General features: G+C 61.1%; 104 protein-coding genes, 1 tRNA gene and 1 pseudogene (2 of these 106 running past the window's edge). 49 read left to right on the forward strand and 57 right to left on the reverse strand.

What is annotated here, in order from left to right:
- The 3 genes in view from dapF to lptM are tightly spaced (at most 12 nt apart) and all read right to left on the reverse strand, a layout consistent with a single transcriptional unit that may run on beyond the window.
- A protein-coding gene (dapF, locus tag NA647_RS04915) for a diaminopimelate epimerase (RefSeq protein ID WP_256056665.1) crosses the window boundary here: on the reverse strand, window positions 1–4 show its 5' end (the start). It extends 827 nt beyond the left edge of the window; the window shows 4 of its 831 coding nt (coding positions 1–4); the start codon lies at window positions 2–4; the stop codon falls past the left edge of the window.
- A gap of 10 nt (window positions 5–14) precedes the next feature.
- Window positions 15–1,262, reverse strand: a complete 1,248-nt coding sequence (lysA, locus tag NA647_RS04920) for a diaminopimelate decarboxylase (protein ID WP_256056666.1) — start codon at window positions 1,260–1,262, stop codon at window positions 15–17.
- Between the two features lie 12 nt (window positions 1,263–1,274).
- On the reverse strand, window positions 1,275–1,415 hold the full coding sequence (lptM, locus tag NA647_RS04925; protein ID WP_256056667.1) for an LPS translocon maturation chaperone LptM: 141 nt from the start codon (window positions 1,413–1,415) through the stop codon (window positions 1,275–1,277).
- A 189-nt stretch (window positions 1,416–1,604) separates the two neighbouring features.
- Here lptM and cyaY point away from each other — a divergent pair, with 189 nt between their 5' ends.
- Together cyaY and rnk are read left to right on the forward strand one after the other, a co-directional pair.
- Entirely contained in the window at window positions 1,605–1,937 is a 333-nt protein-coding gene (gene cyaY, locus NA647_RS04930) for an iron donor protein CyaY (protein ID WP_131651746.1), read from the forward strand.
- Between the two features lie 163 nt (window positions 1,938–2,100).
- Window positions 2,101–2,508 carry a nucleoside diphosphate kinase regulator gene (rnk, locus tag NA647_RS04935; protein ID WP_256056668.1) on the forward strand — a complete coding sequence of 136 codons (408 nt, stop codon included), beginning with the start codon at window positions 2,101–2,103 and terminating at the stop codon, window positions 2,506–2,508.
- A gap of 22 nt (window positions 2,509–2,530) precedes the next feature.
- On the opposite strand, the gene NA647_RS04940 is transcribed toward rnk, so the two are convergent.
- The 3 genes and pseudogenes from NA647_RS04940 to NA647_RS04950 form a co-directional block, all read right to left on the reverse strand.
- On the reverse strand, window positions 2,531–5,356 hold the full coding sequence (locus NA647_RS04940; RefSeq protein WP_256056669.1) for a class I adenylate cyclase: 2,826 nt from the start codon (window positions 5,354–5,356) through the stop codon (window positions 2,531–2,533).
- A gap of 177 nt (window positions 5,357–5,533) precedes the next feature.
- Window positions 5,534–5,779 (reverse strand): TIGR02647 family protein, encoded by a 246-nt coding sequence (locus NA647_RS04945; RefSeq protein WP_256056670.1) that lies wholly within the window; start codon window positions 5,777–5,779, stop codon window positions 5,534–5,536.
- Window positions 5,780–5,857: 78 nt separating this feature from the next.
- A pseudogene (locus NA647_RS04950) lies at window positions 5,858–6,118 on the reverse strand (hypothetical protein); the annotation flags it as partial.
- Between the two features lie 150 nt (window positions 6,119–6,268).
- On the opposite strand from NA647_RS04950, the gene NA647_RS04955 reads away from it, so the two are divergent.
- Entirely contained in the window at window positions 6,269–7,231 is a 963-nt protein-coding gene (locus NA647_RS04955; protein WP_256056671.1) for a magnesium transporter CorA family protein, read from the forward strand.
- On the opposite strand, the gene NA647_RS04960 is transcribed toward NA647_RS04955, so the two are convergent.
- The 4 genes from NA647_RS04960 to NA647_RS04975 form a co-directional block, all read right to left on the reverse strand.
- A complete protein-coding gene (locus NA647_RS04960) occupies window positions 7,232–7,759 on the reverse strand; it encodes a hypothetical protein (RefSeq protein ID WP_256047756.1) in 528 nt (175 codons plus the stop codon).
- Window positions 7,760–7,841: 82 nt separating this feature from the next.
- Window positions 7,842–8,324: a GNAT family N-acetyltransferase gene (locus NA647_RS04965; protein WP_256056672.1), complete on the reverse strand. Its 483-nt coding sequence runs from the start codon at window positions 8,322–8,324 to the stop codon at window positions 7,842–7,844.
- 107 nt (window positions 8,325–8,431) lie between these two features.
- Entirely contained in the window at window positions 8,432–9,826 is a 1,395-nt protein-coding gene (gene argH, locus NA647_RS04970) for an argininosuccinate lyase (RefSeq protein ID WP_256056673.1), read from the reverse strand.
- A gap of 151 nt (window positions 9,827–9,977) precedes the next feature.
- Window positions 9,978–11,909, reverse strand: coding sequence for a methyl-accepting chemotaxis protein (locus NA647_RS04975; RefSeq protein WP_256056674.1), 1,932 nt, complete (start codon window positions 11,907–11,909; stop codon window positions 9,978–9,980).
- 258 nt (window positions 11,910–12,167) lie between these two features.
- Between NA647_RS04975 and NA647_RS04980 the strand changes: the two genes are divergently transcribed.
- From NA647_RS04980 to NA647_RS05020, 9 genes are all read left to right on the forward strand, one after another.
- Window positions 12,168–13,250 carry a sensor histidine kinase gene (locus NA647_RS04980; protein ID WP_256056675.1) on the forward strand — a complete coding sequence of 361 codons (1,083 nt, stop codon included), beginning with the start codon at window positions 12,168–12,170 and terminating at the stop codon, window positions 13,248–13,250.
- On the forward strand, window positions 13,247–13,993 hold the full coding sequence (locus tag NA647_RS04985) for a LytR/AlgR family response regulator transcription factor (protein ID WP_256056676.1): 747 nt from the start codon (window positions 13,247–13,249) through the stop codon (window positions 13,991–13,993). Before NA647_RS04980 ends, NA647_RS04985 begins: the two co-directional genes overlap by 4 nt.
- 153 nt (window positions 13,994–14,146) lie before the next feature.
- Window positions 14,147–15,085, forward strand: a complete 939-nt coding sequence (gene hemC, locus NA647_RS04990) for a hydroxymethylbilane synthase (protein ID WP_256056677.1) — start codon at window positions 14,147–14,149, stop codon at window positions 15,083–15,085.
- On the forward strand, window positions 15,082–15,852 hold the full coding sequence (locus NA647_RS04995) for a uroporphyrinogen-III synthase (RefSeq protein WP_256056678.1): 771 nt from the start codon (window positions 15,082–15,084) through the stop codon (window positions 15,850–15,852). The genes hemC and NA647_RS04995 overlap by 4 nt, the downstream gene beginning before the upstream one ends.
- Before the next feature lie 16 nt (window positions 15,853–15,868).
- Window positions 15,869–17,074, forward strand: coding sequence for a uroporphyrinogen-III C-methyltransferase (locus NA647_RS05000; RefSeq protein WP_256056679.1), 1,206 nt, complete (start codon window positions 15,869–15,871; stop codon window positions 17,072–17,074).
- On the forward strand, window positions 17,071–18,309 hold the full coding sequence (locus NA647_RS05005) for a heme biosynthesis HemY N-terminal domain-containing protein (protein WP_256056681.1): 1,239 nt from the start codon (window positions 17,071–17,073) through the stop codon (window positions 18,307–18,309). Before NA647_RS05000 ends, NA647_RS05005 begins: the two co-directional genes overlap by 4 nt.
- 82 nt (window positions 18,310–18,391) lie before the next feature.
- Window positions 18,392–18,883: a disulfide bond formation protein B gene (locus tag NA647_RS05010; RefSeq protein ID WP_256056682.1), complete on the forward strand. Its 492-nt coding sequence runs from the start codon at window positions 18,392–18,394 to the stop codon at window positions 18,881–18,883.
- Window positions 18,884–19,137: 254 nt separating this feature from the next.
- Entirely contained in the window at window positions 19,138–19,602 is a 465-nt protein-coding gene (rsd, locus tag NA647_RS05015; RefSeq protein ID WP_256047767.1) for a sigma D regulator, read from the forward strand.
- Between the two features lie 99 nt (window positions 19,603–19,701).
- Complete coding sequence (locus NA647_RS05020) at window positions 19,702–20,475, forward strand: AlgP family protein (RefSeq protein ID WP_256056683.1); 774 nt, start codon at window positions 19,702–19,704, stop codon at window positions 20,473–20,475.
- On the opposite strand, the gene NA647_RS05025 is transcribed toward NA647_RS05020, so the two are convergent.
- Entirely contained in the window at window positions 20,451–20,930 is a 480-nt protein-coding gene (locus tag NA647_RS05025; protein ID WP_256056684.1) for a TIGR02444 family protein, read from the reverse strand. The two genes, NA647_RS05020 and NA647_RS05025, sit on opposite strands and share 25 nt — an antisense overlap.
- A 67-nt stretch (window positions 20,931–20,997) precedes the next feature.
- Between NA647_RS05025 and abc-f the strand changes: the two genes are divergently transcribed.
- The 5 genes from abc-f to NA647_RS05050 are packed head-to-tail and all read left to right on the forward strand — an operon-like array spanning window position 20,998 to window position 25,410.
- Window positions 20,998–22,908 carry a ribosomal protection-like ABC-F family protein gene (gene abc-f / locus NA647_RS05030; protein ID WP_256056784.1) on the forward strand — a complete coding sequence of 637 codons (1,911 nt, stop codon included), beginning with the start codon at window positions 20,998–21,000 and terminating at the stop codon, window positions 22,906–22,908.
- Window positions 22,905–23,486, forward strand: a complete 582-nt coding sequence (locus tag NA647_RS05035) for a mechanosensitive ion channel family protein (RefSeq protein ID WP_256047771.1) — start codon at window positions 22,905–22,907, stop codon at window positions 23,484–23,486. Before abc-f ends, NA647_RS05035 begins: the two co-directional genes overlap by 4 nt.
- 5 nt (window positions 23,487–23,491) lie before the next feature.
- Window positions 23,492–24,253 (forward strand): TerC family protein, encoded by a 762-nt coding sequence (locus NA647_RS05040; protein ID WP_256047772.1) that lies wholly within the window; start codon window positions 23,492–23,494, stop codon window positions 24,251–24,253.
- Between the two features lie 51 nt (window positions 24,254–24,304).
- Window positions 24,305–24,937, forward strand: coding sequence for a LysE family transporter (locus tag NA647_RS05045; protein WP_256047773.1), 633 nt, complete (start codon window positions 24,305–24,307; stop codon window positions 24,935–24,937).
- Between the two features lie 14 nt (window positions 24,938–24,951).
- Complete coding sequence (locus tag NA647_RS05050; RefSeq protein WP_256056785.1) at window positions 24,952–25,410, forward strand: YaiI/YqxD family protein; 459 nt, start codon at window positions 24,952–24,954, stop codon at window positions 25,408–25,410.
- A 114-nt stretch (window positions 25,411–25,524) separates the two neighbouring features.
- On the opposite strand, the gene NA647_RS05055 is transcribed toward NA647_RS05050, so the two are convergent.
- Window positions 25,525–25,992: a thioesterase family protein gene (locus tag NA647_RS05055; RefSeq protein WP_256056687.1), complete on the reverse strand. Its 468-nt coding sequence runs from the start codon at window positions 25,990–25,992 to the stop codon at window positions 25,525–25,527.
- A gap of 152 nt (window positions 25,993–26,144) precedes the next feature.
- Entirely contained in the window at window positions 26,145–26,807 is a 663-nt protein-coding gene (gene elbB, locus NA647_RS05060; RefSeq protein WP_256056688.1) for an isoprenoid biosynthesis glyoxalase ElbB, read from the reverse strand.
- 420 nt (window positions 26,808–27,227) lie between these two features.
- Here elbB and hemB point away from each other — a divergent pair, with 420 nt between their 5' ends.
- Both hemB and ppk1 read left to right on the forward strand, forming a co-directional pair.
- On the forward strand, window positions 27,228–28,241 hold the full coding sequence (gene hemB / locus NA647_RS05065; RefSeq protein WP_256056689.1) for a porphobilinogen synthase: 1,014 nt from the start codon (window positions 27,228–27,230) through the stop codon (window positions 28,239–28,241).
- 19 nt (window positions 28,242–28,260) lie between these two features.
- The gene (ppk1, locus tag NA647_RS05070) at window positions 28,261–30,468 is read left to right on the forward strand and encodes a polyphosphate kinase 1 (RefSeq protein WP_256056690.1); all 2,208 of its coding nucleotides are present in this window, start codon (window positions 28,261–28,263) and stop codon (window positions 30,466–30,468) included.
- A gap of 35 nt (window positions 30,469–30,503) precedes the next feature.
- Here the strand turns inward: ppk1 and ppx are convergent, their stop codons facing one another.
- Window positions 30,504–32,006 carry an exopolyphosphatase gene (gene ppx, locus NA647_RS05075; protein ID WP_256056691.1) on the reverse strand — a complete coding sequence of 501 codons (1,503 nt, stop codon included), beginning with the start codon at window positions 32,004–32,006 and terminating at the stop codon, window positions 30,504–30,506.
- Between the two features lie 210 nt (window positions 32,007–32,216).
- Between ppx and trxA the strand changes: the two genes are divergently transcribed.
- The 4 genes from trxA to NA647_RS05095 all read left to right on the forward strand — a co-directional run bounded on the left by trxA (window position 32,217) and on the right by NA647_RS05095 (window position 36,632).
- Window positions 32,217–32,543, forward strand: coding sequence for a thioredoxin TrxA (trxA, locus tag NA647_RS05080; RefSeq protein WP_021207111.1), 327 nt, complete (start codon window positions 32,217–32,219; stop codon window positions 32,541–32,543).
- 233 nt (window positions 32,544–32,776) lie between these two features.
- Window positions 32,777–34,036 carry a transcription termination factor Rho gene (gene rho, locus NA647_RS05085; RefSeq protein WP_256047780.1) on the forward strand — a complete coding sequence of 420 codons (1,260 nt, stop codon included), beginning with the start codon at window positions 32,777–32,779 and terminating at the stop codon, window positions 34,034–34,036.
- A 123-nt stretch (window positions 34,037–34,159) separates the two neighbouring features.
- Window positions 34,160–35,626 carry a 4-hydroxy-3-polyprenylbenzoate decarboxylase gene (gene ubiD / locus NA647_RS05090; protein WP_256056692.1) on the forward strand — a complete coding sequence of 489 codons (1,467 nt, stop codon included), beginning with the start codon at window positions 34,160–34,162 and terminating at the stop codon, window positions 35,624–35,626.
- 34 nt (window positions 35,627–35,660) lie between these two features.
- A complete protein-coding gene (locus tag NA647_RS05095) occupies window positions 35,661–36,632 on the forward strand; it encodes a CDP-6-deoxy-delta-3,4-glucoseen reductase (protein WP_256056693.1) in 972 nt (323 codons plus the stop codon).
- Between the two features lie 45 nt (window positions 36,633–36,677).
- Here NA647_RS05095 and NA647_RS05100 read toward each other — a convergent pair whose 3' ends face one another.
- The 3 genes from NA647_RS05100 to NA647_RS05110 form a co-directional block, all read right to left on the reverse strand.
- Window positions 36,678–37,337, reverse strand: a complete 660-nt coding sequence (locus NA647_RS05100; protein WP_256056694.1) for an SPOR domain-containing protein — start codon at window positions 37,335–37,337, stop codon at window positions 36,678–36,680.
- On the reverse strand, window positions 37,338–39,077 hold the full coding sequence (argS, locus tag NA647_RS05105) for an arginine--tRNA ligase (protein ID WP_256056695.1): 1,740 nt from the start codon (window positions 39,075–39,077) through the stop codon (window positions 37,338–37,340).
- Window positions 39,078–39,208: 131 nt separating this feature from the next.
- Window positions 39,209–41,431, reverse strand: coding sequence for a primosomal protein N' (locus tag NA647_RS05110; RefSeq protein ID WP_256056696.1), 2,223 nt, complete (start codon window positions 41,429–41,431; stop codon window positions 39,209–39,211).
- A gap of 209 nt (window positions 41,432–41,640) precedes the next feature.
- Here NA647_RS05110 and rpmE point away from each other — a divergent pair, with 209 nt between their 5' ends.
- The 3 genes from rpmE to NA647_RS05125 all read left to right on the forward strand — a co-directional run bounded on the left by rpmE (window position 41,641) and on the right by NA647_RS05125 (window position 44,110).
- Complete coding sequence (gene rpmE, locus NA647_RS05115; protein ID WP_256056697.1) at window positions 41,641–41,853, forward strand: 50S ribosomal protein L31; 213 nt, start codon at window positions 41,641–41,643, stop codon at window positions 41,851–41,853.
- Between the two features lie 23 nt (window positions 41,854–41,876).
- Complete coding sequence (locus NA647_RS05120) at window positions 41,877–42,671, forward strand: thermonuclease family protein (protein WP_256056698.1); 795 nt, start codon at window positions 41,877–41,879, stop codon at window positions 42,669–42,671.
- Between the two features lie 170 nt (window positions 42,672–42,841).
- Complete coding sequence (locus NA647_RS05125; protein WP_256056699.1) at window positions 42,842–44,110, forward strand: malic enzyme-like NAD(P)-binding protein; 1,269 nt, start codon at window positions 42,842–42,844, stop codon at window positions 44,108–44,110.
- A gap of 150 nt (window positions 44,111–44,260) precedes the next feature.
- Here NA647_RS05125 and NA647_RS05130 read toward each other — a convergent pair whose 3' ends face one another.
- Window positions 44,261–46,702, reverse strand: coding sequence for a penicillin-binding protein 1A (locus tag NA647_RS05130; protein WP_256056700.1), 2,442 nt, complete (start codon window positions 46,700–46,702; stop codon window positions 44,261–44,263).
- Window positions 46,703–46,886: 184 nt separating this feature from the next.
- Between NA647_RS05130 and NA647_RS05135 the strand changes: the two genes are divergently transcribed.
- From NA647_RS05135 to hemE, 11 genes are all read left to right on the forward strand, one after another.
- Window positions 46,887–47,951 (forward strand): type IV pilus assembly protein PilM, encoded by a 1,065-nt coding sequence (locus NA647_RS05135; protein WP_256056701.1) that lies wholly within the window; start codon window positions 46,887–46,889, stop codon window positions 47,949–47,951.
- Window positions 47,951–48,523 (forward strand): type 4a pilus biogenesis protein PilN, encoded by a 573-nt coding sequence (gene pilN / locus NA647_RS05140; RefSeq protein ID WP_256056703.1) that lies wholly within the window; start codon window positions 47,951–47,953, stop codon window positions 48,521–48,523. The genes NA647_RS05135 and pilN overlap by 1 nt, the downstream gene beginning before the upstream one ends.
- Window positions 48,520–49,143 (forward strand): type 4a pilus biogenesis protein PilO, encoded by a 624-nt coding sequence (pilO, locus tag NA647_RS05145; protein WP_256056704.1) that lies wholly within the window; start codon window positions 48,520–48,522, stop codon window positions 49,141–49,143. The genes pilN and pilO overlap by 4 nt, the downstream gene beginning before the upstream one ends.
- Window positions 49,140–49,667: a type 4a pilus biogenesis lipoprotein PilP gene (gene pilP, locus NA647_RS05150; RefSeq protein ID WP_256056705.1), complete on the forward strand. Its 528-nt coding sequence runs from the start codon at window positions 49,140–49,142 to the stop codon at window positions 49,665–49,667. Before pilO ends, pilP begins: the two co-directional genes overlap by 4 nt.
- Before the next feature lie 51 nt (window positions 49,668–49,718).
- Complete coding sequence (pilQ, locus tag NA647_RS05155) at window positions 49,719–51,791, forward strand: type IV pilus secretin PilQ (RefSeq protein ID WP_256056706.1); 2,073 nt, start codon at window positions 49,719–49,721, stop codon at window positions 51,789–51,791.
- Window positions 51,792–51,798: 7 nt separating this feature from the next.
- Window positions 51,799–52,344 (forward strand): shikimate kinase AroK, encoded by a 546-nt coding sequence (gene aroK / locus NA647_RS05160; RefSeq protein WP_256056707.1) that lies wholly within the window; start codon window positions 51,799–51,801, stop codon window positions 52,342–52,344.
- Window positions 52,345–52,367: 23 nt separating this feature from the next.
- Window positions 52,368–53,471: a 3-dehydroquinate synthase gene (gene aroB, locus NA647_RS05165; RefSeq protein WP_256056708.1), complete on the forward strand. Its 1,104-nt coding sequence runs from the start codon at window positions 52,368–52,370 to the stop codon at window positions 53,469–53,471.
- A gap of 9 nt (window positions 53,472–53,480) precedes the next feature.
- A complete protein-coding gene (locus NA647_RS05170) occupies window positions 53,481–54,989 on the forward strand; it encodes an SPOR domain-containing protein (RefSeq protein ID WP_256056709.1) in 1,509 nt (502 codons plus the stop codon).
- A 173-nt stretch (window positions 54,990–55,162) separates the two neighbouring features.
- Window positions 55,163–59,614: a glutamate synthase large subunit gene (gene gltB / locus NA647_RS05175; RefSeq protein WP_256056711.1), complete on the forward strand. Its 4,452-nt coding sequence runs from the start codon at window positions 55,163–55,165 to the stop codon at window positions 59,612–59,614.
- Window positions 59,615–59,725: 111 nt separating this feature from the next.
- Window positions 59,726–61,144: an FAD-dependent oxidoreductase gene (locus NA647_RS05180; protein ID WP_131651794.1), complete on the forward strand. Its 1,419-nt coding sequence runs from the start codon at window positions 59,726–59,728 to the stop codon at window positions 61,142–61,144.
- 173 nt (window positions 61,145–61,317) lie between these two features.
- Window positions 61,318–62,382 (forward strand): uroporphyrinogen decarboxylase, encoded by a 1,065-nt coding sequence (gene hemE, locus NA647_RS05185; protein ID WP_256056712.1) that lies wholly within the window; start codon window positions 61,318–61,320, stop codon window positions 62,380–62,382.
- Window positions 62,383–62,490: 108 nt separating this feature from the next.
- Here the strand turns inward: hemE and NA647_RS05190 are convergent, their stop codons facing one another.
- The 26 genes from NA647_RS05190 to rpsU form a co-directional block, all read right to left on the reverse strand.
- Window positions 62,491–62,784, reverse strand: a complete 294-nt coding sequence (locus NA647_RS05190; RefSeq protein ID WP_256047799.1) for a hypothetical protein — start codon at window positions 62,782–62,784, stop codon at window positions 62,491–62,493.
- Between the two features lie 153 nt (window positions 62,785–62,937).
- Window positions 62,938–63,372 (reverse strand): excinuclease, encoded by a 435-nt coding sequence (locus NA647_RS05195; protein WP_256056713.1) that lies wholly within the window; start codon window positions 63,370–63,372, stop codon window positions 62,938–62,940.
- A 45-nt stretch (window positions 63,373–63,417) separates the two neighbouring features.
- The gene (locus tag NA647_RS05200) at window positions 63,418–64,644 is read right to left on the reverse strand and encodes a beta-ketoacyl-ACP synthase (protein WP_256056714.1); all 1,227 of its coding nucleotides are present in this window, start codon (window positions 64,642–64,644) and stop codon (window positions 63,418–63,420) included.
- Entirely contained in the window at window positions 64,644–65,372 is a 729-nt protein-coding gene (gene fabG / locus NA647_RS05205; protein WP_256056715.1) for a 3-oxoacyl-ACP reductase FabG, read from the reverse strand. The genes NA647_RS05200 and fabG overlap by 1 nt, the downstream gene beginning before the upstream one ends.
- Window positions 65,369–65,821, reverse strand: coding sequence for a hotdog family protein (locus NA647_RS05210; RefSeq protein ID WP_256047803.1), 453 nt, complete (start codon window positions 65,819–65,821; stop codon window positions 65,369–65,371). The genes fabG and NA647_RS05210 overlap by 4 nt, the downstream gene beginning before the upstream one ends.
- Window positions 65,818–67,005, reverse strand: a complete 1,188-nt coding sequence (locus NA647_RS05215; RefSeq protein WP_256056716.1) for a beta-ketoacyl-[acyl-carrier-protein] synthase family protein — start codon at window positions 67,003–67,005, stop codon at window positions 65,818–65,820. The genes NA647_RS05210 and NA647_RS05215 overlap by 4 nt, the downstream gene beginning before the upstream one ends.
- Entirely contained in the window at window positions 67,002–67,535 is a 534-nt protein-coding gene (locus NA647_RS05220; protein WP_256056717.1) for a hypothetical protein, read from the reverse strand. The genes NA647_RS05215 and NA647_RS05220 overlap by 4 nt, the downstream gene beginning before the upstream one ends.
- Window positions 67,536–67,545: 10 nt before the next feature.
- On the reverse strand, window positions 67,546–68,790 hold the full coding sequence (locus NA647_RS05225; protein WP_256056719.1) for an NAD(P)/FAD-dependent oxidoreductase: 1,245 nt from the start codon (window positions 68,788–68,790) through the stop codon (window positions 67,546–67,548).
- Window positions 68,791–68,943: 153 nt separating this feature from the next.
- Complete coding sequence (locus tag NA647_RS05230; protein ID WP_256056720.1) at window positions 68,944–71,283, reverse strand: MMPL family transporter; 2,340 nt, start codon at window positions 71,281–71,283, stop codon at window positions 68,944–68,946.
- Complete coding sequence (locus tag NA647_RS05235; protein WP_256056721.1) at window positions 71,267–71,884, reverse strand: outer membrane lipoprotein carrier protein LolA; 618 nt, start codon at window positions 71,882–71,884, stop codon at window positions 71,267–71,269. The genes NA647_RS05230 and NA647_RS05235 overlap by 17 nt, the downstream gene beginning before the upstream one ends.
- Complete coding sequence (locus NA647_RS05240) at window positions 71,884–72,309, reverse strand: acyl-CoA thioesterase (RefSeq protein WP_256056722.1); 426 nt, start codon at window positions 72,307–72,309, stop codon at window positions 71,884–71,886. The genes NA647_RS05235 and NA647_RS05240 overlap by 1 nt, the downstream gene beginning before the upstream one ends.
- Window positions 72,302–73,846 carry an HAL/PAL/TAL family ammonia-lyase gene (locus NA647_RS05245; protein ID WP_256056723.1) on the reverse strand — a complete coding sequence of 515 codons (1,545 nt, stop codon included), beginning with the start codon at window positions 73,844–73,846 and terminating at the stop codon, window positions 72,302–72,304. Before NA647_RS05245 ends, NA647_RS05240 begins: the two co-directional genes overlap by 8 nt.
- Window positions 73,827–74,774 carry a glycosyl transferase gene (locus NA647_RS05250; protein ID WP_256056724.1) on the reverse strand — a complete coding sequence of 316 codons (948 nt, stop codon included), beginning with the start codon at window positions 74,772–74,774 and terminating at the stop codon, window positions 73,827–73,829. Before NA647_RS05250 ends, NA647_RS05245 begins: the two co-directional genes overlap by 20 nt.
- Window positions 74,771–75,517, reverse strand: a complete 747-nt coding sequence (locus tag NA647_RS05255; RefSeq protein ID WP_256056787.1) for a glycosyltransferase family 2 protein — start codon at window positions 75,515–75,517, stop codon at window positions 74,771–74,773. Before NA647_RS05255 ends, NA647_RS05250 begins: the two co-directional genes overlap by 4 nt.
- A gap of 50 nt (window positions 75,518–75,567) precedes the next feature.
- Window positions 75,568–77,247: an AMP-binding protein gene (locus tag NA647_RS05260; protein ID WP_256056725.1), complete on the reverse strand. Its 1,680-nt coding sequence runs from the start codon at window positions 77,245–77,247 to the stop codon at window positions 75,568–75,570.
- Entirely contained in the window at window positions 77,244–77,822 is a 579-nt protein-coding gene (locus NA647_RS05265) for a hypothetical protein (RefSeq protein WP_256056726.1), read from the reverse strand. The genes NA647_RS05260 and NA647_RS05265 overlap by 4 nt, the downstream gene beginning before the upstream one ends.
- Window positions 77,823–77,900: 78 nt before the next feature.
- Window positions 77,901–78,158 carry an acyl carrier protein gene (locus NA647_RS05270; RefSeq protein ID WP_131651811.1) on the reverse strand — a complete coding sequence of 86 codons (258 nt, stop codon included), beginning with the start codon at window positions 78,156–78,158 and terminating at the stop codon, window positions 77,901–77,903.
- A gap of 12 nt (window positions 78,159–78,170) precedes the next feature.
- Entirely contained in the window at window positions 78,171–78,434 is a 264-nt protein-coding gene (locus NA647_RS05275) for a phosphopantetheine-binding protein (RefSeq protein WP_181104541.1), read from the reverse strand.
- Window positions 78,415–79,224, reverse strand: coding sequence for a lysophospholipid acyltransferase family protein (locus tag NA647_RS05280; protein WP_256056727.1), 810 nt, complete (start codon window positions 79,222–79,224; stop codon window positions 78,415–78,417). Before NA647_RS05280 ends, NA647_RS05275 begins: the two co-directional genes overlap by 20 nt.
- Window positions 79,200–79,913 carry a beta-ketoacyl synthase chain length factor gene (locus tag NA647_RS05285; RefSeq protein WP_256056728.1) on the reverse strand — a complete coding sequence of 238 codons (714 nt, stop codon included), beginning with the start codon at window positions 79,911–79,913 and terminating at the stop codon, window positions 79,200–79,202. Before NA647_RS05285 ends, NA647_RS05280 begins: the two co-directional genes overlap by 25 nt.
- A gap of 263 nt (window positions 79,914–80,176) precedes the next feature.
- The gene (gene trxC / locus NA647_RS05290) at window positions 80,177–80,605 is read right to left on the reverse strand and encodes a thioredoxin TrxC (protein ID WP_256056729.1); all 429 of its coding nucleotides are present in this window, start codon (window positions 80,603–80,605) and stop codon (window positions 80,177–80,179) included.
- Window positions 80,606–80,726: 121 nt separating this feature from the next.
- Window positions 80,727–82,517: an SLC13 family permease gene (locus tag NA647_RS05295; RefSeq protein WP_256056730.1), complete on the reverse strand. Its 1,791-nt coding sequence runs from the start codon at window positions 82,515–82,517 to the stop codon at window positions 80,727–80,729.
- A gap of 218 nt (window positions 82,518–82,735) precedes the next feature.
- Window positions 82,736–82,812 (reverse strand) — tRNA-Ile (locus NA647_RS05300).
- A 117-nt stretch (window positions 82,813–82,929) separates the two neighbouring features.
- Entirely contained in the window at window positions 82,930–84,783 is a 1,854-nt protein-coding gene (rpoD, locus tag NA647_RS05305; protein ID WP_256056731.1) for an RNA polymerase sigma factor RpoD, read from the reverse strand.
- Between the two features lie 217 nt (window positions 84,784–85,000).
- Window positions 85,001–86,923: a DNA primase gene (dnaG, locus tag NA647_RS05310; protein WP_256056732.1), complete on the reverse strand. Its 1,923-nt coding sequence runs from the start codon at window positions 86,921–86,923 to the stop codon at window positions 85,001–85,003.
- A gap of 137 nt (window positions 86,924–87,060) precedes the next feature.
- A complete protein-coding gene (gene rpsU / locus NA647_RS05315) occupies window positions 87,061–87,276 on the reverse strand; it encodes a 30S ribosomal protein S21 (RefSeq protein WP_003283508.1) in 216 nt (71 codons plus the stop codon).
- Window positions 87,277–87,472: 196 nt separating this feature from the next.
- Between rpsU and tsaD the strand changes: the two genes are divergently transcribed.
- Window positions 87,473–88,498 carry a tRNA (adenosine(37)-N6)-threonylcarbamoyltransferase complex transferase subunit TsaD gene (tsaD, locus tag NA647_RS05320; protein ID WP_256050370.1) on the forward strand — a complete coding sequence of 342 codons (1,026 nt, stop codon included), beginning with the start codon at window positions 87,473–87,475 and terminating at the stop codon, window positions 88,496–88,498.
- 13 nt (window positions 88,499–88,511) lie between these two features.
- Here tsaD and plsY read toward each other — a convergent pair whose 3' ends face one another.
- Complete coding sequence (gene plsY, locus NA647_RS05325) at window positions 88,512–89,081, reverse strand: glycerol-3-phosphate 1-O-acyltransferase PlsY (RefSeq protein ID WP_256056733.1); 570 nt, start codon at window positions 89,079–89,081, stop codon at window positions 88,512–88,514.
- A gap of 75 nt (window positions 89,082–89,156) precedes the next feature.
- On the opposite strand from plsY, the gene folB reads away from it, so the two are divergent.
- Complete coding sequence (gene folB / locus NA647_RS05330; RefSeq protein WP_256056734.1) at window positions 89,157–89,510, forward strand: dihydroneopterin aldolase; 354 nt, start codon at window positions 89,157–89,159, stop codon at window positions 89,508–89,510.
- Window positions 89,501–90,025 carry a 2-amino-4-hydroxy-6-hydroxymethyldihydropteridine diphosphokinase gene (gene folK / locus NA647_RS05335; RefSeq protein ID WP_256056736.1) on the forward strand — a complete coding sequence of 175 codons (525 nt, stop codon included), beginning with the start codon at window positions 89,501–89,503 and terminating at the stop codon, window positions 90,023–90,025. Before folB ends, folK begins: the two co-directional genes overlap by 10 nt.
- 64 nt (window positions 90,026–90,089) lie before the next feature.
- On the opposite strand, the gene NA647_RS05340 is transcribed toward folK, so the two are convergent.
- The 11 genes from NA647_RS05340 to NA647_RS05390 form a co-directional block, all read right to left on the reverse strand.
- Window positions 90,090–91,298 (reverse strand): multifunctional CCA addition/repair protein, encoded by a 1,209-nt coding sequence (locus NA647_RS05340; RefSeq protein WP_256056737.1) that lies wholly within the window; start codon window positions 91,296–91,298, stop codon window positions 90,090–90,092.
- Window positions 91,299–91,410: 112 nt separating this feature from the next.
- Complete coding sequence (locus NA647_RS05345) at window positions 91,411–92,946, reverse strand: SpoVR family protein (RefSeq protein WP_256056738.1); 1,536 nt, start codon at window positions 92,944–92,946, stop codon at window positions 91,411–91,413.
- Between the two features lie 10 nt (window positions 92,947–92,956).
- Complete coding sequence (locus NA647_RS05350; protein ID WP_131651827.1) at window positions 92,957–94,228, reverse strand: YeaH/YhbH family protein; 1,272 nt, start codon at window positions 94,226–94,228, stop codon at window positions 92,957–92,959.
- Window positions 94,229–94,312: 84 nt separating this feature from the next.
- The gene (locus tag NA647_RS05355; protein ID WP_256050364.1) at window positions 94,313–96,235 is read right to left on the reverse strand and encodes a PrkA family serine protein kinase; all 1,923 of its coding nucleotides are present in this window, start codon (window positions 96,233–96,235) and stop codon (window positions 94,313–94,315) included.
- A 270-nt stretch (window positions 96,236–96,505) separates the two neighbouring features.
- The gene (gene glpE / locus NA647_RS05360) at window positions 96,506–96,835 is read right to left on the reverse strand and encodes a thiosulfate sulfurtransferase GlpE (protein ID WP_256056739.1); all 330 of its coding nucleotides are present in this window, start codon (window positions 96,833–96,835) and stop codon (window positions 96,506–96,508) included.
- Window positions 96,832–97,653, reverse strand: coding sequence for a symmetrical bis(5'-nucleosyl)-tetraphosphatase (locus NA647_RS05365; RefSeq protein WP_256056740.1), 822 nt, complete (start codon window positions 97,651–97,653; stop codon window positions 96,832–96,834). The genes glpE and NA647_RS05365 overlap by 4 nt, the downstream gene beginning before the upstream one ends.
- Window positions 97,650–98,033, reverse strand: a complete 384-nt coding sequence (apaG, locus tag NA647_RS05370) for a Co2+/Mg2+ efflux protein ApaG (RefSeq protein WP_131651831.1) — start codon at window positions 98,031–98,033, stop codon at window positions 97,650–97,652. Before apaG ends, NA647_RS05365 begins: the two co-directional genes overlap by 4 nt.
- Window positions 98,034–98,059: 26 nt before the next feature.
- Window positions 98,060–98,866 (reverse strand): 16S rRNA (adenine(1518)-N(6)/adenine(1519)-N(6))-dimethyltransferase RsmA, encoded by an 807-nt coding sequence (rsmA, locus tag NA647_RS05375; protein WP_256056741.1) that lies wholly within the window; start codon window positions 98,864–98,866, stop codon window positions 98,060–98,062.
- A gap of 321 nt (window positions 98,867–99,187) precedes the next feature.
- Window positions 99,188–100,171, reverse strand: a complete 984-nt coding sequence (gene pdxA, locus NA647_RS05380) for a 4-hydroxythreonine-4-phosphate dehydrogenase PdxA (RefSeq protein ID WP_256056742.1) — start codon at window positions 100,169–100,171, stop codon at window positions 99,188–99,190.
- Between the two features lie 302 nt (window positions 100,172–100,473).
- The gene (locus tag NA647_RS05385; RefSeq protein ID WP_256056743.1) at window positions 100,474–101,781 is read right to left on the reverse strand and encodes a peptidylprolyl isomerase; all 1,308 of its coding nucleotides are present in this window, start codon (window positions 101,779–101,781) and stop codon (window positions 100,474–100,476) included.
- On the reverse strand, window positions 101,762–104,554 hold the full coding sequence (locus NA647_RS05390) for an LPS-assembly protein LptD (RefSeq protein WP_256056744.1): 2,793 nt from the start codon (window positions 104,552–104,554) through the stop codon (window positions 101,762–101,764). Before NA647_RS05390 ends, NA647_RS05385 begins: the two co-directional genes overlap by 20 nt.
- Before the next feature lie 130 nt (window positions 104,555–104,684).
- Between NA647_RS05390 and NA647_RS05395 the strand changes: the two genes are divergently transcribed.
- The 3 genes from NA647_RS05395 to NA647_RS05405 are packed head-to-tail and all read left to right on the forward strand — an operon-like array spanning window position 104,685 to window position 107,143.
- Complete coding sequence (locus NA647_RS05395; protein ID WP_272889553.1) at window positions 104,685–105,707, forward strand: aminoglycoside phosphotransferase family protein; 1,023 nt, start codon at window positions 104,685–104,687, stop codon at window positions 105,705–105,707.
- Window positions 105,704–106,372, forward strand: a complete 669-nt coding sequence (gene murU, locus NA647_RS05400; RefSeq protein ID WP_256056745.1) for an N-acetylmuramate alpha-1-phosphate uridylyltransferase MurU — start codon at window positions 105,704–105,706, stop codon at window positions 106,370–106,372. The genes NA647_RS05395 and murU overlap by 4 nt, the downstream gene beginning before the upstream one ends.
- Window positions 106,373–107,143, forward strand: a complete 771-nt coding sequence (locus tag NA647_RS05405; RefSeq protein WP_256056746.1) for a DnaJ domain-containing protein — start codon at window positions 106,373–106,375, stop codon at window positions 107,141–107,143.
- A gap of 9 nt (window positions 107,144–107,152) precedes the next feature.
- Here the strand turns inward: NA647_RS05405 and NA647_RS05410 are convergent, their stop codons facing one another.
- Window positions 107,153–108,166, reverse strand: coding sequence for an alpha/beta hydrolase family protein (locus NA647_RS05410; RefSeq protein ID WP_256056747.1), 1,014 nt, complete (start codon window positions 108,164–108,166; stop codon window positions 107,153–107,155).
- Between the two features lie 234 nt (window positions 108,167–108,400).
- Here NA647_RS05410 and gabT point away from each other — a divergent pair, with 234 nt between their 5' ends.
- The 6 genes from gabT to trpD all read left to right on the forward strand — a co-directional run.
- The gene (gabT, locus tag NA647_RS05415) at window positions 108,401–109,681 is read left to right on the forward strand and encodes a 4-aminobutyrate--2-oxoglutarate transaminase (protein WP_256056748.1); all 1,281 of its coding nucleotides are present in this window, start codon (window positions 108,401–108,403) and stop codon (window positions 109,679–109,681) included.
- Window positions 109,682–109,784: 103 nt separating this feature from the next.
- Complete coding sequence (gene rpe / locus NA647_RS05420) at window positions 109,785–110,459, forward strand: ribulose-phosphate 3-epimerase (protein ID WP_256056749.1); 675 nt, start codon at window positions 109,785–109,787, stop codon at window positions 110,457–110,459.
- Window positions 110,456–111,157, forward strand: coding sequence for a phosphoglycolate phosphatase (locus tag NA647_RS05425; RefSeq protein ID WP_256056750.1), 702 nt, complete (start codon window positions 110,456–110,458; stop codon window positions 111,155–111,157). The genes rpe and NA647_RS05425 overlap by 4 nt, the downstream gene beginning before the upstream one ends.
- 188 nt (window positions 111,158–111,345) lie before the next feature.
- Window positions 111,346–112,830, forward strand: coding sequence for an anthranilate synthase component I (trpE, locus tag NA647_RS05430; RefSeq protein WP_256056751.1), 1,485 nt, complete (start codon window positions 111,346–111,348; stop codon window positions 112,828–112,830).
- Between the two features lie 2 nt (window positions 112,831–112,832).
- The gene (locus NA647_RS05435) at window positions 112,833–113,426 is read left to right on the forward strand and encodes an aminodeoxychorismate/anthranilate synthase component II (protein ID WP_256056752.1); all 594 of its coding nucleotides are present in this window, start codon (window positions 112,833–112,835) and stop codon (window positions 113,424–113,426) included.
- Window positions 113,426–113,713: the 5' portion of an anthranilate phosphoribosyltransferase gene (gene trpD / locus NA647_RS05440; protein ID WP_256056753.1), read on the forward strand. 759 nt of this gene lie beyond the right edge of the window; 288 of the gene's 1,047 nt are visible here — the first part of the coding sequence; the start codon lies at window positions 113,426–113,428; the stop codon falls past the right edge of the window. Before NA647_RS05435 ends, trpD begins: the two co-directional genes overlap by 1 nt.

The following is a 113,713-nucleotide window of genomic DNA, read 5'->3' on the forward strand; positions in this document are numbered from 1 at the left end:
GCATCGTCGTGGCCTCAGGCAGGCAGCAGGCTTTCGCCGGCGTAGAGCTCCTGCACGCTTTCGCGGCGGCGCACTTCGTAGGCTTGGTCGCCGTCCACCAGCACCTCGGCGGCGCGGCCACGGGTGTTGTAGTTGGAACTCATGACGAAACCGTAGGCGCCGGCCGAACGAACAGCCAACAGATCACCCTCGGCCAAGGTCAGCGGGCGTTCCTTGGCGAGAAAATCGCCGGTTTCGCAGATCGGGCCGACAATATCGTAGTGGCGGGGCTGACCTTCGCGCGGCTGCACCGCCACCACGTCCATCCAGGCCTGATACAACGCCGGGCGGATCAGGTCGTTCATCGCCGCGTCGACGATGGCGAAATCCTTGTGCTCGGTGTGCTTGAGGTATTCCACGCGGGTCAGCAGCAGACCGGCGTTGGCGACGATGGAGCGGCCCGGCTCGAACACCAGTGCCAGGTCGCGCCCCTCGATACGCTGGCGCACAGCCTTAATGTAATCACCAGCCAGCGGCGGTTGCTCGTCACGGTAGCGAACACCGAGGCCGCCACCCAGATCCAGGTGGCGAATACGGATGCCGGCTACCGCGAGGCGATCGATCAGCGCCAGCAGGCGGTCCAGTGCGTCAAGGAAGGGCGGCAGGCTGGTGAGCTGGGAGCCGATGTGGCAATCGACACCGACGACGTCCAGGTTGCTGAGCTCGTGAGCCCGCGCATAGACCGCTTCGGCATCGGCGATGGCAATGCCGAATTTGTTTTCCTTGAGACCGGTGGAGATGTACGGGTGGGTGCCGGCGTCCACATCGGGATTGACCCGCAGCGATACCGGTGCCGTCACACCGAGTTCGGCTGCGACCAGTTGCAAGCGTTCGAGCTCTTCGGTGGACTCGACGTTGAAGCAGTGCACGCCGACTTCCAGCGCGCGGCGCATGTCGTCGCGGGTCTTGCCGACGCCGGAGAAGACGATGCGCTCAGGCTGCCCGCCAGCGGCCAGCACGCGCTCCAGTTCACCGCGCGAAACGATATCGAAGCCAGCGCCGAGCCGGGCCAATACGTTCAGCACGCCAAGGTTCGAGTTCGCCTTGACCGCGAAGCAGACCAGATGCGGCATGCCGCTCAGCGCATCGGCATAGGCGTGGTACTGAGCCTCGATATGGGCGCGCGAGTAGACATAGGTGGGGGTGCCGAAGCGTTGCGCGAGAGCGGGCAGCGCCACGCCCTCCGCGAAGAGTTGACCGTCGCGGTACGAGAAGGCCTCCATGGTGATGCCTCCTTACAGTTCGAATCGGTCTTTGGAGCGCTCTTTGACGGTTGCGTCGTCGTCCGGTAGATACAGCGGGCCTTTCTGGCCGCAACCGTTGAGCGCGGAGGCGAGAACCGCGAGTGCGATGAATGGAAGCAACAGACGCTTCATGGGGGTGCAATCCTAGAAAAATCGATGGGCCGGAGTATACCCAGCACCCACCGGATTGCCTATGTGGGCCGCGCTCGGCGGTAAGCGTCGCTGCTAGCCGCTCGCTAGACGCGGTGGTCGCCTGCTAAGCTCGCCGGCATCGTTGGTGGCCGCTATGCCACCGTACAACCCGTACCGAGGAAACGATTCATGAGTTTGAGCGAAGCCCGCTTTCACGATCTCGTCGACGCCGCGCAGGAAGAAATCGAGGATGTTTTCGATCACAGCGGCATGGATGTCGATCTGGAAAATTCCGGTGGCGTTCTCACCGTACGTTTCGAGAACGGCACGCAACTCATCTTCAGCCGTCAGCCGCCGTTGCGTCAGCTATGGGTGGCCGCGCGCTCAGGTGGTTTTCACTTCGATTATGACGAAGCCGCCTCGCTGTGGATCTGTGACGCCAACGACGAACGCCTCGGTGAACTGTTGACGCGGGTCACGCAGGAGCAGGGTGGCGAGGCACTGGAATTCGAAGAGCTTTGAGGCATCACGCTGAACGAATCGGGTCGCCGCGATGAGCCTCGATCTGGGCTCTTGCTTATTTAATCGGCTGTGTTAGGGTCGACTTCCGGTTAAAAAAACCCCGCCTTCGGGCGGGGTTTTGCTTTTTTACCCCTTTACTTTTTACAGGAGTTTACCCGGCACCATGTCCAGCGCACCGCCTATCATCATCACCCAAACCGATCTGCAGCGGCTCGAGCGGCTGCTCAACAGCCTGTCTGACTACGGTCCGGCCGCCGAAGCGCTCGATGAGGAGTTGTCGCGTGCGCAGGTGGTCGAGCGTAGCGAGTTGCCCGCTGGCGTAGTGTCGATGAACTCTCGTGTTCATTGCCGCGAAGAGGGCAGTGGCAAGGATTACCACCTGACGTTGGTTTTCCCGCAGGACGCTGGCAAGGAAGGCACCGTTTCGGTGTTGGCACCAGTAGGCACCGCCTTGTTGGGCTTGAGCGTCGGGCAGCATATCGATTGGCCGACGCCCGGCGGCAAGCTCCTCAAGCTCACTCTGCTGGCTGTCGAGTACCAGCCGGAAGCCGCCGGTGACGTGAGTCTATAAAGCGCTTCGCGCCACGCGCCGGTCAGACCGAGATCAGTGCTTGATTGATTGCCGCCTCAAGCTGCGCCTTGTAGCGCAGGTGCTGCACGGTCTGGGTTCGCCCTTCGCCGTGCAGGCCAGATAGATCCAGATCAGTGATGTAGCAAGGATAACGCTCGGCGGCGCTACGCTGCCCGAGAATATAGCGGGCCACCGCGGCGAACAGTTCGGCACCGTATTCCAGGCTGGAAAACTCCTGATGATTGCAATACAGCGTGACCTGCGAGCGGCCCCGCTCGTTGGGCTCGATGATTGCCTGGATGTCGTGGAGAGGATCGCTAGCTTCCTCGCGGGGCGCTGCCCTGCGTTCGATGGCTAACGGAGTGGCCGGCGAGGGCTGCTGCAGCCGGTAGATCAGAATGTCCATGGCCGCTAGATGGCTCTCCTCGAACGGTAGCAGCGTTGTGCGGCGGTAGCTTATCGATTTCAGGAAGCGCAGCAGCGGGGTCAGCAGGCTCTGTTCGTCTCGGTACGCGACCTGTTGGCGCCATAAAGCATTGAACTCGTCTAATACCGTCAGCTCCGCCGTCGCACCCTGGACGCGATAGAACACCTGCAAACACTGCGCTCTGGCCTGGGCCAGGATAAGCGGCAGATCCTGGCCCTCCAGCGCCTGCCGATCCACCCGCACCGGGCGGTCCCGATGGTGTGCTTCGCCGAGGTGTTCGATCAGGGTGCGTAGATCGTTCAGTTTGGTATGGCGGACATTGCCAGCGGTCAGGTCGAGCATGTGAAAATGTTGACGGATCTGCAGCAGGTAGCGATTGTCGCTCGCTTCGTCGAGGGCGGTCTGAGCGTCGCGGAACAGCGCCTCCATCCGCCGCGCAATGGCCAGCCCGGAATGGCTGCCAACGCAGCGCACCTGCAAGCTGGGGCGGGCGCCGTTCGCGGGTAGGGCGTCGAGATAGTCGCGCAAGCAATCGGGCAGAGCTGAAGCGCCCTCATAGCGATTGGCGATCAGCTCGTTCCAGCTGTTCAGGCTGAGTTGGTCGATGCTCAGGACCAGATTCTCGCGCGCCCCACCATAGCCGAGCGGATCGTTGCGCTCGTCGGGAGAGTGTTCGCTGCGGAACGGGTCGAGTCCGATATTCACCAGCAGCAGGACCTGGGTCGGCACGGCCGTTGTCAGCAAGGCCTGCTCGGCCACCGTGGGCAGCGGCATGGGAAACGCCTGGCGCAGGTTGGTCAGCAGCGAGAACAGCTCCGCCTCGATCAACCCGCTGTCGCCCGGGTGCAGCGCGACGTGGGTAGCGGTGTCGACGATGCCGTTGCGATGACACCAGCCGAGCAGCGGTATCAGATCTCGCGAACGCTTCAGGGGCGAGAAATTCTCTACTTCCCGAACGCTCAGACAGCCTTCATAGAGCGCCCAGGAAATATCGCCGGCAGCGTCATAGCCTTGCGCCAGCGTCAGGCTGTGCTCGGCCATGTCCGGCGAGATGCCCATGTTGATCGCCTCGATCTTTCCCGCCTTACGTTCGATGGCGGCGTGCAGCCGCCGGCCCAGCACGGCGAAATCACGCCCGTTGATGCTGCTGCTGATCTGCAGACGCTTGGCGAATTCACTCAGAAAGCGATAGCCGTAGGTCAATTCGTTGAACAGGGCACGTCGCTCCTGATCGACCTGCCGCGTCTTCCACTGGGCGCGGCGATCGAGCAGGGCGAACTGACGCTCGTCCCAACCCCAGTCATGCGTGAGGCGTTCGAGCAGGCGGCGCTTCCAGCTCCGGGTGCGGTTGATCGGCGGACGGCTCAATGGCTGATTGATCTTTAGATACAAGCAGCGCCGCAACAGGGCCAGGCGCTCCATGTCGCCGCGGCCCGCGAGATAAGCTTCGACCCGGCGGTAGGCGACGATATAGGGGTCCAGATCGTCCAGCTCCAGGCGGTTGGCATAGACCGCCTGTTTGAAGTCCAGGCTCAGGCAGCGCAGCTGCGGATAGTCGCTGGCATAGGCCTCCACCAGCAGCAACTTGAACAGCGACTTGTACGGCGACTCGATGGCCTTGTACAGCTGCCACAAGCCGGCGCCCAGATACTCGCCTGGCGGAATGCTGGCGAGACTGCCAAGGTCCAGCACCTCGTCGCTGCGTACGAAACGTTTTGCCAGGAGGGTGTGCACGTACTCGGCGTACCGATGTTCTTCATAGTCCGGCACCAGCCACCAGAGCGGTGTGCGACCGCCAAGCCAGATCGCGGTGCGGTAGAACTCGTCCAGCAGCAGATAGTGCTGGGTAGTGCCGCAATCATCGGAGGTCAGCTTCGCCTCGCGTGCGCCCTGCGTGAAGCGCACCGGGTCGACCAGGAAGAAATGCGCCTCGCTGCCCTGGGTCGCCGCCCAGCCCCGCAGCTGATCGCACTTTCGCTGTAGCTCGTCGCGCTGGTGCTCAGAAAGATTCGGGTCGTGACAGACCCAGACATCCAGATCGCTCTGTTCGTCCTGCGCGACCGTGCCCAGGCTGCCCATGAGAAACAGACCCAGGATCGGCTGCGGCGGCTGGCCGCGCAATGGCTTGTAGGAAAACGAGCGGCTTAGGCGCTGCGCTTCCGCCAGCGTCTCGGCATCCGGCTCGAACCCGGACAGCCCAGCCGGCGTGAGCGCCGATACGTAGCCCGGCAGGATGGGATGGTTGACGTGAAACAGCAGTGGCAACAGCTTGATGACCGCCTGCTGGCGCGACGACATGCCCAGGCGGGTGCGCTCCAGGCGACCGGCATTCACCGTCAGGAAACGCGTGCGCAGCGCACTGAGTACCTTGCGGTCGATACCCTCTTCGAGAACGGGGCGGATTTCCAGGTGGCGGGTCATTCAAGCAGTTCGTGCGGGAGGTCGAAGATTGTCGGACCTGATTATCGAGGCGCTAGGCGCGGGAAGGTAACACGGGCTTGCGGGGGCAAGAACCATAGCGACCGTTGCTTGAAGGTAGAGCGACCGTTGGCCGCGAACCTTAAGGCGTGGCGTTTGCGCCACGCCTTAAGGTCATCGTTACGTCGGGGCGGTTTGCGAAAGGATGGTCAGCAGCCCTTGCACATGCCCGGCTGCATCGCGGCCGAGGCTAGTCAGGTAGCCACCGTCAGGCTGGGTCGTCAGGCCTTTGGCGTGCAGGCGTTCGGCTGCGGTGACGGCTGCACTTCCGGCGTCGTGGTGCACTTTCAGGCCTTCGAGCGTGTTATCGAGATTGAACAGGCGAAGGATTTCCAGCTCGGCTATCACATCGGACGTGAAGGACATGTTTGCTCCTTGAGTAGTGAACATCGGCCTCGTTCTGCGAAGTGTAGATGCTGTGCGCAAGCTTGCCGCCCTCGGCTGTTAATCCGGTAGATCGGGCAGATTACGCAGCTGCGTTTCGTACCTGACGGCGTCGAACGGGCGGTCTTGCTCGAGCATTTGCCGAATCTCGTCGGCAAGCACCAGTGCCATCATCTTCAGTATCTCCTCGCGTTCGTAGCCGACTAGGGTCAGCTTGTTCAGCGTGGCCTGAGTGGCAGGTGGATCGCCGGCTTCCAGCTGATTTTCGATCGCCTGGATCAGTGTTTCCTCGGCGAATGTTTCGTCGTCGTCGGCAGTGTCGGTCATGGAGCAACTCTCGTTAGGGAACATCTTGATAGCGTGTTTCGGCGTGTCCCGGCAAGCTGCGCGTCTGCAGCAGATGCCGCCTGAACGCTTCGCCTGGGTCGGTCTCTATTCCTACTATGGACTTTTGAGGAACGCGACCAAGTCATGATCATTTTCCACTGTCTTGAAAACGGCGCGCTGGTGCGGCGTGCTGCCCAGCATCTGCAGGCGCTCCCTGACAATGTGCTATGGATCGACCTGCTTTCCCCTGACCAGCAGGAGGAACGCTTCGTCGAGTCGGCGCTGGGCCTGGATATTCCAACCCGCGAAGAGCTGGCGGAAATTGAGGATTCTTCGCGTTTTTACGATGAGGAAGGCGCCATCTTCATGACGACCACAGTGGTAATGGGGATTGCCGACCGCCGTCCGGAGAACGCCGAAGTCACCTTCGTCCTGACCCAGCGTTGCCTGGTAACCGTGCGTTATGCCGAACTCAGTGCGTTTCGCCAGTTCGAAACCAAAAGTGCACGGCAGCCATCGGTGTATGGCACCAGTCACCAAATTTTTCTTGGCTTGGCCGATGCCATCGTCGACCGTATCGCCGACGTGCTGGAAAACGTTCAGGTTGCGCTCCAGGCCCTGTCGCGTTGCGTCTTCGATAAACGTAAGGAGCAGCGCACGGACCTGCAGCAGATCATTCAGCAGCTTGGTCAGCACCGCTCGCTGCTGTCGCGGCTGGGCGAGAGCCTGTTCAGCTCGACTCGCCTGATCGCTTTCTACCGCCTGCACGCCGGCGAGACCAAGCAGGGAGCCAAAGGAGTTTTGAAGGCGCTGGAGCGGGACGTGCGCTCGCTGGGTGAGCATCAGGCGCGACTATTGGGCGACATCGCTTTTTTGCTCGATGCCACGCTCGGCCTGATCAATATCGAGCAGAGCAGCATCATCAAGGTGTTCTCCATCGCCGCCGTGCTATTCCTGCCACCGACGCTGGTCGGCACGGTCTATGGCATGAACTTCGAACATATGCCTGAGCTCGGCTGGCTGCTTGGCTACCCGATGGCCCTGGTGATGATGGTGGTATCGGCGATCATTCCCTACGCCTGGTTCAAATTCCGCGATTGGCTCTGATCAGCCGAAGAAATACAGCACCACGCAAAAAGCACCGAAAAGTGCCCAGACCGAGGCAAAGATCAGCGGCGTGCGGAGGGAAAACAACAGCGTTCGCTTGTAGCGATGACCCCCAACGGGGCTGTTGCCTTCACCGAACAATGCCGACTCCTGGTTCGGCAGCAGGCCCGCATGGCCCTCTAGCTGAAGCAGTTCGGCCTGTTTCTGGTGCCAGCGTTCTATGACATCGAAGCTGGATTTGATCCCAGGCATCGCGTGGAAAGATGTCAGCAGGCCCAGTCCCGCCAGGATTGCGGGCACGACCAGGCGGAACAGACTGCCCCATTCAGGATTGGTATTGGCCATTGACGAGGCAAAAGCGATCATCAAGAAAGACTGCGCTGACAGATAGGAGCTGGTTCGCTCGGCCAGTAACGTCGACTCGAAGTGGATTTCAGAGCGGTAGAACTGCAGGCGCTCTTTGGGCGTATCGAAGACTTCTGCGCCTTGCGTGTCCTGATTTAGCAGCAGTGTTCGGAGGTCGGTCATAGGCTTACCGGTTCTGGCGACAGGAAATAAACCTGTCGGGTGAGAGGTTACCGGTAGGCCAATACAGCGCGCGCAGGTTCCGTCAGTTGCTGTTTGCGAGCGCCAACAGCGCATCGCCGCTCAGGCGATAAGTCGTCCACTCTTCCTGCGGCCTGGCACCCAGCGATTCGTAAAAGCGAATTGCCGGTTCGTTCCAATCCAGTACAGCCCATTCGAAACGGCCACAATTTTTTGCTACTGCGAGTTTCGCCAGATGCTGAAGCAGCGCCTTGCCAGCGCCGGTGCCGCGCGCTGCGGGGCTGACATACAAGTCTTCGAGGTACAACCCGTTACGGCCAAGCCAGGTGGAATAATTGAAAAAAAACACCGCATAGCCTATCGGCTCACCGGCGCGTTCGCAAATCAATGCTTGGGCTGTGGAGTTCGTCGAGAAGAGGCTGGACTCAATGCCTGCCACATCCGTCTTCACCTCGTGTTCGGCTTTCTCGTAAATCGCAAGCTCGGTGATGAAGCGCAGGATCAGCGTGGCGTCATTGCGAGTGGCGGGGCGGATGTTCAGAGGCATGTGGAATTCCTGTCTTCCTGATCTGAGTAGGAGCGAGCTTGCTCGCGAAAAGGCCCAGCGGACAGCCCGTTCGCGAGCACGCTCGCTCCTACGAAAACAGCATGTGCTTAGCGCGAGGCGAGCAGGTCCCGCCCGCGCTGCACCGCTGCTCTCACCTGATTCGGTGCGGTGCCGCCGATATGGTCGCGTGCATTGACCGAGCCCTCGAGGGTCAGCACGGCGAAGACGTCGTCATCGATCTGATCGCTGAAGCGACGGAGCTCGTCCAGGCTCATTTCGGCCAGATCCTTGCCGGACTCGACGCCGTACTTCACCGCATGGCCGACGATCTCGTGGCAGTCGCGGAACGGCAGGCCGCGGCGCACCAGATAGTCGGCAAGATCCGTGGCGGTGGAGAAGCCGCGCAGCGCCGCCTCGCGCATGATCTCGCGCTTCGGTTTGATCGCCGGGACCATGTCGGCGAAGGCGCGGAGCGAGTCGCGCAGGGTGTCGGCGGCGTCGAACAGCGGTTCCTTGTCTTCCTGATTGTCCTTGTTGTAGGCCAGCGGCTGGCCCTTCATCAGAACCAGCAGGCCGGCAAGGGCGCCGAATACGCGGCCGGTCTTGCCGCGTACCAACTCGGGCACGTCGGGGTTCTTCTTCTGCGGCATGATCGAGGAGCCGGTGCAGAAGCGGTCGGGCAGGTCGATGAACTGGAATTGCGCGCTGGTCCAGAGCACCAGCTCTTCGGAGAAACGCGACAGGTGCATCATGGCCACCGAGGCGGCGGCACAGAATTCGATAGCGAAGTCACGGTCCGAGACGCCGTCCAGAGAATTGCCGGAGATCGCTTCGAAGCCCAGCAGCTGGCAGGTGATCTCCCGCTGGATCGGGTAAGTGGTGCCGGCCAGCGCCGCCGAGCCCAGCGGCATGCGGTTGGTGCGCTTGCGGCAGTCGACCAGGCGCTCGTAGTCGCGCGAGAGCATTTCGAACCAGGCCAGCAAATGATGGCCGAAGGTCACTGGTTGCGCGGTCTGCAAATGAGTGAAGCCTGGCATGATGGTGTCCGCTTCGGCTTCCGCCAGACCCAGCAGGCCGTGCTGAAGGCGGGTGATTTCGGCGAGGATGGTGTCGATCTCGTCGCGGAGCCACAGGCGGATGTCGGTAGCGACCTGGTCGTTGCGCGAGCGACCGGTATGCAGCTTCTTGCCGGTAACGCCGATGCGGTCGGTCAGACGCGCCTCGATGTTCATGTGCACGTCTTCCAGGTCGACGCGCCAGTCGAAAGTGCCGGCTTCGATCTCGGCCTGGATGTCTTTCAGGTTGGCGATGATCTGGTCACGCTCATTGGCGCTCAGCACGCCGGCTTTTTCCAGCATGGTCGCGTGGGCAATGGAGCCCATGATGTCGTGGCGATAGAGGCGCTTGTCGAACTCGACGGAGGCGGTGAATCGGGCGACGAAGGCGTCGACGGGCTCGCTGAAGCGGCCGCCCCAGGACTGGTTGGTCTTGTCGGTGCTCATGAAATGCGCTCGCTGAAATCGGATGCTGGAAAAAACGCGGATGATAACAGGGTTGGCCGGCGCCTCATCGCGTGCGCCGCTCACGCCACGACAACCGCTGCGGGAAGGGGCACCCGAAGCTCCTTCAGGTGATTGCCCCGTCTGGTGCGAATCAGGCTCTGAATTGACCCAGGCTGGCTTCGAGCCGCTGCGCCAGATTACCCAACGTTCGGCCACTGGCCGCAGTGGCAGTGACGGCTTCGGCGGATCGCTCGGCTTCGGTCATGATCACCTGCACGCGCTCGCGCACATCCGCCGCGGTGTCGGCTTGTCGTTCGGCACCCTGGGTCGCCTTTTCCATGGCGTCATGCACCTGTGCCACGGCGCGCTGCAGTGCCTGTTGCAATTGACGGCTGGTGGTAAGCGAGGCCAGGCCGCTGTCGGCCTGCTTGCCAGTCTTGCTGATTGCCGAGACGGCGTCGTGGGCGCCTCGTTGCAAGCTTTCGATATGCGCGCGGATATCTCCGGTGGATTGCTGGGTCTTGCTGGCGAGCGCGCGTACTTCGTCGGCGACGACGGCAAAGCCACGCCCGCTCTCGCCAGCGCGGGCCGCTTCGATGGCGGCGTTCAGCGCGAGCAGGTTGGTCTGCTCGGCAATGCCCTGAATAACCGTCAGTACAATTTCGATTTGCTCGCTCTGTTTGGCCAGTTTCTCGATCACATCGGTGCTGCCCCGTACGCCTTCACCGAGCGCTTCGATGGTTTTGCCGACTTGATCCGAAATCGCCTCGTTGTCGAGCGCCGCCTTGCGGATCGAGGCGACCTGCTCCATGGCTTCCTGCATCGCCTGGCTTTCTTGCTGGGCGCGGCTGGTCATTTCCGCAAGCGCTTCCAGGCTGCCGGCGACCTCGTCGCGCTGGCGTCCGGCCGCTGCCGCCGCGGCATTGCTGCGGCTACCCAATGCGTCGATTTCAGTGCCGGTCTGAACGGCGATAGCGCGAGCTTCCTGGACAATCGGCTGGAGCTTGGCCAGGAACAGGTTGACCGCGTCGGCCATATCACCCACTTCGTCCGCGCTGTGAATCTCCACGCGCTGGGTGAGATCGCCGTGGCCGTCCGACAGCCCTCGTAGCGCCGCCACCAGTAAGCTGAGGCGACGCAATACCTGACGGCCCAGCACCAGCGTGATGGCGATCAGCAGTAGCGCGCCGGTCACCGCCAGGCCGAGGCTGATTTTCCACAGCAGCGTGGTCGCCGAGCGTTCCACGGTCTTCTGGCTGTTCACGTCAATGGTTTCTGCCACGTTGGCGGCGGCAGCCAGGCGCGCCGCCAGCACCTTGGTGCTCTCGGTTGCGGTGGCGGCGAGGCCTGTTTCGACCATGCTCGAGGTTTCCGCGATCAGCGTCTGGAAGCGATTGTCGAAAGCGGCGAGCTCGGTGTTAACGGCCGAAGTGGACAATCCAAGCATGACCTGGCCGATTTCAGCGCCCTTGGGGTTGATGGAGGTCTTGGCGAGATACAGCGACGGATCGTTCTCGGCTGCGGAGAGAATCTTTTCGAAGGCGGTTCGGCCAGTGCCTTTGTCCAGCAGCGTCTTGACCCTCGGGTCGTTGCGATTCAGATGACGGGTGAGCTGTTTGCCAGCCGCGTCGAAATAGACGACGAAAACGACGGCTGGGTTTTGGTGGGCCATCCTGACGAATTCAGTCAGAGCGGGTGTGTCGTTGTCCCAGATGGCCGAGGGCGCAACGCCGGCCAGCAGGATGGCCAAATCGTCACCCGATTGCTTGAGGTGGCGCTCCAGGACGTTCTGCAGCTGCATCTGTTCATCGGTGAGCCGTTGCGTTAGTCCCTGCGCTAGATCGTCTTTCATACGCTCAGACAGCTTGAGCAATCCGCTGCGCACTTCAACGTCTGCGGACTGAAGTTCGCCCAGCAGCTGCGCTGCGTCCTCGCTCAGGTTCTTGCGTATCTCCTGCTCGAGTGCCCCGATGGTGCCGTGTGTCAATGCAAGGGCGACCACGACCTGAACCACGACGGCGGCAAACAGCGTAAGGAAAACCGGCCGCAGCAAGCGGCTACGCAACGAGGAGAACAGCAACATGGCTCAGGCCTCCTGCCGCATCGGGCAGTCAGTGTGATTAAGCGTTTTGATATTGTTGTGCCACGATTCCGTTATCGGCACCTTAGCCCAACTTTTTAATTTTTGCCGACGACCGTTTTCTCGATGTCACGCACGTTACGAAGGCGTGTCACGCACCTGTTCGTAGTGCGTCGCATAAACTATGCCGCCGTAGGTGCGGTGGCGCCGGCTGCGTTCCCGCTCTGCTCATTGCATCCCGACCGCGCGGAAAATCGATCCATGCAGATAAAAAGGCCTGACCGGCCACGCTCCGCCGACCCGGTCGACGATTTCTTCGTGCCAGAACTGTGCCAGCCGGAAGCGCTGCTCGGTCTGGTTCTGCTCGCTGAACTGCTGGTGCTGGTGTTCGTCCTCGCCGAGCCGATGCAGCCTGGCTTCAATTGGATGCGTCTGGCGCTGACCTCGTTGTTCGTGCAATGGGTGATGCTGCTTTCGGCCGGCTTGACCTGCCAGCTCCGGCCATTGCTGGCACGACTGTCGCCTTGGGCGGCAGGGCTCGCCTGTTGCGTGATGGTGGTCGGGCTGACGCTGGCCTGCACCGCCGTGGCGGATATCTACCAGCTAGGCGGACCGCTGACGCGCGCCGGCGAGGTCAATCTGTACCTGCGGCATGCCCTGATCAGCCTGATCATGTCGGGGCTGCTGCTGCGCTATTTCTATCTGCAAAGCCAGTGGCGGCGGCAGGAGCAGGCCGAGCTCAAGGCGCGCATCGAGTCGCTGCAGGCGCGCATCCGTCCGCATTTTCTGTTCAACAGCCTGAACAGTATTGCCAGCCTGGTGGCGACCGATCCGGGCAAGGCCGAGCAGGCTGTGCTGGATTTGTCCGACCTGTTCCGCGCCAGTCTGGCGCGTCCCGGCACGCTGGTGCCATGGCGTGACGAACTGGAACTGTCGCGCCGCTACCTATCGATCGAACACTACAGGCTTGGCGATAGGCTGCAGGTCGAGTGGCAGGTGGACGGTGTCCCGGATGACGTGCTCATCCCGCAGCTAACGCTGCAGCCGCTGCTGGAAAATGCGCTGATCCATGGCATCCAGCCCCGCATCGACGGCGGTATGGTCAGCGTGACGGCAAATTATGTTGACGGCATGTTTCATTTGGAAGTCAGTAACCCGTTCGATGACAGCGCTCAAACGCAGCCATCACGGGGCACGCAGCAGGCTCTGCACAATATAGACGCACGACTAACGGCACTTTTCGGTCCCGCAGCGAGTCTCAGCGTGAAGCGGTATAACGCCCGTTACTACACCTGTCTACGCTATCCATGTGCGACACAAAAGCAGGAAGCCAGATCCATATGAATGTTCTGATTGTCGATGACGAACCTCTAGCCCGCGAGCGCCTCAGCCGACTGGTAGGTGATCTTGACGGTTATCGTGTACTGGAACCTTCCGCCGCCAATGGCGAGGAAGCGTTGTCCCTGATTGAGGAGCTGCGTCCTGATGTCGTGTTACTGGATATCCGTATGCCAGGCCTCGATGGACTTCAGGTCGCAGCCAAACTGTGCGAGCGCGATGCGCCCCCTGCCGTGATTTTCTGCACGGCCCATGATGAATTTGCGTTGGATGCGTTCCAGGTCAGCGCGGTCGGCTACCTGGTCAAACCCGTGCGCCCTGAGCATCTTGCCGAGGCGCTGAAAAAGGCCGAGCGACCAAACCGGGTCCAGCTCGCCGCACTTACACGACCCGCTGCGATCTCCGGCGCCGGGCCGCGCAGCCACATCAGCGCCCGTACTCGAAAGGGTATCGAGCTGATTCCGCTGCCTCGGGTAATTTACTTCATCGCCGACCACAAGTACGTCACCCTGCGCCACGAAGGCGGCGAGGTGTTGCTGGACGAACCGCTCAAGGCACTGGAAGACGAATTCGGCGACCGCTTCGTGCGTATCCATCGCAACGCGCTGGTATACCGCGACCGCATCGAGCGTCTGCAGCGCACCCCGCTTGGCCATTTTCAGTTGTTTCTCAAGGGCCTCGAAGGCGAACCACTGACGGTCAGCCGGCGGCATGTTGCGGGGGTTCGCAAGTTGATGAGCACGCTGTAAGCGCGAGTTGCAAGCATGCCTGGCGGGTTCCACGTACTTGCCTCTAGTTGAGGCTTGCAGCTCCAAGTCTTGCCGCTTCTTGACCCCAGCCAACCCAGCGACTGCGCTGGCCCTGTTATCATCCGCGGCTATTCACTGGTTCTGGATTAGCCCATGTCTCGCGAAATTCGCATCGCCACCCGCAAGAGTGCTCTGGCCTTGTGGCAGGCCGAATACGTCAAGGCGCGCCTTGAAGCCGCTCATCCCGAGGTGTCCGTCAGCCTCGTTCCGATGGTCAGCCGCGGTGACAAACTGCTCGACGCGCCGCTGGCGAAAATTGGCGGCAAGGGCTTGTTCGTCAAGGAACTTGAAACGGCGTTGATGGAGAACGAGGCGGATATCGCCGTGCACTCCATGAAGGACGTGCCGATGGAATTTCCTGAGGGGCTCGGTCTGTACTGCATCTGCGAGCGCGAAGATCCGCGTGATGCATTCGTCTCCAATCACTACGAGAATTTTGACGCGTTGCCGTCCGGAGCGATCGTCGGAACCTCCAGCCTGCGACGGCAGGCGCAACTGCTGGCGCGGCGCCCGGATCTGAAAATCCAGTTCTTGCGCGGCAACGTCAATACCCGTCTGGCCAAGCTCGATGCCGGCGAGTACGACGCCATTATCCTTGCCGCCGCCGGGCTCATCCGCCTCGGCTTCGGTGAGCGTATCCGTTCCAGCATCAGTGTCGAAGACAGCCTGCCGGCCGGCGGCCAGGGGGCGGTCGGCATCGAGTGCCGGACCGGCGACACTGAGCTGCACCAGCTGCTGCAATGCATGAACGACCCGCAGACGGCGGTCAGGGTCAGCGCCGAACGCGCCTTGAATCGTCATCTGAACGGTGGCTGTCAGGTGCCGATCGCCTGCTATGCGGTACTCGAAGACGATCAGCTGTGGTTGCGCGGCCTGGTTGGGCAGCCGGACGGTACGCTGCTGCTGCGCGCCGAAGACCGCGCGCCCGCTGCGGATGCGGAAGCTCTGGGCGTACGGGTCGCCGAGGCGCTACTGGGGCAGGGCGCGGAGAAGATCCTGCAAGACGTTTACGGTGAGGCCGGCAAGGCGTGACCGGTTGGCGTCTGCTGCTGACCCGTCCCGCTGAAGAGTGCGTCGCCCTGGCGGCTGCGCTGTCCGAGCTGGATATTCACAGTTCCAGCGTGCCGCTGCTCGCCATCGAGCCGCTGGTAGAAACAGCCGAGCAGCGCGCGACGATGCTCGAACTGGACCGTTATTGCGCTGTGGTGGTGGTGAGCAAACCGGCCGCGCGGCTGAGTCTGGAACTGCTCGAGCGTTACCGGCCAAAACCGCCGCTCGGCCAGGTCTGGTTCAGCGTCGGCGCCGCCACAGGGGCCATCCTGGAAGGTTTCGGCCTGGATGTCGGCTGGCCCAGTGCGGGCGACGACAGCGAAGCATTGCTGGCGCTGCCACGCCTGAACGAGGCGCTCAATGTGGCAGACCCCAGGGTGCTGATATTGCGCGGCGAAGGCGGTCGTGAGCATATTGCTGAAACGCTTCGCCGCCGAGGCGTGCAGGTTGATCGCCTGGAGTTGTACCGGCGTTATCTGCCCGACTACCCGCCTGGCACGCTGATCGAAACCATTCGTTCGGAACGGCTGAATGCCGTGGTGGTCAGCAGTGGGCAGGGTTTGCTGTCACTGCACGAGCTGGCGGGCGCCGACTGGCCTGCGCTGCGTGAACTACCCTTGTTCGTACCGAGCCCCCGTGTGGCCGAGATGGCTGCGACGCTGGGCACAAAAACAATAGTGGACTGCCGCGGTGCCGGAACCGCGGCTTTGCTGGCGGCGCTACGGGAAACTCCCCAGCCCGCCTCCTGATGCAAAGGATGGAAACGTGAGCGAAGTAGACTCCGACAAGGCAGCGCAGCAACCCAAGGGCAACGATCCCGTCATCCCCACTAAAGACGTTCCGCCGAAGAAGCCGGTAGCCGGCTCGACGCCAGACGACGGTCGAGGCCGTGGTCTGGCGGGTCTCGCACTGGTGATCGGCCTGGCCGGTCTGGCTGCGGGAGGCTACAGCGTTTGGCAGACCCAGCAACTGGCCGAACAGGAGCGCCAGCAGCTCGATGCCGCGCAGGCGACGCGGGAGCAGGCACGTCAATTGGACGCGCGCAGTCAGCAGCTTGCCAGCCGTCTCGGGCGGCTGGAGCAACTGCCTTCGGCGGAGCAACTGGAGGATCGACGTCGTCTGCTTTCGGAGCTGCAAAGCGATCAGCAACGGCTCTCGGGACGAGTAGAGCAGGTACTGGGCGCGAGCCGTGAGCAGTGGCGATTGGCCGAGGCCGAGCATCTGCTGCGCATGGCGATGCTGCGTCTGTCGGCCATGCAGGACGTGCAGAGCGCCGAGTCGCTGATCGCCGAAGCCGATCTGATCCTGCGCAAGCAGGACGATCCAGGCGCGTACGGCACGCGGCAGAAACTGCTGGAAGGCCTCGAGGCGTTGCGCAGCTTGCCCGATCTGGATCGGACCGGCCTGTTCCTGCAGCTGGGCGCGCTGCGTGGCCAAGCCAACCAGCTCAACGGTCTGGCTCCAGAGTTCGAAAACGGCCCAGATCAGCCACAGATGCAGGGTGAAAGCCGCTGGCGGCAATGGTTGGACGAGCTGACGCGTTACGTGCGGATCGACTTCAATGCCGGCACCGACGTTAAACCGCTGCTGGCCGGCCAGAGCCTGGCGCAGGTGCGACTGGCGCTTTCACTGGCCATCGAGCAAGCGCAGTGGGCGGTGCTCAATGGCAACCAGCAGGTTTATCGGCAATCGCTGGAGCAAGCCGCCCGGCTGATCGAGGATCACTTCAGCGAAGAGAATGGCCAGAGCCGTGGTCTGCGCGATCGTATTGGGGAGCTTGCGAAACGGCAGGTCTCGGTCACGCTGCCGGACCTGACGCCCGCGTTGCAGGCGATGCAGTCCTACGTGCAAACGCGCGAGTCTGCCGATAGCAACGAGCCGAACGATAACGCTGAGCGCGGCGCGCCGGCCAGCGAGGCCGAGCAGCCGGCCGACGCCGAACAGGCGGTCGAAGGGGATCTGCGCACATGAAGCGACTGGCCGTTGTTGTTCTCATCCTGCTTGCCCTTGCCGGTTTTCTCGGCTGGGCCATTTTTCAAGACGCTGGCTATGTCCTGATCAGCTACGACCGCTTTCGCTATGAGTCGAGCTTCTGGGTGTTCGTCGGGCTGATCGCCTGTCTCTGGCTGCTGACAATGGCGGTTCACTGGGTGCTCGGGTTGCTTCATGCATCCGGCACGCTGGTCAACCCCTGGTCGCGTCGCCATCGTGCGCGGCGCGTCTCCAAGGCTTCGCGCGCCGGATTGCGGGAGCTGGCCGAAGGTCAGTGGAGCCCTGCACTCGGCCATCTGCGCACCGCCGCCGAACACGATCTGCAACCGCTAGTGCACTATCTCGGTGCTGCCCGCGCCGCGAGCGAATTGGGTGAGTACGAACAAAGTGACGAGTTGCTGCGCAAGGCTCGCGAACGCGAACCCGAGGCCGGGCTGGCCATCGGGCTTACCCAGGCTCAGTTGCAGATCGCGCGCGGCCAGTACGGCGACGCACGCGAATCCCTGAACGCGCTGCACAATGAAAACCCGCGCCATCCATATGTGCTGACGCTGCTCCAGCAGCTCTACGTCCAGTTACAGGACTGGCCCGCCTTGTGCCGTCTGCTACCGGAACTGCGCAAGCATCGTGTGCTGCCCCCGGCACGGCTGGACGAGCTAGAGCTGCTGGCCTGGACCGCCGCCCTGGAACAGGCGCCGCAGGCACCGGCCGCAACAGTGGAGGAGGGACAGCAAACGTTCAATCAACGTTGGCAGGCCGTGCCCAGCAAGCTGCGTAACGAGCCGGTGCTGGTGCGTGCCTATGCGGACGGCCTGACTCGACTGGGTGCGGAGGAGAAAGCCGAAGAAGTGCTTCATGCCGCACTCAAACGCCACTTCGATGATCGCCTGATCGAGCGCTATGGTCGCGTTCGTGGGCGCGAGCCGACTCGCCAGTTGGCCCATGCCGAGGCCTGGCTTAAGAGCCATCCGCAAAATGCCGAGTTGCTGCTCGCACTGGGCCGCCTGAGTCTGCGCAACGAGTTTTGGGGCAAGGCGCGCGACTATCTGGAAGCCAGTCTGCGCTTGGAACATCGTGCGGAAACCTGCGCGGAGCTGGCCCGGCTACTGGCGCAGCTGGGCGACAAAGAGCGCAGCAATCGGCTGTTCCAGGAGGGGCTCGGGTTAATCGACGGTGCGAACGGTGTCCGCTTGCCGGCGATCAGCAACGGTTGACCACGGATACTGGCGCTGCCACAGCTTGCAGCCCGCAGCTTGGACTAATACCGTAGCGAGCTTTCCTGTCTGCGGAGTCGCCATGAATCTGGCCAGCCCACGTTCGCTGTTTCTTCTGGCTTTCATCGGCTGTGTGCTGATGATGGTCGCTGCGCTGTATCTCGAGCACGTGGTCGGGCTGGCGCCATGCCCGTTATGTATCGTTCAGCGCATTTGTGTGATCGCCTTTGGCGTGGTCTGCCTTATCGCTGCGATTCATGGGCCGCGCAAAACCGGTCGCCGCATCTATTCGATCCTGGCACTGCTGTTCGCGATGGCGGGCGGCGCCACGGCCGTGCGTCAGATATGGCTGCAGAACATACCGGCCGACCAGTTGCCGGCGTGCCTGCCCAGCCTCGAATACATGATGGATGCGCTGCCCTTCCAGGACATCGCCCGGCTGGTGCTTCACGGTACCGCCGAGTGCGCCGAGGTCAGCTGGACATTGCTGGGCATGAGCATTCCGGAGTGGACGCTGCTGGCATTCATCGCGATGGGCCTGTTCTGCCTTTGGCAGCTGCTGCGGCGCGACTGAGACCTTTTTGTCGAAACAGGCGAATGATCGCTGCGCTTGGTGGTCAATGGACCAGAGCGAAGCGATCCGGTCATGCCTCGCCTGGATGATTTTCGTCCAGGCGGCTTGATGCTTCGGTCGCCGCAGCTTAGTCTGCGCTGGCGGCGACGGTTATCCGCCGATTTCGCTGCCACTCACCCAAGGCCGATACCCCAAGACAAAAAAACGTCTCGGAAGGCGCAATAAGCATCATCGATTAGGGAAGTGAGGTCATCATGCTCGAGAGCTGTCGGAACGCCCAGGAACGCTGGGGAGGTGTACACCTGCTGATCGACCGCTGGCTGCAGGAACGCCATGCACTGATCAACGCATTCGATGGGCTGTATGGCGACCCCGCCGCCGCGAATCGCCCTGTCTTGCAAAAATTCTGCGAAATCCTGCTCGACTATGTGTCGGCTGGGCATTTCGAGATCTACGAGCAGCTGCTCAACGAGGCTGAGGCGTTCGGTGACAAGCGCGGCCTCGAGCTTGCTCGCCAGATCTATCCGCGCATCGAAGCCATTACCGAAGTAGCGGTGGCCTTCAATGACCGCTGCGACAGCGGCGATTGTCTGAATAGCCCAGGTCTGCCCGATGAGTTGAAGCGTCTGGGGCAGCTGCTGCACGAGCGCTTCGAGCTCGAAGATTGCCTGATCGAGGTGCTTCACACCGCTCACAAACAGACCGCCGCGCTGGCCTGATACCGGCCGGCGAGTTAGGTCATATCGCATACGACGGTCGGTAGCGGAGCGCGCGGACCGTCCGACATGGTAGCGCCCATCTCATCAGGAGGCATGTTCATGCCTGCGAAGAAAAACTCGATCACGACGCCGCTGCATCTACTGCAGCAGCTGTCCCATAGCCTGGTTGCTCATCTGCAAAAGGCGTGCAACGAGGCGCAGAGGGACGCCGAAGTGCTGCTGGCCAAGCTTGAGAAGCAGCGCGGCAAGACGCAGGAAAAAGTCATCAAGGCGCGCGCCAAACTCGATGAAGCCGGTGATGCGGGTAAATCGAAGGCGCAGAGCAAAGCCCGCGCCAGGCTGGCCGAGCTGGATGACATGCTTGCCGTGCTGCAGGCGCGGCAGAGTGAAACGCTGGGCTATCTGTCGGAGCTCAAGCGCGACGCCGAACAGAGCCTGAAGCTCGCCCAAGGCATCACCGATGTTGAGATGGCGGCCGCCCAAGCCTTGGCTACGCGCCAGAAGTCCACTGCCGCGACCCGCAGCAAGGCGCCCACCAAGGCGACCAAACCAGCTGCAGCCGAGGCCGCGCCAGCCAAGCCGGCTGCTGGTAAAGCGGTTTCAGGCACGGTTTCGTCGCGTCCGGCTGCAAGTCGCTCCAAACCCGCCGTCAAGACTGGCAGCACGGCAAAACCGGCCGAGGCCAAGGCGTCGGCTACCAGAGCGCCGGCTGCCAAGACAACGAGCGCTCCGCGCCGTCCCGCCAGCAAACCGGTAGCCGCTGCGGAGCCAGCTTCGGCAACCTCCAGACCCGCTGCGGCGAAGAAACCAGCTCGCAAGCCGGCGGCGGCCAAGCGCGAAACCTCAACTCAATCGCCGCCGGTTGCGAGCTGAGAGCCAGCCACACGCCGCAGCGTCTCCCAGAGTGCTTGTTTCTCGCCGCTGAGGCCCGCACAGAGCGGGCCCAGCCAGTTGGTTCGTTCGCTGCCTTTCGGCCAAGGCCGCGTCACCGATTGCAGGCGCTGAAGCTGCATGTGTTCGGCGTCCAGCTCAAGCGCTTTCACTCGTTCACGCAGCCCGGCCAGCTCGTCGTCCGTCGCAGCCTGTTGGCGCCAACTCTGGCGCAAAGTGCGCAACGGTGCGACTACCATGGCTCGCCAGTCATCACTGAGGTCTTGCAGCTGCCTCAGCCGTGCGTCGTCACATGCGACGCCGCGGTGCTCCAGCCAGGCGCCGGTCAACAATAGGCAAACATCCGCGCCGGCCGCCTGCAGTCCGAGGCAGGCTGCTTCGACGCCGGGCTGCTGGTAGCAGCTGAGGGCGAAAGACCAGAGATCGTCACGCTTCATGGGTGTCGGTTTTTTTCGTGAGCAGCCGGATGGATTTCCGGGCGACCTGATAAACTCCGCCGCCATTATGATCCGACTACAGAACTTGACTCTACAGCGCGGTCCCCAGCGGTTGCTGGAAGGCGCCGAACTGACCTTGCATCCTGGCCAAAAGGTCGGGCTGGTGGGTGCCAATGGCGCCGGAAAATCCAGCCTGTTCGCGCTGTTACGCGGCGAATTCGCACCCGACGGCGGCGACTGCCAGTTGCCGCCGGACTGGCGTATCGCCCACATGCGGCAGGAGGTCGATACGCTCGACCGTCTCGCCGTGGATTATGTCCTCGATGGCGATGCCGAGCTGCGCCGCGTGCAGGCCGCACTGATTGCCGCCGAGGCCGCTCATGACGGTGCCTCGCTTGCGCGCCTGCATACCGAGTTGGACAACGCCGACGGTTACAGTGCCGACGCGCGGGCGCGCAAGCTGCTCGCCGGCCTGGGATTTGCCAACGAGCAGATGGATCTTGCGGTCAGCAGTTTCTCCGGTGGCTGGCGGATGCGTTTGAATCTGGCGCAGGCGTTGATGTGTCCTTCCGACCTGCTGTTGCTCGACGAACCCACCAACCACCTCGATCTGGATGCCATTCTCTGGCTCGAATCCTGGCTGAAGAGCTATCCGGGCACTCTGATGCTGATTTCCCACGACCGCGACTTTCTCGATGAAGTCGTAGGCAACGTCGTGCATGTCGAGCAACGCAAACTGACGCTCTACCGCGGTGGTTACTCGGCTTTCGAGCGCGCGCGCGCCGAGCGGCTGGCGCAGCAGCAGCAAGCGTTCGAGAAGCAGCAGGCGCAGCGCGAGCACATGGAGGACTTCATCCGGCGCTTCAAGGCCAAGGCCAGCAAGGCACGCCAGGCGCAGAGCCGAATCAAGGCATTGGAAAAGCTCGAGGAGCTGGCGCCGGCGCATATCGATTCGCCGTTCGACTTCGTTTTCCGTGAGGCCGACAAGGTCTCCAGCCCGTTGCTGGATCTGGCCGAAGGCAGCCTCGGTTATGGCGAAAAACGGGTGCTGGACAAGGTCAAGCTGCAGTTGGTGCCCGGCGCGCGGATCGGCCTGCTTGGCCCGAACGGGGCGGGCAAGTCCACCCTGATCAAGACGCTGGCCAACGAACTGCAACCATTGGGTGGTCGCCTGCAGCGCGGCGAGAACCTGGTGATCGGCTATTTCGCTCAGCATCAGCTCGACGCGCTGGACCCCAAGGCCAGCCCGCTGTTGCACTTGCAGCGCATTGCACCGGGTGAACGCGAGCAGGTGTTGCGTGATTTTCTCGGCGGTTTCGATTTCCGCGGCAATCGCTGTGACGAGCCGGTCGTCAATTTCTCCGGCGGTGAAAAGGCACGTCTGGCGCTGGCGCTGATCGCCTGGGGCAAGCCCAACCTGCTGCTGCTCGACGAACCGACCAACCACCTCGATCTGGAGATGCGCCTGGCGCTGACCTTGGCGCTGCAGGATTTCGAGGGTGCCGTGCTGGTGGTGTCGCACGATCGGCATCTGCTCAAGAGCACCACCGACGAGTTTCTGCTGGTGGCCGATGGACGAGTCGTCGCGTTCGATGGTGATCTCGAAGATTACGCGCGGTGGTTGGTGGATTATCGCGTTCGCCAGCAACCGACCAGCGCCACCGAATCCTCCGCAGACAAGACCGATAAGCGCGCGTTGCGTCAGGCAGCCGCTGCGTTGCGCCAGCAGCTGGCGCCGCTCAAACGTCAGTCGGACAAGCTCGAAAAGGACCTGTCCGGGGTTCAGGAAAAGCTTGCCGCGCTGGAGCAGCGCCTGGGTGACGCCGCCATCTACGAGGCGGCGCGCAAGGACGAATTACGCGAATTGCTAGCCAATCAGGCGGAACTGAAGGCTCGCGAGGGCGAGCTGGAGGAGGCCTGGCTGACAGCGCTGGAGGCGCTCGAAACCTTGCAGGGGCAGCTGGAGGGCGGCGTATGAACGAGCAGTTGTTGATTCTTTCGCAGGAATGGGGGGACCAGCTGCTACTGGGCCTGCAGGTTCTGCTCATTCTGTTGGTCGCCTACGCCTTGCAGCGTTTCGTAGTGCGCGCGCTGACTCGGCTAGGCAGCCGCTATCCGCTGCCGCCTGAACTGTTGCTGCCGCTGCGTGGCGGCATTCGCTGGTTCATCATTGGTGGCGCGCTGATCATGGTGCTGGAGCGCTTCGGCGTCTCGGCGACGGTGCTCTGGACCGCGTTCTCCGGTTTTGTCGCGGTGGCGGCTATCGCCTTCTTCGCTATCTGGAGCGTTCTGTCGAACCTGCTCTGCGCTGTGCTGATTATGACCGTCGGGCCCTTTAGGCTGGGCGACCTGGTCGAACTGGTCGAGAGCTTCGACAAGCCCATCGTCAAAGGCCGTGTCATCGATATAAACCTGCTTTACACCACCCTCGAAGAGGTGGCCGAGAGCGGAACTGGTGCGATCGTCCAGGTGCCAAACAGCTTGTTCTTTCAGAAGGTCGTGCGCCGCTGGCGCGGGACCGACATACAAACGCCTAATCACAGCACTCACGAGTAGCACCTATGGAATGGCTTACCAGCCCCGAAATCTGGGTCGCGTTTCTGACCCTGACCGCTCTTGAAATCGTCCTCGGCATCGACAACATCATCTTCATCTCCATTCTGGTCGGCCGCCTACCGAAGGAGCAGCAACCCAAGGCTCGCTTCTTCGGGTTGGCCCTGGCCATGGGGACGCGGATCCTGCTGCTGCTGTCGATCACTTGGGTAATGCGCCTGACCAACGATCTGTTCACGGTTCTGGGGCATGGTGTATCCGGGCGCGACCTGATTCTGTTCTTCGGTGGTCTGTTCCTGCTATTCAAAAGCACCATGGAAATCTGGCACAGCGTTGAAGGCGAAGAAGGAGAGGAAGGCACTACCAGCGGCGCGGTCAAGGCCGGCTTCGTCGGTATCATTCTGCAGATTGCGGTAATCGATATCGTCTTCTCGCTGGACTCGGTGATTACGGCGGTGGGTCTGGTGGACAACGTACAGGTGATGATCGCCGCGATCGTCATCGCCGTCGGTGTAATGATGCTGTCGGCCAGCACCATCAGCGACTTCATCGAAAAGCATCCGACGCTGAAGATTCTCGCGTTGTCGTTCCTGATCGTAGTCGGCACCCTGCTGATCGCCGAAGCCTTCGGCGCTCACGTGCCCAAGGGCTACGTGTACTTCGCCATGGCATTCTCGCTGACGGTCGAAGCGCTCAATATCCGGATGCGCAAGGCAATGAATCGCAAGCTGAAAGAGCCGGTCAAGCTTGGCAAGGACATGCCGGACTGAGGATGAACAACCGGCTGCATCCAGGTGCAGCCGTTGCCTGAGGCTTAAATCATGACGTTCGAAACCTGGCTTGCATTCTTCGCAGCCTGTTGGGTCATCAGCCTGTCGCCGGGGGCCGGGGCAATCGCCTCGATGTCCTGCGGTTTGCAGTACGGTTTTTGGCGCGGCTACTGGAACGCCATTGGTTTGCAGATCGCCCTGGCGCTACAGATCGCAGTGGTGGCTGCCGGCGTTGGCGCGGTGCTGGCGACCTCATCGCTGGCCTTCAGCTTGATCAAATGGTTCGGTGTCGCCTATCTGCTCTGGCTCGCGCTGAAGCAGTGGCAGGCGGTGCCGGAAATGATCGATGACAGCGCGGCGCCACGGCCCATCGGGCGCCCGCTGACGCTGATGCTCCGGGGCTTTCTGGTCAATGCCAGCAACCCCAAGGCCATCGTGTTTATCCTGGCCGTGCTGCCACAGTTTCTCGATCCGCAGCGCGATCTGGTGATGCAGTACCTGCATATGGGCGCAACCATGGTGGTGGTCGACTTGATCGTCATGGCGGGTTACACCGGTCTGGCGGCGAAGGTGCTGCGCTTGTTGCGCACGCCGCGTCAGCAACGCCTGGTCAATCGCAGCTTCGCCGCCATGTTCGCCGGCGCGGCGGCATTGCTGGCGACAGTGCGGCGGGCCGTGGTGTGACTACCGCCGTGCCATTGCGGGTGTGGGTCGACGCCGATGCCTGTCCCAAGGCGGCCAAAGAGCAGCTGATCAAATTCGCGCTCAAGCGCAAGTTCGAGGTCTTGCTGGTAGCGGGGCAGAGCCAGATCAAGCCGGCCTTCGCCTGTGTTCGCCTGATCGTAGTGCCGAGCGGTCCGGATGCTGCGGACGATTATCTGGTCGAGCATGCGCAGCCGGGCGAGCTGGTTATTTGCAGCGATGTACCGCTGGCCGATCGCCTGGTCAAGAAAGGCGTGGCTGCCCTCGATCCGCGCGGTCGCGAGTTCGACGAGCGCAACATGGGTGATCGTCTGGCCGTGCGCAACCTGTTCACCGATCTGCGTGAGCAGGGGCAGGTCGGCGGTGGCCAAGCCGCTTATGGCGAGCGGGCTCGTCAGGCTTTCGCCAACGCGCTGGACCGGTTGCTCACGCAGTTGACGAAGAAGAGCCGATAGCCGCTGGAAGTTTGAAGGCTGGACGAGAAGAAGCAGCTTGATGGGTCTGGCGGTAAACCGAACGCTTTCCAGCTTCCAGCTTCCAGCTTCCAGCTTCCAGCTTCCAGCTTCCAGCTATCCGCACAAATAGGTGCCAGTCCCCACGGCGACCAACACACCTTCCTCGTTGTGCAACTCGGAGCGAACCACCGCCACCTTGTTGCCGGAGCGCAGCAGCGTCGCGCTGGCGCTGAAGCGCTGGCCTCGTCCCGGTCGTAGGTAGTCGATTCGCAGATCAATGGTGCCGAGCCGCGAGAGGCGCAGGGCGCGCTCCTCGGTGGTCAGATGCTGGTGCTTTTCGAAGGAGCCGAGCATAGCCATCGCACCGCCGACTACGTCGAGCAGAGAGGCGATCACGCCGCCATGCAGGATGCCATGAAAAAAGTTGCCGACCAGCTCGTGCTTCATCGGCAGATGCATCACCACGCGCTGGCGCGTCACTTCGCCCAGTTCGATGCCCAGATATTCGTTGAATGGCATGCGCTCGAAGAGCTGGCGCACGGCTTGTTGCTGCTCTTGGAGGGTGTCGGATTTGCTGGGCATGAGTTCGGCCTTCTGTCTGGTCGGCCAAAGCTGCCGTAGTGAGGCAGGAATGAACAGGGGGGGGCGGCGGGAGCACCGGTACGATTGGCTGTATAGCCATAGGCCGAACGAAAACCCGAGCTGAGCTCGGGATTCGGGAGATGAGGCGATGCTTACTTGTGGGTGAGCTCCAGCACTCGGTCGACCAGTTTGTAGATGCCCGACGCCGCTTCGCTGATCGATTGCGCAAGCATGTAGGCAGGGGTCGTCACCAAGTTGTGCCTGGAATCCTCGACGAGTTCGGTGACCTCGCAGGCTTGGTGCTCGATGCCCATTTCGCGCGCTGCGCCAGCGGCGGGGTCATCATCATTGCCCAGCGTGCAGACCACGCCAGCTCCGAAGATCTGCGCCGCCATGGTGGGTGCGATGCACATCATGCCAACCGGCTTGCCGGCTTTCGCAAACGCCTGAGCCGCTGACAGCACATCCGGGAGGACCTTGCTGGCGGCGCCCTGAGTGGCGAAATCGGAGAGGTTCTTTGCCGCGCCAAAGCCGCCGGGCATGATCAGCGCATCGAACTCGCCCACATTCAACTCGCGCAGATCGCTGATTTCGCCACGGGCCAGGCGGGCGGATTCGATCAGCACGTTGCGGCTCTCCGGCATTTCCTCGCCGGTCAGATGGTTGATTACATGCATCTGTGCGATGTTCGGCGCGAAACAGCGAACCGTTGCGCCGCGCTGGTCCAGGCGCAACAAGGTGATCACGCTCTCGTAGATTTCCGAGCCGTCGTAGACGCCACAGCCGGAAAGAATCACGGCGACTTTTTTGTTCATAGGGATACTCCTGGTCAAATTCAGCGGCCCGGAAGGCGCCGGGTGAAAGTCTTCGATGCTAATCCCTGGCGGGGTTCAAGGTAAGCCCGTACCCGTGTCCGAAAAGCTAGCGGTTCAGTTCTGGCGGCGCATTTTGCTGCCAGACCGCATGCCGAAATTCATTCACCAGTTTTGCCCGGGCTTCAACGCTGGTCAGTTGTACTGTTGGATTCCTCGCCAGGACGGGTGTTCAGTCGAAGCCAGGGCTTGCATACAGGTTTTCAGCCAGACGGTTTGCTTGATCAAAGCACTGGCCGTGCCTGCCTCGGCTGGCGACAATGAGGGCAACGCGCAGCGTCGTTTAACGGTGCTGTCATCAATCGGTCACAAAGTCGGCCTATAAACGTCATATTCGCCCGTTCTGCGGGCCAGGAGTTCGCTGTGAGTTTCGTTCCTGCCAATCGATTGTTTCCCGCTACTCGCCTGCGTCGTAATCGTCGTGACGATTTTTCCCGGCGGCTGGTGCGCGAACATAAGCTGAGCGTGGACGACCTGATCCTGCCGGTGTTCGTCCTCGATGGTGAAAATCGCCGCGAGCCGGTGCCTTCGATGCCCGGTGTCGAGCGCCTGTCTATCGATCTGTTGCTCGAAGAGGTAGAGGAATTGGTGGCGCTGGGCATTCCGGCGCTGGCGCTGTTTCCGGTCACGCCACTGGAGAAGAAATCCCTGGACGCCGCCGAAGCCTGGAATCCGGACGGCATCGCCCAGCGTTCCACGCGTGCACTGCGTGAGCGGTTCCCGGAGCTGGGGATCATCACCGACGTCGCGCTCGACCCGTTCACCACTCATGGTCAGGACGGCATTCTGGATGAGCAGGGCTACGTGCAGAACGATGTAACGGTCGATGCGCTGGTCCGCCAGGCGCTCTCCCACGCCGAGGCCGGTGCTCAGGTCGTGGCGCCGTCGGACATGATGGACGGTCGCATCCAGGCCATCCGCGAGGCGCTCGAAGTGGCTGAGCATCACAACGTGCGCATCATGGCCTACTCGGCTAAATACGCCAGCGCCTACTATGGCCCGTTCCGCGATGCGGTGGGGTCGGCCGGTAATCTCGGCAAGGGCAGCAAGAACACCTATCAGATGGACCCGGCCAACAGTGACGAGGCACTGCACGAAGTGGGCGCCGACCTCGCCGAGGGTGCCGACATGGTCATGGTCAAGCCGGGCATGCCCTATCTCGACATTCTCTGGCGGGTCAAGGATGCCTTTCGCGTACCCACGTTCGTCTATCAGGTCAGTGGCGAATACGCGATGCATCAGGCCGCCATCCAGAACGGCTGGTTGAGCGAGGCGGTGATCCTGGAATCGCTGACCGCCTTCAAGCGCGCCGGCGCCGATGGCATCCTCACCTACTTCGCCAAACAGGCCGCACAACAATTGAAACAGGGGCACTGAGCCCCTTCGAGGCAGATCCATGACCAACCAGGGACTCAGCGAAAGCGAACTGCAGCTTGCCGACAATGAGGCGCAACCTCTCGAGGAGCTGGCTGCGCCAGTGTCCGAGGTGGACACGCAGGAGGAGGCGCCAGCACCGGCACCGCAACCAGTGCCCAATCTGGACGACAACAGCCTGTATATCCATCGCGAGCTGTCGCAGCTGCAGTTCAATATCCGCGTGCTGGAGCAGGCGCTGGATGAGTCCAATCCGTTGCTGGAACGGCTGAAATTCCTGCTGATCTTTTCCAGCAACCTCGACGAATTCTTCGAGATTCGCGTTGCCGGATTGAAGAAGCAGGTCACCTTCGCCCGCGAGCAGGCCGGCGCCGATGGGCTGCAGCCGCATCAGGCGCTGGCGCGGATTTCCGAGTTGGTCCACGAACAGGTCAGCCGGCAATATTCGATCCTCAACGAGGTGCTGCTACCGGCGTTGGCCGAGCAGCAGGTGCGCTTCATCCGACGTCGTCACTGGACGGTCAAGATCAAAACCTGGGTGCGTCGCTATTTTCGTGACGAAATCGCACCGATCATCACCCCGATCGGGTTGGACCCGACGCATCCGTTCCCCTTGCTGGTCAACAAGAGTCTGAACTTCATCGTTGAGCTCGAAGGCATCGACGCCTTTGGCCGGGACTCGGGACTGGCGATCATTCCGGCGCCGCGTCTGCTGCCGCGCGTGATCCGTGTGCCGGAAGAAGTGGGTGGAGCAGGGGCCAATCATGTCTTCCTGTCGTCGATGATCCACGCGCACGCGGACGATCTATTCCATGGGATGAAGGTCAAGGGCTGCTATCAGTTCCGCCTGACGCGCAACGCCGACCTCTCGGTCGATACCGAAGATGTGGAGGATCTGGCGCGAGCGTTGCGCGGCGAGCTGATTTCCCGTCGCTACGGCGATGCGGTGCGCCTGGAGGTTGCCGACACTTGCCCGCCTCACCTGGCCAATTTCCTGCTCAAGCAGTTCAGCCTCAGCGAGAGTGAGCTGTATCGGGTGAACGGGCCGGTCAACCTGACCCGGCTGTTCAGCATCACCGGGCTGGATAGCCACCCAGAGTTGCAGTACACGCCTTTCACCCCGGCGATTCCGAAGCTTTTGCAGAACAGCGAGAACATTTTCAACGTCGTCGGCAAGCAGGACATTCTGCTGTTGCACCCTTACGAGTCGTTCACGCCAGTGGTCGATCTGTTGCGCGAGGCGGCCAAGGATCCTTGCGTGCTGGCGGTCAAACAAACGCTGTATCGCTCCGGCGCCAATTCGGAGATCGTCGATGCGCTGGTCGAGGCGGCGCGCAATGGCAAGGAAGTCACTGCGGTGATCGAGCTGCGCGCGCGCTTCGATGAAGAATCCAACCTGCAACTGGCCAGCCGGCTGCAGCAGGCCGGCGCCGTGGTCATCTATGGTGTGGTCGGTTACAAGACCCACGCCAAGATGATGCTGATCCTGCGTCGCGAAAACGGCGAGCTGCGTCGCTACGCTCATCTGGGAACCGGTAACTATCACGCCGGCAATGCGCGGTTGTATACCGACTACAGCCTGCTGACCTCCGACGATGCGCTTTGCGAAGACGTTTCCAAGCTGTTCAGCCAGCTGATCGGCATGGGCAAGACGATGCGCATGAAAAAGCTCTTGCATGCGCCGTTCACGTTGAAGAAATCGTTGCTCGACATGATTACGCAGGAAACCCAGCACGCCAGCGAAGGCAGGCCGGCGCACATCATTCTCAAGGTCAATTCGCTGACCGATCCGAAGATGATCCGTGCGTTGTACAAGGCTAGCCAGACGGGCGTGCGCATCGACTTGATCGTGCGTGGTATGTGCTGCTTACGCCCGGGGATTCTGGGCGTCTCGCACAACATCCAGGTGCGCTCGATCATTGGGCGCTTCCTCGAGCACAGTCGGGTTTTCTACTTCCTCAACGGTGGCGACGAGAAGCTCTACCTCTCCAGCGCCGACTGGATGGAGCGCAATCTGGACCGTCGCGTCGAGACCTGTTTCCCCGTCGAAGGCAAGAAGCTGATCACTCGGGTGAAAAAAGAACTGGAAGGATTCCTGACCGACAACACCCAGAGCTGGGTGCTGCAGCCCGATGGCAGCTACGTGCGCAGCAGTCCGAGTGGCAACCAGAACCCGCGTAACGTGCAGAGCGCTCTGTTGGAGCGCCTGGGTAGCCCGAGCGCTCGCTGACGTCTGAGGGCGCGCCCAAGTGATTGGGCGAAGGCTCAGCGTACCGTCAAGGTGAAATCGATGCGCTTCAGCCATTCCGCTTCCAGGGCGAAATCGGCTTGAGTGAGCGGATTGTTTTCCAGCCAGCCGCTGGGAAAGGCTACGTCGAGGCTGTTGTCGTCGGCCTTGAGCGTGAATGCCGGCGCCTGCTGCGGCCCGCGGATATGGTGGAACAGAATGGCGAACCGCAGTAGCACGCAGAGGCGGGTCAGCTTCACGCCGTCCTCACTCAGCTCTTCGAACTTCTGCCTCGGTATATTGCGACGATGCCCGCGCACCAATAGCGCAAGCATTTGCTGGTCCTGACGTGAGAAACCAGGAAGGTCGGAGTGCTCGATCAGGTAGGCACCGTGCTTGTGATAATGGTAGTGCGCGATATCAAGACCCACTTCGTGCACCCGAGCCGCCCAGCTCAGCAGCTCGCGATGCCAGTCATCGAGAAGCCCCCAGTCGGCCGACACTTGGTCGAGCGCCTCCAGAGCCTTGCTTTCGACCCGCGCCGCCTGCTCGTTGTCGACGTGGTAGCGCTCCATGAGAAAGCTCAGGGTGCGGCTGCGGATGTCTTCCTGATGATGGCGACCGATGAGGTCGTAGAGCACGCCTTCGCGTAGCGCGCCCTCGGAATGCGCCATGGTGCTGAGCTCCAGCGCATCGAACGCCGCTTCGAGAATGGCCAGCCCCGCCGGGAAGATGCTGCGACGATCCGGCTTGATGCCGTCCATGTCGATCCTGTCTACATCGCCCAGCTTGAACAGCTTGCGCTTGAGCCACCCCAGTCCTTCGCTGGTAACTTGGCCATTACTCAACCCGGCGCCCTTGATCGCCAGACCGATGGCGCGGATAGTGCCGGATGCCCCGACTGTGTCCTGCCAGCCGAGCCGCCGCAGACCATGCTCGATGCTCATTAGCTCGAGTCGTGCCGCCGTGTAAGCCTGGGCATAGCGTGCAGCTGTGATCTTGCCGTCACGGAAGAATCGCTGGGTGAAACTCACGCAGCCCATCTGCAGGCTCTCGCGTAACAGCGAATCGAAGCCCTCGCCGATGATGAACTCAGTACTGCCGCCGCCAATATCAATGACCAGCCGCTTGCCGGGCGCCGTCGGGAAGGTGTGTGACACCCCGAGATAGATCAGTCGCGCTTCTTCCCGGCCTGAGATCACTTCGACCTGATGATTGATGATCGTCTCGGCTTGACGGAGGAACAGCGCTCGATTGCGAGCTTCGCGCAGGGCGTTGGTGCCTACTACACGCACCGAGCCCTGAGGCAGATGATTGACCAGTTGCGCGAAGCGGCGCAGACAATCGAGGCCGCGCTGCATGGCGGCATCGTCGAGCATTCTGTTCTCATCGATGCCGGCGGCCAGTTGGACCTTTTCACCGAGCCGCTCGAGGATGCGCATTTCGCCGTTGCTGATGCGGGCCAGGACCATGTGGAAGCTGTTGGATCCGAGATCGAGGGCGGCGATCAGTGGGGAGGGTTCGGCGGCTGGTGGGGGCATGGCGCGGTCTCTGTGCAAAACCCCGACATCCTGACATGATCATCGGCATCCGCCAACGCGCAGCGCCCTCACTTAGCGCCCGATTATCGGCCACAGGGCTTCCAATTCGTCGCCATGCCCCGATTGACCAAGTGACAGACTGCGACTTTCGGTCCGCATCAAGCCGGGCTATGATGGCGTCACTATCGGTTTTGACCCTGGAGAACATCCATGAGCGAATACATCAACAATGTCAGCGACAGCAGTTTCGAGCAGGACGTGCTCCAGGCAGACGGCCCTGTGCTGGTCGATTACTGGGCCGAGTGGTGTGGTCCGTGCAAGATGATCGCTCCGGTACTCGATGAGATCGCCAAGGACTACGAGGGTAAGCTCAAGGTCTGCAAGCTGAACATCGACGAGAATCAGGAAACCCCGCCGAAATACGGCGTTCGCGGCATTCCGACACTGATGCTGTTCAAGAACGGCAATGTCGAAGCCACCAAGGTTGGCGCGTTGTCGAAGTCGCAGCTGGCTGCGTTTCTCGACAGCAACATTTGATTTAGAGAAGCGCCGCTATCCAAAGCCCTCGCAAATGCGGGGGCTTTTTTCTTGCGGCAGGGTGGACGCTTCGTCTGTGCGGTGCTAAATTCGGCCCCGCGACGCTTCTTCCGTCGCCCTCTGCATGCCGTCGCCGACGCACTTCAGCCTCATAAAGCACAACGAATCTGTTCGTATCCTGCTGCGCGGCTTCTAAAGCTAATCGCTTTCTTCATCCTTCCTGACCTCTCTCTATGAATCTGACCGAACTTAAGCAAAAGCCCATCACCGAACTGCTGGAAATGGCCGAACAGATGGGCATCGACAACATGGCCCGTTCGCGCAAGCAGGACGTGATTTTCTCCCTGCTGAAAAAGCACGCGAAAAGCGGCGAGGAAATCTCCGGTGATGGCGTGCTGGAGATTCTCCAGGATGGCTTCGGCTTCCTGCGCTCCGCGGATTCGTCTTACCTTGCCGGCCCTGACGACATCTATGTCTCGCCGAGCCAGATCCGCCGCTTCAATCTGCGCACCGGCGACACCATTGTTGGCAAGATTCGTCCGCCGAAAGAAGGCGAGCGTTATTTTGCCCTGCTCAAGGTCGACACGATCAATTTCGACCGGCCGGAAAACGCCAAGAGCAAGATCCTGTTCGAGAACCTGACGCCGCTGTTCCCCAACCAGCGTCTGACCATGGAAGCCGGCAATGGCTCCACGGAAGACCTGACCGGTCGGGTGATCGACCTCTGTGCGCCCATCGGCAAGGGCCAGCGCGGTCTGATTGTCGCTCCGCCGAAAGCGGGCAAGACCATCATGCTGCAGAACATCGCCAGCAACATCACCCGCAACAATCCCGAGTGCCACCTGATCGTCCTGTTGATCGACGAGCGCCCGGAAGAAGTGACCGAAATGCAGCGCACCGTGCGCGGCGAAGTGGTTGCTTCCACCTTCGACGAGCCGCCAACCCGCCACGTGCAGGTCGCTGAAATGGTGATCGAGAAGGCCAAGCGTCTGGTCGAGCACAAGAAGGACGTGGTGATTCTGCTGGATTCCATCACCCGTCTGGCGCGTGCCTACAACACCGTGATCCCAAGCTCAGGAAAGGTGCTGACCGGTGGTGTCGATGCCCACGCCCTGGAGAAACCCAAGCGTTTCTTCGGCGCCGCACGCAACATCGAGGAAGGCGGCAGCCTGACCATTCTCGCCACCGCACTGGTGGAAACCGGCTCGAAGATGGACGAGGTGATTTACGAGGAATTCAAGGGTACCGGTAACCTCGAGCTGCAGCTGGACCGTCGCATTGCCGAGAAGCGCGTCTTCCCGGCCATCAACATTAACCGCTCGGGCACCCGTCGCGAAGAACTGTTGACCAGCGAAGAAGAGCTGCAGCGCATCTGGATTCTGCGCAAGCTGCTGCACCCGATGGACGAAAGCGCTGCCATCGAGTTCCTGCTGGACAAGCTCAAGGACACTAAAACCAACGATGAATTCTTCATGTCGATGAAGCGCAAGTAAGCGTCTGGCCGTACCACCGAGGCCGGGGAAACCCGGCCTTTGTTTGTCTGCAGGTTTTGGAATCGGTCACGCCAAGGCTAAACTCTGCGCCTCGACACTTGCCGGCCGATGCGAGGCTCAAGCATGCAGTATCGCGATTTGCGCGACTTTATCAGTGGCTTGGAACAGCGCGGCGAACTCAAGCGCGTCTCAGCCGCCGTCTCTCCCGTTCTGGAAATGACCGAAGTATGTGACCGCACTCTGCGAAAGCAGGGCCCTGCGTTGCTTTTCGAAAATCCGACCGGCTTCAATATGCCTGTGTTGGGCAACCTGTTCGGCACGCCCAAGCGCGTCGCGCTGGGTATGGGCGCCGAGGAAGTCTCGGAGCTGCGCGAGATCGGCAAACTGCTGGCCTTTCTGAAAGAGCCGGAGCCGCCGAAAGGCCTCAAGGACGCCTGGAGCAAGCTGCCGATTTACAAGAAGGTCATCAGCATGGCGCCCAAGGTGCTCAAGGATGCGCCCTGCCAAGAGGTGGTGATAGAAGGCGGGGACGTCGATTTGTCCACGCTGCCGGTACAGACCTGTTGGCCGGGCGATGCCGCACCGCTGATTACCTGGGGCTTGACCATCACCAAAGGGCCGAACAAGGATCGGCAGAATCTGGGCATCTATCGTCAGCAGGTGATTGGCCGCAACAAGGTCATCATGCGCTGGCTCAGCCACCGCGGGGGAGCGCTGGATTACCGTGAGTGGTGCGAGAAATATCCCGATCGACCCTACCCCGTCGCGGTGGCACTTGGCGCAGACCCGGCCACCATCCTCGGTGCCGTCACGCCGGTGCCCGATTCGCTCTCCGAATACGCCTTCGCCGGCCTGTTGCGCGGCAGCCGCACCGAGCTGGTGAAATGCCGCGGCAGCGACCTGCAGGTCCCGGCCGGTGCCGAAATCATTCTCGAAGGGCATATCTATCCCGGCGAGATGGCCGACGAAGGGCCCTACGGCGACCACACCGGCTATTACAACGAAGTGGACCGCTTTCCTGTGTTCACCGTCGAGCGCATCACCAAGCGCCGCGATGCGATCTACCACAGCACCTACACCGGCCGCCCTCCGGACGAGCCGGCGATTCTTGGTGTGGCGCTCAATGAAGTCTTCGTGCCGATCCTGCAGAAGCAGTTCCCGGAAATCACCGATTTCTACCTTCCGCCCGAAGGTTGCTCCTACCGCATGGCAGTGGTGACCATGAAGAAGCAGTATCCCGGCCATGCCAAGCGGGTGATGCTCGGCGTCTGGAGTTTCCTGCGGCAGTTCATGTACACCAAGTTCGTGATCGTCACCGATGACGATATCAACGCCCGCGACTGGAACGATGTCATCTGGGCTATTACCACGCGCATGGATCCCAAGCGCGATACGGTGCTGATCGAGAACACGCCTATCGATTATCTCGATTTTGCCTCTCCGGTATCCGGCCTCGGCAGCAAGATGGGGTTAGACGCCACGCACAAGTGGCCGGGCGAGACCAGCCGTGAATGGGGCCGCGCCATCGTTCAGGACGAGGCGGTCAAGCGCCGGGTCGACGAACTCTGGGCTGAGCTGGGCATCGACTGATGACCCGTAGTCGTTATTTCAGGTTTTTGCATAGATGAAAGTTACGCTACAACCCTCTGGGGCCGTGCTTGAAGTCCAGCAGGGCGAGCTGATACTCGACGCTGCCCGGCGCCTGGGCTACGACTGTCCGCAGGCCTGCCGCAACGGTAACTGTTTGGTCTGCGCGGCCTTGCTGGTCAATGGTCGGGTACGCCAGCGTGGTGTAAGCCAGGATCATGGCGAGGTTTTCGCCTGTCTGGCCGAGCCTGAAGATGATTGCGTGCTGCTATGGGACGGCGTGCTCGCCCCTGGCGAGCTGCCGGTACGGACGTTCAGTTGCCAGCTGATCAGTTGCCAGGACGTGGGTGGCGACGTGTTTCGGCTGCTGCTCCGCGCGCCTGCAGGCAAGCCGCCGCGCTATCATGCCGGACAGTACCTGCTGCTGAAGCGTGAAGACGATGAATTCAGCGCCTTTTCCTTGGCGTCTGCGCCGGGGCGTGGGCGTGAACTGGAATTGCATGTGCTGGCACGTGAGTCGTCGACGATCGGTTTGCTCGATTTCATCAGGCGTCAAGGGATGGTCAGCGTGCAGATGCCGTTCGGCGACACGCATCTCGCCGAGTTGCCGAATGGACCGCTGGTACTGATCGCGGCCGGAACCGGGATGGCACAAATGCACAGCCTGATCGAACATTGCCGGGCCGAGGGCTTCGCCCATCCGGTGCACCTGTATTGGGGCGTACGCCGGCCGGAAGATTTTTATCAGCTCCCCCACTGGGATGAGTGGCGGCAGATGCCGAATCTATTTCTCCATCAGGTGGTCAGCGACGTCTGTGGTTGGCAGGGGCGTTGCGGCATGCTGCACGAAGCGGTATGCGAAGACTTCAGCGATCTCAAGCCGGTGTATGTCTATGCCAGCGGCTCACCGGCAATGATCTACGGCACGCTGGATGCGCTGGTAGAAGCGGGGATGGACGCGACGCAGATGCGCGCCGATGTCTTCGCCTACGCGCCGCGGGAAGGCTAGAGCCGCTGTTTTGCGGCTCTCGTGTGTTTCGGGCGACGCCTTGGTTCAGCGTGCCTGCCGTTGCTGAAGCAGCAGATTGTTGTAGCCGCTTGCAGAAAGCGTCTTCTGCGCCTGGCCAAGCTGCTCACGGTTGGCAAAGGGGCCGACCAGGACGCGGTACCAGTCCTCGTCACGGACGGTGACGTTCTCGACGCGTACATCCTGACCCAGCAGGATAATCTGAGCCCTGACCTTTTCCGCTTCCTGCTGCTTGCGGAACGAGCCGGCCTGCAGGAAGAACTGGGTAACCGGCGCCTTGGCCACCAGCGGTGGGGGCGGCGGTACCTGGCCATTCAGCGCAGCTTCCGCCCGCGCCGTGTCAATCTTGGCTGCTTCTTCGGGCGTCACCGGCTTGGGCGGTTCGGGCTTCGGCGCTTCCGGCGGCAGAATGACTTCGGACTCAGGTAGCAACGTATAGAAGTCGTACTTGGGCTTTACTGGCTGTTCCTGTGTCGGCGTGGAGCGCTTCGGTTGTTCCTTGGGTTTGGGTGTGTCCGTGGTGCGCTTGATCTCGTCTCGGCCGGGTTCGAGGTTCATCAAAAACATGATGAAACCGCCGATGATCAAACCACAAACCAGCCAGACCCAGCCGGGTACGGGCTTTTTGGCGGGCGCCTGATAGCGGCTCGCCCCGCGCTTGGGGGCGGGTTTCTTCCTGGTTGCCACTTACATCCGCTCCAGGGTTTCCAGGCCGAGCAATTCAAGGCCTTGCTTGAGGGTCTTGCCGGTCAGCGCGGCCAAGCGCAGGCGACTCTGCTTCACAGTGTCGCTATCGGCGGTGAGTATCGGGCAGTGTTCGTAGAAGCTCGAAAACAACCCGGCCAGATCGTACAGGTAGCTGCACAGCAAATGCGGGACGCCCTTCTCGCCGACACCATTCAGGACTTCTGCGAACTGGGCAAGCTTCGCACCCAGCGCCTGTTCCTGTTCGGCTTGCAGCTGTATCTCGCCGGTCAGCCCGTCCATCCCGGTACCGAGCTTGCGGAACACGCTGGCCACGCGGGTGTAGGCATAGAGAAGATAAGGCGCGGTGTTGCCTTCGAAACTGAGCATCTGTTCGAAGTTGAAGCTGTAATCGCTGGTGCGGTGCTTGGACAGGTCCGCATATTTCACCGCGCCGATCCCGACGGCACGAGCGATCTGGCGCAGCTCTGTCTCGTCCAGATCCGGGTTCTTGCCCTTCACCAGGCTGTAGGCGCGCTGTTCGGCTTCGTCGAGCAGATCGACCAGCTTCACGGTGCCGCCGTCGCGGGTCTTGAATGGGCGACCGTCGGCACCGTTCATGGTACCGAAACCCATGTGCTCGAGCTGCATGTCGCTACTGACGAAGCCGGCCCGGCGTGCGACCTCGAAGGCCATCTGGAAGTGCAGGGCCTGGCGTTGATCGACGAAGTACAGGGCGCGATCGGCTTTCAATTGCTGGCTGCGGTAGCGCATGGACGCCAGATCGGTGGTGGCATACAGGTAGCCGCCGCCGGCCTTCTGCACGATGACCGGGAGCGGGTTGCCCTCGGCGTTCTTGAATTCCTCGAGAAACACGCACTGGGCGCCGTTGCTTTCGCTCAATAGCCCCTTGGCTTTCAATGCCTCGACGATATCGCCCAGTTCGGCGTTGTAGGCGCTTTCGCCTTTGACGTCATCAGGGGTGAGCTTGACGTTCAGGCGGTCATAGACCTTCTGGCAGTGCGACAGGGATATCTCGTTGAAGCGGTTCCACAGGCGTAGGCAGTCGGCATCGCCGGCCTGCAGCTTCACCACCAGTTCGCGGGCCCGATCGGCGAACACGGGTGAGTCATCGAAGCGCTGCTTCGCAGCGCGATAGAACTGCTCGAGGTCGGACAGCTCGCTTTCGGCGGCGGCGGGATTTTCTTCCAGATAAGCGAGCAACATGCCGAACTGCGTACCCCAATCACCGACGTGGTTCTGCCGGATCACCTCGTCACCGAGAAACTCCAGTACGCGCGCCACCGCATCGCCGATGATGGTCGAGCGCAGGTGGCCGACGTGCATTTCCTTGGCCAGATTCGGCGACGACAAGTCAATCACGACTCGCTGCTTTGGACTTGCCTTGCTGACGCAGAGATGCGGGTCGCCAAGCGCCGTGTCAAGACGTTGGGCGAGCGCAGCGCTGTTTTGGAAGAAGTTTAGGAAGCCCGGGCCGGCGATCTCCACCTTGCTGACGCCCGGATCCGCTGGCAATGCCTCGATGAGCTTCTGGGCCAGGTCGCGGGGTTTCATTCCGGCAGGTTTGGCTAGCATCATGGCAATGTTGCTGGCGAAGTCGCCATGAGTCTTGTCGCGGGTGTTTTCCACCTGGATGGTCGGACTCAATCCCTCAGGCAGCACCCCTTCGGCGGTGAGGCGGTCAAGGGCTTGCTGGATCAGGTGGCGAATGCTGTCTTTCATCGTTTGCTCGGTCGGCCCGGAGGCTTTGGTCGAAAACTGCGCATTATAAGAGCAGCGGCAAGTTACAAGCCACCAGCCGCAAGCGGAAGCAAAAAGCCCGCAGAGGACGCTTGAGTCTGGATGATGCGGGGCTAGAACAAATCGATCGGATCGACATCCAGCGACCAGCGCACCGCGCGACTGGACGGAAGTCGCTCGACCAGTGGCAGCCAGGCGCTCATCAACTTGTGCAGAGGGGCGCGGGCATTGGCCTGCAACAACAGCTGGGCGCGGAAGCGTCCGGCGCGGCGTTCCATCGGTGCAGGCACTGGGCCCAGCAGTTCTATGGCGCTGAGACCGAGCTGTGCCATGAGCTGTTCGGCCTCATGGCAGGCGTGATCGAGGAATTCTTCGGCCTGGCCGGGCTTCGTCGCCTCGGCACGCAGCAGAGCCAGATGGCTAAATGGTGGCAGGCCGGCGGCACGGCGCTCGCTCAACGCCTGATCGGCAAAGGCGAAATAGCCTTGTTCGGTGAGCTGGACCAGCAGTGGGTGATCGGCAAGGTGTGTCTGAATGATGACTTTGCCGGGCTCTTCGGCGCGGCCCGCGCGACCGGCTACCTGGACGATCAGCTGGGCCATGCGCTCGCTGGCACGGAAGTCAGCCGAGAACAGCCCGCCATCGGCGTCGAGGATGGCGACCAGCGTGACTCGGGGAAAATGATGACCCTTGGCAAGCATCTGGGTGCCGACCAGCAGGCAAGGTTCGCCGCGGTTGATGGTGGCCAGCAGTTGCTCCATCGAGCCCTTACGTGAAGTGCTGTCGCGATCGATGCGCAGCACCGGGTAGTCGGGAAAGATGATGCCCAATCGTTCTTCGGCGCGCTCGGTGCCGGTACCAACCGGGCGTAGGTCGACGCTGTTGCAATCCGGGCAGCTGCGTGGCGGGCGCTCGGCGTGGCCGCAGTGGTGGCAGCGCAGCTCGTTGTGACGCTGATGCAGGGTCATTCTGGCGTCGCAGCGCGGGCATTGGCTGAGCCAGCCGCAATCGTGACAAAGCAGCGATGGGGCGAAGCCGCGGCGGTTCAGGAATACCAGGACCTGTTGTCCGGCAGCGAGTGTCTGGGCCATGGCCTGCTGCAGCGGGCCGGAGATGCCCGAATCCAGCGGGCGACTTTTCACATCCAGGCGCAGAAAGCGTGGCGCCTGTGCATCGCCAGCGCGCCGGGTCAGCTTTAGCAGGGCGTAACGGCCGCTGTGGGCATTGTGCAGGCTTTCCAGTGAGGGTGTGGCCGACCCCAGCAGAACCGGCAGATTCTCCTGGCGTGCTCTGACAATTGCCAGATCACGGGCGTGGTAACGCAGGCCTTCCTGCTGTTTATACGAGGCGTCATGCTCCTCGTCGAGGATGATCAGCCCGGGGCTTTTCATCGGAGTGAACAGCGCTGAGCGGGTGCCGATGATGATGTCCGCCTCGCCGTCCCGTGCCGCCAGCCAGGCATCCAGGCGTTCACGGTCGTTGATGTTGGAGTGCAGCAGGGCGATGCGGGCGTTGAAGCGCTTCTCGAAGCGCGCCAGGGTCTGCGGGCCGAGGTTGATTTCGGGGATTAGCACCAAGGCCTGTTTGCCGGCTTTGAGCACCTGGTGGATCAGCTGCAGATAGACCTCGGTCTTGCCGCTGCCGGTGACGCCCGCCAGCAGAGATACCTGGAACCCATCCAAGCCGGCGCGAATGGCTTCGAACGCGGCGCGTTGTTCCTGATTCAGCGGCAGTTCCGGCTGCAGCAGCCAGCTGCCCTGATGCCCCTGAACCTGATGACTACGGCGGGTCTCGATGCGTAACAAACCTTTTTTCAGCAGCAGATCCAGGCTGTCCTTGCTCAACTGCAATTGGGTCAGTAGTGAATGGGCCACGCCGTGGGGATGTTGGGCGATGGTTCTCAACGCCTCGCGCTGACGGGGGGCTCGGCTGAGGCGGGGGTCTTCGGGCCGCGCCCCGTTGGTGACATGCCAGAAGCGCTCCTGTCTTGCCTCGGCGGGTTCGCCCTGGCGCAACAGAACCGGCAGTGCCCAACTGAAGGCATCGCCCAAGCTGTGCTGATAATACTGGGCAGTCCACAGACACAATCTGAACAGAGCGGACGGGAGCGGGGAGCGTGTATCGAGCAGCTCCAGCGCCGGTTTGAGCTTTGCTTCGGGGACCGCGCTATGATCAACGACCTCCACTAGAACCCCTACGATTTCCCGCCGCCCGAACGGCACGCGCAGCCGCATGCCTGGCTGCAGCGACGCGGGCAAGACGCTAGCAGGTGGACGGTAGTCGAAGAGCCTGCGCAGCGGAGAGGGAAGCGCGAGACGGAGTATGGGTTGGGGCACGCGGTAGTCCTTAGCGACGAATGCCGATCTTAAACGATACGGCGCGATGACAGTGTCGCGACGCCTTGAGCGGGACGGGTGCCCGGATCGGCACTATATGAGGCGATCAGCTGTTCTTGCATCAGTACCGGGCTCTGGTATTATTCGCGCCCTTCCGTGCGGTACTCGACATAGGGTCGGGTGGCGGCACAAGTCCTAGAGGATTTTCCATGAAAGCCGATATCCATCCTAATTACGTTGAAATCAACGCTACTTGCAGCTGCGGCAACGTCATCAAGACTCGCTCCACGCTGGGCAAAGATCTGAGCATCGACGTCTGCTCCGAGTGCCATCCGTTCTACACCGGCAAGCAGAAAGTGCTGGATACCGGCGGCCGTATCGACCGCTTCAAGCAGCGTTTCGGTGTGTTCGGCGCCAAGTAAGCTGTCGCCGCGACGGGAATCCCATGAGGTTTTCCGAGCAATTGAAAAAGGCGTCCCTGGTGGGCGCCTTTTTCGTTTGTGTCATTTTCAGCCTGCAGGCGCAGGCGCTCTGTCCCGTCAGTGGTCCGCTGTCATCAGTAAAGGTGGCGACGGTCATCGATGGCGATACGTTGCGCCTGATCGATGGGCGCAACGTACGCCTCATTGGCGTGAATGCGCCCGAGATGGGCCGCAAGGGACGCAGCGCCGAGCCTTTCGCGGATGCGGCCCGGCAGCGATTGCAGGCATTGGTGAAAGCCAGCGATGGGCGGTTGGATCTGCGCCTCGGTCAACAGGCTCGGGATCACTACGGCCGGCTTCTGGCCCATGCCTTCAACGATCGCGGCGAGAACCTGGAAGCTGTGCTGCTGGCCGAGGGGCTGGGTTTCTTTGTGGCTATCGCGCCCAATAGCCTGTTGGCCGATTGCCACCGAACAGTAGAGCGTCAGGCCCGTTCCGCCGGCGAGGGGGTATGGCGCCGATCCCCGGTCATCTCGGCGGAGCGTATACGCCGTGGCGGTTTTGCGCTGGTCCGCGCGCGTGTCGATCGGCTGGAGGTGAATCGGGGTGGCGTCTGGCTGGAACTGGAGGGCCCGTTGGTCCTGCAGATTCCGCGCGATGCCGTTGCGGGGTTTGACGATTCATTGAAAGACCTGCCCGGCAAAGAGATCGAGGCGAGGGGTTGGGTGGTCGATCGCAAGGGGCGCGCGAATTTGTCGCAGCAGGCCCGCTGGTTGCTGAGAATAAGCCACCCAACGATGCTCGTTCCGTTGCCCTGACGAGCTTCCCGTGCGGTGCTGGATGGCATGGGAATTGTTGTTCCCCTGCCCCTGAATGTCGTAGAGCGAGCACTTGACAGTCAGCTTTTTTCATTGGGTTGTGACGGCGATCAGTCTTGGCGTATGCTCGGCGGCCTGTCTGTCCCAGAAAAAACAAGCGGAAATGCCCCATGACTGACCTGAAAACAGCCGCGCTCGAATACCACGCTAAGCCCCGTCCGGGAAAGCTGAGCGTCGAGTTGACCAAGCCCACTTCCACCGCTCGGGACCTGGCATTGGCCTACAGCCCCGGCGTAGCAGAGCCGGTACGAGAAATCGGCCGTGACCCGGAGCTGGCTTACCGATACACCGGCAAAGGCAATCTGGTCGCTGTGATTTCCGATGGCACCGCGATTCTTGGCCTTGGCAACCTCGGGCCGTTGGCATCCAAACCGGTTATGGAGGGCAAGGGTGTTCTGTTCAAGCGATTCGCCGGTGTTGACGTGTTCGATATCGAGGTCGATGCGGAAAGCCCACAGGCTTTCATTGATACGGTCAAACGCATCTCCATCACTTTCGGTGGGATCAACCTTGAAGATATCAAGGCGCCGGAATGCTTCGAGATCGAGCGCGCGCTGATCGAGCAGTGCGACATCCCGGTGTTTCATGATGATCAGCACGGTACAGCCATCGTTACCGCGGCGGGCATGCTCAATGCGCTGGAGATCGCCGGCAAAACGCTGGAGCAGGCCAAGATTGTCTGCCTCGGTGCGGGCGCTGCGGCGACTTCCTGCATGAAGTTGTTGGTGAGCATGGGCGCGAAGATCGAAAACATCTTCATGATTGATCGCAAGGGTGTCATCCATGCCGGCCGCGACGACCTGAACCAGTACAAGGCTGTGTTTGCACACGAAACCGACAAGCGCACGCTGGATGATGCGCTCGATGGCGCGGATGTCTTTGTTGGTCTGTCTGGCGCGAATCTGTTGAGTCCTGAAGGGCTCAATCGTATGGCGGCGAACCCGGTGGTGTTTGCTTGTTCGAACCCTGATCCTGAGATCAGCCCGGAACTGGCACGTGCGACACGTTCCGATGTGATCATGGCAACGGGGCGCTCGGATTACCCGAATCAGGTCAATAACGTGTTGGGCTTCCCCTTCATTTTCCGTGGGGCGCTGGATGTCCGTGCGTCGCGTATCAACGAGGAAATGAAGATTGCTGCCGCACTGGCCCTGCGCGACTTGGCCAAGCTGCCGGTTCCGGCTGAAGTAGCGGCCGCTTATGGCGTAGAGCAGCTGCAATTCGGCCGTGAATACATCATTCCAAAGCCGATGGACCCGCGCTTGATTACCCTTGTTTCTGATGCGGTCGCCAAGGCGGCAATCGAAAGTGGTGTGGCGACCCTGCCGTACCCGTCGAACTACCCGCTTAAGTCGGTCGATGACGTGTTCAATGCCTGACTAGGTTTGGCATGGCTCCGCTTTGGTGGGGCTTGCAGCTCTAAATAAAAAACCCCGGCTTCGGTCGGGGTTTTTTTGTGCTGCTTTTTAATGGAGAAGAATTGCCGTAAAAATCCTGAATAGCCCGGCCGCTGTCAAAGCTGAGTCATTCTAGAACAGGTCGATGGGTGCAGCTTCGGACGCAGGTAGCGGACTGCCAGGCAACGTGGAGCCTGGAATGATCTCGTCATCCATGTTGGGCGGTGAGTCTTCACTTCGAAATACTTCAAAATAGGCATCCGGTGTGTCCGGCGATGCCGCACGGCCGCTTTTTGGGTCGATCCGCAGTGTCAGGATTCCTTCGGGCTCGGCAGGTGCATGCTCGGGAGTGCCTTCCAGTACCGAGCTCATGTAGTCGATCCAGATAGGCAGCGCCACCGTTCCGCCATACTCCCGCCGACCAAGCGTTTGTGGCTGATCGAAGCCGGCCCAGACCGTTGTGACGATGTCAGCGTTATACCCGGAAAACCAGCTGTCCTTGGACTCGTTTGTGGTGCCGGTCTTTCCGGCGATATCGCTACGCCCCATGGCCAGCGCCTTTCGGCCTGTGCCGCGCTTGATAACGTCCTGCAGCATGCTGGTCATGATGTACGCGGTGCGCTCATCAATGATCTGCTCGGCATGCAGCGGTTGCTGCGTGTCTGGCTCCGATGCGCCCATCTGCGGAGCGTCGCTCTGAGCGTAAGTGATCACTTGCGCGTTACCGTCTTCCGCTTGAGCTGCGCTGCGTTGCGGCACGCGCACTGGATTTGCCTCGAATACCGTTTTGCCGTCTCGATCCTCGATCCGCTCGATCAGATAAGGTTCGATCTTATAACCACCATTGGCGAAAGCGGTCCAACCGATGGTGACTTCCATGGGGGTCAGGGTTGCGGTGCCAAGCGCGAGTGAGAGGTTCGGGGGCAGGTCTTCGCCTTTGAAGCCAAAGCGCTTGATGTAGTCAACCGTGTAGGGAATGCCCAGGGTTTGCAGAAGGCGAATCGAAACCAGATTTCGCGACTTGTACAGGGCTTCGCGCAGGCGTATCGGCCCTAAAAAAGTGTTGTTGTCATTCTTTGGGCGCCAAACGCGATCGAGGCCTTCCTCGACGAAGACGATTGGTGAGTCGTTTACCAGGGTTGCGGGGGTGAACCCTGCATCCAGTGCTGCGCTGTAAACGAAGGGCTTGAAGCTGGATCCAGGTTGGCGTTTGGCTTGGATAGCGCGGTTGTAATTGCTTTGGCCAAATGAGAAGCCACCGGTCAAGGCTTCGATAGAGCCATCACGAGGGTCGATAGATACTAGAGCGCCTTGTACTTGAGGCACTTGGGTGAACAGTGTTTCATCACCCCTGATGCTGACGCGGATCACATCCCCAACGTTTACTACATTCGATGGGGTTTTCGGTTGCGGCCCAAGGCTGTTGCTGTTGATGAAGGGACGTGCCCACTTCATGCTCTCCCATCCGATGCTCCGCTCGCTGCCGTCACGAAGGATGACCTTGACCGCGTCTTTTGAAATCGCACTGACTACAGCGGGTAGCAGGCCGGACTGGCTGCGATAAGTGCCCAGTTCTTTCAACCATTCTTCACGATCTGTTCCTGCCAGCTGAGCTTCCGGACCACGATAGCCGTGACGCTGGTCGTATTCGATCAAGCCCTGCGTTAGAGCCTTATTGGCGGCAATCTGGCGCTCGCTGGTTGTAGTGGTATACACGCGGAAACCGTCGGTATAGGCTGCGCTGCCGAAGCGGCCCACCATTTCAGCGCGCGCCATCTCGGCTATATAAGGGGCGTCGAGTTCGGGTGAGGAGCCGTGATAGGACGCGTCGACAATTTCTGCCAGTGCTTGTTGGTAGCGCGTCTCGTCGATTCTTCCAAGTCGATACATCCGGCCCAGGATCCAGTCACGCCGCTCCTTGGCGCGTTCAGCGTTGGCCAGTGGGTTGAACGCCGAAGGTGCCTTGGGTAGCCCCGCGATCATGGCCATTTGCGCGAGGCTCAGCTCGTTCATTGACTTGCCATAGTAGACGTGGGCCGCGGCCTCAATGCCGTAGGCGCGATTGCCTAGATAAATTTTGTTCACGTACAGCTCGAGAATTTCATCCTTGCTCAGCTCTCTTTCGATCTGGAGCGCAAGGAGTATCTCGTTGATCTTGCGCGAAAAGCTCCGCTCGCTGGTAAGGAAGTAATTTTTCGCGACCTGCATGGTAATGGTACTGCCGCCGGTCTGAATCTGGCCGGTTTTCAATAATTGCGTGGCAGCGCGCATCAGGCTTTTCACGTCGACGCCATAATGGTTAGCGAAGTTGTCGTCTTCGGCGGCCAATAGCGCGGCGATAAAGTCTTTGGGTATTTCGTCGAAGCCGATGGGGGAGCGACGCATTTCGCCATACTCGGCGATCAGCTTGTTGTCATTGCTATAGACGCGCAGCGGTATTTGAAGCTGAATGCTGCGCAGCGATTCGACCGACGGCAGGTTGGGGCTGAGATACAGGAAAGCGCCACTCAAGCTGAGCAAAAGCCCGCAGAAAATAGCCAGGCACGACCATAGGAAAAACTTCAGAAAACGCATCGGGGTTCTTTGAATCCAGGGTGGGGAATGAGGTGTAAGTCGCAGACGATGCTGAAAGGAAAAACCGTTCACATTATAAGCGGTTTTTTTGCCGGGGAGCCATTTGCGCTTCTGTCAAGGCTGTTATCTAATGCGGGCAAATATAATTAATCCGTAAGTGGCGGATAAAGATAGGAAATCGGCCGTGCTAGGGCTCTTCACTAAGAAAGCGAACACGCTGCTTGGCATCGACATCAGTTCGACGTCCGTCAAGCTACTCGAATTAAGCCGTTCAGGCTCCCGATATAGGGTTGAGTCCTATGCGGTCGAACCGCTTCCGCCAAATGCCGTGGTGGAAAAGAACATTGCTGAACTCGAAGGTGTAGGTCAGGCGCTGACTCGGTTGTTGGCCAAGGCCAAAACCGGAGCCAAGTCGGCCGCCGTAGCCGTTTCCGGCTCGGCAGTCATCACCAAGAGCATCGAGATGGAAGCCGGATTGTCTGATGACGATCTGGAAAATCAGCTGAAGATCGAGGCGGACCAATACATTCCTTATCCGCTGGAAGAGGTCGCGATCGATTTCGAAGTACAGGGTGCTGCGCCTCGTTCTCCTGGACGCGTCGAAGTACTTCTGGCCGCGTGCCGTAAGGAGAACGTGGAGATTCGTGAGGCGGCGCTCGCTCTAGCGGGATTGACGGCCAAGGTCGTTGATGTCGAAGCCTATGCGCTGGAGCGTTCTTACAATCTATTGGCGCCCCAATTGGGCGCTGGTCATGATGAGCTGACAGTGGCGCTCGTGGATATCGGCGCGACCATGACCACGCTGAGCGTGCTGCATAACGGTCGCACCATTTATACGCGCGAACAGCTATTCGGTGGTCGCCAGCTCACCGAGGAAATCCAGCGTCGTTACGGTCTTTCGATGGAAGAGGCCGGCCTGGCCAAAAAGCAGGGAGGCCTTCCAGACGACTATGACAGCGAAGTGTTGCAACCGTTCAAAGAGGCGGTTGTTCAGCAGGTTTCACGCTCGCTGCAGTTCTTCTTCGCTGCTGGGCAGTTCCATGATGTGGACTACATCCTTCTAGCAGGCGGTACGGCTTCAATCCCCGGACTGGATCGGTTGATTCAGCAGAAAATCGGAACTCAGACTTTAGTCGCCAACCCTTTTGCCGATATGGCTTTGAGCGGCAAGGTCAATGCGGGTGCACTGGCTAGTGATGCGCCATCGCTGATGATTGCCTGTGGGTTGGCCTTGAGGAGTTTCGACTGATGGCCCGGATCAACCTTTTACCTTGGCGAGAGCAGCTTCGTGAAGAGCGTAAGCAGCGCTTTCTGGTTTCCCTCGTCGGCGTTGCAGTCCTGGCGGCGGGCCTGCTGTTTCTCGCCGATCAATACTTCAATCACGCCATCGAGCGGCAGAACGCGCGGAACGAGTTCGTCCGCAAGGAGATCGCCGTACTGGATGCGCGAATCGCCGAGATCAAAGAGTTGCGTGAGCGTCGGCAGCAATTGCTCGAACGTATGAAGATCATTCAGGACCTGCAGGGCAATCGTCCCATCATTGGCAGGGTGTTCGATCAACTGGTACGTACGCTTCCCGATGGCGTGTATTTCACCGAGCTGAAAATGACCGGCAAGAACATCGCCATCGTTGGCGGCGCAGAATCCAATAACCGGGTCTCAAACCTGATGCGCAATTTGGATGGATCTGAATGGCTGGAAGCGCCAAACCTGAACGAAGTGAAGGCTGTCACTGCTGGTGCAGTGGATCAAGAAAACATGTTCCAGCTAACGGTGCAGCAGACGCAGCCGGCCGCAGCTGCTGAAGGAGATAAGCCATGAGTCTGGCTAGTTCTCTGGAAAGCCTGCGCAGTATCGATCTTGCCGACCTGGATATGAATAATCTGGGCTCGTGGCCCGCCGCGGCGAAGGTTATCGCCGCGATACTGCTGATGGTTCTGTTGCTCGGAGGGGGCTATTACTTCCATCTCAGCGATCTGCAGGCCGGGCTTGATCAGCAGAGGGCCCAAGAGGAGACCCTGAAGCAGCAGTTCTCTTCGAAAGCGTTCCAGGCTGCAAATCTCGAGGCTTACAAAGCGCAGATGGTGGAAATGGAGGCGTCGTTTGGCGCGTTGCTGCGCCAGCTGCCCAGCGATACCGAAGTCCCAGGCTTGCTTGAAGACATCACCCATACCGGTTTGGGTAGCGGACTCGAATTCGAAGAAATCAAGCTGCAGCCAGAAGTTACCCAGCAGTTCTACATCGAACTGCCGATACAGATCAAAGTGGTAGGCGGTTACCACGATCTTGCGACCTTTGTCAGTGGAGTGGCGAGCCTGCCGCGGATCGTCACTCTGCATGACTTCGCAATCAAGCCGCTCAGCAAGGATTCGTCTTCCAAATTGCACATGAGCATCCTAGCCAAGACCTACCGCTACAACGACAAGGGGCTGCAGAAATGAATGGAGCCCGAAATATCGCGCTGGGACTAGGTCTGGTTTTGCTGACTGGCTGTGGTGTCAGCGGCGACTTCGAGGATCTGCGCGCCTACATGGACGACGTGCGGGCTAAGCCGAAAGGAACGATCGAGCCATTGCCGGCGTTCTTGCCATACGAAGCCTTCACCTATAGCGCGGCATCGCTGCGGCACCCATTCCAGCCGCCGATGAAGATCGATCTGACCCAGCGGCAAAAAGGGTCGAAAGACATTCGGCCTGACGAGACTCGCATCAAGCAGTTCCTCGAAGAGTTCAATATCGAAAACTTCGTCATGGTCGGAACATTGACCAACGATGCCGGGAGATATGCCTTGATCAAAGGTGGTGACGGGGTTCACCGAGTCAAGGTCGGTGACTATCTGGGGCGCAACCATGGCCGTATCGTTGATATCAGCGAAGCCGAGGTGGATGTGCTCGAAATCGTTCCGGACGGAGAGGGTGGTTGGCTTGAGCGCCCGCGGAGCCTGACCTTGAAAGAGCGCTCTTGAGTCATGGCAAAAATGGAAAACCTTTACCGGTCTGCACAACGGAATCCTTCTATGAATACCACTCTCTCTCGTCTCGGCTTGTCCCTGCTGGCGGCGATGATTTCGCCCGCGCTGTTGGCGGCGAACCTCAATGCACTCGATGTTGCTTCGCTGCCCGGTGACCGCGTTGAGCTGAAACTGGCCTTCGATGAGCCAGTGCCCACCCCGCGGGGCTATACGCTCGACCAGCCGGCGCGGATCGCGCTCGACCTGCCAGGTGTTTCCAGCAAGCTGAAATCCAAGAACCAAGAGCTTGGTGTCGGTAATGCCCGCAGTGTGACCGTAGTCGAGGCCCAAGGTCGCACGCGCCTCATCGTAAACCTCACATCCTTGGTGCCTTATTCGACTCGGGTAGACGGAAACAATCTGTTCGTCGTGCTCGGCGAAAGCGGTGCAGCAGCCGCGGTTGTAGCGGCCGCTCCGGTGGCGCCGGTAATCAAGGCAAAATCGACCGACTCCGTGGCTGCGGGCAAGGCGATCAGTAATATCGATTTCCGTCGTGGGGAAGATGGAGCCGGTAACGTCATTATCACACTGTCGGACCCGTCGATCAGTCCGAGCATCGAAGAGCAGGGCGGCAAGATCCGCGTGTCATTCGCCAAGACGCAGCTGCCCGAGTCGCTTCGTGTCAGGCTGGACGTGCAGGATTTTGCTACGCCGGTCAAGTTCGTCGACTCCACTAGCAAGGCCGAGGGCGCAAACATCGCCATCGAGCCCAGCGGCCGTTACGACTATCTGGCTTACCAGACCGACGACAAACTGACCATCAGCGTCAAACCGCTTAGCGAATCCGACGCCGAGAAGCGCAAGGCCGAGCACTTCACCTATTCCGGAGAGAAGCTATCGCTGAATTTCCAGGATATTGATGTCCGCTCGGTTCTCCAGCTGATTGCGGATTTCACGGACCTCAACCTGGTCGCCAGTGATACCGTGCAAGGCAACATCACGCTGCGTCTGCAGAACGTGCCATGGGATCAGGCGCTGGATCTGGTGTTGAAAACCAAAGGGCTCGACAAGCGTCAGGTTGGCAACGTGCTGCTGGTAGCGCCAGCGGACGAGATCGCTGCACGTGAACGTCAGGAGTTGGAGTCGCAGCGCCAGATCGCTGAGCTGGCACCTCTACGCCGCGAGGTCGTGCAGGTCAACTATGCCAAAGCTTCTGATATTGCCAGGTTATTCCAGTCGGTCACCGACACTGATGGAGCCAGTGGAGATCGTGGTTCGATCGCTGTTGACGACCGCACGAACAACATCATTGCCTACCAGACTCAGGAACGGTTGGACGAGCTGCGGCGCATTGTGGCTCAGCTTGATATTCCGGTGCGTCAGGTGATGATCGAGGCACGCATCGTTGAGGCCAACGTAGATTACGACAAGAGCTTAGGTGTTAACTGGCGCGGTGCAAGAGTTGGCGATAACAATTTCGTCATAGGGGGGGCTGGTGGCAACAGGGTTGGAGCCACGGGTAACCCGGCCGATGCTTTAGGGACATTTGTTGACCTTGGAGCTACTGGGGCTACGACAGGAATCGGTATTGGCTTCATCACCGACAACACGATTCTAGACCTGCAGCTATCGGCGATGGAGAAAACTGGTAACGGCGAAGTTGTGTCGCAGCCGAAAGTCGTCACAGCAGATAAAGAAACAGCAAAAATCCTAAAAGGGTCTGAGGTCCCTTATCAAGAAGCCAGCTCAAGTGGTGCGACGAGCACCTCTTTTAAAGAGGCTGCACTTTCGTTGGAGGTTACTCCGCAAATTACGCCCGATAATCGCATCATCATGGAAGTTAAAGTTACCAAGGATGAGCCTGATTTTTCCCAGGTCGCGAGTACTGGAGGTGTGCCCTCGATCCGCAAAAATGAAGTTAATGCGAAAGTTTTGGTGACTGATGGCGAAACCATCGTCATTGGTGGTGTTTTCTCAAACACGCAAAGCAAGTCTGTAGACAAGGTGCCGTTCCTCGGCGATCTGCCTTTTGTGGGACGAGTATTCCGGCGTGACTTTGTTCAAGAGCGAAAGTCGGAACTCCTTGTATTCATCACTCCTCGGATCATGAATAATCAGGCGATTCAGGCCAGTCGTTAAGCAATCAATGTCCAATATCATCCTTGTAGGCCCGATGGGGGCTGGCAAAAGCACCATCGGGCGCTTGCTCGCCAAGGAGCTTCGCCTGCCTTTTCGGGATTCCGACAAAGAGATTGAACAACGCACGGGAGCAAGCATCCCGCTGATATTCGATGTCGAGGGAGAGCAGGGCTTCCGTGAAAGGGAGCACGTTGCTATCAAGGAATTGTGCCAGATGGACGGCGTCGTGCTGGCAACTGGCGGTGGTGCGGTGCTCCGAGTGGACAATCGTCAGGTGTTATGTGCTGGCGGGCGGGTGATTTACCTCTGTACCTCCGTTGAGCAGCAGCTCGACCGCACCTCTCGGGACCGCAACCGTCCGCTGTTGCAAACACCAAATCCCCGCGAGATTCTCACCAATCTGATGGCTGTGCGGGATCCGCTGTACCGTGAAATCGCGGACGTTGTGGTCCAGACGGATGAGCGCCCCCCACGCCTGGTTGTGGTGGAGATCATTGGGCAGCTTCAAGCTCTAGCGCCTCGTGAAAGCCAGGGTCGATCTGCGCTATCCTAGCTCCCTTTAACCGTGGGGCCCCTATGCAGACTCTACATGTCGATCTCGGCGAGCGAAGCTATCCGATATTCATTGGCGAGCAGCTCATCGATCGCGGTGATCTGTTGTCCCGTCACATTCGTGGCAAGCAAGTTGCGATCGTCACCAACGATACCGTTGCGCCGCTTTATCTTGACCGGCTTTCGCGCAGTCTCGCTGATTACTCGGTCACTTCCGTGGTCCTGCCAGACGGAGAAGCGTACAAAAACTGGCAAACTCTGCAGTCGATTTTCGATGCTTTGCTGACGGCCAGGCATGACCGCAACACCACGGTCATCGCGTTGGGTGGCGGGGTCATAGGCGACATGGCCGGTTTTGCAGCCGCCTGCTACCAGCGTGGCGTTGATTTCATTCAAGTCCCGACGACATTGCTGTCCCAGGTCGACTCGTCCGTTGGGGGCAAGACGGGCATTAATCACCCGCTCGGCAAGAATATGGTCGGCGCCTTCTACCAGCCGCAGGCGGTGCTGATCGACACCGCGACCTTGTCGACCCTTCCGCCGCGCGAGTTGTCAGCCGGCCTGGCTGAAGTGATTAAGTATGGCCTGATCTGCGACGAACCGTTCCTGGGGTGGCTCGAAGATAATATCGACTCGCTTCGAAGACTTGATCAGGCGGCGCTTACCGAAGCTATACGGCGCTCTTGTGCGGCGAAGGCCAGGGTTGTGGGTGCGGACGAGCGGGAGTCAGGTATTCGCGCCACGCTCAATCTCGGCCATACCTTCGGGCATGCCATCGAGACTCAGCAGGGCTACGGCGTGTGGTTGCATGGTGAAGCCGTATCGGCGGGTACGGTCATGGCCCTCGAAATGTCGCGGCAACTCGGGTGGATTTCCGTCAATGAGCGTGACCGGGCCGTACGTTTGTTGGCGCGCGCCGGCCTGCCTGTAATACCGCCAGTCAATATGAGCGCTGCGGATTTTCTACAACACATGGCGGTCGACAAGAAGGTTCTGAACGGGAAGTTGAGGTTGGTGCTGCTCAAGCGTTTGGGAGAAGCCGTAGTAACGGGTGACTTTCCTCGTCAGATGCTGGAAGCCACATTGAACGTCAACTACGACGCGTTTGCCCAAGCGTCGAACATTTAAGAGATGTCCATGACCAGTTTGTCTGCTGACGATTCCTACCTGAACCATTACGGCTTCAGTCACGACCCTTTCGCCGCTCGTGTGCCAGGCTTCAAGTTCTTTCCTGCTCAGCGCAAGCCCGTGTTGGGGCAGCTGCATCACCTGGCCCGCTATAGTCAGTTGCTGTTGGTGGTAACGGGCCCGGAAGGAAGCGGCAAGACGCTGGTGCGCCAGGCGCTCGTTGCGAGCAGCAACAAGCAGGCGGTTCAGAGCGTGGTCATTTCACCGCAGGACACCCTCGATTCCAATCTCGTCCTGCAGCAGATCGCGCAGGCGCTTGGCAGCCAGCGGGCCGACTTCGATTCGATCATGGCGCAGATCATTCAATTAGCGCTCACCGGGCAAGAGGTCTATCTGCTGGTCGACGACGCTGAGCGGCTGACGGGCGCTGCGGTTGAGACACTGTTGCGATTGGCCCAGGGTAACCCCGAAGGCAGGCCGCATGTCTTTCTGTTTGGTGAACAAGCCTTGGTGGCGCGCCTGGAGGCGCTGGTCGAAGGTGAGGAGCGCTTTCATGTGATCGCGCTTCAGCCGTACGAAGAAGACGAGACCCGTGAATATTTGGCGTTGCGCCTGGAAGGTGCCGGGGGCACGCTGAAGTGCTTCAGCGAAGACCAGTTTTTGCGAATCCATGAGCATTCCGGTGGCTGGCCTGGTGCGATAAATCAGGTGGCGCGCGACGAGCTCGTCGATGCCATGCAGCAGTCCAAAGCGAGTCGGAAGTCGACTGGCTGGAGTCTGCCGCTGCCCATGAAGCATCTGCTGGCTTTGGCGGCGGTCGTTCTTGTCGTCGTCATTGCGTTGTTCATGCGTGACTCCAACGAGCAATCAGTGGCTCCGGCCACGACCAGCTTGCCGCTCGATGCAGGGGGCGCTGCGGAAACGGGTTCGCCGAAATCACCTACCCAGGAGCCGGGCGGTGAAAGCCCGGCCGATGTCGTTCAGTCCGTACCTGATCAGCCAATCGTCCGCGAACCTCTTGCCGCTGCCGGCGGCCTGGAGTCGGACAGTTCACCGGTCCTGATTGAGGAAGAGCCCGCAATCGTCAGCGAGCCGTTACGCAATACCGCGCCAGTACCTGCGGCTGCCGATAGCGCCACGATCCAGCGCCCTGCGGTTGAACCCGCTCCGCCAGTCGAGACGCCTCGGGAGCCGGTGCAGCCGGCGGTCGCGAAGCCTGATGCGCCTGCCTCTACGGCGAACTGGTACGCCAATCAGCCCAAAACCAACTACCTGATACAGGTGCTGGGGACACGCACCAAAGGCAACGCCGAGGCGTTGGTTAAACAGCACGGTGAAAGCTACCGGTATTTCGTCAAGCAGCATGAAGGCAAGCCGCTATACGTGGTTACTTATGGCTCTTTTTCCAGTCGAAATGCAGCGCTTGAAGCCATTAAGACTCTGCCTGCCTCGTTGAGGTCGGGTAAGCCGTGGGCGCGGAGTTTCGCTAGCGTGCAGCAAGAGATTCGAGCTCGCTGAAACTCGCCCCAAAAAGGTGCGCAATGCACCTTTTTGGGGCTTGCAAAAAAAAATTGTGTCGTTCTAGCCGGCTTTGTAAACTGCTCCCCCTTTTGCCCACGTGTATGACGGGGTGGTTCCGTGCGCCGTCAATAAGGGGTTGATTTACAACGTATTTAGCTGGTGGAGTGCCTATGAGAGCAGGTCTTTTTCGTCCTGAAGAGTTCAAGGATAACTGCGGCTTCGGTTTGATCGCCCACATGCAGGGCGAGGCAAGCCATCACCTGCTTCAAACCGCCATTCAATCCCTCACCTGCATGACTCACCGCGGTGGCATCAACGCCGACGGTAAAACCGGCGATGGCTGCGGCCTGCTGATGCAGAAGCCCGATGGCTTCCTGCGAGCCATGGCCAAACAGCATTTTGATGCAGACCTACCGGCGCTCTATGCCGTCGGCATGATCTTTCTTAGTCGGGACGCGGCCAAGGCCGATGCGGCCCGCGCCTGCTTCAACGAACAGATCGCCGCGCAAGGGCTGACCTTGGTCGGCTGGCGTGAAGTTCCGGTCGATACCAGCGTTTTGGGCCGCCTGGCGTTAGAGCGTCTGCCGCGTATAGAGCAGGTGTTCGTTTCGGCTGAAGGCATGTCCGAGCGCGACTTTGGTATCAAGCTGTTCTTCGCGCGCCGACGTGCCGAAGTTGCGCTGGCTGCCGACAGGGAATTCTATGTTTGCAGCTTTTCCGACAAGGACATCATCTACAAAGGTCTGATGATGCCGGCTGACTTGGCGCAGTTCTATCCCGACCTCGGCGATGAGCGTCTGGCGACCGCCATTTGCGTGTTCCATCAGCGTTTCTCCACCAACACGATGCCGCAGTGGCCGCTCGCTCAGCCGTTCCGCTTCCTGGCCCATAACGGCGAAATCAACACCATCACCGGTAACCGCAACTGGGCTCAGGCGCGTCGCCTGAAATTTGCCAACGAATTGCTGCCGGACCTGGAAAATCTCGATCCGCTGGTCGTCAACCGCACCGGCTCCGACTCGTCGAGCATGGATAACATGCTGGAGCTGCTGGTCACCGGCGGCATGGATCTGTTTCGCAGCCTGCGCATGATCATCCCGCCGGCCTGGCAGAATGTCGAAACCATGGACCCGGACCTGCGCGCTTTCTATGAATACAACTCCATGCACATGGAGGCATGGGACGGTCCGGCTGGCGTTGTACTTACCGATGGCCGCCATGCGATCTGCCTGCTCGACCGCAATGGTCTACGTCCGGCGCGCTGGGTCACTACCACCAATGGCTACATCACGCTGGCTTCGGAAGTTGGCGTGTGGGACTACAAGCCCGAGGATGTCATCGCCAAGGGCCGCGTGGGACCAGGCCAGATTCTGGCCGTCGATACCGAAACCGGGCAGGTGCTGCATACCGACGACATCGACAATCGCCTGAAGTCGCAGCATCCCTATAAAAAGTGGCTGCGTCAGAACGCGCTGCGCATCCAGTCGACCCTGGACGATAACGATCACGGGTCGGCGTTCTACGATGCCGATCAGCTCAAGCAGTACATGAAGATGTTCCAGGTTACCTTCGAGGAGCGTGACCAGGTGTTGCGCCCGCTGGCCGAGCAGGGCCAGGAGGCGGTCGGCTCCATGGGCGATGACACGCCGATGGCGGTGCTGTCGCGTCGGGTGCGCTCGCCGTTCGACTATTTCCGTCAGCAGTTCGCGCAGGTCACCAACCCGCCGATCGATCCGCTGCGCGAAGCCATCGTGATGTCGCTGGAAACCTGTCTGGGTGCAGAGCGCAACGTCTTCGAGGAAACCGCCGATCACGCCAACCGTGCGATCCTCACCACGCCGGTGATCTCGCCGGCCAAATGGCGGACCATCATGGAGCTCGACCGTCCGGGCTTCGAACGTCAGGTGATCGATCTCAACTACGAAGAATCGCTCGGGCTCGAAGCGGCGGTGCGCAACATTGCCGATCAGGCCGAAGAGGCGGTGCGCGGTGGTAAGGTGCTGCTGATCCTGAGCGATCGCCATATCGCGCCGGGCAAGTTGCCAGTGCATGCCTCGCTGGCGGTGGGGGCTGTGCACCATCGGCTGATCGAGACCGGACTGCGCTGCGATTGCAACATTCTGGTCGAGACCGCGAGTGCTCGCGATCCGCATCAATTCGCCGTGCTGATCGGCTTCGGTGCTACGGCGGTCTACCCTTTCCTCGCTTACGAGGTACTGGGCGATCTGATCCGCACCGGCGAAGTGCTGGGCGACCTTTATGAGGTGTTCAAGCACTACCGCAAGGGCATTTCCAAGGGACTGCTGAAAATCATCTCGAAGATGGGCATCTCGACCATTACCTCGTACCGCGGGGCCCAGCTGTTCGAAGCCGTGGGGCTGGCGGACGAAGTGGTCGATCTCAGCTTCCGTGGCGTTGCCAGCCGTATCAAGGGCGCGCGCTTCGTCGATCTGGAAGCCGAACAGAAAGCGCTTGCGGCGCAAGCCTGGAGCAGTCGCAAGCCGATCCAGCAGGGCGGTCTGTTGAAGTTCGTTTATGGCGGTGAGTATCACGCCTACAACCCCGACGTGGTTGCGGCACTGCAGGTTGCCGTGCAGCAGGGTGATTACAGCCGTTTCAAGGAATACACCGCGCTGGTCGATCAGCGTCCCGCGGCCATGTTGCGTGACCTGCTCAAGCTCAAGGTCTCGGAACAGCCGCTGGCGCTCGAAGAAGTCGAACCGCTGGAGCAGATTCTCAAGCGCTTCGATTCGGCCGGCATCTCGCTCGGCGCGCTGTCTCCCGAAGCGCATGAGGCGATCGCCGCAGCAATGAACCGCATTGGCGCGCGCTCCAACTCCGGCGAGGGCGGTGAAGATCCGGCGCGCTACGGCACCGAGCGCAGCTCGAAGATCAAGCAGGTGGCGACAGGCCGCTTCGGTGTCACTCCGGAGTATCTGGTCAATGCCGAGGTGCTGCAGATCAAGGTCGCGCAAGGTGCCAAGCCCGGCGAAGGCGGCCAGCTGCCCGGCGGCAAGGTCAACGGTCTGATCGCCAAGCTGCGTTATGCAGTGCCGGGCGTCACGCTGATCTCACCGCCGCCGCACCATGACATCTACTCGATCGAAGATTTGGCTCAGCTGATCTTCGATCTCAAGCAGGTCAACCCGACCGCGCTGGTCTCGGTCAAGCTGGTCGCGGAGCCGGGTGTCGGGACCATTGCCGCTGGCGTTGCCAAGGCCTACGCCGACCTGATCACCATTTCCGGATATGACGGTGGCACCGGTGCTTCGCCGCTGACCTCCATCCGCTATGCCGGCTCGCCATGGGAACTCGGGCTGGCCGAAACCCATCAGACCCTGCGCGGCAACGACCTGCGCGGCAAGGTCCGGGTACAGACCGATGGTGGTCTGAAGACTGGCCTCGACGTGGTCAAAGCCGCCATTCTCGGTGCCGAAAGCTTTGGCTTCGGCACGGCACCGATGATTGCGCTGGGCTGTAAGTATCTGCGCATCTGCCACCTGAACAACTGCGCCACCGGCGTCGCCACGCAGAACGATCAGCTGCGCAAAGATCATTTCATCGGCACAGTCGACATGGTGGTCAATTTCTTCACCTTCGTCGCCGAGGAAACCCGCGAGTGGCTGGCGAGGCTCGGTGTACGCAGCCTGCAGGAGCTGATTGGCCGTACCGACCTGCTCGAAGTGTTGCCAGGCGAGACCACCAAGCAGAACCATCTGGACCTGACGCCGCTACTCGGCAGCGATCACATCCCTGCCGATAAGCCGCAGTTCTGTGAGGTGGAGAAGAATCCGCCGTTCGACCAGGGGCTGCTGGCCGAACAAATGGTCAAGCTCGCTCGCGCGGCCATCGACGCCAAGAGCGGCGGCGAGTTCGAGCTGGACATCTGCAACTGCGACCGTTCCATCGGTGCGCGTGTGTCCGGTGAAATTGCTCGAGTGCATGGCAACCAGGGCATGAAGGATGCGCCGATCACCTTCCGCTTCAAGGGTACGGCGGGCCAGAGCTTTGGTGTCTGGAACGCAGGCGGTCTGAACCTGTATTTGGAAGGCGACGCCAACGACTATGTCGGCAAGGGCATGACCGGCGGCAAGCTGGTGGTCACCCCGCCGAAAAGCAGCGTGTTCGAGTCGCAGCTGTCGGCCATCGTCGGCAATACCTGCCTCTATGGCGCAACCGGCGGCAAGCTGTTCGCGAGCGGTACTGCCGGTGAGCGTTTCGCCGTGCGTAACTCCGGTGCGCATGCGGTGGTGGAAGGCACAGGCGATCACTGTTGCGAATATATGACTGGCGGCTTCGTCTGTGTTCTTGGCAAGACCGGCTATAACTTCGGCTCCGGCATGACAGGCGGTTTCGCCTATGTGCTCGACATGGACAACAGCTTCATCGACCGCGTGAACAACGAGCTGGTGAACCTGCAGCGCATCACCGGTGAGGCGATGGAGGCGCACCGTAGTCATTTGCAAGAGGTGCTGCGCGAGTACGTTGCCGAAACCGGCAGCGCATGGGGCGCGAAGTTACTAGAGGATCTCGATGACTACCTGCGGCGCTTCTGGCTGGTCAAGCCGAAGGCGGCCAACCTGGCATCGTTGCTCTCGACCACCCGAGCGAATCCACAATAAAAGCAGCTCCAAGCCGCAGGCCTCAAACCACGAGTGGTGCGAGGCGCGGCTCCGTGATCGTCTTTGCGGCTTGTAGCTTGAGGCTCGCCGCTGCTGTTAAGAGGTTTTGAAATGACTGAACGTCTGAATAACGACTTCCAGTTCATCGAGGTCGGGCGTAAGGATCCGAAGAAAAAGCTGCTGCGTCAGCGCAAGAAGGAGTTCGTCGAGATCTACGAACCCTTCAAGCCGCAGCAGGCCTGCGAGCAGGCTCATCGCTGTCTGGGTTGCGGCAATCCCTATTGCGAGTGGAAGTGCCCGGTCCACAACTACATTCCCAACTGGCTCAAGCTGGTCTCCGAGGGCAACATCCTCGCCGCCGCCGAGCTGGCGCATCAGACCAACACGCTGCCGGAAGTCTGCGGCCGCGTTTGTCCTCAGGACCGCCTGTGCGAAGGCGCCTGTACGCTGAATGACGGTTTTGGTGCGGTCACCATTGGCTCAGTTGAAAAGTACATCGCCGACACCGCGTTCGCCATGGGCTGGCGTCCCGACATGTCCAAGGTCAAGCCGACCGGCAAGAAGGTCGCGATCATTGGCGCCGGTCCGGCCGGTCTTGGTTGTGCTGACGTGCTGGTTCGCAGTGGCGTGACGCCGGTGGTCTTCGACAAGAACCCCGAGATCGGTGGTCTGCTGACCTTCGGTATTCCCGAATTCAAACTGGAGAAAAGCGTCCTTAGCCGTCGCCGCGAGATATTCGGCGGGATGGGTATCGAGTTCCGGCTGAACACCGAAGTGGGCAAGGACATCAGCATCGAACAGCTGCTGGCCGACTACGATGCCGTGTTCATGGGCATGGGTACCTACACTTACATGAAGGGTGGCTTCCCCGGCGAAGACCTGCCCGGAGTGCATGATGCGCTGGACTTCCTGATTGCCAACGTCAACCGCAACCTCGGTTTCGAAAAGTCCCCAGAAGACTTCGTCGACATGAAAGGCAAGAAGGTCGTGGTGCTCGGCGGTGGCGACACGGCCATGGACTGCAACCGCACTTCCATTCGCCAAGGCGCCAAGAGTGTGACCTGTGCCTATCGGCGTGACGCGGCGAACATGCCGGGCTCGCGCAAGGAAGTGAAGAATGCCAAGGAAGAGGGCGTGAAATTCCTCTTCAACCGCCAGCCCATCGCCATCGTCGGCGAAGGCAAGGTTGAGGGCGTCAAGGTGGTGGAAACCCGTCTCGGCGCGCCGGATGCTCGCGGTCGCCGCAGCCCCGAGCCGATTCCGGGGTCCGAGGAAGTGCTGCCAGCCGATGCGGTAGTGATCGCATTCGGTTTCCGCCCGAGCCCGGCCGACTGGTTCGAAGGTCAGGGCATCCAGACCGACAATCAAGGGCGTGTCGTGGCGCCGGAGATCGGCCAGTTCAAGCACCAGACCAGCAACCCGAAGATCTTTGCGGGCGGCGACATGGTGCGCGGCTCCGATCTGGTGGTGACGGCGATCTTCGAAGGCCGTCAGGCGGCTGAAGGGATTCTCGACTATCTGGAAGTCTGAAACGCAGCTGGAAGCCTGAAGCAAGACTGCTTTGGGCTTCGGCCCACGCTTCCAGCTAGCGCTTAAAGCACGCCTGACTTGAATCAAGCCCATAGACAAAAGGCACGGCGCTCGCCGTGCCTTTTGTTTTGTGCTTTGCGACAATGCCGCCACTCTTTTGCTGGAACCCAGACATGACTGCCTTGAAGAACGATCGCTTCCTCCGCGCCCTGCTCAAGCAACCTGTCGACGTCACCCCGGTGTGGATGATGCGTCAGGCCGGACGCTACCTTCCGGAATACCGGGCCAGTCGCAGCAAGGCGGGGGACTTCATGAGCCTGTGCATGAATCCCGAGCTGGCCTGCGAAGTCACGCTGCAGCCGCTGGATCGCTATCCGCTGGACGCCGCCATTCTGTTTTCAGACATTCTTACCGTGCCGGACGCCATGGGTCTGGGTCTGTACTTCGAAACCGGCGAGGGCCCACGCTTCAAGAAAGTCGTCAGCAGCCTGGCCGACATCGAGGCGCTACCGGTTCCAGATCCGGAAAAGGATCTGGGCTATGTCATGGACGCAGTGCGCACCATTCGCCGCGAGCTCAACGGTCGCGTTCCGCTGATCGGCTTTTCCGGCAGCCCCTGGACGCTGGCGACCTACATGGTCGAAGGCGGCTCCTCCAAGGACTTCCGTAAGTCAAAGGCTATGCTTTACGAGAATCCGCAGGCCATGCATGCGCTACTCGACAAGCTGGCGCAGTCGGTGACTAGCTACCTCAATGGCCAGATACTGGCCGGCGCGCAAGCGGTGCAGATCTTCGATTCTTGGGGCGGCAGCCTATCTGCCGCGGCCTATCAGGAATTCTCCCTGGCTTATATGCAGAAGATCGTCGATGGCTTGATCCGCGAGCATGACGGTCGTCGCGTCCCGGTGATCCTCTTCACCAAGGGCGGCGGGCTGTGGTTGGAATCCATGGCTGACTCGGGCGTCGAGGCGCTGGGTCTGGATTGGACATGCGATATCGGCAACGCGCGTGCTCGCGTGGGTGACAAGGTTGCCCTGCAGGGCAACATGGACCCCAGCGTGCTGTATGCCAAGCCTGACGCAATCCGCGCCGAAGTGGGGCGTATCCTGGCCAGCTTCGGCCATGGCGAAGGCCACGTGTTCAACCTGGGCCACGGCATCACGCCGGAAGTCGATCCGGCCCATGCCGGTGCCTTCATCGAGTCGGTGCACGAACTCTCGGCGCAATATCACGGCTAAGCAGATATGAGCTGCAAGTCATGAGCTCCAAGTAAAAGCAGGAAAAGCTTGGCGGCATTGCGGTGCCAGCCAAGCTGAACCACTTGCACCTTGCAGCAGTGAAGCCTGTCAAGGCTGCTGATAGTGTCCTGGCGTGGTGCCCGGCTCATGTTCATGAACCAGCCGGGTTACGCGGATATCAGTAATGCCCACGACCTCGGCCTGCCGTAGCAACTCGGTTTCTTCAGCATCCGCATCGGGCATGACCAAGCTATTTTCGGCATCGGCATTGTGGTGCTCGATCAGACGCCGGGCCGCCTCGCCCTGGGAGAGGCTCTCCTCTTCCGATTCGATGATTTGAGCGCGTGGGTCGTTCTGAAAGATGTAATTGACTTCGAATTTATGCGACGAGTTACCGAACATGAGGCGGCTCCTGAAGTGATTGGCAGGTTCTGCTTCTGTTGACTTGTCGGTCAGCTATTCGTTCGCACGGAAGGATGGTTGCGGCGACAGCCGGAAGACCGCCGCGCCGCTGCAAAGCTGGAGCGCCCATTACGGTTGGTATGGGCGCGGTCACTATTTGACCTGGGCCAGATTACCCTTGAGGGCGACGCCAGCGATGAGCGCGCCAGCATGGCATTCGTACTTTTCGCTGTCCTTGTACTCGACGTGCTTGTAGTTGCTGGCGAGGTCCACCACCGCGTTGGCGCCGGCGGCCTTGGCGGCGCTCTGCAGATTGATCAGTGCTGACTGCAACACCCAGCGGCAGGCTTCTTCGTCGCTCTTGTTGAACGCGTTGGTCTTCTTGCTGGTGGTGACGCCGCTGCGGACGATCTTCGTCCCGGCCGGGCGCTTGGCGAGATAGAACTTCACGCTGCCGTCCAGTCGGCCCGCAGCGGTGGCTTCAGCGACCACTTCATCGAAGGGTAGATAGTGGACGGTGTCGCGGGCCTGGCTGATGCCGGGCAGAGCGCAGAGTACGAGCGCTGCGCCGATCCAGGTTTTTTTCATGTGCATTCTCCTTGCATTGTTTTTTGGTGTGAGGGGGAACGGCGATCAGACCCAGCGGCGGAAGATCAATGAGGTATTGATACCGCCGAAGGCGAAATTGTTGTTCATGACGTACTCGTGCTGCATGGTCCGCGGCGCGCCGACGATATAGTCCAGCTCGCCACAGCGCGGATCGATCTCGTCAAGATTGAGCGTGTGGATATAGCGGTCGCGGTTCATCATTTCGATACTGAACCAGGACTCCAGAGCCCCGCAGGCGCCCAGCGTGTGCCCGAAAAAACTCTTCTGCGAACTGATCGGCATACGCGAACCGAATAGCGCCTGAGTCGCGTGGGTTTCGGCGATGTCGCCCTGCTCGGTGGCAGTGCCATGGCCGTTGACGTAGCCGATGGCATCGGCTTGCAAACCCGCATCCTCCAGCGCCAGCTCCATGGCCCGGCGCATGGTCAGCTGTTCGGGTTTCGTCGCATGCTGGCCGTCGGCATTGCTGCCGAAGCCCACTAGCTCGGCATAAATGGTAGCGCCGCGGGCGAGGGCATGTTCGAGCTCTTCGAGCACCAGCATGCCGGCGCCTTCGCCGATCACCAGGCCATCACGGCCGCTGTCGTAGGGGCGTGGCGTGGTATGGGGCGCATCGTTTTTCAAACTGGTGGCATAGAGGGCGTCGAAGACCATGGCCTCGGTGGCGCAGAGTTCCTCGGCGCCACCGGCGAGCATCAGCGGCAAGCGCCCGTACTTGATCGCCTCGTAGGCGTAGCCAATGCCCTGGCTGCCGCTGGTACAAGCGCTGGATGTAGGAATCACCCGGCCGGTCAGGCCGAAGAAGATGCTGATATTGGCGGCCGTGGTGTGCGGCATCATGCGGATGTAGGAGTTGGCGTTGAGGCCATCGGCGACCGAATTGAGCAGCATGTTGCCGAAGGCCTTGATTTCTTCGGTGCTGCCGGTGGAAGAGCCGCAGGCGACGCCCATGCGCCCGTCACGAATGCTCTGATCGTCGAGCAGCCCCGCTTGCTGCAGGGCCTGCTCAGCGGCTTTTACCGACAACCGTGAGACGCGGCCCATGCTGCGCAGTTGCTTGCGCGTCCAGTGCGAGGGCACGACGAAATCATCCACCGGGCCGGCCAAGCGGGTATTCAACTCGCTGAAACGGTCCCACTCGTCCATGCGCCGGATGCCGCTGCGGTTGGCATTGAAGTTGGCCTCAATGGACGCCCAGTCGCTGCCCAGCGAAGTGATGCCGGCCATGCCGGTGACGACGACGCGTTTCATCAGCACAGCCCGCCATTCACGGCTAGGACCTGACGGGTGATATAGCCTGCCTCATCCGACATCAGGAAGTTCACGGCTCCGGCGACCTCCTCGGGCGTTCCCATGCGCTGGGCGGGGACCATCTTGAGCATCTCCTCGATGGGCAGGTGTTCGTCGAGCATGTCGGTTTCGATCAGTCCTGGTGCGACGCAGTTGACGGTGATCCGGCGCTTGCCCAGCTCCACCGCCAGCGCCTTGGCCGCGCCGATCACCCCGGCTTTGGAGGCACTGTAGTTGACTTGGCCGCGATTGCCGATCAGTCCCGATACGGACGTGATGCAAACGATTCGGCCCGGCTGGCGCCGACGGATCATTGGCATCGTCAGCGGCTGCAGCACGTTGAAAAAGCCGTCCAGATTGGTACGCAACACCTGATCCCAATCGTCTTCGCTTAGCGCCGGAAAGGCGCCGTCGCGGGTCAGACCGGCGTTGCAGACTACCCCGTAGTAGGCGCCGTATGACTCGATATCGGCCTCCAGCCGCATGCGGCATTGAGCACGGTCCGCAACGTCGAACTGCAGGATGCGCGCCTGACGTCCCATTGCCTGGATTTGCGCTTGCACGGCTTCGGCCTCGTCACGCCGGGCGCGGCAATGCAGGACGATATCGTGGCCGCTCTGGGCCAGACGCAAGGCGATGGCACGGCCAATACCACGGCTGGAGCCGGTGACGAGAATGGTTTTGCTCATGGAGTGGGCTCTTGAAGATAGCTCGCCACCTCGGGCGGGCGAAACACGTTGAGACGCGCCTCGGCATGGATATCGGGCCCGTCGAGATGGCATTCGAACACGCCCATGCCGTTGTCATCCTGCAGTGAGCGCAGCGCACGGATGCGCAGCGTGACGCCAGCCGGAAAGTGTTCGACATTGCATTGATAGTTGCGAGTGCCGAGCAGGAAACCCAGCTCGACCGGCAGCCCGGCCAGGCGTGACTGACAGCCGGCGAACGCGGCGACGGCCTGCGCCATGATTTCCACGCCGACCCAGGCCGGCAGATTGCCGTCGGGCAGATTGAGCAGACCGGTGGGCTTCACTTGCAGGCTGGCCTCCAGGCTTTCCGCGTCGAAGGCTTCAACCGCATCGAGCAGAATCATGTTGCCGGCGTGGGGCAGCAGTTCGGCGATTGGCCAGTCGATCATGACGCGTCTCCGAGTATCAGGCTGATGTTGTTGCCGCCGAAGGCGAAGGAGTTGCTCATCATCGTTCGCCGGCCCGCCACGGCCATGGTCGTACCGTCGGTGACCAGATTCAGGCGCGGCAAGTCGGCATCCTGCTGGTTGTCCCAGCGATGCGGTGGCAGCAGGCGTGCGGGATTGCCATCGGACAGCGCCAGCCAGCAGAGCGCAGCTTCCAACGCCCCGGCGGCGCCCAGAGTGTGCCCGGTAAGCGGCTTGCTTGAAGAGCAGGCCACACCGCCCGGAAATACCGTGTCCACCGCCAGACTTTCCATCGCGTCGTTGTGCCGGGTGGCGGTGCCGTGCAGATTGAGATAGCCGATCTGCTCCGCCTGGATCGATGCACTGGCAATCGCCTTGCGCATGGCCTTGATGGCGCTCAGCCCTTGCGGATCGGGGGCGGAGATGTGGTGGCCATCGGAGCTGGCACCACCGCCGAGCAGGGCGATAGGGGCTGGCTCGCGGGTCATTAGAAATACGGCCGCGGCTTCGCCGATATTGATCCCGTCGCGGTTGGCCGAAAACGGATTGCAGATGCGCTCGCTGATCGCCTCCAGGGCGCTGAAGCCCTGCAGCGTGAGGTCGCAGAGGGTGTCCACGCCGCCGCAGATCACCGCATCGCAGATCCCTGCGTCCAACAGGCGTTTAGCGCTGAGCAGCGCGCGTGCGCTCGAGGTGCAGGCGGTGGAGATGGCGTAACTCGGACCGCTTAGCTGCAGCCGTTCGCTGAGAAAGCTCGCCGGGGCGCAAAGCTCCTGATGGCCGTAGTGGTAGCTGGCCGGAAGTTGTCCGTCGCGAGTCAGCTCGGCGATGCCCTGGCTGGCTTCTTGGATGCCGGTGGTGCTGGTGCCCATGACCACGCCGATACGCGCAGGACCGAAGCGGGCTATGGCTTCATGCAGCTCGGTCTCGATCTCCTCGACAGCGGCCAGCAGCATCTGGTTGTTACGTGTCGCATGGCGCTGCGGGCAATCGCCGAGAGAAGGCAGCTCGCAGGTGACGGCACCGACCGGAACGCGCCGGCCGACAACCGGCTGCGGATGCGGCTGCATGGCTGAACCGTCACCTGTCAGCAGCCGTCGGGTCACCTCGGCCTTACCGCGACCCAGCGCGCAGATCACCCCGAGGGCGTTCAGGTAGGCGGTCATTTCTGGCGGGCTCCGGTAGCTGTCGCAATGGGGGCGACACCATAGGTCAGCGCCGACCCTACGTCGAGATCGAAGCGATCGTTCTCCCGATACCGGACATGCCATGCCGACAACGTATCGCTTGCCAGTGATCGCCCGTCCTGCTGCGGGCTCCAAGACGTATCGGAGTACAGGTCGTCCAGCTGATCGGCGGGCGTCAAGGCGAACAGCAGGGCAGCGAACAGCTCGCGCGCCTCGGCATTGGGCGGTAGCAGACCATCCGCCCGCCATTGGCCATCGACCAACAGCTGGCGCGCCAGGGGAACGCCCAGCGGATCGAGCAGCGACCAGCGCAAGGCAGCGCCTTCCTGCTGGATCACCAACCGCCAGGTACGCACGTCATCCTGGCTCCGGCGCTCGATGTGCAGCTGTAGCGGCAAATCGAGTCGTGGCATCTGAGTCGGCAGCGGCGCGCGTTGAGCGCAGGCGCCAAGCATCAGTGCCAGCGACAGCCAGACCAGGCAGCGCGCGTGACGGTTCAGCACATTCATGCAGGCAGACTCAAACACTTGTCACAGGCGCGGCGCACAGCTCAGCCAACACCCGAAGGCGGCGTTTGGGCTCGGCGACGTAGGGATTCTTTTCGTCCCAGGCATAGCCGGCAAGAATCGAACTGATCATCCGGCGGATCTCAGGTTGAGCGTGCTCGTAATAGATCACGTCTTGGAAGCTGCCGTCGTACCAGCCCTCGACATAGGTGCGGAAGGTATTTACGCCGCGCTTGAGGGGCACTGCGAACTCTGCTTCCCAATCCACCGTTTCGCCCGACAGCTGACGATGCAGCACCGCTGCCGCCATGCTTGCCGAGCGCATGGCGATGGTGACACCGGAGGAAAACACCGGATCGAGGAACTCCGCCGCATTGCCCAGCAGGGCGAAACCCGGACCGTGCAGCGACTTGACGTTGGCCGAGTAGCCACCGATCAGGCGCGCCGGTGTGTCCCACTCGGCATGCTTGAGGATGCGCTTGAGGTTGGGCGCCTCGAGCACGAGCTCCTTGAGGCAGGCATCCAGATCCAGCGGGCGGCCTTCGTAGCGCTCGGCGCTGGCGACAACGCCGAGCGAGCAGCGACCGTTGCTGAAGGGAATGGTCCAGTACCAGACGTCGCGCAGCTCGGGATGGGTGGTGATGAGGATCTTGTCGCGGTCGAATTGCGGGTCGTCGATGTTGTCCTGGATGTGCGTGAACACGGCGCGACGCAGCGGAAAGTTCGACGGCGCTTCCAGGTCGAGCAGGCGCGGCAGGACGCGACCGTAACCGCTGGCGTCGAGGACGAACGCTGCTTCGACGGCATATTCGCTGCCATCCAGGCGGCGCACCTGCAGACGCGGGCGCGGATTGGCGAAGTCCGCCGCGATGATTTCCTCTTCATAGCGGATCTCGACGCCCTGCAACCCGGCCTGATCGGCCAGCAACTTGTCGAAGTCGGCGCGCAGAACCTGATAGGTGCTGCCGTGACCCTCGGTGAATTTGTCGCGGAAATCGAACTCGCTGTAGCGCTCGCCCCAACCGAACGCTGCACCATGCTTGGTCTGGAAACCGGCGGCCTGGACCGCTTCGAGCATCCCGGCTTCCTCGACGAAATCCAGGCAGTGCGACAGCAGGCTCTCGCCGATGGAGAAACGCGGAAAACGCTGGCGCTCGATGATCAGCACATCGTGCCCCTTGCGCTTGAGCAAGGCGGCAGCGATGGCACCGGACGGTCCTGCACCAATGACGACGACGCTACGTTGTTCTGCATTCATGAAGATCCGATCCTTGATCGACTCGGTTGGAAGGGTGGCCGCCGTAGGGCAACCGCGGAAAATGTTCAGCGCGGGGTCGAGGTGATGCGCAGCTCACGATGGATGTCGCCGCAGTTCAAGGAGGCAACGCCAGCGTGTGCGATGCTCGACCGCTCAGCATGCGGTTTCTCTGTCAGGCTCGGCGGCCCAGGGCGCCAGCGAGAAGGCGAATACCAGCCCGAGTCCCACCGCCAGGCCGAAATTGCTCACCGCCGGTGTGCTCGATAAGGCTAGCAGCCCGAATGACAACCAGGTGGTGACGGCCGTCAGCAAGGTGCCGACCAGGCTCACCGCGGCTCCGCCGATGCGTTCGCGCATCAGGATGGCGTAGTCCACGCCGATTGCGGTGACCAACAACAGCCCGAACAGGCCGAACAGGGTCAGCGGCTGGCCCAGCCAGCCCAGGCAAGCCAGGCTGCCCATCGCGGCCAGCAGCGGTACGGCCAGGCAGCGCGATGCGCCGCGCCAACCGAACGGCAGGCACAGCAGGACGAAAATCAGCCCCGCCGCCAGCAGCTTGAGCAGCGCCGCCTGACCTTGGGTCTCGGCGAACAGGCGGTTGAGTTCGGCGGGTCGGTCGATGAGTTTCACCCCGCCGATGCCTTCGCCCAAGCCGTGAAGCGCCGCGCTGTCAAGAAGCCCTTGTAGGCTGACCAAGCCCGCGACCGAACCGTCGTTTTGGGCACCCAGCCATAACGGTTGCCAAGGTTCGGCGAGCGGCCCCGCCAGCACCTGATCGAGACTGGCCACCGGCAACGTCAGCAGTCCGGCAAGTTCCTGTTCGAGCATTTCCTGGGTCACGCCGAGTTCCAGCAAGGGCTGGCTGGCTTCCAGCAAGCGTGGCAGCGCGGAATGCAGGCTTTCCTGTGCGGTGGCGGGCGCGACCAGCTGGCTCAGCGCCAGGTAGCCATGCAGCTTGTCTTCGGCGACAAGAACGTCGAGGCGGGCGGCAAGTTCGTCCTGACGCGTCAGTAGCTCGTCGGGGTTGGCCGCGCGGACTAGAAAGTACTGGCTGGTCGGCTCGAATCCAGTGATCTCGCCGATGCGTTCGGTCTGCTGCTGCAGTGCGGGTGCACGGCTGATCCACTGGCGCAGGTCATCCTTGAAAGACACCTGGCTGATCCCGGCGATGCAGAACAGGATGAACGCGGCCAGCAACCAGGGCGTTGGAACGCGGCGGAGCAGGGCGCCGCGCAACTTCATCCAGCGCTCGGCCCAGCCAAGCGGGGCGGCCCATGGCTGTAGCGACGCGTTCAGCAACGAGGGTAACAGGCAGGTGGCACAGAAGAAGGCGCCGAGCAGCCCCGCCGCGGAAAACACCGCCACCTGGCTCAACGCTGGAAACGGCGTAAACGACATTGCCAGATAGCCGATAACGTTGGTTGCCAAGGCCAGCGCCAAGCCTGGAAGCGTCAGGCGCAGCGCTCGATATGCATGCCAAGGTTGCAAGGTCCAGCTTTTGGATAGGTAATGCAGCGGGAAGTCGATACTGACCCCAACCAGGCTGGCACCGAGTACCAAAGTCAGCACATGGATCTGACCGAATAGCGCCACACAAGCGGCGGCACCGCTGAGGGCTCCGACCGCCACTGGCAGCGCGACCAGCAAGACACGAGGCGTGCGGAAAAGCAGATGCAGCAAGGCGAGCGTGGCGACCAACGAGATGCTGCCGATCAGCGTTGCTTCTTCACGGGCCTGGCGCTGTCCATGGGCGGCGTACAGCAGCCCACCGGCGGCCAGTAGCTCGCCCTGGCTGGCTTCCACCCGGCTACGGGCCGCACGTACCTGGTCGTCCACCAGAACCGGCAGTTGGTCGTCGAAGGCATCACCCTGGGCTTGAGCATGGATCACCGCCCAGTGCTGCCCGCCATGCTCCGCGACCAGCAAGCCGTCCAGGCGGGGATGGATATTCCCCGGATGCGGCAGCTGTCGCTGCGCCAGATCGGCGAAACCGAACCAGTCCTGTTCGACGGGCACAAGGCTAGTGCTTTCGAACGGACTGTACAGACGCTGAAGGCGTTGCTGAATGAAGTCTTCCGGCGAGGCGATCAGTGCCTCGCGACTCGCTGGCCCCAGTAGCGCCAGACGTTGATCGAGCAGTTGCTGACGCACCGCAGGCAGGTCGGCTTGCACTGAGCGACGAACCTGGGTGAACAAGCCGCTGGCGCGAAGGGTGTCGGTAATTTCATTGCCCAGCGCGTGGGTTGTGTCCTCGTTCGCATGATGGATCAGCAGCATCAGATCGCGGTTCAACGGCTCCTGCATCCGTCGCTCGGCGAGTTGCTCAAGCTCGCCGGGCGCACCGCTGGGCAGCAACTGCAGCAGATCGGCACTGATCGGCGAGCCGTTGCGCCATTGCCATGTCGTCAGCCCCACCAGCCCAAGCAGCGCAACGAAAAACAGCGAGGAGAGCCAGGTCGGAAGCCTGAGCGCTTTGTCAGTTGGCGAAGTCATGGAGTTCGGTGGGGCTCAACTGATCGTCGACCTGGTTGTCGCTCAATAACAACACGGTGCTGTCGCCCTGGGTTTCGAGGAGGTCGATGCGCTCAGCCGTGGCGCCGCCGCTGATGAGGATGGCGGTGAATATCTGCCCGAGCAGCTTCGAGCGCGGTGTCAGCGTCAGCGTCCACGCCTGCGCGGTGCCGCTAAGCTCCAGCTCGAAATCACCCTGCAGGGCTTCGGTGTCGCCTTGCAGCACAGCAAGGAACAGGTCGTTCTGCCGTGCGGCGGGGCCTTGCTGGTCAGTCGGTTGCCAGCCGCTTGGATCGCGCCGGGCGATGCCTTTTTCACTGATGCGGTAATCCTGCTGCACCGGCTGCTGCAGGAGCCAGAGCAGACCGTGATCGCGAGCCAATACGAAGGTACCCAGGCTGACAATCGGCTGAGGTAGCGCGCGCAGGTACTTTTCCTGAGTGAAGGTGCCGCGAATGACCTCGGGCCCGCCCAATTGCTGGCTGAGCTGCGTGAGATCGAAGACCTGGGCATGCGCTGCGGTCGCGAACAGCAGGCTTAGCGTCAGCAGGGCGCGCCGTGCGATCAGGTTGATCGTTGGCATCACAATAAGGCCCGCTCTACGGCTTCGACAAAGACCTTCGGCGAGGCCAGCAGCATCTCACGGCTGGCCATGTCCACCGCCACCTGAACGCTGCTGCCACGGGTCATGCGTTCGCCGGTCTCGGCGTCGCTGATCAGGTAATTGATCTTCAGACGGTTCTCCCATTCGATCAAGTCGGCACGCACGAGGATGCGCTGATTGAAGCGCGCACCGCGCATGTATCGCAGCTGCACGTCGATCACCGGCCAGGCGTAGCCGGCATCGCGCATCTGGGTGTAGTTGTGGCCGATGCGTTCGAGCAGCGCGCAGCGGGCGACCTCGAAGTATTTGATGTAGTGACCGTGCCAGACCACGTCCATCGAATCGACGTCGAAGAAGGGCACCAGGACTTCGACTTCCGCCTGCAATACGCCGCTCTTACGCATAAAGCCCCCAATGTCGATCACGGATACGTTGCAGACACAGGCGCAGCTCGCCTTCCAGCGCGCGGTCTTCGATCAGCGGCGGGAAGTCCTCGCCCAACTCGGCATGCATGTCGCGCAGCGGTGCGGGCAACGGCCGCGCCTGTTCATCGCGCTGACGCAACCAGACGCCCTGGTTGGCCGCGATCAGTGTTGCCGCTGCCACTTGCTCGGCCAGCTCCAGGCTGCGCAGCGCGTCGCGGGCGGCGATGGTGCCCATGCTGACCTTGTCCTGGTTGTGGCATTCGGTCGAGCGCGAGAACACGCTGGCCGGCATGGTGTTTTTCAAGGCTTCGGCGGTCCAGGCGCTGGCGCCGATCTGCACCGCCTTGAAGCCATGATTGATCATCGCGGTGGACGCCGACGCGCCGGACAGGTTGCTCGGCAGGCCGTGGTTGTAGCGGGTATCGACCAGCAGCGCTAGTTGGCGGTCGAGCAGGTCGGCGACGTTGCCCACCAGGTTCTTCAGGCTATCCATGGCGAAGGCGATATGTCCGCCATAGAAGTGCCCGCCGTGTAGCACGCGCTCATTTTCCGCATCGATGATGGGGTTGTCGTTGGCGCTGTTCAGTTCGGTTTCGATGAATTGGCGCAGCAGCCCCAGGCTGTCGGCCAGCACGCCGAGCACGTGGGGTGCGCAGCGGATGGAATAACGGTCTTGTAAACGATGCAGCGGTGCGGTCGGCGCATCGATGGCCAAGTCCTGGCGAATCCAGGCGGCGACCTGAGTCTGGCCGGGATGCGGCTTGGCGGCGAACAGGCGCTCGTCGAAATGCTCCGGATTGCCTTCCAGCGCCACCACGTTGAGTGCGGTGATGCGCGTGGCCAGTTTGAGCAGGTAATCGGCGCGGGCATAGGCCAGGCAGGCCAGGCCGGTCATCACTGCGGTACCGTTCATCAACGCCAGCGCTTCCTTGGGACGTAAGGTCAGCGGCGTCCAGCCTAGCTGGCGATGCACGTCGGCGGCGCTGCGACGCTCGCCTTGGTACATCACCTCGCGCTCGCCAGCCAGGCTGGCGGCCACGTAGGACAACGGCGTCAGATCGCCACTAGCACCGACCGAGCCTTCTTCGGGAATCAGCGGCAGAATGTCGTGTTCGAGAAAGGCCTGCATGCGTTCGAGCAGTTCGATGCGTACGCCGGACATGCCGTGGGTCAGCGAGCGCAGGCGCGCGGCGAGCACGGCGCGGGTCGCTTCAGCGTCGAGCAGCTTGCCCAGGCCGCAGCCGTGGAAGGTGAACAGGTGCTGCGGCAGCGCTTCGACCTGATGCAGCGGCACCGCCACCACGCAGGAATCGCCGTAGCCGGTGGTTACGCCGTAAATCACGCCTTCGCGGTCGAGCAAGGTGTCGAGAAATTGCGCGCCACGCGCGATTTGCTGGCGGAAGTTAGGGTCGCCCTGCAACTGCGAGGGCGCGCGGCGCTCGGCCACGGCCAGCACATCCTCGATGCTCAGGTGGTTTTCGCCGAAGATCACCGGCTCAGCTGCAGCGTTGTTCATGGTTGTTCCAGAAAGGATAGAAATTGAACCATTGCAGGGGAGCGTCCAAGCAGTGCGCCGCCAGTCGGTCGGCGTAGCGTTGCACCCACTGCTGCACCACCGCATCGCGTTCGCCGCGGCGCCAGTGGATGCGTTCGGCGAAGGGCTCCAGATGGACATGGAAATGTTCGCCGTGTTTCAGGCAGAACAGCAGATTCACCGGGCATTGCAGCAGCCCGGCCAGTAGCCACGGACCCTGCGGAAAATTTGCCGGCTGGCCGAGAAAGTCTGCGCTGGCGATACGCGCGCCATGCAGCGGCACGCGGTCGCCGGCAATCGCCAGCCATTCGCCGTCGTCCAGCCGGCGCGACAGCTCCATCATGATGGCCGGGTCCAGCTCGCTGACCTGGATCAGGCGCAGGTTGACCGCGCCGGATTGGTCCAGCAATCGGTTGAAGCGCTCGGCGTGGCGAGTGTGCACCAGCACGTTCATCTTCACCTTGCGGCCCATTTCGGCCAGCGCGCGACAGATTTCCAGATTGCCTAGATGCGAGCCGACCAGCAGTTGGCCGCGCGGCGCCTCGAGCTCGGCTTCCAGATCCGTCTGGTCGTGCAGCACAAGACTGTCGAGGTCGAGGCGGCCGCCCCAGGCGTCTAGCTTGTCCAGCAGGGCATCGGCGAACGCCATGAACTGGCGATAAACGGAGCGCCGGCTGGGCGCCAGATCGTGGCGGCCGCTCCAGTTGGCAAGGTTGCGCTGATAGGTCCAGGCGCTCTGCCGCGCGCGGCCACCGAACAGGTAGAAGTACAGCACGATCAGGTACAGCAGCGGCGCCATGGCGCGGCGGCCGAGCAGGCACACGGCCTGAGCGGTGAGCTTCATCAAGACGAAGCTGCCGCGCTCGCGGTGCGCGGCCCAGTGCGAGTCGGCGGCGGCCTTGTCGGTCATCCGCGCCACCGACGCCATAGCAATGCGGGCGCACGCAACAGCATGCCGCCGAACAGTCGGGCGTGCATCGAGGAAATCAGCAGGTTGTCGCGCCACAGGCGGAAGTGCGACACCCCATCTGCCGGGTAGTGAACATGGGTTGGTAGCCAGACCATCGGCTGCTCACGCCAATGCAGGCGCACCAGAATCTCGGTATCAAAATCCATGCGCTTGCCGAGTGCTGTGTCGTTGAGCAGCGTCAGGGTCGGCCCGAGCGGGTAGACGCGAAAACCACACATGGAGTCGCGGATCGACAGCGACAGCGTGTTGATCCACACCCAGACGTGGGTCAGGTAGCGCGCGTACAGCCGACCTTTCGGCACGCTGGAGTCGTACTCCGGATAGCCGCAGATCAACGCATCCGGCGCCTGGCTGGCGCGGTCGAGAAACAGCGCCACACGGCCGAGGTCGTGCTGGCCGTCGGCGTCGACCTGCAGCGCATGGCTGAAGCCCAGGCGGGAGGCCTCGCGAAGCCCGGAGGACACCGCCGCGCCCTTGCCCTGGTTGTGGCTGTGCCGCAGCAGATGCACCAATGAATGTTGCGCCAGCTCATCGATGATCTTTGCAGCAGCGGGGCTGGAGGCATCGTCGACGATCACGCACGGCAGATCTTCGGCGAGCAGCGCCCGGACCACCGCGGGCAGGCTGCGCTCGTGGTTGTACACCGGCACCACCGCGCAGGGTTTGAACCAGTCTTCATCGATCGCCAGCTGCAGTTGCCGATCGGCGCCGGATGCGATTGGGGTGAGCGTGGTCACGAGTATTCTCCCAGCAGAATGCGGCCGGACGAGCAGGGCGCGTCGCCGTTGCGGTACGCGAAATGCAGCTTGCTGCGCTCGCGATCGAAGCGAAGGGTCAGATATAACTGATCGCCAGGCCGGGCGAGCTGCTGGAACTTGAGCACTTCCATGCCCTGAAAACGCGGTGGCAGATTGTCGATCAATTCGCGTGCGAGGCTGATGGCCCAGTCGATTTGGACCACGCCGGGCAGCACCGGCGTCTGTGGAAAATGGCCGGTGAAATGCGCGAGATCCAGCGGCACGCCGAGCTTCAGCTGCCATGGGCCATCGTCCTGGTTTGCGCTGATTCGCTCGGGCAGCATCGGGCGTGGCGCCTGCAACACGGCATCGAGTTGCGCCTGCGGCAGTTTGCCTTGGGCGTTACAGGGCAGTAGTCGAACCAACCGCCAGCGGCGTGGCAGGGCCAGCGCCTCACAATGGCTCGCCAGGTGTTTGCGCAAGGCCTCGGTCAGGGCGCGCCGGCCACCGTTGCGCAGTGCATGCAGGCCGGCATCGCTAAGGGCGACCAGCGCTCCGAGGTAGGCCCGGTTGTCGGTGATCACGCCGAGGCGCGCTTCGCCGACGAACGGGTGGGTAGCCAGCGCGGCTTCCAGCATCGGCAGGGAAATCCGCTTTTCTTCGAGCTTGACGATGCGATCCAACCGGCCGAGCAGTTCGAAGCGGCCATCTGCCTCGATTCGCGCGGCATCGGCCGTCTGTTCGAGATGGCCGGGCGGCAAAAAAGGTGAGGCGACCTGCAGCGCGCCGTCGTCGTTTTGACTCAGCCGCACGGCGGCGAACGGCTGCCACAGCGTGCCGCCCTGGCGCCAGGCGATGCCACCGGTTTCCGAACTGCCGTAGATTTCCGTTGGCGCTTGGCCCAAGCGCTGTTGCAGCCGTTGCCCGGCGCCGGCATCGAGCGGGCCCCCCGAGGAAAATATCCGCCGTACGTCGCGCAGGGCTGGCCAGTCGAGGTTGTCGCCCATCCGCTTGAGCAGCGCCGGGCTGGCGACCCAGCAGAAGCTGGGGTGCTGACGGCTGGCCAGTTGGATGTCTTCGGCAAATGGCAGGGCACGGCGCAGAAAGAGGCGACCGGCGCACAGTGGCCAGAGCACGCGAAACAGCAGTCCATAGATGTGCTGCGCGGCGACGCTGGCGATTACGCACGCATCGCCCAGATCGTCACCCCAGTGCGCTTCGAGCGCTTGTACTTCGTTCGCCAGCTGGCGCAGGCGCTTGTCGATCAGTTTCGGCTCGCCACTGGAGCCGGACGTGCAGAGCAACAGACGGCACTGGTCTAGGTCCAGCTTCGCCCCTTCGAGCGGTTCGGCCAGAAGATCCGAAAGCCGGGCGTCGCCGTCCTGATCCGTCAGCCAGAGATCGGCCTGATGTGCCAGGCGCGAGCGGCTCGCGGGCTGCAGGTCCGCCGGTAGCAATACCGTCACGCCGGCTCGCCAGGCGCCGAGCAAGGCGATAGCCAGCTCGCCGGCATCTTCCAGATGAACCGCGAGCCGGGCGACGCCGCGGTTGCGCAGGCCGGCAGCCAGGCGTAGCGCCTGCTGGCGCAGTTCGGCGTGGTCGAGGGCCCGCTCCAGGGTAACCTGACGCGACTTGGGCGCCTGCTCGAGCAGATGCTCCAGCGAAATCCAGTTCATGTACGTTTCCTAACTCGCTGGCGTACCAGCCACTCACCGGCAAACAGCAAGCCCATCAGCAGATAGGCGATAAGCCCGGTGTACAACGTCCACCAGCTCAGCGGCGCCCAAAGCACGAGCCCACTAGCGATGCCGGCGTTGATGATGAAAAAGCCTACCCAGACCCATGTCACCTGCCGCGTATAGCGCACCGCAGCCGGCGGCAATTCGGGCTCGCTCAGCCGCGCCAGGCGCTCGATGATCGGCATGCCGGAACACAGACTGCCGGCAAACAGGCCGAGCAGCGCGAGGCTGATCAACACCGGATACCAGGGCAGTAGCGCGGAGTCGTCCACGACCCCAAGCAGCAGGCAGAACAGCAGGGCCACCGCCGCGACTGTGCGGCTCAGGGGAGTCTGCTTAGCGCCGAGCAACCGTGCCAGCCACAGCGCGCCCAGCAGCATGGCGAACAGCCGTGGCGACAAATGCTCCAGGCCCAGATACACCACGAACGGATAGGCGAGGCCGGCCAGCAGCAGGCCGAGACCAATCAGCCGGCTGGCGTTCGCCTTGCCTGTTCGAGCGGATACTTGCATCGCATGCTGTCCGTTGGCGCGAGAAGACGCATCGTTCGGTCCGTGGCCGGCCGGCGCCTGGCTTCCCTGGGGTTTGGCTCAAGCCGTTTGCGTATTCACCAGGCGGTACACCGCCTCGACGACGTCGCCCACGGTACGCACCGATTTGAATTCATCGGCGGCGATCTTCTTGCCGGTCTGGCGCTTGATGTGATCGATCAGGTCGACGGCGTCGATGCTGTCGATCTCCAGATCCTGATAGAGGTTGGCCTCAAGGGTGATGCGCTCGGGTTCCAGCTCGAACAATTCGACCAGCGCGTCGCGCAAGGTCTGGAAAATTTCATCACGGGTGTTCACGTTGGGCTCTCCTCAGGCGACGGCGCGGTTGGCGCTAACGTAGGCGGCCAGGCTGTCGACGCTGGCGAAATGCTTGCGGGTGTCTTTCGCATCGGCGTCGATCTTGATGCCGAAGCGCTTCTGGATAGCCAGACCCAGCTCCAGCGCGTCGACCGAGTCCAGCCCGAGCCCTTCGCCGAAGAGCGGCTCATCGGTCGGAATATCATCTGGTCCGAGGTCTTCCAGACCCAGGGCGTCGATGATCAGTTGCTTGATTTCAAGCTGTAATTGGCTCATCGAGTGCGAGCTCCTTTATGAAGTGTCGATGCAGATGGTCGTTGAGTCGCCTCGAGGCGATGGGCGCCGCCCCCTGTGCGGCGAAAACCTGCGGGTCGATGTCTTCGCCCACGCGCAGGTGAAAATGAAAACGTCGTGCCGGAATGCGATACCAGGGCTCGGCTTTGGTCAGTGTGGTGGGCGTCACGCTGATTACCACGGGCGTCACCAGGCGTGCGCCGCGCAGGGCAATCGCCGCCGCGCCGCGATGAAACTGCGGGGCTTGGCCGGGTGTGGTGCGCGTCCCTTCGGGGAAGATGATTAGCGTTTGGTCCTGTCGCAGCGCGTCGGCAGCTTCGTCGAGCATTTCGGCGCTGCCGTTGTTGCTGATGTACTGCGCCGCGCGAATTGGGCCGCGGGTGAAGGGGTTATCCCAGAGGCTTTGCTTGACCACGCAATTGGCATCGCGGATCAGCGAGATCAGCACCACCACATCGATCAGCGAAGGGTGGTTGGCTAGCACCAGCTGCCCGGGACGGCCGAGCCGCTCGGCCCCTTCGACTTCATAGGTCAGCACGCCGCTGCGATACATGAATTGGACGAACAGCCAGAACAGCCGGCTCACGGTCTGACGCGCTCGTCGGCGGTGTTTGGCCGCATCGCCGGGTAGCAGGTCGAGCAGAGGGAAAACGAGCAGCCGCAAACACAGACCGCCAACGCCGAACAGCGCAAAGGACAGTCCTGTCGCGATCAAACGCCACAGCCATGGCGCGTCGCGATGCTTGTTCAGCGAGTTCGCTGCCAGGTCCATCGACGTCTGTTCCATTGATGCGTGCAGGTGTGGCGACCGTCGAGCAAAGCGCGAATCAGCTCGATGGCGTGTGGTCGGGGTGCCCGGGTGCTTTTTTCGTCGGCGGTTTCGAGGCTCAGCCGCCAACCGTGACCGGGTTTGAGCAATAGCGCCACGGCGTAGGGAAAGCTGATATCGCTGATCCAGGGGGCATAGACAGGTGGTGTCTGGTCTTCGGCAACGACCACCAGAACGGCTGGAGCACCTTCATCAAGCAGCATGGCCGCTTCGAGCACAGCATGCTCCAGGCCGTCGCCTTCAGCTGCGAGCGCCGTCATTTCGCTGGTGTCGCGTTGCTGAATCGACCAAAGACCGATAATCGCGTTATGCACCGACAGGCTGAATTGAGTCGGCGAAAGGGCTTCGTTGTGCGCAAGATCGCTAAGAATGGCAAAGGTGCGCGCGGTTTCGCCATGGCGGGAGGCGTAGACCAGCGGCATCTGCTCGGTAGCCAGCGGCGTGGACACCGCAAATACCATGCGCGCCAAGCGGCTCAGCCGACGCCGTTGCATAGCCGGCAGGAAGCTCACATCCGGCTGTGCCTCGCTGCTTTCGAGGTCGCGCGGATTCCGGGCCCAAATCGCCCAGTCATCAGCGCTTGCCAAGCCTGGAGCCCAGGCCTGCCATTGATCGATATCGAATTGAATCACGCGAGAACTCACCGGCTCGTCCGCGAGCCTTGTTGTTGGCGTGTCGACGTCCCTGTACAGCGACTATCGGTAAATGTCCGCCGTGAAAGTGGCGGCATTATCCAATCGAGGTCGGACAGAGGCAAACATTGCGTGCGATATCCAGATAAGAGGTACGTGTGCCGGAGGGAACCATGGCGCGAAGTGTGTTGTCTGTTACAGGTTTTTCTAATGTACGGCAATCCCGAGAATTACCGTTCTGGCTATTCGAAGCCTCCAGCGCCTTATTGCACGCCCTGCTGCTTGAGCCACGCCAGCAACTGGGGCAGCGGCAACGCGCCGCTCTGGCGGGCAATCTCGCGCCCGTCCTTAAACAGAATCAGGCTCGGTATCGAACGGATACCTAATTGAGGCTGCGGGTTTGCTTCGCTGTCCAGCTTGGCCAGCCGGCAACGGCCCTGTAGCTGAGCTGCTGCCTGTTCAAAGGTCGGCGCGAAGCTCCGGCATGGGCCACACCAGCTCGCCCACACATCGACCAACAACGGCAGGTCGCCCTTGATCTGACTGGCGAAGCTCGACTGATCCACTTTCAAGGATGTATTGGCCAGAACCTTGGCTTTGCAACGGCCGCAGCGCGGTTCCTCGGCCATCCGCTCGGCTGGGATGCGGTTGAGCCCGGCACAGTGCGCACAGGGTACGACGAGAGCGGTCATTGGAAGCTCCACGGTAGCGTGTTGATGTGATCAAGGTGGAGGCGAGACGCCGAATATCAAGGCAGTCATCGATGCGGTGTGGCGGGTTTGCTGCCGCTAGACGCAGGGTGTGGCGGATTGGTCAGAACGGCGTCAGCGGCCAGAACAGCGGAATCACCAGCGTGGCGACGACCCACAACAAAAGATTGAGCGGAATGCCTACCTTGAGAAAGTCAGTGAAACGGTAGCCGCCGGCGTTATAGACGAAGGTGTTGGTCTGGTAGCCGATGGGTGTCGCGAAGCTGGCGCTGGCGGCAAACATCACCGCGACGACAAAAGCCCGGGGGTCGATGCCGAACTGTTGGGCAAGGCCGATGGCAATGGGCGTTACCAATACCGCTACGGCATTGTTGGACAGAATCTCCGTAAGCACTGACGTGAACAGGTAGATGAAAGCCAACATGAATAGAGGGCCTGCCCAAGGCGTCAGGTCGACGACGCCGGAAACGATCAGCTCGACCAGTCCTACCTTGTTCATCGCCACGCTGATGGCGAGCATGCCGAAGATCAGACTGAGAATTTTCCAGTCCACCGCTTTGTAAGCGTCTTCGACATTCAGGCAGCGCGTCGCCAGCACCGCTGCGGCGCCCATGATCGCCAAACCTTCGATCGGCATCACGCCGAACGCCGCCAAAAGCATGACCGCCAGCGTCGCGCCAATGGCGATCGGGGCCTTGTCGCGTCGGAAGGCTCGCTCCTGCACGGCGTTGAGGCTGATCAGTTCACCGTTATCGGCAAAGCGCTTGATCTGTGCGGGAGTGCCTTCAACGAGCATCACGTCGCCGAACTGCAGCTGGAAGTCGTCGAGGTTGCCCTGAATATTCTCGTCCTGGCGATGCACGGCCAATACATTGATGCCGTAACGCGCGCGGAGATCGAGGTCGCGCATCGGCCTGTGGCTGTAACGCGAGTTGCGGCCGACAATGGCTTCGGCGAGCACTTCGTCTTCGCTGCTGATGGTTTCGAATGCATCGCCGCGGTTGAAGGTCAGGTGGCCGCTGCCACGCAACTCGACCACATCCTTTACCTGTCCGTGAATTACTAGCACATCCCCCGCCTCAAGGCTGAAGTCATGCTCCGGTCGGCTATGCAGGTGCACGCCACGGCTGACCTGTAGAACCTGCAGGCCGCTGCCGCCATTGAGATTGGCCTCCGCAATGCTCTTACCGATCACCGGCGAACCTAGCGGAACCCGCAGCTCGCTCATGAACGTTCGCTCAAGACGCGGCCCTAGCAACTTGGACAGCGTGTCGCGTTCCGGTAGCAGTCGTTTGCCGATGGTCAGCATGTACAACATGCCTGCGGCTGCCAGAATCAATGCGGCGCCGGTTATTTCGAACATGCCGAACGGCGGTAGGCCCGCCTTACGCGCCACACCATCTACCAGAATATTGGTCGAGGTCCCGATCATGGTCAGCGTGCCGCCGAGGATGGTGGCGTAGGACAGCGGGATCAGCAGCTTCGACGGCGTCGTCCCGGCGCGCTTGGCCAGTGAAATAGCTACAGGCGTCAGGATCGCGACGACCGGCGTGTTGTTGAGAAAGGCCGATATGACCAACGCGGTGATGGTCAAACCGCCGAGCACCCGAGTCGGGCTGGTGCCCACCAAGCCGCCGAGCCAATTGCCCAGCGCATCGATGCAGCCGGTGCGCTCCAATGCTGCAGAGATCACGAACATACAGGCAATGGTGACGGGCGCGGAGTTCGACAATACCCCAAGAACCTCGGCCGGCGTCAGCAGCTGAGTAGCGATCAACACCGCCACCGCAATCCCCACGACGATATCCGGGCTCCAAGTCTCCCGCACGAATGACACCAGTACCCACAGCAGCAGGGCACAGACGAACAGTAGCGGCAGCGAATCGAAGAACATGAACGTCCTTAACGTAGCGAAACGACCGGCCACAGACAGCGGCCCCGCGCGAACGGTAGTAGACGATGCTTAGAGAGTCTAGGAACGTTTATTGCGGTTTATATTCGATTCGGCTATTAGCGGTGCGGCTATGTTTCTGCTCGCCTGGTGCCAGGCGCTCGCTCCGCCAGTACATGCAAGTAGGAATAAAAAAGCCGCGCATTGCGCGGCTTTAAAGGTGGTGGGCCCACACGGACTCGAACCGTGGACCAAAGGATTATGAGTCCTCTGCTCTAACCAACTGAGCTATAGGCCCTCAGAGGCCGGCGGATTATACCGGTGGTGTTGCGGGTGCGCCAAGCGAAGCTGAGCTCATGTCGCTGTTTTGCCTGGCCTTAAATGCAAAACCCCGGCGCGGGGCCGGGGGTTTTGGTTACTCGTCGAGGAAAGAACGAAGATGCTCGCTTCTCGTTGGATGGCGCAGCTTGCGCAGCGCCTTGGCTTCGATCTGACGGATCCGCTCGCGGGTGACGTCGAACTGTTTGCCGACTTCCTCGAGGGTGTGGTCGGTGTTCATGTCGATGCCGAAGCGCATGCGCAGGACTTTGGCTTCCCGTGCGGTGAGGCCGGAGAGGACTTCGCGGGTGGCTTCCTTGAGGCTTTCCACGGTCGCCACGTCGATCGGCGATTGCATGGCGGAGTCTTCAATGAAGTCGCCCAGGTGCGAATCTTCGTCGTCACCGATGGGGGTTTCCATGGAGATCGGCTCTTTGGCGATCTTCAAGACCTTACGGATCTTGTCCTCGGGCATTTCCATGCGCTCGCCAAGCTCTTCAGGGGTGGGCTCGCGGCCCATTTCCTGCAGCATCTGGCGGGAGATGCGGTTGAGCTTGTTGATCGTCTCGATCATGTGCACCGGGATGCGGATGGTCCGCGCCTGGTCGGCAATAGAGCGAGTGATCGCCTGGCGAATCCACCAGGTGGCGTAAGTCGAGAACTTGTAGCCGCGGCGGTATTCGAACTTGTCCACCGCCTTCATCAGGCCGATGTTGCCTTCCTGAATCAGGTCGAGGAATTGCAGGCCGCGGTTGGTGTACTTTTTGGCAATGGAGATGACCAGGCGCAGGTTGGCCTCGACCATCTCTTTCTTTGCCCGGCGCGCCTTGGCTTCACCGATGGACATGCGGCGGTTGATGTCCTTGATATCGGCAATCACCAGCGCACATTCTTCTTCCAGCGCGAGCAACTTTTCCTGGCAGCGCTGAATGTCTTCCTTGCGTGCAGCGATTGCTTCAGCGTACTTGCTCTTGCTGCTGGCCAACTGATCGGCCCAACCCAGGTCGGTCTCGTTGCTCGGAAACTGACGAAGGAAATCGGCGCGGGGCATGCGCGCGTCGCGCACGCAGATCTGCATGATGGCGCGTTCCTGTGCGCGGACCTGGCCCAAGGCGCCGCGTACGCGCTCGACCAGCGCATCGTACTGCTTGGGAATTAGCTTGATCGGCATGAACAGCGTTGCCAGTTCCTGCAGCGCGTCGGTCGCCTGTTGGCTGCCCCGGCCGTGCTTCTTCAGGGCTTTCTTGGCGGCTTCCAGCTGCTCGGCAACAGCGCCGAAGCGAACACGAGCAACTTCCGGATCCGGACCGCCATCGCCTTCTTCTTCTTCGCTGTCGGACTCGTCTTCTTCGTCGTCGTCCTTGTCATCCGCAGCCGGCTTTGCCGTCGCCTGAGGTGCAACGGGCTCGACTTCCTGCGGTGCGGCTGCGCCGTCGTCGTCAGGATCGATATAGCCGCTGAGAATGTCGGACAGGCGGCCGCCTTCGTTGGTGACGCGTTCGTAGTCGGCGAGAATGCTGTCCACGGTGCCCGGGAAATGGGCAACGGCGCTCATCACTTCCCGAATGCCTTCCTCGATGCGTTTGGCGATTTCGATTTCGCCTTCGCGGGTCAGCAGTTCGACAGTGCCCATTTCACGCATGTACATGCGCACAGGGTCGGTGGTGCGACCGATATCGGTTTCCACAGCCGCGAGAGCCGCGGCGGCCTCTTCGGCGGCGGCTTCATCGGTATCGGCTTCGGCCAGCAACAGGGCATCGGCATCCGGGGCAACCTCGAATACATTGATACCCATGTCGTTGATCATGCGGATGATGTCTTCCACCTGTTCCGGATCGGAAATATCCTCCGGTAGGTGGTCATTGACCTCGGCGTAAGTCAGGTAACCCTGCTCACGACCACGCTGGATCAATTCTTTGAGACGAGACTGCTGTTGCGCTTTTCCGGACATATAACCCTATCCACTGACGGTTCTGGCGGGTTGAAAACAAGCTGAGCATTATAGCTGAGCAGGGACCTCACGCGCCAGTTGAGGTCGATTTAGTGCGCATCTAAAAACTATCTGCATTGGCAGTACTGCGTTAGAAACAGGCTCGGACTGCTCATTTAGACCACTAAATTCCGCGTCCTCGCCTGTTTTCCTTGTCTTGCCTGCCTCGCCTACGTTTTTAGATGTGCCCTATAGCGGGTGCTGAGTTGCGATTTAGCAGGTTGCGCAGTTGGTCTTTCTCCTCTGCGCTGAGTTCACCCTGGCGAGCTTTGCGGAGCAGCGATTCGAGGCTGCGTTCACGTTGTCTGGTGGCCAAGGTCTTAATGGTGTCGAAAAACTGTTGTTCAAGGTTATCGGCCGAGATCAGCCATTCTTTCTCCGCAAGTGCACGTAAAAGACGCCCTTGGTCGGTTCCATGCCAGCGAGCGATCAATTGCAGGCTGCGTAGCTTGGGATTTTTCTGCAGCGCGCCGAGAAGCGCGACCAGCAACTGAGCGTAGGTGTCGTCTTCTGCGGCGAAATGACTCACATCTTCGACTTTCTGGGCAAGCTCTGGGTGATGCAGCAGCGTGCGCAGTGTAGTCAGTGCCGGCGGCTCTACGGTGGCTGGTGTTCGTGGTGCTCGGGCTTTGAAGTCTGGCCGCTGGCCGGGCTTTTTCCAGTCTTTTTTCCACTCTTTCTTGGCGCTGCGTTTCGGCTGAGGCGGTTCGGACGGTACGTAGTAGTCGCCTTCGTCATGTCCGGAGCTGGTGTCGTAATAGACGTTGTCGTTGTATTCCGAGGCTGCACTCGGTGATGCGGCACTCATCTGCTGAAGTGCTTCGCTATGCAATCCGGTGATCTCACCGAGGCGCTGGCGCATCAGGGCGCGAAGGTTGGTGCCCGGTATTTTTTCGATGAGTGGCGCGGCCAGTGTGGCCAAGTGCGCCTTGCCTTCCAATGAGCGTGGGTCTGCTTCTTCGCTGAGTTGCTGGAAAAAGTAATCGGCCAGTGGTTGGGCTTGTTGCTGCATTCGAGCCATGAAGGCATCGGTGCCCTCGCGGCGCACCAGGGTGTCAGGGTCTTCGCCTTCCGGCAGGAACAGAAAGCGTGCGCGTCGACCGTCCTGCAGATTTGGCAGTGCCGACTCCAGCGCCCGCCAAGCCGCCTTGCGGCCCGCTGCGTCGCCGTCGAAGCAGAAAAGCACGCTTGGCACGATGCGAAACAGTCGCTTGAGGTGTTCGTCGCTGGTGGCTGTGCCGAGGGTGGCAACGGCGTTGCGCAGGCCTTGCTGGGCCAGTGCGATCACGTCCATGTAGCCTTCGACGACCATGATCTCATCCAGGTCGCGGTTGGCCTTGCGGGCCTCGAAGAGCCCGTAGAGTTCCTGGCCCTTGTGGAAGACCGGTGTTTCCGGTGAGTTCAGATACTTCGGTTTGTCGTCGCCTAGTACCCGGCCGCCGAAAGCAATGATGCGGCCTCGACTGTCGCGGATGGGAAACATCACGCGGTCGCGGAAGCGGTCGTAGCTTCTTCCTGTTTCGGCGTTCTCGATCAGCAGGCCGGCGTCGATCATCGCCTTCTGCTGCAGGGCGTCGCCGCCCAGGTGCTTCATCAGGTTGTCCCAGCCGGGCGGTGCGAAACCGAGACCGAAATCCCGGGCGATGACGCCGGACAAGCCGCGGCCCTTGAGGTATTCCACCGCGGCCTTGCGGGCCGGGTGCCCCTTGAGTGCCTGGCGATAATACTCGGCGGCGGCATCCAGTAGTGGGTAGAGCGGCGAATCCACCGGCTGACGCGGTTTGCGGCCGGGGCCGCTTTCTTCGCGGGGCACTTCCATGCCGGCGCGCTTGGCCAGTTCCTCGACGGCCTGGGGGAATTCCAGGCTGTCGTGATCCATGACGAAGCCGAGGGCGTTGCCGCCGGCGCCGCAGCCGAAGCAGTAATAGAACTGCTTGTCGGGGCTGACGCTGAACGACGGGGTCTTCTCTTTATGAAACGGGCAGCAGGCGGTGTAGTTCTTGCCGGCTTTTTTCAGCTGGATACGCGAACTCACCACTTCGACGATGTCGGAGCGGTTCAAGAGGTCATCGATGAACGATTGCGGTATCAGGCCGGCCATAGGGGTATGAGAATACGCTCGCAGTGTTCGGGCCGGAATGAAAAAAACTCCGACCATTCGCCGGCTGGCGAAGCGGAGTCTCCTTCAATGCAAAGCCCGGCATAGGCCGGGCTTGATGCAGGTTCAGTTGTACTGGATCAGTACAGGCGAACGCTGCGGCGCTGTTCGCGCTGCACTTTCTTGGCGTGACGCTTGACTGCGGCAGCAGCTTTACGCTTGCGCTCGGCAGTGGGCTTCTCGTAGAACTCACGGCTGCGGACTTCGGCCAGCACGCCGGCTTTTTCGCAAGAACGCTTGAAGCGACGCAGAGCTACGTCGAATGGTTCGTTCTCTTTAACTTTAACGTTGGGCATCCAGGACGTACCTTCACTTGTTTACCGGTTACAACGCGCTTCGGCAAATGTTCGCGAGCACGCTGGTTTTAAGGGTTGCGGATGTTAACGCCTTGTCACGGGGAATGCAAAGCCCGCTGAGCGAAAAGCGCTGGTCGGTCGAAGGTCGCGGCGATTAATATGCGCGGCTTCATTCGCTTCTCTGAAGGTTGTGCCCATGCTGGTGCTGGGGCTGGAAACATCATGCGACGAGACCGGCGTCGCGCTGTACGACAGCGAACACGGCCTGCTGGCCGACGCCTTGTTCAGCCAGATCGACCTGCATCGCGTCTATGGCGGCGTGGTGCCGGAGCTGGCCTCGCGTGATCACGTCAAACGCATGCTACCGCTGATCCGTCAGGTACTCGACGAAGCCGGACGCGATTCGAGCCAGATCGATGCGGTTGCCTACACGGCTGGTCCCGGCCTCGTCGGGGCGTTGCTGGTGGGCGCGTCCTGTGCGCAGGCGATGGCCTTTGCCTGGGGCATTCCGGCAGTCGGGGTGCATCATATGGAAGGGCATCTGTTGGCGCCGATGCTCGAAGAGCATCCACCGGCGTTCCCCTTCGTCGCGTTGCTGGTATCCGGTGGCCATACGCAGCTGGTTCGTGTCGACGGTATCGGTCGTTATGAACTGCTGGGCGAGTCGGTGGACGACGCCGCCGGCGAGGCGTTCGACAAGACGGCCAAGCTCATGGGCTTACGCTATCCGGGCGGCCCGGAAATCGCAGCGCTTGCCGAGCGTGGGACACCGGGCCGATTCACCTTCCCACGGCCGATGACCGATCGCCCGGGGTTGGATTTCAGCTTCAGCGGCCTCAAAACCTCGACCCTGACTACTTGGCAGCACTGCCGTAACGCTGGCGACGACGGCGAGCAGACTCGTTGCGATATCGCGCTGGCCTTTCAGCAGGCCGTCGTCGAGACGCTGACCATCAAGTGCCAGCGTGCCTTGAAGCAGACGGGCCTCAAGAGTCTGGTGATCGCCGGCGGCGTGAGTGCCAATCTGGCGCTGCGTAAGAGTCTCGAAGCCATGCTCGGTGAGTTGAACGGAAAGGTGTTCTATGCGCGGCCACGTTTCTGTACCGATAACGGCGCTATGATCGCGTACGCCGGCTGTCAGCGATTACTGGCTGGTCAGCAGGATGGCCCGGAAATCTCGGTTCAGGCGCGCTGGCCGATGGAGACGTTGCCAGCTGTATGACGTAGCAAACCGTCTAGAAATGCCGCTCCGTGCCTGCGAACAGGTCGCGCAAATTGATCCGGTGACGCCAGACGATAAGCGCGGCCAGCACGATCATGGGCAAGAGCGCGCCAGGCTGTTGCCAGGCCAGAAAGGGCAGGCAGAGCGGTAATGCAGCAAGTGCGGCCAGCGAGCTGGTGCGAGTCGCTTTGAGCACCAGCAGCCAGATGATCAGCGCGAGCAGTGCGGTCGGTGGGTGAAGTCCGAGCAGGGCGCCGGCGGCGGTAGCCACGCCCTTGCCACCATGAAAGCGAAAGTACAGTGGATACAGATGGCCGAGCACCGCTGCGAGCGCGATCCAGGCTTGCTGCTGGATAGAAAGGCCCAAAGCCGCAGCGAGCAAAACCGGCAGCAGGCCCTTGAGCAGATCGCCGATCAGGGTGGTGATTGCCAGACGTTTACCGGCAAGCCGCAGCATGTTGGTGGCGCCGGGATTGCCGGAGCCGCCGGCACGCGGATCGGGAGCACCCGCCAGGCGACTGAGTAGAATGGCGAATGATAGCGAGCCGGTCAGATAGGCGAGCAGTGTCAGTTGCCAGAACATGACATCCATCCGGGGCAGGGAGCTCCTGAGTCTAACGGCGCGTACTGGAATTGTCGTGCTGTGGGAGAGAGTTGCGTGGATACAGTTTTCATCGAGGGGCTGGAAGTGGACACGCTGATCGGCGCCTACGATTGGGAGCGCGGCATTCGGCAGTGCTTGCGTCTGGATCTGACGCTCGGCTGGGACATTCGCCCTGCCGCAGAGAATGACGAGCTGGACAAGGCGCTGGATTACGCCGAAGTGACCGCGGCCATCGATCGCTTCGCACAGGCTTCTCGCTTCGAGCTGGTCGAAACCTTCGTCGAGCGGTTGGCTGCCAGTCTGATGAGCCAATTCGGCATTCCTTGGCTGAGGCTGCGGGTCACCAAACCGGGCGTCAATACTCGCGCTTCGGCGTTGGGTGTGGAGATCGAACGCGGATGCCGCTGACTCGCGTACTGCTCGGGCTGGGCAGCAACAACAGGCGTGAACATAACCTGACCGCCGGTCTCGATGCGCTGGAGCAGTTGCTTGGCGACATGCGCTGTTCGCCTGTCTTCGAAAGCTTGGCGGTGGGTTACAAGGGCGACAATTTCTACAACCTGGTCGTTTGCGGAACTACCGAATTGCCGCTGATGGAGCTGGATCGTCGGCTCAAGTTCATCGAGGCGGACAACGGTCGCTACGCGCCGGATCGCAAAGGCCTGCCGTTGGATATCGACGTGCTGATGTACGGCGATCTGGTGGGTAATTTTCACGGGCTGGAATTGCCGCGCCCAGAAGTCCTGAAGAATGCCTTCGTGCTCTGGCCGTTGGCGCTGCTGGCGCCGGACGTACAGCATCCGATCGCGGGGTGCAATTTTGCCGAGCTTTGGCGGGATTCGGCGATCGAGCAAAAGCTCTGGCCTGTGGCTTTTCAATGGAAAGGAGCGGAGCTGACGCCGCTCGCCCTGTTGCACGGCTGACGGCCACGCCAGCCACCATTTACGCCGCTGATCAATCGCGCCTGTGGCGTTGGAGGGGCATGAGTCAGTCGGAGCGTGCTTTGTCGCAATATTGCCGAACCGCTTCCAAACGTTCGAGTTTGAGCGCCTCGCCCAGCTCCGCGCCCTTATAACCTCGCTCAATTAACGGTTTCACCTGTACCGCTCGAGCGGACTCAGCGGCGCCACGTAGATAATCGGCTTGGGGATAGCCGCCAATTGCAAAATCAACACGGACCCGCGCGTCCATTTCACAGGCGGCGAGAAATAGTTCGAAGCGCTCCGGGCGGCGGTAGATGTCGAAGTGCTGTAGCAGTTCGAACAGCATTAGCGCCGACAGCGTCAACGCGCCATGGCTGAGCGCGAGAAACTCACCAGCCAGCATGGCCAGTTCCTGGCAATCTCGCGGTGCCTTGTAACGGTTGCTGACGGCTTCGATCGGCTGCAATTCCCGTTTATTTGGCTCTGACGCCGAGGCGCCCGGCGTAGCCGACTGTCCTAGATGCAGCAATAAACAGGCCCAGCGCACCGGCAGCGGTTGCTGGTGAGCCGCGCATTCATGCATCACTTTGAGCAGATGCTCGGCGGTGGGCGTGTCAGAGCCCTTTGCGTTGTACAGCCGCTCGATTTCCGGAAACAGCTCTTGCAGCGCGCCGCAGTCATGCAATACCTGCACGAATACGTCTGGGCGGGGCTCCATCAGCGCACGCGAAATTTCCTTCCAACTGCGTTCCGGTGTCAGCGCCTGAAGCTCGCCTGATTCGGCAAGCTGGCGCATCAATGCCTGCGTTTCAGCGGCAACGCTGAAGCCGAGATCGGCATAACGCGCGGCAAAACGGGCCACACGCAGTACCCTCAAAGGGTCTTCGGCGAAAGCGGAGGATACGTGGCGAAGTTGACGTGCCGACAGATCGGATTGGCCGCCGTAGGGGTCAATTAGTTGGCCATGCTCGTCCTCGGCCATGGCGTTGATGGTCAGGTCCCGCCGGTTCAGATCCTCTTCCAGCGTGACGTCGGGGCTCGTATAGAAGATGAAACCACCGTAGCCCCGGCCACTCTTGCGTTCGGTGCGGGCCAGCGCATATTCCTCACCAGTAGCCGGATGCAGGAAAACCGGGAAATCCGCGCCCACCGGGCGAAAGCCCTTGGCCTGCATTTCTTCGGCGCTTGAGCCGACCACCACCCAATCCACCTCGGTTACCGGGCGCCCCAGTAAACGATCACGCACCGCACCACCGACTTTGTAGATCTGCATGTAGTCCTCCTGTGAGCGGAGGATAAAGGATAACGGCGGTGAGGCCGCAAAAAGTGCTGGAGGCTGAAGCTTCAAGCTCGGAGCTCGTTCGGTCAGCCTCTGGGTCTTATTGTCAGTTCATGCCAGGAAACCTGCTTTCGGCCTCCGGTTCGGCCCGCGGTGGCATATGGTGCGTGGTGACAAGCTTGTCGTCCTGCATCGAGTGCAGATGGACATCGAACCCCCAAAGCCGATGCAGGTGCTTGAGTATCTCGTCGGTGGAGCCGCCCAGTGGTTTGCGGTCGTGTTGCTGATGGCGCAGGGTCAGTGAGCGATCCCCGCGACGATCGACGCTCCATACCTGCACGTTGGGCTCGCGATTGCCAAGGTTGTACTGCGCTGCCAACAATTCGCGAATGGCGTGGTAGCCGTTTTCGTCATGAATGGCAGGGACCAGTAGTTCGTCTTTCTGATCGTCGTCGAGGATGCTGAACAACTTGAGATCGCGGATCACCTTCGGTGAGAGAAATTGCAGGATGAAACTCTCATCCTTGAAGTTGTTCATCGCGAATTTCACCGTGGTCAGCCAGTCGCTGCCGGCAATGTCAGGGAACCAGCGCTTGTCTTCCTCGGTGGGGTTCTCGCAGATCCGGCGGATGTCCTGGTACATGGCGAACCCAAGCGTGTAGGGGTTGATGCCGCTGTAATACGGACTGTCGAAGCCAGGTTGATAGATCACGCTGGTGTGCGACTGCAGAAACTCCATCATGAAGCCGTCGGTCACCAAGCCCTCATCGTACAGGTCGTTGAGCAGCGTGTAGTGCCAGAACGTCGCCCAGCCCTCGTTCATCACCTGGGTCTGGCGCTGCGGATAGAAGTACTGCGCGATCTTGCGCACGATACGCACCACCTCGCGCTGCCAAGGCTCCAGCAGGGGAGCGTGTTTCTCGATGAAATAAAGAATGTTCTCCTGCGGCTCGGCCGGGAAGCGCTGGTCACGTTGGCGCTCGTCGTCCTTTTCACCGAATTTGGGAATGGTCCGCCAGAGGTCGTTGATCTGCTTCTGCAGATGCTCCTCGCGGTCCTTCTGGCGGCGCCGCTCCTCTTCGGCGGATATGGGATAGGGGCGCTTGTAACGGTCGACGCCGTAATTCATCAGGGCATGGCAGGAATCGAGCAAGTCTTCCACCGCATCGATGCCGTGGCGTTCCTCGCACTGGGTGATGTACTGCTTGGCGAAGACGAGGTAGTCGATGATCGAGCTGGCATCGGTCCAGGTGCGGAACAGGTAGTTGCCCTTGAAGAAACTGTTGTGGCCGTAGCTGGCATGGGCGATTACCAACGCCTGCATGGTGATGGTGTTTTCTTCCATCAGATAGGCGATGCAGGGGTCGGAGTTGATCACGATCTCGTAGGCCAGCCCCATCTGGCCACGCGTGTAGGATTTCTCGGTGCTGAGGAAATGCTTGCCATAGGACCAATGGTGGTAGCCCAGCGGCATGCCCACCGAGGCGTAGGCGTCCATCATCTGCTCGGCGGTGATGACCTCGATCTGGTTCGGGTAGGTATCCAGCGCATAGCGCTCGGCGATACGTCCGATCTCGCGGTCGTAGGTACGGATCAGGTCGAAGGTCCATTCCGAGCCGGTGGATATGGGCTGTCGTTTCATGCTGCGTACCTCAGCTAGCCATGCGCCGCTGGAAGAGTTCGCGGAACACCGGATAGATGTCGCCTGCGGTCACCAGTTGCTGTTGGGCGAACGAGTCGCCGAAGGCTTCGGCCACCTGGTTGTACTCGTACCACAGCGCCTGATGTTCGCGCGGCGTGATCTCGACGTAGGTGAAGTATTGGACAAACGGCATGATCTGGTTGATCAGGATGTCCCGGCAGATCGGCGAGTCATCGTTCCAGTTATCGCCGTCCGAAGCCTGCGCCGCATAGATGTTCCATTCATTGGCCGGATAACGCTCTGCCATGATCTCCTGCATCATTTTCAGAGCGCTGGAAACAATGGTTCCGCCGGTTTCCCGCGAATAGAAAAATTCCTCTTCATCGACCTCCTTGGCGCTGGTGTGGTGGCGGATGAACACCACGTCAATCTTGTCGTAGTTCCGTTTGAGGAATAGGTACAAGAGGATGAAGAAGCGTTTGGCGATGTCCTTGGTCGCCTGGGTCATGGAGCCGGAAACGTCCATCAGGCAAAACATCACGGCCTTGGAGCTGGGGTTGGGATGCTTGACCAGCAGGTTGTACTTGAGGTCGAAGGTGTCGAGGAAGGGCACACGATGGATGCGTGCGCTGAGCCGCTCGATTTCCTCTTCGGCCGCCTGGATGTCGGTGAAATTGGCGGGCTCTTCCAGTTTCAACCGCGCCAGTTCGGCTTTCACTTCACGCAATTTGGCGCGGCTGCTACCGGACAGAGCAATGCGACGCGCATGAGCCGAACGCAACGTGCGCACGATGTTGATGCGCGACGGATTGCCCTCGTTGCTGATGCCGGCGCGCACCGTCTTGAAGGTGTCGGTACCGGTCAGGTGACGCTTGACCAGATTGGGTAGCTCGAGGTCCTCGAACATGAAGTCGAGAAACTCTTCCTGAGTGATCTGAAAAACGAAGTCGTCCATGCCTTCGCCGTTATTGCTGGCCTTGCCGGCACCCTGACCCCCGCCACCGCCCTGCGGTCGTGGAATGCGCTCACCGGCGATGAACTCCTTGTTGCCGGGATGAACAATGGTCTGCCGACCGCCGCGTCCGTGATGCAGGATCGGCTCGTCGATATCGCGACCGGGAATGCTGATCTGCTCACCATGTTCCATATCGGTGATGGAGCGGCGTCCCACGGCCTCCTCGACCGCTTTCTTGATATGCCCACGGTATCGCTGCAGGAATCGCTGGCGGTTCACCGTGCTTTTGTTCTTGCCGTTCAGGCGACGGTCGATCACGTAGCTCATACGAGCCCTCCGGGTCGAGCTGGAAGTCGTAAGCTTGAAGCTGGAAGTGCTGCTTTGGCTCCCAGCTTCAAGCTCTCAGCTGCTTTACTGTGATTTCCGTACCCGCAGATACCATTCCGAAAGCAGGCGAACCTGTTTCTCCGTGTAGCCGCGCTCGACCATGCGCACGACGAAGTCGTTGTGCTTCTTCTGATCTTCCTTGCTGGCCTTGGCGTTGAAGCTGATGACAGGCAGTAGGTCCTCGGTGTTGGAGAACATCTTCTTCTCGATCACCACGCGCAGCTTCTCGTAGCTGAGCCAGCTCGGATTCTTGCCGTTGTTGTTGGCCCGCGCGCGCAAGACGAAGTTGACGATCTCGTTGCGGAAATCCTTCGGGTTGCTGATGCCGGCGGGTTTCTCGATCTTCTCCAGCTCCTCATTGAGCGCCATGCGGTTGAGGATTTCGCCGGTTTCCGGGTCGCGGTATTCCTGATCCTGAATCCAGAAGTCCGCGTAGAGCACGTAGCGGTCGAAGATGTTCTGGCCGTACTCGCTATAGGACTCAAGGTAGGCGGTCTGGATTTCCTTGCCAATGAAGTCGACGTAACGCGGAGCGAGGTACTCCTTGATAAAGCGCAGGTAGCGCTCGCGCACCTCGGCCGGGAATTGCTCTTGCTCGATCTGCTGCTCCAGCACATAGAGCAGGTGCACCGGGTTAGCGGCGATTTCGTGCGGATCGAAGTTGAACACCTTGGAGAGGATCTTGAAGGCGAAGCGGGTCGATAGACCATTCATGCCCTCGTCGACACCGGCGGTGTCACGGTATTCCTGGATAGACTTCGCCTTCGGATCGGTATCTTTCAGATTCTCGCCATCGTAGACGCGCATCTTCGAGTAGATATTGGAGTTTTCCGGCTCCTTCAGGCGGCTCAACACAGAGAACTGCGCCAGCATCTTCAGCGTATCCGGGGCGCAGTGGGCCTTTGACAGCGAGCTGTTGAACAGGAGTTTGTCGTAAATCTTGATCTCATCGGTGACACGTAGGCAGTACGGCACCTTGACGATGTAGATCCGGTCGATGAAGGCTTCGTTGTTCTTGTTGTTGCGGAAGGTGTGCCACTCCGACTCGTTGGAGTGGGCCAGCAAAATGCCGTTGTAGGGAATCGCGCCGAGGCCTTCGGTGCTGTTGTAGTTCCCTTCCTGAGTGGCGGTCAGCAATGGGTGCAGCACCTTGATCGGCGCCTTGAACATCTCGACGAATTCCATCATGCCTTGGTTGGCGCGGCAGAGTGCACCAGAGTAGCTATAGGCATCGGCGTCGTTTTGCGGAAACTCCTCGAGCTTACGGATATCCACTTTACCGACCAGAGCTGAAATGTCCTGGTTGTTCTCATCGCCCGGTTCGGTCTTGGCAACGGCGATCTGATTGAGGATCGAGGGATAGAGCTTGACCACGCGGAACTGACTGATGTCGCCGCCAAATTCCTGCAAACGCTTGGTGGCCCAGGGCGACATGATCGAGTTCAGATAGCGACGTGGGATGCCATAGTCTTCTTCGAGGATCTGCGCATCCTCGGCCGGGTTGAACAAACCCAGCGGCGACTCGAAAACCGGCGAGCCCTTGATGGCGTAAAAGGGCACCTTTTCCATCAGCTGCTTGAGCTTTTCAGCGAGCGAGGACTTGCCGCCGCCAACCGGACCGAGCAGATAAAGAATCTGCTTCTTCTCTTCGAGTCCCTGCGCGGCATGGCGGAAATAGGAGACGATTTGATCGATGCAGTCTTCCATGCCATGAAAGTCTTCGAACGCGGGGTAGCGGCGGATCACCTTGTTGGAAAAGATCCGGGAAAGGCGTGAGTCGGTCGAGGTATCGATCAGCTCGGGTTCACCGATTGCCATCAATAGACGTTCGGCTGCAGTGGCGTAGGTGCCCCGGTCTTCCTTGCACAGATCGAGGTACTCCTGAAGCGAATACTCTTCCTGGCGGGTTGCTTCGAATCGTTGCTGGAAATGGCTGAAAATGCTCATGACTTCACCTCGGACGATGCTCGGAGCCGGTGTTGTCATCAGGCATTCAGGTGCGGCCGACTGATCGACCTGTGGAGTTCCCCCGAACACCTAATGGTTAAAACCTGAGGCCGGTAGCCAGTAGATGGCTTCCACCTGTTTGGATGGCCTTAACTGAAGGATAGTTCGGATTCAGCAAATTCAAGGGAAGAGAGGGGCAATAACCGCTGCGTTTCGTCGGACGAACAGCGCAAGGCCGCGCAATACGCGGCGTAACGGGAGATATTTTTTTTACAGCGGATCGCCTTGTTCGACGTCCTGAGGGAAGGTCTGCCGCCACAGCTCAAAGCCACCGTCGAGGCTGTAGACGTCGGAAAATCCTTGGTTGATGAGGTAAGCCGCGGCGCTCTGACTGGAGTGGCCGTGGTAGCAAGTGACGATGAGCGGATGATCCAAGTCCGCCGCCGCGATGAAATCGGGCAGCGATTGATTGTCGAGATGCGTCGATCCGCTGATATGGCCGTTGGCGTAACTGTTTGGATCACGAATATCGACGATCACGCCGCCTTCGCTGCGCAGCGCCTGGGCCTGCTCTGGAGAGATGCGTTTGAAGTCGGTCATGGTTTTGCCTCGCAGTCACAGTGGTGCAGTTCGTTGCTGTCGACGTTCATCAGGGTCATGGTGTTGCCCCATACGCAGCCGGTATCCAACGCGTAGACGTTGGGCTCGTCGCAATGACCCTCCAGCGCCGCCCAATGGCCGAAGATAATCTTGCATCCGCGGGCCTTGCGGTTGGGGTGGCTGAACCAGGGCTCGAAGCCCGGCGGCGCCGAATCCAACCCGTCCTTGGCCTGCAACTCCAGCGTGCCGTCGGCCTTGCAGAACCGCATGCGGGTGAAATAGTTAGTGATCAGGCGCAGCCGCGGCACGCCTTGCAGGTCTTTGTTCCACTTGGCCGGCTGGTTGCCATACATGCCGTCGAGAAAGGGCGGCAGCAAGGCGTCGTCGCGCAATGCCTGCTCGACTTCTGCGGCGCGCCGGAGTGCCTTGGCCAGCGTCCATTGGGGTGGAATGCCGGCGTGGACCATGGTTGTCTCGCGTTCGGCGTCGTGATGGATCAATTTCTGCTGGCGCAGCCAGTCGATCAGCTCCGCTCGATCAGGTGCGTCGAGGATGGGTTTGAGCGTGTCGGATCTTTTTAGCCGCTCGATATTGTGCGCAACGGCTACCAGATGCAGATCGTGATTGCCCAGCACCGTAACGCCCGAGGTGCCCAAGTCGCGCACGAAACGCAGCGCCTCGAGCGACTGTGGGCCTCGGTTGACCAAATCTCCGGCGAGCCACAGGCAATCGCGTGAGGGGCTGAAATCGACCCGCTGCAGCAGGCATCGAAGAGGTTCGAGGCAACCTTGCAGGTCGCCGACAGCATAGGTAGTCAATGCAGAGCTCCGGGTACGGCCAGCCGGAAAGGCGCAATCGCGGCTTCGAAGCGGTGTCCATCTTCGGCCAGCATCTGATAGCTGCCCTGCATCGTGCCGACGCGGGAGGTCATCAGCGTGCCGCTGGTGTAGACGTGACGTTGGCCCGGTGCGATCACCGGCTGTTCGCCGACCACTCCGGCGCCGCGTACTTCCTGCACCTGTCCGTCGCCGTCGGTGATGATCCAGTGGCGAGACAGCAGTTGTGCGGTCAGCTGGCCTTTGTTTTCGATCGTTACCCTGTAGGCAAAGGCATAACGGTTTTGTTCCGGCTGCGACTGGTCGGCCAGGTATGTCGGGCTGACGCTGACGTCGAACCAGTAGCGGAGGTCTTCGGACATGGGGACTCCTGCGGTGGGCTTCGCCTTCAGACGCGGTCGCAGACGCGGTCGGAAAGTTGATCTGACAATCTGACGAACGCGGCCAGATCCAACTGTTCCGGGCGCAGGCTGCCGTCGACATCGGCTGCGGCGATTTCGTCCGCGTCGAGCAGACCTTTGAGTGTATTGCGCAGCGTCTTGCGGCGCTGATTGAAAGCCTGACGGACCACGATTTCCAACTGGCGATGGTCGCGCGCCGGATGCGGCAGCACCTCGTGCGGGACTAGACGCACGATGGCCGATTCGACCTTGGGTGCCGGATTGAAGGAGCCAGACCCCACATTGAACAGATGCTCTACACGGCAATGGTATTGCACCATGATCGACAGACGCCCCCAGTCTCCGCCGCCTGGCTGCGCAGCGAGTCGCTCGACTACTTCCTTCTGCAGCATGAAATGCATGTCGCGGATCAGCCCGGCATGGTCGAGCAGGTGAAAGATCAGCGGTGTGGAAATGTTGTACGGCAGGTTGCCGACGATGCGCAGGCTGCCGGGCTCTTGACTCAATTGGGCGAAGTCGAACTTCAGTGCGTCACCCTGGTTGAGCGCGAAGTTGTCTCGATCGGCGAATTTTTGCTGAAGGATTGGAATCAGGTCCAGATCGAGTTCAACCACATCCAGCTGCGCACCGCTGTCAAGCAGGCCTTCGGTCAGGGCGCCCTGACCCGGCCCGATCTCGACGATTCGCTCGCCCGGCTTGGCATGGATGGCGCGCAGGATGCGATGGATCACGCCAGCGTCGTGGAGGAAATTCTGGCCGAAACGCTTGCGCGCGCGGTGTTGGTAGTCGGACATCGAAAGCTCCAGGGAGCAGCTTGAAGCAGAAGCTTGAAGCTGGAAGCGGATAAGGCGCGCATTTTAGCAGGCTGTAAGAAGGGAAAGACGATAACGGCGCTGAAGGCTGAAAGGCGGAACGAGACGGCCGTGTGGGCGTAGGACGGGTGCAACCGCCGAACGGAGTTCGGCATCGGACAGTTAGCCGGCTGTAGCTCGTCCTATGATTCGCGACGAAAAAAAGAGATACATCTACTTACCGAGAAGTAGCGGCAGTAAGGCCAATCGCTACGCTATTCAGCTTCCAGCTTCCAGCTTCCAGCTTCCAGCTTCCAGCTTAGCTCAGCTCGGGCTGGCCATCTGATACGCCGTTTCCACCGCTACCTGCAGGCTACCGGTATCGATTCGCCCTGTGCCGGCGAGGTCCAGTGCGGTGCCATGGTCGACCGACGTACGTACGATCGGTAGGCCCAAGGTCACGTTGACGGCCGCGCCGAAGCCTTTGTATTTGAGTACTGGCAAACCCTGGTCGTGATACATCGCCAGCACCGCGTCGCAGGTGTCGAGGTGCTTCGGTGTGAACAGGGTGTCGGCCGGTAGCGGGCCGATCAGATTCAGGCCATCACTGCGCAGACGCTGCAGGGTCGGTTCGATGATGTCGATTTCCTCGCGGCCCAGATGCCCGCCCTCGCCAGCATGGGGGTTGAGCCCGCAGACCAGAATACGCGGCTGCGCAATGCCGAATTTGCCGACCAGATCGGCATGCAGGATGCGGGCGACACGTTCCAGCCGCTCGGTGGTGATCGCCGCCGCGACGTCTTTGAGCGGCAGATGAGTGGTGACCAGCGCCACACGCAGGCCGTGAGTGGCGAGCATCATCACCACTTGCTCGGCGCCGGTTAGTTCGGCGAGGAATTCGGTGTGACCGGAGAAAGGAATGCCCGCTTCGTTGATCACACCCTTGTGCACCGGCGCGGTGATCATGCCGGCAAAGACGCCATCGATGCAGCCCTGACCAGCCCGCGTCAGTGTCTCCAGTACGTAGTCGCCGTTGTGCGGGTTCAGCTGACCCGCAGCTGCTGGCGCCTGAAGCGGCGTATCCCAGACATATAGACTGTTGGGCAGTGCCGGTGCGGTTGGCCAAGCCCCCGGGCCGACATCGAGAAGGTCGATGGCCAGTCCCAACTGTTCGGCGCGCTCGGCCAGCAGTGCACGGCTGGCGATGGCTACTAGCGCCCGGGGTTGGGCTTCGCGAGCCAGCAGCAGGCAAAGATCTGGACCGATGCCGGCCGGCTCTCCGGGTGTCAGGGCGAAGGGAAGGGACATAGGGCCTCCAGCGGTAGAGCGGCAAGCGAAGGGCAGCTACAAGCTGCAAGCGACAACTAAAGCAGGAGCCAAAGGCTAAAAGACGACAAAGACGCTAGAGGCCGAACGAAAAGCCCGCACTGACATGGGGCGGATGCAACCTTGCCGAGCGGAGCTGGAATCGTAGGGCGGGTTACACCCATCCTACGATTCTTGATAGATCGCATGACCCACTGCACATCGAGAGCAGCGGTGAGCTTCAGGCCAGAAGCAGCAAACTGAAGCCAGCCACCACGCTAATTTGCTTCCAGCTTCCATAGAGCTTAGAGCTTGATTTCCACATAGGCTTCGTCGCGTATCTGACGCAGCCAAGCTTGCAGCTCTTCTTCGTATTTACGGTTGCGCAGCAGGTTAAGCGCCTGTTGCTCGCGAAACTCTTCGCTGGCGTCCGTCGCACGGCGCCCAAGGACTTCCAATATGTGCCAGCCGTACGGGGTCTTGAAGGCTTCGGACAGTTGGCCGCTCGGGGTGTTGGCCATCACTTCGCGGAATTCCGGTACCAACGAACTCGGGTCGATCCAGTTCAGATCGCCTCCGTTGAGCGCGGAGCCCGGGTCTTCGGAAAAATTCTTCGCCAGTTCAGAGAAGCTCTCGCCCGCGAGAATACGCTCGCGAAGACGCTCGACGAGGCGTCGGCTTTCTTCTTCACTACGGATCTGGCTGGGCTTGATCAGGATATGGCGGACATGAATCTCGTCGCGAACCTGAGTATCTCCGCCGCGCTTGTCGAGCACCTTGACCATGATGAAGCCCGGTGGGGTACGCACCGGCTGAGTGAAGTCACCGACCTCCATGGTGCTGACTTCAGTGTCGAACGGTGGCGGCAGCTGAGCGGCTTTACGCCACCCCATGTCGCCGCCTTCCAGCGCGTTTTCACTGGCTGAGCGCGACACCGCCAGTCTGGCGAAATCTGCGCCCTGTTGAAGTTGTTGATAGGTGTCCATCGCCATTTCTTCGGCCGCCTGGATCGTGGCCGAATCAGCCGATTCGGGAACCGGGATCAGGATGTTGGCCAGCCGGTACTCTTCGGAAAGCTGCAGTTTGCCTAGGTCGGACGCCAGGAAGTTTTCGACTTCCTGATTGGATATCTGAATGCGTTCGGCGATACGGCGCTGGCGCACACGACTGATGACCATCTCGCGGCGAATCTGCTCGCGAGCGGTCTCCAGGCTCAAACCGTCTCGCTCCAGAGCCGCGCGGAACTGGTCCAGGGTCATGTTGTTGCGCTGCGCAATGGTCCCCATGGCCTGGTTGAGTTCTTCATCGGAGATGCGGATGCCCGAACGATCGCCGATCTGCAGCTGGAGATTTTCAGTGATCAGGCGTTCCAGCACCTGTTGCTGCATGACGTCCTGCGGTGGCATTTCGGCGCCGCGCTTTTCGATGGTCTGCTCGACCTCGCGAAGACGCTGGTCCAGCTGGCTTTGCATGATGACGTCGTTATCGACGATGGCGACGATACGGTCGAGCGGGCGCACTTGGGCTGAGACCGTCGTGGCGATAGTCGCGCAGCCCAGCAGGAGGGTGCCCGCCAGCAACGGGCGCAGGTAATCAGAAAGCTTGATCTTCACGTTCACGGTAGCCTTGTATGCCTTCGTCGAGGAATGTCTCGGCGGAGCTGCCGAACACGCCGCCGAGTCCCTTGAGGACGATTTGCAGGAAGATGCCATTGTCTGGCTCGTCGTTCTGCGATGGATTGAGACTGGTTTCGTCGTAGTCGATCCAGTAACGATTGATCAGTCGCAGCTTCCAGCAGCAGCTGTCGTACTCGAAGCCGCCGAAGGCCTCCAGCGTACGGTTGCGGCTGTAGTCATGCTGCCAACGTGCGATCACGCTCCACTGTGGCACGATTGGCCAGATGGTGGAGACGTCGTGCTGGTTGATCTTGTAGTAGTCCTTGATGTATTCGGGAGTGCCTGGCGTGCCGTAATCTCCACCATACGTCCATTGCCCTGTCGCCTGGTCGAAGCGGACAGTGTCGTTGCGGTAGCGGTAGCCGAAGTTGACGATCTTTCTTGGGTTGTCGGCCGGTTGGTAGTGAAACATGGCGCTTCCTGAGCGCGTACTGCCTGCATCCGGATCCCAGTTGAATGTCGAAGTGAAGCGCCAGTCACGGTTGTAGCGATACTGGTACTCAAGCGCATATGGCGATACGTCGGTGGTCGAGCCTGGACGGTTCTCAAGGTTTGGCAGCTGCACTTCACGGTCGCGGAAGTAGATTGTCTGACCAATGCTGAAACGCTGACGCTCCAAGCCGTTCGACTCTATCCAGCGGTTGGTCACGCCAAGTGAAACCTGATTAGCGTCACCGATCCGATCCTTGCCAGAGAAACGATTTTCGCGCCACAGCGAGGAATAGCTGAAGGTGCTTTCGCCGGTATCGAATATTGGAATGTCGTCCTGATCTTCTTCCGGTACGTATAAATAGAACAGACGCGGCTCTAGAGTCTGTCGGTAATCCTTGCCGAACCATTGAGTGTCGCGATCGAAGTAGAGACCACTATCGACGCTGAAGATCGGTACGCTGCGGTCGGGTGAATCATTAAAGTCGTCGCCGATGCCGCCGGCGCCAAACTTACCCTGGTTATCCAGCGTGAGGTCGTATCTTGTGTAAGCGTACTTCAGCGACGGCTTGACGAAACCCCACGTCCAGTTCAGCGGCAGACTGACCCCTGGCTCCAGGTGGAGGCGCTCGCCTTCAGCGCGTTTTAGTCCCCGAAGCCTTGTGTCGTACCAAGGTGTGCCAATGGCATTTCCAGACGCATCATAGGGGCCGCCGTCCTCATCGAAAAAATTTCCGCTACGCAGACTGCGCTGGAAACTGACGAACTCGGTGTTGTAGGCAAACCGCAAACCGCCTGGCTGGAACGGCAGCGCACCATTAAGGGTCAGCTGCGGTAGCCGCTCATAGGGCGTAATGTCTGTGACCGTAGCGCGTTCGTAAGCATGCACGCTCAGCCGCGCGGTATAGCTGTCGCCGCGCCAGGTCAGGGTGCCGCGCTGATCGAGATGATCCGGCTGGCTGATACCCAATTGGGTATCCAGATCCTGGAAGTAATAAGGATCGCTGATGTCCGTGTAGTCGACTTCGGCCAGCAGGCGTGAGTCCAAACCGGTCCGGTGCTGCCAGCTGTACATCCAGCGCTGGTCTTCGTATTCGGATTGCAGCTCACGATCATCGTTGCTGTCGTCCAGATAGGCTGCGCCGAACTGACCTTCGCTGCTGCGGGTCAGGTAGCGGAACTCGCCTTCCATCAACAGACCGCGATTGGACATGTAGTTCGGGTAGAGCGTGGCGTCGAAGTTTGGCGCCAGGTTGAAATAGTACGGCGTGACCAGCGAAAGCCCGCTATCGCTCGAGGAGCTGATGCTGGGCGCAAGAAAGCCGGACTGGCGACGGTCATCGATCGGGAAATGGATATAGGGCGTGTAGAACACCGGAATGTCCTTGACCCGCAGCGTCACGTTGGTCGCCGAGCCGAAGCCGGTGGCGGGGTTCAACGTGACGTTATTGCCCCTCAGGTGCCAGCTGTTTTCGCCTGGTTCGCAACTGGTGTACGTCCCGTCCTTGAGGCGGATGATGGCATCGTCTGTGCGTTTGGCGTACAGCGCGCTGCCGCGGATCCTGCCTTCATGGACCACGTATTCAGCGTTTTCGACCTGGGCTTCGCCGGTGTCGAGGAATATCTCGGCACGATCACCGACCATCAGGGCACCCTGATCACGCAGGCGAACATTGCCTTTCAGCTCGCCGCGGTTTTCCAGCTGATAGAGACTGGCTTCATCGGCTTCGGCCTGGATGCTGCCCTGACGCAATACCACATCACCGGCCAGCGTCGCGATTTCCTGCTGCTGCTCGTAGCGCGTGGCTTTCGCCGAAACATAGGTCGGCGCCTCGCTCATTGGCGTGTCGTCGAACCGGCCGGGGCGGCTCGGCTCAACATAGGTGCCGGCGCAGTAGGGGCCTGTTTCCGCCAGCTGGGCATCGGTCAGCTGATCACGAGGTACCCAGTCCAGGTGGCTGTAATCGGCGCTGCGCGAGGCGAGCGCGCGACCCTTGCTTTCGGTGACCAGTTTGGTGGTGGCTGCCTGGCGCTCGGCCTTGTCGGTGCGAGGCTGGGCGGTGCTCGTGTCGCTGGCCGCGCTGCCACGATGTACGGGGCGCGGTGGGAGGTTGGAGCTGGCGGTGTCGGATGCGCAACTCCAGCCCCCGTTGGGGCCAGGCTGACAGGCAAACTGTTCGGCTGCGATAACAAGTGGAGTCGCTACAGGTTGCAATGCGAGCAGACCGCCAGTAACCAGTAGGGGGAATTTTTTACGAAAAGCGGGATATTTGACTGCCATCTTGTTTTTTGGTCCGTGCTTACGGCGAGCCATCGGCCGGGCTGGGCCGCACGCCTCTCGATGGGCTGAAAAAGATGCTGGATAATAAAGCATGACCCGCCTATCGGCTAGCGCCGTGGAGAGCACTGATATGCTGCAACAAGATCAACGCCTGCAGGACCTTAGCGCATGGCTACAGCCTCGATTGACCGAGCTTTTCGCTCGTCGTGGCTGGGGCAGCGTACCCGACGCGCCATTGATTCCGGCCAGCAGCGATGCCAGTTTCCGTCGCTACTTTCGCTGGGAGGCGCAAGGGCGCAGCTTCATCCTGATGGATGCTCCTCCGCCTCAGGAAAACTGCAGGCCTTTCGTCTCGGTGGCGGCTTTGCTGTCCAGCGCGGGAGTCAACGTGCCCGAAATTCTGGCACAGGATCTGGAGCGGGGTTTTCTGCTGTTGAGCGACCTGGGACGCAAGACCTACCTCGATGTCATCGACGAAGCCAATGCTGATGAATTGTTCGCCGACGCGATGCGAGCGCTGCTCGCCTTCCAGACATCACCGATAACGTCGCCCTTGCCAAGCTATGACGAGGCATTGCTGCGCCGCGAACTTGAGCTGTTCCCAGAATGGTACGTGCAGCGCCACCTGGGCCATCGTTTCAGCACAACTGAGTTGGACGTGTGGGAGCGCCTCTGTCGGTTGCTGATCGACTCGGCACTGGAGCAGCCGCGCGTGCTGGTGCATCGCGATTACATGCCGCGCAACCTGATGCTCAGCGAACCGAACCCGGGCGTGCTGGATTTTCAGGATGCGGTCGTCGGTCCAGTGACCTATGACATCACCTCGCTGTTCAAGGATGCCTTCCTCAGTTGGCCTGAGGCGCGTGTTCAAGGTTGGCTGCGCAGTTATTGGGAGGTGGCGCGTAGTGCTGGCGTCCCGGTTCAGACTGATTTCGAGGCATTTCAGCGCGCCAGCGACCTGATGGGATTGCAGCGGCATTTAAAGGTCATCGGCATCTTCGCGCGGATCTGCCACCGCGACGGCAAACCGCGCTATCTGGCCGACGTGCCGCGATTCTTCGCGTATATCGAAACGGTAGCGGCGCGCCGGCCTGAACTGGCAGAGCTGAGCGCATTGCTGCAAGGCCTGCCGCCCTCGCAGGTGCAACCATGAAAGCGATGATACTCGCGGCGGGTAAAGGCGAGCGCTTGCGCCCGCTGACACTGCATACGCCCAAACCGTTAGTGCGCGCAGGTGGCACGCCGCTGATTGATTACCACGTTCGGGCTCTGGCCAAGGCCGGTTTCACCGAGTTGGTGATCAATCACGCCTGGCTCGGTGAGCAGATCGAGGCGTACCTGGGCACCGGCAATCGGTTCGGCGTGTCCATTAGCTATTCGGCCGAGGGTGAGCCGCTCGAAACGGGCGGCGGCATTCATCGTGCGTTGGCGCTGCTGGGTGATCAGCCGTTTGCCGTGGTCAACGGCGATATCTGGACCGACTACGATTTCGCTGCGCTGGCGTTACCGCCGGAGCGGCTTGCGCACCTGGTATTGGTGAATAACCCGGCGCATCATCCGGCAGGCGACTTCGCGCTGGTTGGGGGAAATATCGTGGAAGGTGATGCGTCGCCCAAGCTTACCTATAGCGGTATCGCCGTGCTGCACCCGCGGTTGTTCGCTGATTGCACGGCCGGGGCGTTCAAACTGGCGCCGCTGCTGCGCCGGGCCATGGCGGCTGGCCAGGTCAGCGGAGAGCATTACGCCGGTCGCTGGGTCGATGTCGGCACCCATGAGCGCCTGGCTGAAGTCGAGCGAATCCTGGAGGCGCGACGCTGAATGTTCTGGCCCATTACGCTGTTGGGTGCGCTGGCCGGTTGGTTGATCGCGAGCATTCCGGGGGCTCTGCTTGGTGCGCTGCTTGGGCAGGTGCTCGATCGCCGGTTCGGGTTGAATTCCTGGGCCAGGCTGCGCGATCGCATGACTGGTAACAAGGCGCTGATGCAGGGCGAGGAATTGCTGTTTTTCCTCCTCGGGCGCCTGGCCAAGAGCGGCGGTCGGATCAGTGAGGCGCACATTCAGGCCGCGCGCCGGGAGATGCAGCGGCTGCAGCTGAGCCCCGCGGCCCAGCGTTCAGCCATCGATGCGTTCTACCGGGGCAAGTCCAGCGGCGACGGCTTGCGCGAACCACTGCAGCGCCTGCAGGGGCAGCATGACGCGGCCAAGGCGGTGCTCCAGGCTTGCTGGCGGATGGCGCGCGCACAGGGGCCGATCGATGCGCGCGAGCATGAATTGATCATGCTCTGGGGTAAGTGGATGGGCTGGGATTCGGCGGCCATCGCGGCGCTGGACCCCAGTGGTGGTCGACGCCAGGGCGCGCCAACTAGCCTGGGCGGCGCCTATGAGCAGGCCATGCGGTTGCTGGGCGTGCGCGCCGACAGCGAACCCCAGGCGATCAAGCGCGCCTATCGCCGATTGCTCAGCAAGCATCATCCGGACAAGCAGGCCGGAGCGGGTGCCACTGCACAGCAGGTTCGCGAGGCGACTGAGCGAACCCGCGAACTGCACAACGCCTACACCCTAATCCGCGAGCGTCGCGGCTTTCGCTAACGCTTCAATTCACGGCTGCTTGCCCAGCCAGCCACGAACCCGCCGCAGCAGCTGCTCCTGTCCGGTTTCGAGATCGCCGTTCAACGGCTGCAACCCCACCTGTATATAAGCCGGATGGCTATTTCGACGGCTGGCGTTGAGCCGCTCGCGGGCCGCGGAGCGCTGGCTGACGCTGTTCCTGTAATAGATGTCGCCGGTCGCCAGCTTGAGCGTCGCGATCAATCGCACGAGCGGCTCGTCCTGTCCGTCGGGTTGGCGTGGCTGGATCATCAACAGATGCCTGACATCGGCCGGCGCCAGTTGCTGCAGATAACGCGCGGCCCAATAGCTGCCGGTGCCCTGACCGAGCAGCACAATGGCCGCTGGTTGCTTGCTGCGGGCGAAGGCGAGTGCCGCTTCGATACGTTCAGCAATCTGCTCGGCCTGGTTTGGTTGCGCAACTGCTGGCTCGATGGGCGCATCCGCTTCGGTGAGCTCGATCGGCTGTTCATCCGGCGTGGCTGCGGTTTCCTCGGGCAGATAACCCGCTTCGCTGGGTGGCTCGTCTTCTACGGGCGGTTCTGCGTCGGCTTCGGTCTGTTCGACCGGTGGCTCCGCCGGTTCTTCCGGGGCGGCGGCCGAGATAGGGCTGGGCGAATCCGGCAGGCTGAGACTCAGGGTATGCCAGCCGTAATCGGGCAGGCCGCGGCGCAGCGGGCCGATGCCGCGCGGCCAGTCGGCACTTTCTCCCTCGCCCGGCAGCAGAATGATCACCCCTTTGGCTTCGCCGATATTGGCAGGTCGCCACAGCGCGACGAAATCATCGGAGCCTGCCGTCAGGTTGACGAACTCGGCGCTAGGCAGCTGGCGCAGCAGGTCAGCGGCCATGGTGTCACTGCGTGAGGGCAAGGGTGGGCGCTCGATCGTCGCAGGTGCAGGTGCCGCTTCCAGCGCGGCTGGCTCATCCGTGGCGCTGACCGACTGGGCAGACGCGACCGCTGACAGGAGAGCAAGCAAACGCAGTGAATCGCGAAAACGAGGCATTGAAACTCCTGATGTCGTCTTGCCGGGGCTGTGATGGAGTTGCGGTCCGCTGTTGCGCACCGCCGTCAGTCTAACGGAAGGCAGACTGAAAATTGGTCGTGCAAAATAATGCACGGCGTTCTACTGTAATCCGAACGCTATAAAGGCTCGGCAGTCGATCATCGTATGCTGCTGCGCTTGCTTCCCGACGTTCATTCCGACCCGAGCCGACGATGAGCGGCTACTGAGGAGCTTATGAGCAAGACCAACGAATCCCTGATGCAACGCCGTGTCGCCGCCGTTCCCCGTGGCGTCGGTCAGATCCATCCGATCTTCGCCGACCATGCGAAAAACAGCAGCGTGGTCGATGTCGAAGGTCGCGAATTCATCGACTTCGCCGGCGGCATCGCTGTGCTGAATACTGGCCACCTGCACCCGAAGATCATCAAGGCGGTGGAGGAACAACTCCACAAACTGACCCATACCTGCTTCCAGGTGCTGGCGTATGAGCCCTACGTCGAACTGTGCGAAAAGATCAACGCACGGGTGCCAGGCGATTTCGCCAAGAAGACCCTGCTGGTGACCACCGGCTCCGAGGCGGTGGAGAACGCGGTGAAGATCGCCCGTGCCGCCACCGGCCGTGCCGGGGTGATCGCCTTTACCGGCGCCTATCACGGCCGCACCATGATGACCCTCGGCCTGACCGGTAAGGTCGCGCCTTACTCGGCGGGCATGGGGCTGATGCCGGGGGGGATCTTCCGCGCGCTGTATCCCTGTTCGATCCATGGTGTCGGCGTCGACGAATCGATCGCCAGCATCGAGCGCATCTTCAAGAACGACGCCGAGCCGCGTGACATCGCCGCGATCATCATCGAACCGGTGCAGGGCGAGGGTGGTTTCAACGTCGCGCCGAAGGACTTCATGATCCGCCTGCGCGCGCTGTGCGATCAGCACGGCATCTTGCTGATTGCCGATGAAGTACAGACCGGCGCCGGCCGCACCGGCACCTTCTTCGCCATGGAGCAGATGGGTGTAGCCGCAGACCTCACCACGTTCGCCAAGTCCGTCGGCGGTGGTTTCCCGATTGCCGGCGTATGCGGCAAAGCTGAAATCATGGACTCCATCGCCCCAGGTGGCCTGGGCGGCACCTATGCCGGTAATCCGCTGTCCTGCGCGGCAGCGCTGGCGGTGCTGGAAATCTTCGACGAAGAGAAGCTGCTCGACCGCTGCAAGGCGGTGGCAGAAAAACTCACCGCTGGCCTCGAAACCATCCAGGCGCGTCACAAGGAAATCGGTGAGGTGCGCGGGCTGGGCGCGATGGTCGCCGTCGAGCTGTTCGAGGACGGCGATCATGCGCGCCCTGCGGCGGCGCTGACTTCGCAAATCGTCGCGCGAGCGCGGGAGAAGGGGCTGATCCTGCTGTCCTGCGGCACCTATTACAACGTGCTGCGTGTGCTGGTGCCGCTGACGGTCGAGGACGAGGTGCTCGAACGCGGCTTGGCGATCATCGGTGAGTGCTTCGACGAGTTGACCTGAGCCTCTCTGCGTCGCGCCGGCACCTGCAATTCTGTCAGGCGCGCCGCAATCCCGACCCCTCGGGTACAATGCGCGGCATTCCGCCCGCGCTACCGAGGTCGTCATGCAGCCGTTCGCCATCGCCCCCTCCATCCTTTCCGCCAACTTCGCCCGCTTGGGTGAGGAAGTGGACAACGTGCTCGCCGCCGGCGCGGACATCGTCCATTTCGATGTGATGGACAACCACTACGTGCCCAACCTGACCATCGGCCCGATGGTCTGCTCGGCGCTGCGCAAGCACGGCGTTACTGCGCCTATCGACGTGCATCTAATGGTCAAGCCGGTGGATCGCATGATTGGCGACTTCCTCGAAGCCGGCGCCAGCTACATCACCTTCCACCCGGAAGCCTCTGAACACATCGATCGCTCGCTCCAGCTGATCAAGGATGGCGGCGCCAAGGCCGGCCTGGTGTTCAATCCGGCGACACCGCTGGAGGTGCTCAAGTACGTCATGGACAAGATCGACATGGTCCTGCTGATGAGCGTCAACCCCGGCTTCGGCGGGCAGAAGTTCATCCCCGGCACGCTGGACAAGCTGCGCGAGGCGCGCGCGCTGATCGATGCCAGCGGCCGCGAGATCCGCCTGGAGATCGATGGCGGCGTCAATCCAAAGAACATCCGCGAGATCGCGGCAGCGGGCGCCGACACCTTCGTCGCCGGCTCGGCCATCTTCAACCAGCCGGACTACAAGGCGGTGATCGACCAGATGCGTGCCGAGCTGGCGCAGGCACGCCCATGACGCGTCTGGAGCTACTTTACAATGGCGAATTTCCGCGCCTGGTTATGTTCGATCTGGACGGCACCCTGATGGATTCAGTGCCGGATCTGGCCGCCGCGGTGGACAAGATGCTCATGCTGTTGGGGCGCGAGCCCGCTGGCGTGGCTCCGGTGCGCGATTGGGTCGGCAACGGCTCGCGGGTGCTCGTGCGCCGCGCTTTGGCGGGCCAGTTGGAACATGATGGCGTCGCCGATGAGCTGGCCGACGAGGCGCTGGCGCTGTTCATGCAGGCCTATGCCGGTGGGCATGAGCTGACCACCGTCTACCCTGGCGTCCGTGAATGCCTGGACTGGCTGCGTGATCGCGATGTGAAGCTGGCGATCATCACCAACAAGCCGGCACAATTCATCGAGCCGCTGTTGGAAGAGAAGGGCCTCGCTGGCTATTTTCAATGGCTGATCGGCGGCGACACGCTGCCTCAGCAGAAACCCGACCCGGCGGCGCTGTTGTGGGTCATGGACAAGGCGGATGTGACCGCCGAGCAATCGCTGTTCGTTGGTGATTCGCGCAACGATGTCAGGGCTGCCAAGGCAGCGAAGGTCCGTTGCGTCGCGCTCAGCTACGGTTACAACCACGGCGAACCTATCGCCAACGAACAGCCCGCGCTGGTGCTCGACGGCTTGTGCGAGCTGGTTGCTTCGGCTTCGGGGCTGCGCTAGTGTGGCCTCTGTTCCGCAGATCCCGAAAATCCCGCAGACGAGATCAGATCGTGGTGGTCACCCGCAAGCAATGGATGAATGTCATCAAGGCCCTGGCCCGTTGGCGCTGGCGCGCCTGACATTTCCTGCCGGCACGCCCGGTACGTTTGCACGATTCGACCAGTAGCTCCTCCGACCACGAGGCTGACATGACCCGCGAAGAATTCCTGCGTTTGGCCGCCGAAGGCCACAACCGCATCCCGCTATCGTTCGAAACCATCGCCGATTTCGACACGCCGCTGACGCTTTACCTCAAGCTCGCCGACGCACCCAACTCCTACTTGCTCGAATCCGTGCAGGGCGGGGAGAAGTGGGGGCGCTATTCGATCATTGGCCTGCCGTGCCGCACGGCTCTGCGGGTGCAGGATCACCACATCAGCGTTACCACCGATGGCGTCGAGACCGAGAGCTGCGAGGTTGATGACCCGCTGGCCTTCGTCGAAACTTTCCAGCGGCGCTATCGTGTGGCTCCGGTCGACGGGCTGCCGCGCTTCAATGGCGGCCTGGTCGGCTACTTTGGCTATGACAGCGTGCGCTATGTCGAACGCAAGCTGGCGCAGAGTCCCAATCCGGATCCGCTGGGAACGCCCGACATTCTGCTAATGGTGTCAGACGCCGTAGTGGTGTTCGACAACCTCGCCGGCAAGCTGCATTGCATCGCGCTGGTCGATCCGTCGCAGCCGGACGCCTACGACGCAGGGCAGGCCAAACTTCAGGCGCTACGGGAAAGGCTGCGCCAGTCGATCACGCCGCGTCTGGGGCTGGATTTTGAAAAGAGCGGCGGTACCGAGCCGGCGTTCCGCTCAAGCTTCAGCCGCGAGGACTACGAGCAGGCCGTCCACCGCATCAAGGACTACATCCTCGCGGGCGACTGCATGCAGGTGGTGATCTCCCAGCGCATGTCGATTCCGTTCAAGGCCGCGCCGATCGATCTCTACCGCGCGCTGCGTTGCTTCAACCCGACGCCCTATATGTACTTCTTCAATTTTGGCGATTTCCACGTGGTGGGCTCGTCGCCGGAAGTGCTGGTGCGTGTCGAGGAAGGTCTGGTGACGGTCCGGCCGATTGCTGGCACCCGCCCGCGCGGTGCGAATGAAGAAGCTGACCTGGCGCTGGAGCAGGATCTGCTCAGCGACGCGAAGGAGCTGGCCGAACACTTAATGCTGATCGACCTGGGTCGCAACGACGTGGGCCGCGTCGCCGAGAACGGCTCAGTGCGGCTGACCGAGAAGATGGTCATCGAACGCTACTCCAATGTCATGCATATAGTCTCCAACGTCACCGGTCAGCTCAAAGCACCGCTGACGGCAATGGATGCGCTGCGGGCAATCCTGCCCGCCGGTACGCTGTCCGGTGCGCCGAAGATCCGCGCCATGGAAATTATCGACGAGCTGGAGCCGGTCAAGCGCGGTGTCTATGGCGGCGCGGTCGGCTATCTTGCCTGGAACGGCAACATGGACACCGCCATCGCGATCCGCACCGCGGTGATCAAGGACGGCGAGCTGCACGTGCAGGCAGGCGCCGGCATCGTCGCCGATTCGCAGCCAGCGCTGGAATGGGAAGAAACGCTCAACAAGCGCCGCGCCATGTTTCGCGCGGTGGCCCTGGCCGAACGCGACCAGCAGGAGAACTGATCATGCTGTTGATGCTCGATAACTACGATTCCTTTACCTACAACGTGGTGCAGTACCTAGGCGAGCTGGGCGCAGATGTCAAAGTGGTACGCAACGATGAATTGAGCGTGGCAGAAATCGAAGCCCTGAACCCCGATCGAATCGTCGTCTCGCCCGGCCCTTGCACACCGAACGAGGCGGGCGTTTCACTGGAAGTGATTCGCCATTTCGCCGGCAAGCTGCCGATTCTCGGCGTTTGCCTCGGCCATCAAAGCATCGGTCAGGCGTTCGGTGGCGAGGTCGTCCGCGCGCGGCAGGTGATGCATGGCAAGACCAGTCCGGTCTTCCATAAAAACGCTGGAGTGTTTGCCGAGCTGAACAATCCGCTGACGGTCACCCGTTACCACTCGCTGGTGGTCAAGCGCGAGACGCTTCCCGATTGTCTGGAGATCACTGCCTGGACCCAGAACGAGGACAGCGGTATCGATGAGATCATGGGGCTGCGGCATAAGACGCTGAACGTCGAAGGCGTGCAGTTCCATCCTGAATCCATCCTGACCGAACAGGGCCACGAACTGTTCGCCAATTTTCTGAAGCAGACCGGAGGCGTGCGCTGATGGATATCAAGGAAGCCCTGAGTCGCATCGTTGGCCAGCTGGATCTCAGCACTGAAGAAATGAAAGCCGTCATGCGCCAGATTATGACCGGCCAGTGCACCGATGCGCAGATCGGCGCGTTCCTCATGGGGATGCGCATGAAGAGTGAAACCATCGACGAGATCGTCGGTGCCGTGCAGGTGATGCGCGAGCTCGCCGAACCGGTGCATTTCGATACCCATCGTTTGGTGGATACCTGTGGCACCGGCGGCGACGGGATGAATATCTTCAACGTCTCGACCGCCGCA

Origin of the sequence: Stutzerimonas stutzeri (genome assembly GCF_024448985.1) — a bacterium.
Taxonomy (GTDB): domain Bacteria; phylum Pseudomonadota; class Gammaproteobacteria; order Pseudomonadales; family Pseudomonadaceae; genus Stutzerimonas; species Stutzerimonas stutzeri_AP.

What these genes read in the sequence shown, in the direction of transcription:
- lysA (WP_256056666.1), bottom strand. Translation starts at nt 1,262, where the DNA reads ATGGAGGCCTTCTCGTACCGCGACGGTCAACTCTTCGCGGAGGGCGTG.
- lptM (WP_256056667.1), bottom strand. Translation starts at nt 1,415, where the DNA reads ATGAAGCGTCTGTTGCTTCCATTCATCGCACTCGCGGTTCTCGCCTCC.
- cyaY (WP_131651746.1), top strand. Translation starts at nt 1,605, where the DNA reads ATGAGTTTGAGCGAAGCCCGCTTTCACGATCTCGTCGACGCCGCGCAG.
- rnk (WP_256056668.1), top strand. Translation starts at nt 2,101, where the DNA reads ATGTCCAGCGCACCGCCTATCATCATCACCCAAACCGATCTGCAGCGG.
- NA647_RS04940 (WP_256056669.1), bottom strand. Translation starts at nt 5,356, where the DNA reads ATGACCCGCCACCTGGAAATCCGCCCCGTTCTCGAAGAGGGTATCGAC.
- NA647_RS04945 (WP_256056670.1), bottom strand. Translation starts at nt 5,779, where the DNA reads ATGTCCTTCACGTCCGATGTGATAGCCGAGCTGGAAATCCTTCGCCTG.
- NA647_RS04955 (WP_256056671.1), top strand. Translation starts at nt 6,269, where the DNA reads ATGATCATTTTCCACTGTCTTGAAAACGGCGCGCTGGTGCGGCGTGCT.
- NA647_RS04960 (WP_256047756.1), bottom strand. Translation starts at nt 7,759, where the DNA reads ATGACCGACCTCCGAACACTGCTGCTAAATCAGGACACGCAAGGCGCA.
- NA647_RS04965 (WP_256056672.1), bottom strand. Translation starts at nt 8,324, where the DNA reads ATGCCTCTGAACATCCGCCCCGCCACTCGCAATGACGCCACGCTGATC.
- argH (WP_256056673.1), bottom strand. Translation starts at nt 9,826, where the DNA reads ATGAGCACCGACAAGACCAACCAGTCCTGGGGCGGCCGCTTCAGCGAG.
- NA647_RS04975 (WP_256056674.1), bottom strand. Translation starts at nt 11,909, where the DNA reads ATGTTGCTGTTCTCCTCGTTGCGTAGCCGCTTGCTGCGGCCGGTTTTC.
- NA647_RS04980 (WP_256056675.1), top strand. Translation starts at nt 12,168, where the DNA reads ATGCAGATAAAAAGGCCTGACCGGCCACGCTCCGCCGACCCGGTCGAC.
- NA647_RS04985 (WP_256056676.1), top strand. Translation starts at nt 13,247, where the DNA reads ATGAATGTTCTGATTGTCGATGACGAACCTCTAGCCCGCGAGCGCCTC.
- hemC (WP_256056677.1), top strand. Translation starts at nt 14,147, where the DNA reads ATGTCTCGCGAAATTCGCATCGCCACCCGCAAGAGTGCTCTGGCCTTG.
- NA647_RS05005 (WP_256056681.1), top strand. Translation starts at nt 17,071, where the DNA reads ATGAAGCGACTGGCCGTTGTTGTTCTCATCCTGCTTGCCCTTGCCGGT.
- NA647_RS05010 (WP_256056682.1), top strand. Translation starts at nt 18,392, where the DNA reads ATGAATCTGGCCAGCCCACGTTCGCTGTTTCTTCTGGCTTTCATCGGC.
- rsd (WP_256047767.1), top strand. Translation starts at nt 19,138, where the DNA reads ATGCTCGAGAGCTGTCGGAACGCCCAGGAACGCTGGGGAGGTGTACAC.
- NA647_RS05020 (WP_256056683.1), top strand. Translation starts at nt 19,702, where the DNA reads ATGCCTGCGAAGAAAAACTCGATCACGACGCCGCTGCATCTACTGCAG.
- NA647_RS05025 (WP_256056684.1), bottom strand. Translation starts at nt 20,930, where the DNA reads ATGAAGCGTGACGATCTCTGGTCTTTCGCCCTCAGCTGCTACCAGCAG.
- abc-f (WP_256056784.1), top strand. Translation starts at nt 20,998, where the DNA reads ATGATCCGACTACAGAACTTGACTCTACAGCGCGGTCCCCAGCGGTTG.
- NA647_RS05035 (WP_256047771.1), top strand. Translation starts at nt 22,905, where the DNA reads ATGAACGAGCAGTTGTTGATTCTTTCGCAGGAATGGGGGGACCAGCTG.
- NA647_RS05040 (WP_256047772.1), top strand. Translation starts at nt 23,492, where the DNA reads ATGGAATGGCTTACCAGCCCCGAAATCTGGGTCGCGTTTCTGACCCTG.
- NA647_RS05045 (WP_256047773.1), top strand. Translation starts at nt 24,305, where the DNA reads ATGACGTTCGAAACCTGGCTTGCATTCTTCGCAGCCTGTTGGGTCATC.
- NA647_RS05055 (WP_256056687.1), bottom strand. Translation starts at nt 25,992, where the DNA reads ATGCCCAGCAAATCCGACACCCTCCAAGAGCAGCAACAAGCCGTGCGC.
- elbB (WP_256056688.1), bottom strand. Translation starts at nt 26,807, where the DNA reads ATGAACAAAAAAGTCGCCGTGATTCTTTCCGGCTGTGGCGTCTACGAC.
- ppk1 (WP_256056690.1), top strand. Translation starts at nt 28,261, where the DNA reads ATGACCAACCAGGGACTCAGCGAAAGCGAACTGCAGCTTGCCGACAAT.
- ppx (WP_256056691.1), bottom strand. Translation starts at nt 32,006, where the DNA reads ATGCCCCCACCAGCCGCCGAACCCTCCCCACTGATCGCCGCCCTCGAT.
- trxA (WP_021207111.1), top strand. Translation starts at nt 32,217, where the DNA reads ATGAGCGAATACATCAACAATGTCAGCGACAGCAGTTTCGAGCAGGAC.
- rho (WP_256047780.1), top strand. Translation starts at nt 32,777, where the DNA reads ATGAATCTGACCGAACTTAAGCAAAAGCCCATCACCGAACTGCTGGAA.
- ubiD (WP_256056692.1), top strand. Translation starts at nt 34,160, where the DNA reads ATGCAGTATCGCGATTTGCGCGACTTTATCAGTGGCTTGGAACAGCGC.
- NA647_RS05095 (WP_256056693.1), top strand. Translation starts at nt 35,661, where the DNA reads ATGAAAGTTACGCTACAACCCTCTGGGGCCGTGCTTGAAGTCCAGCAG.
- argS (WP_256056695.1), bottom strand. Translation starts at nt 39,077, where the DNA reads ATGAAAGACAGCATTCGCCACCTGATCCAGCAAGCCCTTGACCGCCTC.
- rpmE (WP_256056697.1), top strand. Translation starts at nt 41,641, where the DNA reads ATGAAAGCCGATATCCATCCTAATTACGTTGAAATCAACGCTACTTGC.
- NA647_RS05120 (WP_256056698.1), top strand. Translation starts at nt 41,877, where the DNA reads ATGAGGTTTTCCGAGCAATTGAAAAAGGCGTCCCTGGTGGGCGCCTTT.
- NA647_RS05125 (WP_256056699.1), top strand. Translation starts at nt 42,842, where the DNA reads ATGACTGACCTGAAAACAGCCGCGCTCGAATACCACGCTAAGCCCCGT.
- NA647_RS05130 (WP_256056700.1), bottom strand. Translation starts at nt 46,702, where the DNA reads ATGCGTTTTCTGAAGTTTTTCCTATGGTCGTGCCTGGCTATTTTCTGC.
- pilN (WP_256056703.1), top strand. Translation starts at nt 47,951, where the DNA reads ATGGCCCGGATCAACCTTTTACCTTGGCGAGAGCAGCTTCGTGAAGAG.
- pilO (WP_256056704.1), top strand. Translation starts at nt 48,520, where the DNA reads ATGAGTCTGGCTAGTTCTCTGGAAAGCCTGCGCAGTATCGATCTTGCC.
- pilP (WP_256056705.1), top strand. Translation starts at nt 49,140, where the DNA reads ATGAATGGAGCCCGAAATATCGCGCTGGGACTAGGTCTGGTTTTGCTG.
- pilQ (WP_256056706.1), top strand. Translation starts at nt 49,719, where the DNA reads ATGAATACCACTCTCTCTCGTCTCGGCTTGTCCCTGCTGGCGGCGATG.
- aroK (WP_256056707.1), top strand. Translation starts at nt 51,799, where the DNA reads ATGTCCAATATCATCCTTGTAGGCCCGATGGGGGCTGGCAAAAGCACC.
- aroB (WP_256056708.1), top strand. Translation starts at nt 52,368, where the DNA reads ATGCAGACTCTACATGTCGATCTCGGCGAGCGAAGCTATCCGATATTC.
- NA647_RS05170 (WP_256056709.1), top strand. Translation starts at nt 53,481, where the DNA reads ATGACCAGTTTGTCTGCTGACGATTCCTACCTGAACCATTACGGCTTC.
- gltB (WP_256056711.1), top strand. Translation starts at nt 55,163, where the DNA reads ATGAGAGCAGGTCTTTTTCGTCCTGAAGAGTTCAAGGATAACTGCGGC.
- NA647_RS05180 (WP_131651794.1), top strand. Translation starts at nt 59,726, where the DNA reads ATGACTGAACGTCTGAATAACGACTTCCAGTTCATCGAGGTCGGGCGT.
- hemE (WP_256056712.1), top strand. Translation starts at nt 61,318, where the DNA reads ATGACTGCCTTGAAGAACGATCGCTTCCTCCGCGCCCTGCTCAAGCAA.
- NA647_RS05190 (WP_256047799.1), bottom strand. Translation starts at nt 62,784, where the DNA reads ATGTTCGGTAACTCGTCGCATAAATTCGAAGTCAATTACATCTTTCAG.
- NA647_RS05195 (WP_256056713.1), bottom strand. Translation starts at nt 63,372, where the DNA reads ATGAAAAAAACCTGGATCGGCGCAGCGCTCGTACTCTGCGCTCTGCCC.
- NA647_RS05200 (WP_256056714.1), bottom strand. Translation starts at nt 64,644, where the DNA reads ATGAAACGCGTCGTCGTCACCGGCATGGCCGGCATCACTTCGCTGGGC.
- fabG (WP_256056715.1), bottom strand. Translation starts at nt 65,372, where the DNA reads ATGAGCAAAACCATTCTCGTCACCGGCTCCAGCCGTGGTATTGGCCGT.
- NA647_RS05210 (WP_256047803.1), bottom strand. Translation starts at nt 65,821, where the DNA reads ATGATCGACTGGCCAATCGCCGAACTGCTGCCCCACGCCGGCAACATG.
- NA647_RS05215 (WP_256056716.1), bottom strand. Translation starts at nt 67,005, where the DNA reads ATGACCGCCTACCTGAACGCCCTCGGGGTGATCTGCGCGCTGGGTCGC.
- NA647_RS05220 (WP_256056717.1), bottom strand. Translation starts at nt 67,535, where the DNA reads ATGAATGTGCTGAACCGTCACGCGCGCTGCCTGGTCTGGCTGTCGCTG.
- NA647_RS05225 (WP_256056719.1), bottom strand. Translation starts at nt 68,790, where the DNA reads ATGAATGCAGAACAACGTAGCGTCGTCGTCATTGGTGCAGGACCGTCC.
- NA647_RS05230 (WP_256056720.1), bottom strand. Translation starts at nt 71,283, where the DNA reads ATGACTTCGCCAACTGACAAAGCGCTCAGGCTTCCGACCTGGCTCTCC.
- NA647_RS05235 (WP_256056721.1), bottom strand. Translation starts at nt 71,884, where the DNA reads ATGCCAACGATCAACCTGATCGCACGGCGCGCCCTGCTGACGCTAAGC.
- NA647_RS05240 (WP_256056722.1), bottom strand. Translation starts at nt 72,309, where the DNA reads ATGCGTAAGAGCGGCGTATTGCAGGCGGAAGTCGAAGTCCTGGTGCCC.
- NA647_RS05245 (WP_256056723.1), bottom strand. Translation starts at nt 73,846, where the DNA reads ATGAACAACGCTGCAGCTGAGCCGGTGATCTTCGGCGAAAACCACCTG.
- NA647_RS05250 (WP_256056724.1), bottom strand. Translation starts at nt 74,774, where the DNA reads ATGACCGACAAGGCCGCCGCCGACTCGCACTGGGCCGCGCACCGCGAG.
- NA647_RS05260 (WP_256056725.1), bottom strand. Translation starts at nt 77,247, where the DNA reads ATGAACTGGATTTCGCTGGAGCATCTGCTCGAGCAGGCGCCCAAGTCG.
- NA647_RS05265 (WP_256056726.1), bottom strand. Translation starts at nt 77,822, where the DNA reads ATGCAAGTATCCGCTCGAACAGGCAAGGCGAACGCCAGCCGGCTGATT.
- NA647_RS05275 (WP_181104541.1), bottom strand. Translation starts at nt 78,434, where the DNA reads ATGAGCCAATTACAGCTTGAAATCAAGCAACTGATCATCGACGCCCTG.
- NA647_RS05280 (WP_256056727.1), bottom strand. Translation starts at nt 79,224, where the DNA reads ATGGACCTGGCAGCGAACTCGCTGAACAAGCATCGCGACGCGCCATGG.
- trxC (WP_256056729.1), bottom strand. Translation starts at nt 80,605, where the DNA reads ATGACCGCTCTCGTCGTACCCTGTGCGCACTGTGCCGGGCTCAACCGC.
- NA647_RS05295 (WP_256056730.1), bottom strand. Translation starts at nt 82,517, where the DNA reads ATGTTCTTCGATTCGCTGCCGCTACTGTTCGTCTGTGCCCTGCTGCTG.
- rpoD (WP_256056731.1), bottom strand. Translation starts at nt 84,783, where the DNA reads ATGTCCGGAAAAGCGCAACAGCAGTCTCGTCTCAAAGAATTGATCCAG.
- dnaG (WP_256056732.1), bottom strand. Translation starts at nt 86,923, where the DNA reads ATGGCCGGCCTGATACCGCAATCGTTCATCGATGACCTCTTGAACCGC.
- rpsU (WP_003283508.1), bottom strand. Translation starts at nt 87,276, where the DNA reads ATGCCCAACGTTAAAGTTAAAGAGAACGAACCATTCGACGTAGCTCTG.
- tsaD (WP_256050370.1), top strand. Translation starts at nt 87,473, where the DNA reads ATGCTGGTGCTGGGGCTGGAAACATCATGCGACGAGACCGGCGTCGCG.
- plsY (WP_256056733.1), bottom strand. Translation starts at nt 89,081, where the DNA reads ATGTTCTGGCAACTGACACTGCTCGCCTATCTGACCGGCTCGCTATCA.
- folK (WP_256056736.1), top strand. Translation starts at nt 89,501, where the DNA reads ATGCCGCTGACTCGCGTACTGCTCGGGCTGGGCAGCAACAACAGGCGT.
- NA647_RS05340 (WP_256056737.1), bottom strand. Translation starts at nt 91,298, where the DNA reads ATGCAGATCTACAAAGTCGGTGGTGCGGTGCGTGATCGTTTACTGGGG.
- NA647_RS05345 (WP_256056738.1), bottom strand. Translation starts at nt 92,946, where the DNA reads ATGAAACGACAGCCCATATCCACCGGCTCGGAATGGACCTTCGACCTG.
- NA647_RS05350 (WP_131651827.1), bottom strand. Translation starts at nt 94,228, where the DNA reads ATGAGCTACGTGATCGACCGTCGCCTGAACGGCAAGAACAAAAGCACG.
- NA647_RS05355 (WP_256050364.1), bottom strand. Translation starts at nt 96,235, where the DNA reads ATGAGCATTTTCAGCCATTTCCAGCAACGATTCGAAGCAACCCGCCAG.
- glpE (WP_256056739.1), bottom strand. Translation starts at nt 96,835, where the DNA reads ATGACCGACTTCAAACGCATCTCTCCAGAGCAGGCCCAGGCGCTGCGC.
- apaG (WP_131651831.1), bottom strand. Translation starts at nt 98,033, where the DNA reads ATGTCCGAAGACCTCCGCTACTGGTTCGACGTCAGCGTCAGCCCGACA.
- rsmA (WP_256056741.1), bottom strand. Translation starts at nt 98,866, where the DNA reads ATGTCCGACTACCAACACCGCGCGCGCAAGCGTTTCGGCCAGAATTTC.
- pdxA (WP_256056742.1), bottom strand. Translation starts at nt 100,171, where the DNA reads ATGTCCCTTCCCTTCGCCCTGACACCCGGAGAGCCGGCCGGCATCGGT.
- NA647_RS05390 (WP_256056744.1), bottom strand. Translation starts at nt 104,554, where the DNA reads ATGGCAGTCAAATATCCCGCTTTTCGTAAAAAATTCCCCCTACTGGTT.
- NA647_RS05395 (WP_272889553.1), top strand. Translation starts at nt 104,685, where the DNA reads ATGCTGCAACAAGATCAACGCCTGCAGGACCTTAGCGCATGGCTACAG.
- murU (WP_256056745.1), top strand. Translation starts at nt 105,704, where the DNA reads ATGAAAGCGATGATACTCGCGGCGGGTAAAGGCGAGCGCTTGCGCCCG.
- NA647_RS05405 (WP_256056746.1), top strand. Translation starts at nt 106,373, where the DNA reads ATGTTCTGGCCCATTACGCTGTTGGGTGCGCTGGCCGGTTGGTTGATC.
- NA647_RS05410 (WP_256056747.1), bottom strand. Translation starts at nt 108,166, where the DNA reads ATGCCTCGTTTTCGCGATTCACTGCGTTTGCTTGCTCTCCTGTCAGCG.
- gabT (WP_256056748.1), top strand. Translation starts at nt 108,401, where the DNA reads ATGAGCAAGACCAACGAATCCCTGATGCAACGCCGTGTCGCCGCCGTT.
- rpe (WP_256056749.1), top strand. Translation starts at nt 109,785, where the DNA reads ATGCAGCCGTTCGCCATCGCCCCCTCCATCCTTTCCGCCAACTTCGCC.
- NA647_RS05425 (WP_256056750.1), top strand. Translation starts at nt 110,456, where the DNA reads ATGACGCGTCTGGAGCTACTTTACAATGGCGAATTTCCGCGCCTGGTT.
- trpE (WP_256056751.1), top strand. Translation starts at nt 111,346, where the DNA reads ATGACCCGCGAAGAATTCCTGCGTTTGGCCGCCGAAGGCCACAACCGC.
- NA647_RS05435 (WP_256056752.1), top strand. Translation starts at nt 112,833, where the DNA reads ATGCTGTTGATGCTCGATAACTACGATTCCTTTACCTACAACGTGGTG.